The following is a 115,343-nucleotide window of genomic DNA, read 5'->3' on the forward strand; positions in this document are numbered from 1 at the left end:
ACAAACTGGCCGGACGATACCGAAACAGGTGGCCGGATGAGGCCGAAATCAGTGGCCGGATGATACCGAAATGGGTGGCCGACTCATGCCGAAATCGCTGGCCGGATCATCCCGAAATACGCAATCGCGGCAGAAGTGGGTAAACCTAGCACAATATTGGTGATAAGCGCCCATTGGGAGGCACGTTTACCGACAGTAACGTCAGGAATAAGTCCTGGAATTATCTATGACTACGTTGGGTTTCCAAAAGAATCGTATGAGATCCAATATCCCGCTCCGAGCGACCCAGAATTGGCAGAGTGTGTTGTCAAGGCACTTAAAAAGCACGGTATCGACGCTGCGAAAGATGATCAACAGCGTTTTGATCATGGCTTATTTGTACCACTTAAGATCATGTACCCTGAATTTGATATTCCATGTGTGCAGCTTTCCTTAGAATACACTCTAGATCCCTTACTGCACATTCAGATAGGTAATGCATTGAAATCGCTGGATTGGGATAATCTACTGGTCTTAGGATCTGGCTCTTCATTCCACAACATACGTGCATTTTTTACCCCAGATGCTCAAGGCGCGCTCGCCAATAATATTGCTTTTGATGAGTGGCTCAGGGAAACGATAAATGATGTGAGTCTGTCAGAACAGGAAAGACTGGAAAGACTCGTAAATTGGACGTCGGCCCCAGGAGCTAGGTATTGTCATCCAAGAGAAGAGCACTTAATTCCTCTACACGTTTGTTACGGCATGGCTACGAAATCTAGCTCTAAAACGTATAGAGCGGAAATAATGAAAAAACAGTTTTCAATGTTTTATTGGGGGGAATGAGAACAGTTGCTTGCGAAATAGTGCGTTTGAAACTGTTCGAGAACTCATAATTTGCCAGCTTTCGGGCCTGCATTTCTGCGCTGGGTGCGATACCTTGTGCTAATTGCTTGCGTGCCTCGTCTCGAGCATGTCTCGCATCTTTTAAACTAACCTCCGATAAAATAGTACTTTTTGCTGTAGGGTATCGGTTTTGGCGCCGATCATAGTACCCCGCAAAAATACCCTAAAACATAGGGGGTATCTGTTAAAACATAGTAGACCAGCATAGAATGGCAGGCAATAAAAAACCCAGCAATTACGCTGGGTTAGTGGCCGGTTATGGACTGGCTTAGTCCGTCATTTGGTGGAGCTGGCGGGAGTTGAACCCGCGTCCGAAAAACCTAGATCGTCAGTACTACATGCTTAGCCATTCATTTAGTTAACCCTATGAGCGCCGAGTGGCAGGCTATCGTCGGGCGAGCCTGATTGATTTTAACGGTTTGTCTCCAGGCGAAGACGCGACGCGATCCTATTAGGGGTGATCTTCCAGAGTCTCAGCTTATAGGCATGCGTGAGGGGAAGAGCTATCTACTGCCTATTAAGCAGCGATTGCGTAGTTTTCGTCGTTTGCGACTAGTTTTTTGCGGCTTTTTTACGAGGCCTACCGCACCTCGGCATGCACTTAAGATTTCGTGAGTCCCGTCGAATCCAGAATCAGCCCCGAATTCTGTGGTCTAACACTAACACCTTCAGTGAGTTTCTAGTATACGCCTTTAATATGCTAATTACCAATGGCACAGCAGCGTGTTACTACAAACATTTTTACTTTATAAGGTTCACTTGCACGCTTTTCAAGCGTCTAATCAAAATAAAAGCCAGTTTAGCGTTTTGAATGCTTCATCATGCGCTCTTTTTCACGAGACCAATCGCGATCTTTAATATCATCACGTTTGTCGAAGTTTTTCTTACCTTTTGCCAAGTGAAATTCTAATTTTACCCAGCAAGCTTTCCAATACATAGCCGTGGCGATAAGGGTATAACCATCACGTTCTTTTAAGCCAATTAACTTCATCAACTCGCGTTTATGCAGTAATAACTTACGGCTGCGGTCTGGATCGCAAATGACATGGGTAGAGGCGTTATTCAAGGGTTGGATCTGCGCGCCAAACAAATAAGCTTGGCCATCTTGTAAGATGACATAAGCATCCGATAAGTTAACCTTACCGTCCCGAATACTTTTTACTTCCCAGCCTTGTAGGCTAAGACCGGCTTCAAACCGTTCTTCTAGAAAGTATTCATGGCGCGCTTTACGATTTTGCGCGATGGTGCCATTGTTCTTTTTGTTTGTTTGCTTTTTACTCATAATTCACTTTTTTGGCTAGTTGCAGCCATCATGTATTCATATTCAGTTATGCAGGCTACACGGTGCAAGGTTGTCGCTGGGCGTTATTCTGTTACAATCTGTGGCCTGATGTAAGGGGAGTGAGTATGCCACAAATTGAGCGCAGTGCCTTGGTTTTTTACAGCGCGCAACAAATGTTTGAACTGGTAAATGATGTCGATGCTTACCCGCAATTTTTACCAGGTTGTAGTGCTGCCAACATTGTTAGTCGTGCTGAGAAAGAGGTGGTGGCGAAGTTACATATTTCCAAGGCCGGTATTGGTCAATCTTTTACAACTCGTAATCATTTGCATCCTTTTCAACGTATTGAGATGCAATTGGTCGATGGGCCATTTAAACATTTACGTGGTGGCTGGGAGTTTGAACCTTTAAACGATCAAGCCTGCAAAGTGATTTTAAAGCTAGAGTTTGAATTTTCTAGTCGGATAATACAGTTTGCTTTTGGTAAGATTTTTCAAGAGTTAACCGCGGCCATGGTGCAGGCTTTTACACAACGGGCAAAACAAGTTTATGGATAATTCCAGTGCGGGGGCGGCAGCTGCCGATCGTATTACGGTTGAAGTGGCTTATGCCTTACCTGAGCGTCAGGTGCTGTTAACACTTGCGGTAAGTCGTGTGGCAAGTATCGAACAGATTATTAAGCAGTCAGGTATTTTACAACAATTCCCACAGATCGATTTAACGTCGCAAAAAGTGGGAATTTGGAGTCGGCCGGTTAAGTTATCCGATCAGGTAAAAGAGGGCGATCGTATTGAGATTTATCGCCCATTAATTGCGGATCCGAAAGACTTACGGCGGCGCCGAGCAGAAAAAGCGAAAGAAGAAGGCCGCGCTGATAAAGTCACGGGCGGCCGGCCAAATTAACTACAGGCGCTTTTAAAAAGTGGTTGTGGTAACTTTTTTCCGAGTTAGATAAGTGAGTACACTTATCCGCTTGATACCGTGCTTAGCTCAGCGGTTTATAACGTGTTAGGCCTTTTTGTGGGTGTTTTGCCAAGCCGCTAAAGCGCTAAATTTAAATACCGCTTTATAAAGATGATGCATTGCTTGGGTCATACCCTAAACAACAAAAACCGCAGATGAAGTGCAAAGGCTTCATCTGCGGTTTTTTATATTAACAATCTAATCCGCTTTGCTTAAAAACTAAATATCCAGCGGTTTATCAAAGTCAGCGTGTTTAGTAAAGTCACCATTGATATTGACTAAGCGGTCTTCTTTAAACTCGACCACTAGCCGTTTTTCAAAGTTGTTACCACGACCACCTTTTAAGGCATAAAAATAATGCCACGTATTAGTATCAAACGGATTGGCGGCCACAGGGTTGCCTAGGACATAAATAACTTGCTCTTTTGTCATCGCTACTCGTAGCTTATCCACGTCTTTTTGCTCTAAAAAGTTACCTTGTGGAATATCAATACGGTATACCCAGCTGCTACATGCCGTGCTTAAGCCTAAAGTGGCGACGAGTAATGCTGTCTTTAATACTGCTTTCATAATGATCATCAATTTAAAGTGAATAACACTATCATACCCTATGATAGCTGTGCAGAAAAACCCTGAATCAGACTACAGGTGCACATAATAGTTCCCGAGCATTAGCTAAAGCATTGGCACTGATGTTTTCACCGGCGAGTAAACGGGCAATTTCTTGGATACGTTCATCATCAGATAGCTGGCGCATACGTGTTTCTGTGGCTTGGCCGTCAGTATATTTTTCAACAAACAATTGTTGGTGACCTTGGCTAGCGACTTGCGGTAAATGTGTTACGCAAATAATTTGTGTGCTGCGGCCTAATTGGCGTAACAGGCGACCGACACCGGCAGCCACTGGCCCACTGATCCCGACATCAACCTCATCAAAAATTAAGGTGGGTGTGGTGATCTTATCGGCTAAAATAACTTGAATGGCTAAACTGATCCGCGACAACTCTCCACCCGAAGCGACTTTCGCCAGTGCTTGTAAGGGCTGGCCTGGGTTAGTGGAAACAGTAAAGCTAATTTGATCTAAACCCATGGCGCTAGCGTGTTCCAGTGGTAAATTTTGTAAATCAATAGCAAAGCGGGCATTAGCCATACTGAGTTCGTGCATATTTTGGGTGATTAACGCACTTAATTCTGTTGCGCCCAGTTGCCGAGCTTCTGTGAGCTTGGTTGCCGCTACTTGATACACGTCTGCCGCTTGGTTAATCGCCTGTGCTAATTCGTTTAGGCGTTTATCATGGCCGGTTAATTCAGCCAGCTGTTGGCTCAGTTGCTGATGTAACTCGGCCAGGTTTTCAACATTAACTTGATGCTTGCGAGCTAAATTAAGCCAAGTGCCCATGCGCTCATCAATTTCTTGTAAACGCTCAGGATCCAGTTCTACTTTATCGGCATAGCGGCGTAATTCACGACTGGCTTCTTCGGTTTGCAGCAAAGCGTCATTCAACATGTTTTGCACATCTTGCAAAGCCGGATCGAGCTGAACTAATTCCTCTAATTGCTGAGTTAAATGCGATAACGCACGATAAATATTTTGATTATCGTCATCGTACAGTTGTTGTAGGCATTGTTGGCTTTGTGTCAGTAGAGTATGGCCATGACTCAAGCGGCTGTGTTCGGCTTCAAGTTGTTCAAATTCAGTGGCTTGTGGCGCAAATTGATCGAGCTCAGCCACTTGATATTCTAACAATTGTCGCTGGGCATCACGTTGCTGCTGCGATTGCTCTAATTGGCTAAACTCTTGCTTGAGTTGTTGCCAATAGCGATAACTTTGACGGGTTTGTTGCAGTAACTCTGGCTTACCCACAAAGGCGTCTAATAATTGGCGTTGATAATCGGCTTTTTGCAGTAATTGATGTGCATGTTGGCCATGAATAGCGAGCAGATGCTGCCCTAGTAGTTTTAACTGCTGTGCCGGTACTTGTACGCCATTAATATAGCCGCGTGAGCGGCCTTCAGCACTGATCACCCGCCGGACAATACACTCATTGCCCATGAGTAAATCTTGCTGTTGTAGCCAATCTTTAGCGGCGGTCAGTTGGCTGATATCGAAGGTGGCAACAATATCGGCTTTGTCTGCACCAGGGCGCAGCACTGCCGCATCGGCACGCTCTCCTAAACAAATAGCAAGAGCATCAATAGCAATGGATTTACCGGCACCGGTTTCTCCAGTAATGGTTGACATACCTGCGGCCCAGTCAATTTCCAGCGCCCGCACTATAGCAAAGTTACTGATATGAAGATGACACAGCATAAACCCACTCCGATTGCTGTTTAAGTATACAGTGTAAATCTATACAGTATTTTCTGTTTTGGCAAGTTGTCGATGCAGAAATATTTGCCGGTTAATACAGTTTACTGCCCCAGCCTAATTTATTGCGCAGGACATGATAATAACTGTAGCCCGGTGGATGCACCAAGCGCAGTGGGTTGGGGTGTTTACGAATATAGATATCGTCGCCCGGCATAACAGCCAAAATAACATGGCTGTCGCAGCTTATTTGCAGATGGGCATCATTCGTTTCAGCGACTTTTAAGCGTATCTCACTGTTACCGGCAACGACTAAGGGTCTGCTACTTAAGGTATGTGGAAACATCGGCACTAAGCTCATGGCATCCAGATCCGGTGTTAAAATAGGGCCTCCACCGGATAAGGAATAGGCGGTAGAGCCTGTGGGGGTGCTGATAATTAAACCATCAGAGCGCTGGCTATAGACAAATTCATTATTGATATAGGCCTCAAATTCAATCATGTGAGCCACTTTGTCGGCGTGTAACACTGCTTCGTTAACCGCACTGTTACTACTTTTTATACTGCCGTGTCGATGCACGGAAATTTCCAGTAAGTTACGTTTTTCTGTAACAAAGTTACCGGCCAGAACATCTTTTAGCGGTTGCTCAAAATTCTCAGGCGCCAGATCGGTTAAAAAGCCCAGATTGCCACGGTTCACGCCAAGTACAGCCACATCAAAACGGGCTAACACCCGCGCGGCGCCCAGCATATTCCCATCGCCACCTACCACAATCGCTAAATCACAGGTTTTGCCCAATTCAACCAAATCAAGGATCACCGCATCAGCCAGTTGTAAGCTTTGAGCGACTTGTTCTTCGACAAATACACTGAGGCCTTGGGTTTTTAAAAAGTGATAAAGGCTGGCCAATGTTTGATTCGCGCCAGGGTGATGGGGTTTTCCAATTAAACCAACTTTGGCAAATGTAGAGCTCATAGCAACAGTCTTCCTTATCCAGACCCGTTCAGTATATACATAACCCACAAGAAGTTGCAGCCTTGTCAATCAACTAAGCTTTTGGGCAAAGCGCTATAGACTTAACAACTTTAGAGAAAACAGCTTTAGCGAGCGATTATGCAAAACTGCTTGAATTTGAAAATAAAAACCCCATTACCTCTTTAACTGAATTACAGGTATTGCGCATGGCTGTGGCATTAAGCAGAACAGAGCTAATTTTAAAGTTGATTGTGGAGCAATATTTGCTCGATGGTCAGCCCGTTGCGTCAAAGTTGATCGCTGAGCATAAACAGCTTGATGTGAGCTCGGCAACGGTGCGCAACACCATGGTGCAACTGGAACAACAAGGGTTAATTCGCTCACCGCATACTTCGGCAGGGCGGATCCCTACCACCTTAGGCATTCGTTTATTCATTGATAAAATGCTGCAGCTAGCGCCCTTGAGTGACAAGTGGCAACATGAAATAACCAGCCGCTTACTACCGCAATTGCCGGTGTCCTTGATGTGTCAACAAGCCGGACAATTATTAGCGAACTTAACCGGTTGTGTGGCCATTGTTAGCGCTCCTAAAGCCGCAGGGCGCGAAGTGCGGCAAGTGGACTTAGTGCGCTTAGCCAGCGATCGTTTGTTGTTGGTGGTGGTCGATGAAGACGGTGACATCCTGCATCGTATTATTAATTGTGAGCAAAGTGTCGATTCAGCCACCATGAGTAAGGTGTTGTGCTTACTTAATGCCGCTTTAGCCGGTGGACAATGGCAAGATGGCATGGTGCGTTTAAACACGATTTTGCGCAATGAAACGGGCCTTGGCCAGATCCTTATTGAAAAAGTGTTAGGCCAATTAAGCTTAGACGAGTTTGTGCAGCATCAACCCTTGATTTATGGACAACATCAATTATTGCTAACGCCGGATTACCAGCAAAATCCTGCATTACAACAAGTCGTGCAAATGCTGGAACAACCCTCAGGTTTAATTACCTTGTTACAAACGGTCACCCGTGATGCTCAGCCTAAACTCATCTTAGGTAAAGAGTCTGGATTTGTTGAGTTATCGCAATTAAGTTTAATCGCCCAAAGCTATCAAACGCAGCCACATCGGTTTGTCGCTTTGCTTGGCCCGCGGCGGATGGATTACGCAAAATTAATCCCTTTACTCGAAGGATGCGCAGCACAATTAAATTTAAACTTGAATCGGCAGAATTGATCCCCATAATACCCCTACATTAATTGGAGTATTGTAACAATGACTGAGCAACAAAAGCCTTCCGAACCCACAGAAGCAACGAATCAGGCCACTAACGATGCTAATACCGATACGGTAGAGCTGTCTTCTGAGCAGACCATTATTGCTAAGCTGGAAGATGAACTGGCTAAAGCGCAAAGCCAGTTGGCCGAACAACACGAATTAATGCTGCGCATTAAAGCTGATGCTGAAAATGCTCGCCGTCGTGCTAGCCAAGATGTCGAAAAAGCGCATAAATTTGCGTTAGAAAAGTTTGCCGGTGATTTATTACCCGTTGCCGACAACCTTGAGCGCGCACTGAACTTTATCAACCGTGAAGATGAAGCGTTTAAAGGCATCATTGAAGGCGTAGAGCTGACCATGAAGAGCTTTTTAGATACGGTAGCTAAGTTTGGTGTGGTGCAAATTGACCCTGCGGGGCAGCCGTTTAACCCGGAACAACATCAAGCGATGAGCATTCAGCCGTCAAATGATGTACCGCCCAATACCGTGACCTTTGTTATGCAAAAAGGTTATGAGTTAAATGGTCGCTTGTTACGTCCGGCTATGGTCGGCGTATCAAAAGCAGCAGAGTAACGCCCTTCGTAGCAAAGCTAACGCGCTGTTAAGCGTTGGCTTTGCTGCATACCGCAGTTCATTCGTTTTTCTTCGCAAAATCACCCGCAAAGCACAACAAGCGCTAGCCTCTGTTCGAAAAAACTGTTAATTAGTATAAAACTGATTTCTTAGGTAAATGTTGTGAGTTGCCGCCCTGCTATTAGCCCTGCTTTTTTGGCCTCTGCCCGTGCAGTTATTCCTAGTGAACGCTGGTTTGACGATGCGTTATCCTGCTTAGCTTTTGGCACTGATGCCAGCTTCTATCGTTTAAATCCGCAATTGGTGTTGCGAGTGGAATCTGAGCTTGAAGTGGTGTCGTTGCTAAAACTGGCTTTGCAACACCAAGTGGCGGTGACGTTTCGCGCTGCGGGTACCAGCTTGTCAGGGCAAGCGGTAACGGATTCCGTGTTATTAGTGTTAGGCGAAAATTGGCAGCAATATCGCATTTTTGGTTTAGGGGAACAGATCCGTTTAGGCCCCGGCGTGATTGGTGCACAAGCGAATAAATGGCTAGCCCCTTATGGTCGAAAAATAGGACCCGATCCTGCCTCGATAAATAGTTGTAAAATTGGCGGTATCGTCGCCAATAATGCCAGTGGCATGTGCTGTGGTACGGCGCAAAACAGCTTTAATACCCTTGCGGGAATGCGGGTAGTGTTATTTGATGGCACCGTGCTAGACACCGAAGAGGCCGATAGTGTGGCGCGTTTTCGGCAATCGCATGCGGCATTACTGCGTCAATTGGCCGAACTGGCTCAGCAAACTCAGCAAAACGCCGAGTTATTGGCGAAGATTCGCCATAAGTACCGCTTAAAAAATACCATGGGGTTTTCACTGAACGCCCTCACCGAATTTAGCGATCCTATCGATATCCTCAGTCATTTAATGGTGGGCTCCGAAGGCTGCTTGGGTTTTATCAGCAGTGTCACCTATCACACCGTGGCTGATCATGCGCATAAAGCGACAGCGTTGTGGGTTTTTCCTGATATTGTCAGTTGCTGTGCCGCAGTGAGTTTATTGAAAACGGCGCCGGTCGCGGCAGTGGAGCTGTTAGATAGACGAAGTTTACGCTCGGTAGCAGGTAAAGCCGGTTTACCCCCTTGGGTTAAAACGTTATCCGATGGTGCTGCCGCTTTGTTGATTGAAAGCCGAGCTAACTCACCGGCGGCCTTGCAGCGGCAATTAACCGAGATAGCCGCCTTATCCGCACAATTCAGCCTTGAGCAAAGCGTTGATTTTAGTACCGACGCTAAGGTATCAGAGCAATTGTGGGCGATCCGCAAAGGTACGTTTCCAGCGGTGGGCGCCGTTCGTGAAACCGGTACTACGGTGATCATTGAAGATGTCACTTTTCCGTTAGCCGATCTCGCCGCAGGTGTGCAGGCATTGCAGCAATTATTTGACCGTTATCAGTATCATGAAGCGATTATTTTTGGGCATGCGTTGGAAGGCAATTTACATTTTGTGTTCACGCAAAGCTTTAACGATGCTGAGCAAGTGGCGCGCTATGATGCGTTTATGCAAGATGTCGCGCATTTGGTTGCCGTTGAGTATGGTGGTTCATTAAAAGCCGAGCATGGTACTGGACGCAATATGGCGCCCTTTGTGGAGTTGGAGTGGGGCAGTGCGGCTTATCAACTTATGTGGCAGCTTAAAAAGTTATTCGATCCTAAGCATATTCTTAACCCAGATGTGGTGCTTAGCCAGGATAAAACCTTACATCTGCAACATCTAAAAGCGTTACCTGCAACTCATGAGTTAGTGGATAAATGTATTGAATGTGGCTTTTGCGAGCCGGTGTGTCCGTCACGTAAACTCACTTTAACGCCTCGACAACGCATTGTGGTGCAAAGAGAAATTAGCCATTTACAAGCAACAGGGCAAGCGCCGGCACGTTTAAAGCAATTAACCAAAGATTATGCATATCAAGGTAATGCCAGTTGCGCAGCTTGTGGCATGTGTAGCACAGCTTGTCCGGTGGGTATCAACACGGGCGATTTAACGCGGCAATTACGCAGCAAAGATAATCAGTCGTGGCAGCCAGTCACAAGACAAGTCGTTACGCAATTTGCCAAAGTGACTCAGCTGGCAAAGTTGGGCTTGCGAGTGGGGCAACTGGCTTACGGTGTACTGGGTAAAAATACACCCATGTGGCACAGCGCTATGCCCACCGCCAACCGCATGCCAGTTTTGCCTGAGCAAATGGGTTTAAAACCGGTTTTGTATTTAAGCAGTTGTAGTAACCGGGTGATGGGGCCTGCTAAAGGTAGCAGTGATAGCCGCTCACTACAGCAGGTAAGCGCCAACTTACTGGCTAAGGCCGGCTATCAATTGATTTTGGCCCCCGATTTAGCCAGTCAGTGTTGCGGTATGCCAATGCAATCAAAGGGGCAATTTGCCGCGCAACAACAGCAACAACAGCAACTTAACGCCTGGTTGTTGCACCATAGTTTGCAAGGTCAGATCCCTATTTTTTCGGATACCAGCCCTTGTAGTTTAACCTTGCAAGGTAAACTCGATCCACGCTTAAAACTCTATGACAGTATCGACTTTATTACAGAGTTTGTGCTGCCAAAACTGACACTCAACAAGGTAAACCAGCCCATTGCGTTGCATATAAGTTGTAGTGCGCAGCAGTTAGGGCAAGCAGATAAACTGATGACGTTACTTCGCGCTTGTACCGAGCAGGTCGTGCTGCCTGACAATATCAGTTGCTGTGGTTTTGCCGGAGATAAAGGTTTTTTTATGCCTGAATTAAATGCGTCGGCTTTATCCAGTTTAGCTTCTCAAGTAAGTGAGTGCTCACGGGGGGTATCCAGTAGCCGAACCTGTGAAATCGGTTTAAGCCGACACAGTGGCTTAGCATATCAGCATCTGATGTATGTGCTAGATCAGTGCAGCTAATTATCAAGTAATTGCGAAGAGGGTTTTAGCCATTGGCTTTGCTCTAACTCGTTCACCGTGAGGGGTTTACTAAAGTAATAGCCTTGATAAAAATGGCAATATTCGTCTTGTAAAATGCTGAGTTGCTGCAATTGTTCCACCCCTTCTGCGGTCACTTTTAACTCCAGCTCTTTGGCCAGATGAATGATCGCTAGGGTGAGTCGTTTGGCTTTACGATCCGATAAATTACTAACAAAACTGCGGTCTATTTTTAAAATATCCACCGGGTAGTTATTCAAATAACTTAATGAAGAGTAGCCCGTACCAAAGTCATCTAAAGCGATGCTAAAGCCTTGCATTTTTAAATGCTCTAGCTTCTTCGTAATATGATCTTTTTGTTGAATTAAAATGCTTTCGGTAATTTCTAAGGTGAGCGCTGTTGCCGGTAATTGTTGTTTTTGGAGTAATTGTTGAAGCAATTCAGGCAGCCGCACATCGGCGATATCTGGCACACTCAAATTAATACTTAACGTCAGCTCTGGCAGGGTTTTACGCCAGTGAGCTAGTTGCGCTAAGCCCTTATGTAACATCTGTTGTGTGAGTTGGCTAATTAGCCCTTCTTCTTCGAGCAGCGGGATAAAAGTATCTGGACCTATCGGACCAAACTCGCTGTGCTGCCAACGTGACAATAACTCAAAGCCTTTTAACATACCTTGGCTATTTACGATCGGTTGATAAACGGGATAAAACGCCTCGTCTAATAAGGCTTGTTTTAAGCTTTGTTGTATTTGATAACGCTTGCTGATATTCGATTGCATCGCGCTGTTATAGCAGCGAATTTGATAACCCGGCGTTTTCTTTGCCTCATGTTGCGCCATATTGGCCTGTTGCATTAACGTTTCGGCATTAGCTGTTTGATCAAGAGAAGCGCATAAACCAATACTTGCCGATAAATTAATATTGGCATGTAACGCCTCGGAGTGTTGCGAGAGTTGGAATAGCAGTTTTTCTGCCAGTTTTTGCACTGCATTGACATCTGCTGAGTGAATTAAAAGCCAAAACTCATCGCCACTTTGCCGATACAATTTATCTTCAGCACGCAATTGCTGTGCTAATTTCCATGCCACTGTTTGCAACAGTAAATCACCTGTGCCATGGCCATATACATCATTGACCAAATGAAACTTATTGAGATTCAATTTCAGAATATAAAAAGGCTGGCGATCCTGCTGCAAATGCTCAATATCTTTTTTCAATAGCCATAAAGTGGGCAGCGCAGTAAGGGTGTCGAGGTGCTGCACTAATTCGGGCTGGCGCATTATTTGGCGCTTTTGCTGTTGAAGCAATCGGCTGCGCTTAACGCGGGCTTCAACCACCATTAACAAACGCCAGGGGGCAATGGGTTTATGAATAAATTCATCGCCTGCTAAACGCACGGCAGCGAGTTTTTCATCGGTGCTCTCGTCTGCCGACATAAACACAATAGGAATGTCGACTAATTGACTGTGTTGGCGAATAACTTGCCCTAGCTCTAAACCATGACAACCCGGCATATGTAAATCGATTAAAACCAACTCTGGCTGGTGTTTAATCATTAAAGTTAGGGCGTTTTCGGGCTCGTTAGTACAGAAAACTTGATAGCCTGCCAGCTGTAAGGCTTGACGATAAAAGCGTAATACATCGGTATCGTCATCAACTAATAAGATCCGATAAGGGTTTTCTTCCGGTTGTTGTAACAGGTTCAGCAGCATCTGAATTAATGCCTGCGAAGAAACCGGTTTCGCTAAAAAATGACTACTGCCAGCCCGCACTGCAGCCAACCGGCTGTCAAAGGTATCAAAAGCAGAAATGAAAATAACAGGGAAATTAACACCTTGCTGCTCGCGCAGCGCTTTTAGATAATCGGCTCCTGCCGTTTCGCCTTCAGGGAACACCATGTCGCAAATAGCAGCAATAGGCTGCTGTTCAGCAACGGTCGCAGCAAGTTGTTTAATATCTTGCAATTCAATTACGTGATAGCCAGCCGCCTCTAAAGGTGCTCGATGATACTGCAGCATGTCAGCATCATCATCAACAAACACTATTTTAGCTTGGTTAAAACCTAACGCGGCTAAAGCTACTTCAGGCTCATCAGCAACGTATTCATCGGTATAGTGGTTATTAAGCTCTTGAAGTAAATCGGCTAGTTGCAGTTTTATCGTGGTGTCATTACTCACTTTAGTCGGTTCAACACTCTGTAACAAATGGTTGAGCGACTGGGCATAACGAGAAACATCCGGAAAGCCATAAATGCTGCCAGAACCAGCAAGTTGATGAGAGAGATGTTGCAGTTGCGTCAAAGCAGCGAGATCGGTGTTTTGCTGCAGTGCCATCCAGTATTGCTGAATGCTTTCTGCTTTATGTCGCAAATTCAGTCGATATTGAATTTGCATGGCTCGCCATTTATTTTTGTCTGTCTGCTTCATGCGGTTTCATTCTCTACTTCCTTTACATAACCTTAGCAAATTTCTCTGAGAAAAAGAGAGTTTTTTTAAATTTGTCGCAAAAATAGTGACGAAGCGCGAAATCATGCTGAGCACGGCCAGATCAAAAAGCGCTATACAGGTGCTATTGTTAGAGTATGCTAGAGTTGATTAGTATTTAATGTATTTGCAAAGTGAGTTGGTTAGAGAAAATAAGTGAGGCATTTATGGCATTAAAACGGATAATGCATGTAGAAGATGATGAGTCAATTCGAGCGGTAGCTGAAATAGCCTTGGTTGATGTTGCTGGTTTTGAGCTACTGAGCTGTGACAGCGGTGCAAGTGCAGTGGCTCAAGCATCTGATTTTAGTCCAGAATTAATATTATTGGATGTGATGATGCCTCAAATGGACGGCATGCAAACTTTAGCCGCATTGCGCGCTATTCCAGAACTGGCGAACGTACCTGTGGTCTTTATGACCGCAAAAATTCAACAAGCTGAGAAACAGCATTATCTGGATGCCGGAGCTATTGCCGTGATCGATAAACCCTTTGAACCCATGGCTTTGGGCGACAGATTACAGCAGCTGTTTGAGCAAACACAAATGAGTCATTAAGGTAACAAATTTGTCCTTATGCCATATTTAAATTATGCCCAAGGTTGGTTAGCGTTGGCTGTATTGCCAAGATGGTCGTTGATACTGCTTTTTTCACTGCTGGGTTTTGGCTTTAACTTTTTACGTTTGCCGCTGCTTTTTGACATCGATTTTATTTTTGGTTCTGTTTTTGCGCTCTTAGCGCTGGTACTACTGGGGGGGAAAGCGGCTATTATTGTCGGTATTTTTGCGGCTAGCGCAACGGTACTGATATGGCAGCACCCCTTTGCTTGGCTGATTTTTAGCAGTGAAATACTCTGGTTAAGCTTACGCTATGGTAAAAACAATCAGTCTAATTTAGTTTTATTAGATCTGCAGTTTTGGTTATTCGCGCTGCCAGCAATCATCGGTTGTTATGCCGTTGTACTGGACTCTTCTTTACAAACCGCCGTGCTAATTGTGCTAAAGCAGATTAGTAATGGTATTTTTAATACCCTGGTTGTTGCCGTGTTTGTGGCGATGCTGCAACTTAACAAACCCCTGAGTAAAAAACTGGCCTTACCCGAAATCAGTTTAAGGCAGTTAGTTTTTCTCACGTTGCTTAGCTTAACGCTGCTCTCTGGTGCGATGCCAGTGATCCTTGATGCCAAGAAATCAAAAGCAGCTTACGAGTTAGCCGTGGCAGATCGTTTGGCCGAGATCTCTGCCATCATGGCGTTGCAGTTGGATAATATCCCAAAACCCAGCTCAGCATTGCTGCCCAGTATGTTACAACCACTTGCAGCAAGTTTACCCATTGAACGTGATTACGCGCTCGCGCTTGTAAACAGTCAAAAACAATTTACTCAGTTGGTGGGGCAAAACCAAACTATTTCTTTTAAAGAACCCATAAGCTTATTGGCAGGTTTTGCACACTGGAAACCCAGTTCAGAACCGCTCCCCATTCAACGATGGCGTAAAAGTCGCTACGTTTTTACCTACCCTGCGCGCTGGCAAAACGAAGCCGTCTGGCTGGTGCTTGAGCAGCCTGCCGCGCCAGTGGTGACTGAATTAGAGCAAGACAGTGCGCAGCAATTAGTGCGTTTAGTGTTGTTTTTAGGGCTGACCATCGGGATCAGCGCTTTGCTCAGTAAAGCGATCAGCTTACCTTTAAGGCGCATTGATGTGGCTAGTCAGCGCATACAAGCCGATCTTACTCAGCAACAAAAAACCGTTATGCCGCAAACTCGCGTGTTGGAATACAGCAATTTATCGCACACCTTGGCACAGATGAGTGCTCGTTTAAATGAGGCTTTTCAGCGCAGTCGAATGATGCAATGTGAATTAGAGCAACAGGTAACACAACGTACTGAGGCTTTACAACAAAGTCATAGCCAACAAAATGCCATCTTATCTGCCGCTTCCGATTTTTCGATTATTGCTACGGACCCTAACGGTGTTATTCAGTTTTTTAGTGTTGGTGCAGAGAAAATGCTCGGCTACCAAGCAGAAGAATTGATCGGAAAGCACACCCCAGAAATGTTACATCGATCTTCGGAAGTGGTTAACCGCGCTAAAGAACTGAATGCCGAGTTAGCACAGCCGGTGAAAGGTTTTCGTGCTTTTGTTATTAAGGCTGAGCAAGAGGGGAGCGAAACACATGAATGGACCTACCTGCATAAGTCTGGGCAAGCCATTCCGGTATCCCTTACGGTAACGGTTATTCGAGATCATTCAGGCGAGATCAGCGGCTATCTTGGCATTGCGCGTGATGTATCAGAGTTGCAGCGTACAGAACGCTTGAAGAACGAATTTATTGCGACGGTAAGCCATGAGTTACGCACTCCTTTAACCGCGATTTATGCATCTTTACGTTTGGTAAATTCTGGCAAAATAGGCGAATTGAACAGCAAAACCTCAAAGTTATTATCGATAGCTGAGCAAAACAGTGAACGACTGACCCTGTTGATTAATGATTTGCTGGATATCGAAAAGTTGATCTCGGGAAAATTTGTTATGCCATTGCAGATACAGCCATTGCAGCCACTGTTAGAGGCAGCAGTTGAAGGCGTTTTGAGTTATGCTAACGAGTATCAGATCCGTTTTAGTATCGATGTGTTGGACCCGACGATTCAGGCTAATGTTAATGCAGAGCGACTTATTCAGGTTATTGTTAACTTGCTTTCTAATGCGATTAAATTCTCACCGAAGGGTGCTGAAATAAAGCTCGTGTTGCGAGTGAAAGACCATCACGCTTTGCTTGAAGTGACAGATCGAGGTGAAGGCATTAAGGATGAGTTTAAACCACGCATTTTTCAAAAGTTTGCCCAAGGCGATGCCGCGAGTAATCGAAATAAAGGCGGTACAGGTTTAGGTTTAGCCATCACAAAAGAGCTGACAGAAAAGATGGGGGGGCAAGTGGGTTTTGATTCTCAATATGGTCTTGGCAGTACTTTCTGGCTGGCCTTTGCGCTGGCTGAGCCAGAATCCTGTTTAAATGATGAAACTAGCTAGGGCTGTAACGAGGCATTATGCAAAAACCAGAAATCCCTTTATCAGAAGAACATCGATTACAGATATTACAGCAAACACAGCTGTTAGACACCGATCCCGAGGCTAGGTTTGATCGCATCACGCGTTTAGTACAGCAATGTTTTGATGTGAAAATTGTGCTCATTTCATTAGTCGATCGAGAACGTCAGTTTCTGAAATCACGCCAAGGTTTAGAGGTGTGTGAAACACATCGGGATATTTCATTTTGTGGGCACACCATCTTAGGTGATGATGTTTTCGAAGTGTACGATGCGCAGCAAGATGCACGGTTTGATGATAATCCGTTAGTGACAACGTCACCTTTTATTCGTTTTTATGCTGGCGCACCATTAACCTTAGCGAATGAACGTATTGGCACCTTGTGTTTAATTGATGAGTTACCGCGTCGTTTATCTGAACGGGAGCGTCATAGTCTCAAGCAGTTTGCGGCGCTTATTGAACAAGAAATTAAAGATCGACTGCAAGAGCATGCGCATGAACAGCTTGCGGCAAGAGAATTAATGTATCGTTCGGTATTAGAAGGTACGCGTATTGGGACTTGGCAATGGAATGTCCAAACCGGCGAAACCATTTTTAACGAACGCTGGGCTGAAATGGCGGGATACACCTTAGCTGAGTTAGCGCCTATTTCCATTTCTACTTGGTTTGATCTTGCACACCCTGAGGATGTTGAACAGTCTAACAGCTTGTTAGAACAGCATTTTCGCGGCGAGTCCGCCTTTTATGACTGTAAATGTCGTATTCGACATCGAGCCGGCCATTGGATTTGGGTGCATGACCGAGGTCGGGTGATTTCATGGACAGATGATGGTAAGCCGTTAATGATGTATGGCACCCATGCTGATATTACTGCCCAAAAACAGGCAGAATTAGAAATCAAGGCCAGCCGCGATCAATTTCAAGCGTTGGTATCAAATATCCCTGGCATTACTTATCGCTGTAAGGTAGACGCAAACTGGACCATGCTGTTTATGAGCAGCAGTATTGATCCAGTTTCGGGTTATCCAGCCAGTGACTTTATTAACAACAAGGTCCGCACCTATGCCAGCGTGATCCATCCTGCAGATCGCGCTTGGTTAGAAAAGGCCGTGAACCAAGCCGTGGCTGAACAACAAAGCTGGAAATTGCAGTACCGTGTTATGCACAAAAACGGTGAGATCCATTGGGTAGAAGAGCGTGGTAAAGCCGATTACAGCGAAGATGGCAAGGTGCGTTATCTCGATGGTTTTATTTTGGATATCTCCGAAGAAAAGCTCGCCAAGCATAAGTTGTCTGTTTTAGCGTCACAATTACCTGGCATGGTGTATCAATATCAACAATGGCCTGATGGGCGAGTTGCCTTTCCTTATGCTAGCCATGCCATTGAAAAGATTTATGGCTTAAAACCGGCTGAAGTAAAAAAAGATGCCTCTGCCGCGTTTCAGAAAATCTATGCCGAAGATTTACCTGCACTGGTTGAAAGCATTGAGCACTCACGTTTGAACTTAACTGAATGGTTTAATGAATATCGGGTAATAAAAGAAGATGGCTCATTTATGTGGTTGTCTGGCAGTGCCCAGCCAGAAGCCATGCCTGATGGCAGTACCTTGTGGCATGGCTATATTCAAGATATCACCACTACTAAACAATACTATTTACAGTTAGAGCGGGTAAACCGTGAATTAAAAATGGCTCAGCAACGGCTTGATAGTGCCAGTAAAAATGCCGCTATCGGTTTTTGGCAGGCATCACTAGTTAGCGGTGAGTTATGGTGGTCACCGATGATTTATCAATTATTTGGTTTTAACGAGCAAGATACCAAGCCGAGCGTAGCCTTGTTTAAAAGTACTGTGCATCCGGATGATCGTCAGTTAGTGGAACAAAGTGAGCAAATGGCGCAAGAAACGGGCGTGCATGATGTTATCCATCGCATTATTCGCCCCGATGGCACCATTCGCTGGGTGCATGAAGTGGCTAAATTGTTGCCACTGACCGAAAACCCCGAAAAATTGTTGGTAGGTTCGGTGCAAGATGTCACTGAGCAAATGAAATTACAACAACTCAAAGATGAATTTATTTCGACGGTAAGCCATGAATTACGCACACCCCTGACGGCGATTAAAGGGGCGTTAAGTTTATTGAATGCCGGCGCCAGGGACCAGCTGTCGGATAAAATGCAAAAGATGCTGCAAATTGCGGCCAGTAATACCGAACGTTTAGCTAACTTAATTAATGACTTACTCGACATTGAAAAGTTAACTGCGGGTAAGATACAGCTTAATATCCAACCTTTGCATGTTGCAACAGAACTGCAGCAGGCCCTAGAAAATTTATTACCTTACGCTGAGCAACATCAAATCACTTTAAATATTGAACAGTGTGATAACAGTCTGTGTGTGTTAGCCGATGCGATGCGTTTACAACAAGTACTGACTAACTTAATATCTAATGCTATTAAGTTTTCACACCATGAGGGGGAAGTGGCTATTAACGCAGAGCACTTAGGGGACAAAGTGCAAATTGCCATCACGGATCACGGTATTGGTATCAGCCCAGACTTTAAACATCGTGTGTTTGAACGTTTTGCTCAAGCTGATGGTTCCAATAATCGACAAACCGGCGGAACCGGCTTAGGTTTAGCCATTTGCAAAGAATTAATTGAGCAAATGCAGGGAACCATTAGTTTTGACTCTGTTCTTGCCGAGGGCAGCACCTTCCGTTTTGTGTTACCGTATTATCAAAAACCTGAATATATCTCTGTTGTACAGGAAGACCCAGATGAATAGTACTCCGGCTAAAAGATCACCGTCAGAAGCGTTTGCACAGTTACGACAGCGTTTTGAACACGGTTTGCCAGAACGATTAGCGCGTATGGTAAAGCTTGCTAAGGCCGATGCCAGTAAAGAGTCGTTAACATTATTAATGGCAGAAGCCCACAAACTGGCGGGTGCATGTGGCACCTTTGGATACGCCAGTTTAGGCACACAAGCCCGGCAAATTGAGCAATTAACCTTAATTATTATTAACAAAACTGAGCTTGAGCAGAACCAAGCTATACCCTCGTTAAAACGCGCGGTAATAGAGTTCGAAATTGCTATGGACAAAGCTTTACGCAATAAATACAGTGAATTAGGCATTCCAGATCCAATAATCTTACAACCGAACACCATTTGGTTAATTCTCGATTCTAAAACCATTATTGATGAATTAAGCCAGCAGTTAACCGCATTTGGGATGCAAGTTGAGCTATTTACTGCCTTTGATGACTGTTTACAGCGGTTGCAAAATACCGCACCCACTATATTATTGTCAGCCATTACTTTAGCCGACGGCAGCCTGCTGTTTGAACAGACGCTACTATTAGACCAGTTAGTTAAAAAGCATGCGCGTTTGCTGATCTTTTCTGCTAAAGATAATTTTGATTTACGTATTAAAGCAGCACAACAGCGAGCCGATGCTTTTTTTGTCGCGCCTTTAGATATTCCTAGCTGTATTTCTACCATTACTGAGTTACTTGAAACCCACAGTGGCAGTCTTGGCCGGGTATTTATTGTTGATGATGATACCTTACTGGCTGAGCATTACGCTTTAGTTTTGCAAAATGTCGGTATTGAAACGGCGATTGTCAATAATGTCCGCGATATTGTGAACGAGTTAATGCGCTTTCAGCCTGATCTGGTTTTAATGGATATTTACATGCCAGAGATTTCTGGTGCTGAACTGGCAGGGCTGATTCGGCAATATCCCTCTTTGAAGCGTATACCTATTGTTTATCTTTCTTCAGAGGTAAACAAATCCCTGCAGTTGCGTGCCATGGCGCATGGTGCAGATGATTTTTTAACCAAGCCGATTGACGATACGCAGTTAACACAAGCATTAAAAGTGCGGTTGGCGCGCAGTATTCAGATTAAAAACTTAATTGAAAAAGATGGTTTAACGGGCTTAATTAAACACAGCTCGATTAAAAGTGCGGTGGAGATAGAATTAGATCGTACCGGGCGCGAACAGCAACCGCTTAGTGTTGTGATGGTTGATATCGATTTGTTTAAATCGGTAAATGATAATTATGGTCATGCGATTGGTGACGTGGTTATTTCGGCCTTAGCGACATTATTACGTAAGCGTATTCGTAAAACGGATCGCGCCGGTCGCTATGGTGGTGAAGAGTTTTTACTGGTGTTACCCGATTGCGGTGCCGAAGAAGCCAAAAAAATAACTGAAAGTATTCTCGATGCCTTTAGAAAGTTAAAGTTTACGGCTGAGGATAATACCTTTAGCTGTACTTTTTCTGCGGGCGTGGTTTCAACCAGTAACCAACGTTTTAGTGATGCGGCAACAATGATTGTTGCGGCGGATGACGCGCTATATCACGCAAAAGAAACGGGCCGAAACCGCATTTGTCTTGCTGAGGATAATTAACAGTACAACACCCTACAAAAGGTCAGCAAGCTGACCTTTTTGTGAGCGATACCCTTATAACTTGCTGAGTACTTCAGCCGGTAACGCCAATTCATCATTACGGTTCACACCGACACCGCGAGTTAAAATGTTTTGTGCGATTTGCTTGGCTTCTTCTAATGAATGCATTTGTGCGGTGCCACACTGATAGATATTCAGCTCAGGAATATCCTGTTGGCTTGCAACCTGTAACACATCTGTCATGGCGGCTTGCCAAGCTTGGCCAACACGTTGCTCATCAGGCGTACCAATTAAGCTCATGTAAAAACCAGTGCGGCAGCCCATTGGTGAGATATCAATAATTTCAACGTCAGCACTGTTTAGGTGATCCCGCATAAAACCGGCAAATAAGTGCTCTAAAGTGTGAATACCTTTCTCAGATAAGATCTCTTCGTTCGGTACACAAAAACGTAAATCATATACGGTGATCGCATCACCCTTAGGCGTGTTCATCTTCTTCGCAACCCGAACGGCAGGCGCTCGCATAATGGTATGGTCTACGGTAAAGCTATCAAGTAATGGCATAGCGGATCCTATTTAGAAAAAAAGTGTTGGTCGATTATAGCCCTGAGCGGTGGCTTAAGTTAACCGCTTTTCAACAAAAGCCGCGTTAAAGTCATTTAACTTAGACAAAATCAAAAAAAATCACGTTGATAACCTTGAATAGATCAGGGCTAATCCCCACTAATTTACCATCGCAACGATACATTGTTCAGAATATTAGGTGGAGAGAAATTATGGGTAGAATTATTGGTATTGACTTGGGTACAACCAACTCTTGTGTGGCTATTTTAGATGGCGATAAGCCAAGAGTATTAGAGAATGCTGAAGGCGCTCGTACTACGCCATCCATCATTGCTTATGCAGAAGATGGTGAAGTTTTAGTAGGGCAACCAGCAAAACGTCAAGCGGTGACCAACCCTAAAAATACTCTGTATGCAATCAAGCGTTTAATTGGCCGTCGTTTTGAAGACGAAGAAGTACAACGCGACATCAAAATCATGCCGTTCAAAATTGTTAAAGCAGACAATGGTGACGCTTGGGTTGAAGTAAAAGACCGAAAATTAGCTGCGCCACAAATTTCAGCTGAAATCTTGAAAAAAATGAAGAAAACCGCTGAAGACTATCTTGGTGAAGCGGTTACTGCCGCCGTCATTACGGTTCCAGCTTACTTCAACGATGCGCAGCGCCAAGCGACGAAAGATGCTGGCCGTATCGCAGGTTTAGACGTTAAACGTATTATCAACGAACCGACAGCCGCGGCATTAGCCTACGGTATGGATAAAAAGAAAGGCGACACCAAAGTTGCAGTATATGACTTAGGTGGCGGTACTTTCGATATCTCTATTATTGAAATTGATGATGTGGATGGCGAGCAAACGTTCGAAGTATTAGCGACCAACGGTGATACTCACTTAGGTGGTGAAGATTTTGATAACCGCGTAATCAACTACTTAGTTGAAGAGTTTAAGAAAGAGCAGGGCATGGATTTACGTAATGATCCTTTAGCCATGCAACGTTTAAAAGAAGCAGCAGAAAAAGCTAAGATTGAGCTGTCATCTGCTTCACAAACTGAAGTTAACTTACCGTACATCACCGCAGATGCCTCAGGTCCAAAACACCTGAACATAAAAGTGACTCGCGCTAAATTAGAATCTTTGGTTGAAGATTTAGTACAACGCACCTTAGAGCCATTGAAAAAGGCGCTTGCTGATGCCGATTTAAGCGTCAGCGAAATCAACGAGATTATTCTGGTTGGTGGTCAAACGCGTATGCCGAAAGTACAAGAAGCCGTTACCGCTTTCTTCGGTAAAGAGCCTCGTAAAGACGTTAACCCAGATGAAGCCGTTGCGGTTGGTGCGGCCATTCAAGGTGCGGTGCTGTCAGGTGATGTTAAAGACGTTTTATTACTGGATGTTACCCCGTTATCACTGGGTATCGAAACCATGGGTAGCGTGATGACCGCTCTGATTGAGAAAAACACCACTATCCCGACGAAAAAGTCGCAAGTGTTCTCAACGGCGGATGATAACCAATCTGCGGTGACGATCCACGTGATCCAAGGTGAGCGTAAGCGCGCTTCAGATAACAAATCTCTGGGGCAATTTAACTTAGAGGGTATTCGCCCAGGTCGTCGTGGCGAGCCACAAATTGAAGTAACTTTCGATTTAGATGCGGACGGTATTTTACACGTATCGGCGAAAGACAAAGACACCGGTAAAGAGCAAAAGATCACCATCAAAGCTTCTTCAGGTTTAAGTGAGGAAGAAATTGATAAAATGGTGCGTGATGCCGAAGCGAATGCTGAAGAAGATAAAAAGTTCGAAGAAATGGTGCAGGCACGTAACCAAGCCGATGCTATGGTACACTCTACCCGCAAACAGCTGGAAGAAGCCGGTTCTGCGTTAGCTGCCAATGATAAAGAAGCTATCGAGAACGCGATTACCGATCTGGAAAAAGCGATGAAAGGCAGCGATAAAGCTGACATCGAAGCGAAAACCCAGGCCTTGTTACAAGCTTCGCAAAAACTGATGGAAGCAGCACAAGCTAAAGGTCAGCAGGGTGGTGAAGAAACCGCTCAGCAGTCTGGTGGCGATGATGTTGTTGACGCTGAGTTTGAAGAAGTTAAAGACGACAAGAAGTAATTATCACCCATATCGGGCTGCAGCATAATCTGTAGCCCTTTTACTGAGAATTAAGCACAGATCTATGTCCAAGCGTGACTATTATGAAGTATTAGGTGTCGCTAAAGGCGCCGATGATAAAGAGATCAAAAAGGCTTATAAACGCCTCGCTATGAAATTTCACCCCGATCGCACACAGGGTGATAAAGCCATGGAAGAGAAGTTTAAAGAAGTGCAAGAAGCCTATGAGATTTTGTCTGACGACCAGAAAAAAGCCGCCTATGATCGCTTCGGCCATGCCGGGGTAGATCCGAATCGTGGTGCGGGTGGTGGCGGTAATGCTGACTTTGGTGATATTTTCGGCGACGTGTTCGGCGATATCTTCGGAGGCGGTGGCCGTCGCGGTCAATCACGGGCACAGCGCGGCTCAGATCTTCGTTATAACTTAGAACTGACATTAGAAGAAGCCGTTAAAGGTAAATCAGTCGACATTAAAGTACCAACGATGGTCGGTTGTGATAGCTGTGATGGTTCAGGTGCTAAAAAAGGCACTTCAGCCAAGAGCTGTCCAACCTGTCATGGTGCAGGCCAAGTGACGATGCGCCAAAGCTTTTTCGCGGTACAACAAACCTGTCCTACCTGTAGTGGTCGTGGCAAGATTATTCCTGATCCGTGCAGTAAGTGTCATGGTGAAGGCCGCATCGAAAAAACCAAAACGCTGGCAGTTAAAATCCCTGCGGGTGTGGATACCGGTGACCGTATTCGTTTAACCGGTGAAGGCGAAGCAGGCATGCATGGCGCTCCGGCGGGTGATTTGTATGTGCAGGTTAGCGTTAGGCAACACGCCATTTTCCAGCGTGATGGTAACAACCTGTATTGCGATGTGCCGTTAAGCTTTGCGACCGCAGCTTTAGGTGGTGAAATTGATGTGCCGACCTTAGATGGCCGGGTTAAATTGAAGATCCCAGCCGAAACACAAACTGAGAAAATGTTCCGCCTACGTGGCAAGGGCGTGCAATCAGTGCGTGGTGGGGGTGTCGGTGATTTAGTGTGTAAAGTGGTGATCGAAACGCCAGTGAATTTATCTGAGCGGCAAAAAGAGCTACTGAGACAACTAGACGATAGCATGGCTGGCGACAGTGAAGCCAAGCATCGGCCGAAGTCAAAAGGGTTCTTCGATGGTGTGAAGAAGTTTTTTGATGATTTAACTAACTAATCTAATTAGTAAAAAAATAAACCACCCATAATCGGGTGGTTTTTTTATGCCAGCAGAGTAAACTGGTCAAATGTGTTCGATGAGTTTGCAAAAGGATTTAAGATGATAAAGAAATTATTGGTGTCAGCCATTTGTACCGTGTTACTGGTGGCCTGTGCTGAGTCACCGACCGGACGTCGTCAAGTGATGTTGTACGATAACCAGCAATTAAGCACCATGGGTGCACAAACCTTCGAAGAAATGAAAGCCGCTGAAAAAATCAGCAACGATGCTGAAATTAATCGCTACGTGTTATGTGTCAGCAATGCCTTACTGAAAGTGACCCCTGATGAATATCAGCAACAAAGCTGGGAAATTGTGGTTTTTGATAGCGAGCAAGTGAATGCCTTTGCATTACCTGGAGGCAAAATTGGTGTTTATACCGGCTTGTTAAAAGTGGCAGAAACACCAGCACAATTAGCTGCCGTAGTAGGGCATGAAATTGCACACGTGATGGCGGGCCACAGCAATGAGCGGCTCTCTACCAATCAATTCTTACAAATGGCCCTAGCCCTAGGCGATGCCGGCTCTAAAGCCTACGGCGTGCAATATCAGCAAGAATTAATGGCGGCCTTAGGTGTCGGTGCGCAATTAGGCGTAGCTTTACCGTTTAGCCGGGCCCATGAAACAGAATCTGATATAATTGGCCTTGAATTAATGGCAAAAGCGGGTTTTGACCCAAGCGAAGCGGTTAACTTATGGCGTAATATGGCGAAGGCCAGTGGCCCTGCTGGCCCACAATTCTTATCGAGCCACCCTGTACCCGAAACCAGGATTACGACCTTACAAGACATGATGCCTGAGGCGAATGGTTTTTATACACAGCGCAAAGCTGCTGGCAATTTGCCAAGTTGCCGGAAACCGGCTAAATTATAGGTAAGCTATTGTAATTAAATAACGTCAGCTTTTTTTACACTAACCTAATAGCACTCATATGGTGTTTATAATAATCCCATAAAAATCAGAGAACTGTATTTTTGGTGTGTAAATTGCATGTTTAATTGTAAGCTCACAGAATTCAACTTGTTGTAGGAAGGTTTATATGCAAGGAAACAACCCGAAAGATCAACACGACGCTAAAGTAAGTCGTCGTAAATTTCTCACCCGTACCGGTGCCGGTTTGGTTATTGCATCTATACCTGGTAAGTCGGTTTGGGCAAGAACTTCAGGAGTAACAGGTTCAATTGCAGTTTCTAGCAATGGCTCTGATATGGGTGACACCGTTAATTTTGCGTTGCGTTCACCGGGTTATTTTAAGAATTCTGCTAAAAATTATAATAGCTCTAAATTTAGAGACATCTTTGGTGGTAACCCTGTTTCTCCTGCAACTAAAAAAACAACTATTTGGACATTACAAGATGTGTTAAATAACCCAGGTGAAAGCTCTAAAAAAGGTTTGGGTGGCCCATCTAATGTGAATTATTTTTTAGTTTGTATTTATTTAAATGCTTGCTACTGCTACAACTCGAGAAGTACGGCTCACGGAATATCCTTTCCGGTCGTTGGATTTGACAAACAATTCAAGACGTTACAAAGCTTTGCAAGTTATTTATATCAGCAGGCTTTAATGAATCCATCTGGCACTGGGATGGCGCTATCAAAAATGGTTGATGACTATCACGTTTAATGATGAGTAGCTAAGTTGTTGTTAAAAGTTAAGAAAAATTTTATTTTTCACAGTTTTTCCGATGGTTCTGGTACCGTTTTTTTTAATAACAACACCGGTGAAACATTAGGTTTAGCTTTTGACGCTGCAGATATGGTCCGAATTCTGGCTAATGAGCACGCACTTTTATCCGATGTCTTAGCTGTTAAAGAGCTAAAAAAAGTTATTGAATTTCCAATTAGCTGTAATAAGCCTGATGAATGAAAACTACTAAGCGATTACTGTTACCTCCGTTTTGCTTTAATATTGAAACTGACCTGCCACTTGTTCTCGAAAATCTAAAACATATTTATCAGCATGCGGTGTTTAATACTGAACAATTACCAGATTATCAATTAAGAGTGCGCCATTCATCTGGTATTAGGCGTTTTTTAAAACCTCAGGCTCGTTTTTTTTCTGATCAGCTAGAACCCTTTCAACCTTTGCAATCACAACAGGCTTTCGCCATGCTGGAATGGGGAATGAACTGGACTGTTGCCTGTAATGAAATGCAATATGTTGTTATACATTCAGCGGTGTTAGCAAAAAACAATAAAGCGATTTTGTTCCCAGCCCCACCGGGCTCTGGTAAAAGTACGTTAACTGCGTATTTAGCTTTTAATGGTTGGCGGTTGTTATCCGATGAGATGGCGCTGATATTACCTCGCACGCGAACAGTTCAACCCTTTGTTCGGCCAATCTGTTTGAAAAATCGTTCTATAACATTAGCGCAGAGCTGGTTTCCTAATGCAGTGTTTTCTAGCGTTGCAAAGGGAACACATAAGGGCGATGTGATTCATTTATCTCCACCAGTTGAAAGCTGGCATGCCGCAACGATACCTGCTGAGATTGTTGCTGTAGTCTTTCCTTGTTACACGGAAAAAACAAAATTAGATATTTATAAACTAAATCAAACACAAGGCTTTATGCAGCTAGCCAACAATGCTTTTAATTATGGTGTTATTGGTACAGAAGGTTTTGATACCTTGTCGTCAATTATGGAACAAGTCCCGGTATTTGAAGTTCGCTACAATGATTTATCAGAGGTTGCAGAATTCTTAGAGCAGGAGTTGTTATAAATTGCAGTTTAATCAGTTATTGTGTCAGTTGTTTGTTGCACCCGAATCTGCGTTACAGCTCAATGCTCAACAATGGGTAAACGTTATCTTGGTGCTTCGCCATCAACAATTACTCGCCCGTTATAGTTATCGCTTCAAAAGCGCTAAGATTTTCCTAAACTTGTCTGCATACGCTCAACACCATTTACGAAATGCCGAGATCCTCGCTGATAAACAGTACCGCCAAATTGACTCTGAGGCTGAAGAGCTTATTGATTTGCTGGAGCCATTAAATGTCACACCAGTTTTTTTAAAAGGTGCTGCCTATGCTTTACAGCCTCAGCTAAAACCTGGTCTTGGCAGGACGTTTAGCGATATTGATCTGCTCGTACCTAAGCAAAATATCATGGCGATTGAACAACGTTTAGCATTATTTGGTTATTTGGGAGAGCCTATTTCCGCTTATGATGAGCATTATTATCGAAATTGGACGCATGAGATCCCACCTGTGCGGCATCATGCACGTGGCACCGTATTAGATATCCATCACAACCTAGTTCCTTTAGTGTCGGGGCGAGCACCAAACATCGCTGCTTTCGAACGGCATGTTATCACGACTGATCAAGGCTATGCGGTGTTGGATTTGCCTGCTATAACTTTGCATAGTTTGATTCACCTGTTTTTTAATGAAACCTTTAAAAACGCTTTTCGTGACCTGACCGATTTGCATCTGTTGTTTAGTGACTTTAGTGAAGAAGATTGGACCGCAATCCTCAAACTTAGCGCTGAAACGGGTTTTCAGTTCGAGCTTATGCTTGCAGTGCGTTATTGTCAGCAATTGTTGCAAACAACGGTTCCTTGCTGGGTCTGTCAGCAACTAGAAAATGGCCAACCCGCGGCTTGGCGTATGCGCTTGCTCGATTTTATTTTTCTGCATACCTTATTACCGAAGCATCCGCTGACAACCAGTAAGCGGCAAAAGCTAGCGCATTTTTTGGCTTTTGTCCGCGGCCACTTTTTAAAAATGCCATTGCATATTTTGCTCGGGCATTTAACGATGAAAAGCTTCTTCGGGCTAAGAGATGCCATTTTTGGTAAGCATCAGTTTAGCCCGAAAAAGAATTAGGCGCTTTGAGAGGGGCGTCTTAGCACTATTACACCCAGTGCCACGATGAAAAGTAACATACAGTAGTAATTATAAGTAATGACCTGCCACGGTGAAATGCCAAAGCTCGCACCTAACAGTAATGCCTGCGCACCATAGGGTACCAAGCCCTGACTGATACAAGCAAAGATGTCTAATAAGCTCGCGCTGCGTTTCGGGGTGATCTTATGCTGCTTTGCTAAATTGCGGCTCACATCACCGGTTAATACGATCGCCACCGTGTTGTTGGCAATACACAGGTTACTGATAAAGGCTAAAGCGGCGATAGCCAATTGCTGGGCTTTGTTGCCAGCCAGTTTAATACTTGAGGTTAGCTTCTGTATTTGTGATGAAATCCACTGTAAGCCACCTTGTTGTTTGATGAACTCACTCAGCGCACTAACTAACATCGCCAGTAAGAAAATCTCCTGCACGTTAGCAAAGCCGGTAGCAATATCGGTACCTAAACCGCTGATCGCGTAATCTGCAAAAATACTCCCTTGCAAAGCAGCCAGTAAAATACCCAGCAGTAGCACCACAAACACATTCAGCCCCATTACGGCTAAAAATAAGATGGCGGCATAGGGCAGCACGCCAGTCCAATTAACTGTTTCGCTGACAATGGCTGTGGGTTCAGTGGTCATTAGGCTAAAAGCGATGAGGGTGAAAAACGCTGCTGGCAGAGCGATTTTAATGTTCTCTTTAAATTTGTCTGCCATCTTGGCACCTTGCGTGCGAGTTGCGGCAATGGTGGTGTCTGAGATAATCGACAGGTTATCGCCAAACATGGCGCCGCTGAGTAACACACCGGCTACCAAAGCCGGCTCTAAATCCGCTTGGTTGGCTAAGCCAACGGCAATCGGCGCTAAAGCGCCTATTGTGCCCATCGAGGTGCCCATCGCGGTGGAAACCAGTGCCGCAATAATAAATAAACCGGGCAATAAAAATTGTGCCGGGATCACACTGAGACCGGCATTAACCACCGCATCAACCCCGCCGGTGGCTGTCGCCACACTAGCAAAAGCACCGGCAAGCAGATAGATTAAGCACATCGTAATAATATTATGATTACCCGCCCCCTTAACCATCACCTCTATTGATTGGGTTAACGGCGCGCGATGTAACCAAATGGCTAAAATTAACGCAGGGATAATCGCGACATGGCCAGGCAATTGATAGAACGCATAATCGACGTTTTGGCTTTGGAAATACAAGCCGCTACCGAGAAACAGCAGGATAAAAAACAGTAATGGCAGCAGCGAACGGCGCGCGCCAACAGTGGCAACAGTATTCAATTTAGCGACCTCATAAAATGGCTGCGCAATATATAGATGGCCAGACGTCTTGTCAATGCGGCCGCGTTGGCTGCAGGCCATTTAGGTTGCAGCTATGTGCATTTGAGTTTACACCGCTAAGGTAAAGTATTCTTGATAATAAAACCAAGTATTTACCGCAAGCGATGCAGAATAAAAAACTATTAAGGCTAGATTGTCTAGCTAGGAGCAGTGATGGATCCGCAGCAAAAGCTATCATCTAAACGATTTATCCCCTTTTTCTTTACTCAAGCCTTGGGCGCGTTTAACGATAATGTATTTAAAAACGCCTTGATGCTGCTTCTCACCTTCGGCGCTGCCAGTGCCATGCCTTGGAGTGTTGATGTCAGTATGAACTTGGCTGCAGGCTTATTTATCTTACCTTTTTTATTGTTCTCTGCGACTGCCGGTACTTTGGCTGACAGTTTATGTAAAACACGGCTGATCCAGCGTTTAAAGCTGGTAGAAGTGGGGTTGATGTGTTTGGCGGCACTGGCCTTTATGTTTGAGCAATATGTGTATTTACTGGGTGTGCTGTTTTTAATGGGCGCGCAATCGGCATTTTTTGGGCCGGTGAAATACGCCATATTGCCGCAGCTGTTAACGGACAAACAGTTACTAGGGGGGAATGCTTGGGTAGAAATGGGCACGTTTATTGCTATTTTACTCGGTACTGTCGTCGGTGGTTTATTGGTGGGTATTAACAATGCGCATACCTGGATTGGCTTAATGGTGATTTGCTTTGCGCTGACGGGTTACCTAGTGAGTTTGCAAATCCCTAAAGTGGGGGTAGTAGAAAATGCGCCTCACTTTCGTTTTGCGCCGTGGCAGCAAACCTTAGCAACGGTGCGAATTAGCTATCAAAATCGCACTTTATATTTGGCGATTATGGCCATTAGTTGGTTTTGGTTTTTAGGTGCCAGCTATTTAACGCAATTTCCAAACTTTACCAAAACCGTTTTAGGAGGCGATAACACCGTCGTTACCGCATTACTGGTGGCGTTTTCTGTCGGTGTGGGTATAGGTTCTTTGTTGTGTGAGCGCTTGTCGGGTAAGCGTGTCGAACTGGGTATCGTACCCATTGGCTCTATCGGTTTAACGTGTTTTGGTATCAGTTTATATTTTAGTACCCCCGCAACAGTGTCATCTGAGCTATTAAGCTTACCGGCGTTTTTAAGCAGCAGTTTTGGCTGGTGGGTGTTACTCGATCTGAGTTTAATTGGGTTGTTTGGAGGGCTATTTATTGTGCCCTTGTATGCGTTATTACAGCAACGAGCTAATCCTACCGAGCGCGCCCGCATGATTGCCGCTAATAACATCTTTAATGCGCTGTTTATGGTGGTAAGTGCTATCGCCGGCATTGTGTTCTTAACGGTATTTGAGCTAAGTATTCCGCAGTATTTTTTAATTCTAGCGCTGATGAACGCCGTGGTTGCCGGTTACGTTTATAGCCAAGTGCCGGAGTTTGCGCTGCGCTTTGTTATTTACTTATTAAGCCACACGCTGTATCGCGTTAAAGCAAGCGGTTTAGAGCATATCCCAACTGAGGGGCCTGTCGTCTTAGTCGCTAATCATGTGAGTTATGTTGATGCTCTTTTAATTGCGGGTGCGGTGCGCCGACCCGTTCGTTTTGTTATGGATCAGGGTATTTTTAAGATCCCCGTGGCCAATTTACTGTTTCGAGCAGCAAAAACCATTCCGATTTGCAGTAAGCATAAAGATGAAGCTGTGTATGAAGCTGCCTTTTCGGCGATTGCGCGCGAGTTAGCTGAGGGAAATGTTATTTGCATCTTCCCGGAAGGGCACTTAACCAAAGATGGGGAAATTGATCGGTTTCGCCCGGGTATTGAGCGAATTATTGCTGAGTCGGCTGTACCTGTGGTGCCGATGGCGCTGCAAGGATTATGGGGGTCGTTCTTTAGTCACCATGGCAAAGGCGCATTTAAAATTAAAGGTCGTTTTTGGTCAAGGGTAAAGCTGCATGTCGGCCCCAGTGTTGCTGCTGAACAGGTCAGTGCTGCTGGGTTAGAGCAGCAAGTCAGGCAGTTGCGAGGCAATGATCTTTAAAGGTTATGATTCAACATATTTAACATTTTCCATGTTAGAGAAGTTGGTTTGTGTCCAAAATCTTTACAAAATTAGGCTTCTCTAAAATTTAGCAGGCTTTCAATGTTAACTGAATGGCTTGATATGTAAGTGATGCGACGAAAATGTTACGCCGGGCACGGTAATTGCTTATTATTTGATCGCCTATTAGGGCTTATAATTAATATAATTTAGCAAGGACTCGGTATGACTCTACTCAATCTAAAAAAAATAAAGCAGTTAATCTTACTTCAGCTGATATTTGTTTTTGCACCGGTAAATGCGGCTATTATTTTTTCAGATGTATATATATTTGGTGATAGCTTATCAGATACAGGAAATACACGTGCGACAGTACCCTTGGGGACTTTTGGGCCGGTTGCCGCTTTAGCAGGTTATGGTCCTAATGGAAGATTTTCAAATGGGATACTTTGGCATGAGTATTTAAGTACCGATCTTGGTCTTCCAACTTCTCGCTCTACTGCCGGTGGCAATAACTTTGCTTATGGTGGCGCTCAAATCAATAACGATACCGGTGTTTCAACGGGTGTTTTGAATCAATACCAACAATATCTTAATCGACTTGGTTCATCGCCATTTGACGCTGACGCTCTTTATATCGCTTGGGCGGGAGGTAACGATATGCGAGCATTGGTGGGCTCGGCAAATCCGTTAATGGCAGTTACCAGCGCGGTTAATAGATTCAAAGATATGTTGTCGGGTATGTTAGTTAATGGCGCAATGACATTATTAGTGCCTAATTTACCCAATCTAGGGTTGATACCTGAGTTTGCTAGAACAAGTAACAGCTCATCTGGTACTGAGGTCTCAGTATTATGGAATACGTTACTAAATGATATGTTGATTGATTTAGCTAAAAGCTCCACAGCTGATATTTACATGCTCGACGTATATTCAATTTTTAGTAATATTCTCAATGATCCCGCATCCGTAGGGTTTACCAATACTTCTGATGAATGTCGTTCTGTTACAGGTGGTTTTTTTCCTGCAGAGCGCAGCTGTTCAAACGCCAATCAATACTTATTTTGGGATGAAATTCATCCGACAACTGCGGCACATCGTGTTTTAGGAAAGGAGGCTTTTGTTTTATTGAACAGTGGCCAAACCGTTTATCAACAAGTACCTGAACCAGCAATGTTCTTTATTTTTGCTGGCTTTGTTTTGCTGATGCTCCGTAAAAATCAGCTTAAACTCAAAAATATTCATTAACACGGTACTGTTCACCCCACTTATTATCCGCTAAACCTTGAATCTGTGCAGTAACGCTCGCATTAAGTTTGCTGCACATCATCTTGGTATTAGCGGAGTTCAACATGTTTAATTTTTCTTATCAAAATAGTACTCGTATTCTTTTTGGCCAAGATCAGATAAAGCAACTGGCAGAATTAATTACACCAGAGCAAAAAGTGTTGCTGTTGTATGGTGGCGGATCGATCAAAACCAATGGTGTTTATCAGCAGGTGACCACAGCTTTGCAGGCGGCTGAGGTTATCGAGTTCTCGGGTGTTGAGCCTAATCCTAATTTTGAAACGTTAATGCGCGCCACCGATATTGCGCGTCGTGAGAAAATAGACATCATTCTAGCGGTGGGCGGGGGTAGCGTGATTGATGGCGCTAAATTTGTTGCTGCCGCCGCTTTATTTGAGGGTGATGCTTGGGATATTTTGGCAAAAGGCGCCAACGTTGAGCAAGCGCTGCCGATTGGTTGTGTTTTAACGTTACCGGCCACCGGTTCTGAAAGTAATGGTAATTCGGTCGTTACGCGTTATGAAACCAAACAAAAATTGGCGTTTTCCAGCCCATTAGTTTACCCACAGTTTGCCATTCTTGATCCTACCGTGACGTACAGTTTACCGCCGAAACAAGTGGCAAACGGTGTGGTCGATGCCTTTGTACATGTGATGGAGCAATATTTAACGTATCCGGTGAATGCGCCGGTGCAAGATCGTTTTGCAGAAGGGTTATTATTAACTTTAATTGCTGAAGGGCCCAAAGCACTGTCTGAACCACAAAACTATGCTGTGCGCGCCAATGTCATGTGGGCCGCAACGATGGCGTTAAATGGTTTAATTGGCCAAGGTGTACCGCAAGACTGGGCAACGCATATGATAGGCCATGAAATTACTGCTTTGTTCGGCCTGGACCATGCACAAACCTTAGCCATAGTGTTACCGGCTTTAATGCAACAGCAACGCAGCCAAAAGCGCGAAAAGCTGTTGCAGTATGCAACGCGGGTCTGGCAGTTACAGCATCAAGATGAAGAGCGTTTAATTGATGAAGCCATTAGTCATACGCGTTATTTTTTCGAGCGCATGGGGATACCGACGCGTTTAGCCGATTATGGCATACAAGCTGAAGCGATAGAGCAGTTAGTGAGCAAGTTAGTGCAGCACAACATGCTGGCATTAGGCGAACATCAAGATATTACACCCGAGGTGTCTCGCCGTATTCTGCAACTGGCGCTGTAAGCCATTTCAAATAAAAGCCGTCTTTCATTTCAGGCGGCTACACTTCTTTCTTCTATCTGTCGCTGTTTTTTGGTCTAATAGTCAATATTCAGATGAACAGCAGAGTAAGTGATGAGTACGATCGGTATTTTTGGCGCTAATGGCCGTATGGGGCGGGCGCTGGTCAGTGTCGCAAAAGAACAACAATTGTCTTTAACGGCAGCAACGGTGCGTAGTGGCTCTGCTGTCTTAGGCCTAGACGCTGGCGAATTAAGCGGTTGTGGTGCTGTGGGTGTGCCATTAGAAGCGACTTCTGCTAACGCTGTAGCAAAAGCCGATGTATGGATCGACTTTACTATGCCTGAACCCATGTTGGCGCACTTACAGCTCGCTGTGGCTGCAGGTAAAGCCATGGTCATTGGCGTGACCGGCTTAACGGATCAGCAGTATGCGCAAATCCAACAAGCCAGTCAGCATATCGCCATTGTTTGGGCCCCTAATATGAGTGTTGGTGTGAATTTAATGCTGCATTTAGTGCAAACTGCCGCCAAGGTGATGGGGAATACGGCCGATATTGAAATTATTGAAGCGCATCATCGCTTTAAAAAAGACTCGCCTTCGGGTACGGCGATGGCCATTGGCGCGAGCATTGCGCGCAGCTTAGATCGCGATCTTGCCGAGGTTGCGGTGTATGGTCGCGAAGGCATGATTGGTGAGCGCTCACAGCAAACTATTGGTTTTGCTACGGTAAGAGGCGGTGACATTATTGGCGATCATACTGCACTATTCGCTGATATTGGTGAAAGACTGGAAATAAGCCACAAAGCTTCCAGCCGAAACACCTTTGCGCAAGGCGCACTGCGTGCTGCTTTGTGGTTGCAAAATAAACAGCCAGGACTTTATACCATGCAACAAGTGCTCGGATTGCCGCAGTTAGATTAAACTTTTGCGGCATTTAGCTAAAAATAATGTTAAAGGCTGTGTTTTTGTAAAATAACAAAAAAATCATGGCTAATTTCGCGCTGATCGCCTAAAATATCGAGGTTTGCCTGTAAGCAGAGAAATTATCTCGCTCGCGACTGGTTCTTTGAGATCATTAGGCGAAGGCAAATACGGGTATCAGAATTTTAGGTCAAAACGGGTTGTAAAACGTCTGTGGTTTTCACCCGTTTTTTGCTGTTTGGAGGTTATTTTGACTAAGTCCGCCCTGCTCGTACTGGAAGACGGCACCGTATTTCACGGTACAGCCATTGGCGCCGAAGGAGTTTCTGTTGGTGAGGTAGTGTTTAATACCTCGATGACCGGGTATCAGGAAATATTAACTGATCCCTCTTATGCAGAACAAATTGTAACACTAACTTATCCTCATATAGGAAACACCGGAACGAATGAGGAAGATGAGGAATCCGGACAGGTATGGGCCAAAGGCCTTATTATCCGTGACCTCCCGCTGTTAGCCAGTAATTTCCGTAATAAACTCTCGCTTAGTCAATACCTTAAAAATCACAACATTCTCGGCATCGCCGACATCGATACTCGCAAACTGACTCGCATCCTTCGTGAAAAAGGCGCTCAAAATGGCTGCATCATGGCAGGTGATAATCTGGATGCCGCGGTTGCCTTGCAACACGCTAAGGCTTTCCCAGGTTTAGCGGGGATGGACTTAGCCAAAGAAGTGACCGTTAAAGCCCCTTATCAGTGGACTGAAGGCAGTTGGACGTTAGGTGAGGGCCACAAAACCATTACAGAACATCCGTTTCATGTGGTTGCTTACGATTTCGGTGTTAAACGCAACATTCTACGTATGTTAGCGGATCGTGGTTGTAAACTCACCGTGGTACCGGCACAAACACCGGCTGCTGAGGTGTTAGCGCTGAACCCCGATGGGATCTTCTTATCGAATGGTCCAGGCGATCCAGCACCTTGCACTTACGCCATTGAGGCGATCAAAACCTTTTTAGAAACAGACATTCCGGTGTTTGGTATCTGTTTAGGTCATCAACTGTTGGCGTTAGCCAGTGGTGCGAAAACGGTCAAAATGGGCCATGGTCACCACGGTGCTAACCACCCAGTGCAAAACTTAGACACTCAGCGCGTGTTAATCACTGCGCAAAACCATGGTTTTGCGGTTGAAGAAGCCACCTTACCGGCTAATTTACGCGCTACCCATAAATCGCTGTTCGACGGCACCCTGCAAGGGATCCACCGTACTGATAAAGCGGCATTTAGTTTTCAAGGGCATCCCGAGGCCAGCCCAGGCCCGCATGAAGCCTCTGAACTGTTTGACCATTTTATCAAGCTGATGCAACAACATCAGGCTTAAGCCGACACGAATTACGGAGACTGAGACGCAATGCCAAAACGTACCGATATAAAAAGTATTCTGATTTTAGGCGCTGGCCCGATCGTCATTGGCCAAGCCTGTGAATTTGACTATTCAGGCGCACAAGCCTGTAAAGCTTTAAAAGAAGAAGGTTATCGAGTTATTTTAGTTAACTCTAACCCCGCGACTATCATGACTGATCCAGAAATGGCTGATGCGACCTACATCGAGCCTATTCATTGGCAAGTGGTAGAAAAAATCATTGAAAAAGAACGCCCTTGTGCGGTACTGCCTACCATGGGCGGGCAAACTGCATTGAACTGTGCGTTAGAGTTAGAACGCCAAGGTGTTCTGGCAAAATATAACGTGGAAATGATTGGTGCTACCGCTGACGCCATCGATAAAGCGGAAGATAGAAATCGCTTTGATAAAGCGATGCGCTCAATTGGGTTAGCCTGCCCACGTGCCGGTTTTGCTCATTCCATGGAAGAAGCGTATCAGGTACTCGATGATATCGGTTTCCCTTGTATTATTCGCCCATCGTTCACAATGGGTGGCTCGGGCGGTGGTATTGCTTATAACCGCGAAGAGTTTGAAGAAATTTGTACCCGTGGTTTAGATCTGTCTCCGACCAAAGAGCTGTTAATCGACGAATCGTTGATTGGTTGGAAAGAATACGAAATGGAAGTGGTACGCGACAAAAACGATAACTGTATTATTGTTTGTGCCATCGAAAACTTTGATCCTATGGGTGTGCATACCGGTGATTCGATCACTGTGGCGCCAGCGCAAACACTGACCGACAAAGAATACCAAATTATGCGTAACGCTTCGTTAGCGGTATTGCGTGAAATTGGCGTAGAAACGGGTGGTTCAAACGTACAATTTGGTATCAATCCAGCAGATGGCCGTATGGTCATTATTGAAATGAACCCACGGGTATCGCGCTCGTCGGCATTAGCTTCCAAAGCAACCGGTTTCCCTATTGCTAAAGTTGCCGCCAAGTTGGCTATCGGTTACACCTTAGATGAATTGGCTAACGACATTACGGGCGGGATTACGCCGGCTTCATTTGAGCCAAGTATCGACTATGTTGTAACTAAAATTCCACGTTTTAACTTTGAAAAATTTGCTGGCGCTAACGACCGCTTAACGACCCAAATGAAATCGGTTGGTGAAGTCATGGCGATTGGTCGTAACCAACAAGAGTCGTTACAAAAAGCGCTACGCGGTTTAGAGATTGGTGTATCGGGCTTAGATCCGATTATTGATATCAATGCACCAGAAGCGAAAGAAAAAATTATTCGCGAATTACGTGAGCCTGGCGCGCATCGTATTTGGTACATTGCCGATGCGTTCCGTTTTGGTATGACCTTAGATGACATTTACAACCTAACCAAAATTGACCACTGGTTCTTAGTGCAAATTGAAGACTTAGTGAAAGAAGAACTGGCTCTAGGTACTGATGGCTATGCCGCCTTAGACGAAGCCCGTTTATCTCGCTTAAAACGCAAAGGTTTTGCTGACGCTCGTATTGCTGACGTTTTAGGTGTGAGTGAAACCGAAGTGCGCAAAAAACGCTATAGCTACGGTTTACACCCAGTATACAAGCGGGTAGATACCTGTGCCGCGGAATTTGCCTCTAACACCGCTTATATGTACAGCACCTATGATGAAGAGTGTGAAGCGGCACCTACCGATCGTGAGAAAATCATGATTATCGGTGGCGGGCCAAACCGTATCGGCCAAGGTATCGAATTTGATTACTGTTGTGTGCATGCGGCTTTGGCGTTACGTGAAGACGGTTACGAAACTATAATGGTCAACTGTAACCCAGAAACCGTTTCAACCGATTATGACACCTCAGATCGCCTGTATTTTGAATCTATCACCTTGGAAGACGTACTGGAAATCGTACGCAAAGAACAGCCTAAAGGGGTAATTGTGCAATACGGTGGCCAAACGCCATTGAAATTAGCCCGTGCCTTAGAAGCCAACGGTGTGCCAATTATTGGTACTTCGCCAGATGCGATAGACCGTGCTGAAGACCGTGAGCGCTTCCAACAAGCCGTTACTCGTTTAGGCTTAAAGCAGCCTAAAAACGTCACGGTAACGAGCTTTGATGAAGCGATCGCTAAAGCACCAGAAATCGGTTATCCGATGGTGGTTCGCCCGTCTTATGTTTTAGGTGGCCGCGCCATGGAAATCGTTTATGACGAGCAGGATTTACGCCGTTATATGAACGAAGCGGTAAGCGTATCAAATGACTCGCCAGTCTTATTAGATAACTTCTTAGATGATGCGATTGAAGTCGACATTGATGCTATTTGTGATGGTAGCGAAGTGATTATCGGCGGCATTATGGAACACATCGAGCAAGCCGGTGTGCATTCGGGCGATTCTGCCTGTACCTTACCACCACACAGCTTATCGCAAGCCATTCAAGATGTGATGCGCGAGCAAGTGAAAAAGCTGGCGTTAGAGTTAGGCGTGGTCGGCTTAATGAATACCCAGTTTGCGGTTAAAGATAACGAAGTTTACTTAATTGAAGTGAACCCACGAGCGGCACGTACCGTACCCTTCGTTTCTAAAGCAACGGGTGTCGCCATTGCTAAAGTGGGTGCACGCTGTATGGCGGGTAAGTCGTTAGCCGAGCAGGGTATCACCAAAGAAATTATTCCACCGTTTTTCTCAGTGAAAGAAGTGGTGATCCCGTTTAACAAATTCCCAGGTGTCGATCCTATTCTTGGCCCTGAGATGCGTTCAACAGGTGAAGTGATGGGTATTGGCGATACGTTCGCCGAAGCCTTTGCTAAAGCTGAGTTAGGCTGTGGCACGCTGATTCCAACGGGTGGCCGTGCCTTGCTTTCTGTACGTGACAGCGATAAAGTGCGCATCGTTGAACTGGCTAAATTAATGGTTGAATCGGGTTTCGAGTTAGACGCCAGTGGTGGTACAGCCAAAGCATTAGCGGATGCGGGTATTCCATGTCGGGTTGTTAACAAGGTATTTGAAGGTCGGCCTCATATGCTTGACCGTATCAAAAACGGCGAGTATAGCTATATTGTTAACACCACTGAAGGTCGTCAGGCGATTGAAGACTCTAAAGTACTGCGTCGCGGTGCCTTACAGCACAAAGCGAACTACACTACGACCTTGAATGCCGCTTTTGCTACTGTAAAAGCGAATGCTGCCAGTGCCTTTGCTAACGTAAATTCTATTCAGGAATTGCATAAGAGAGTAAACGGATGAGCTTAATTCCAATGACAGTGCAAGGCGCAGAAGCGCTGCGCATTGAACTGAATGAGTTAAAAAGTGTAAAACGGCCTGCGGTAATTCAAGCTATCGCTGAAGCACGTGCGCACGGCGATTTAAAAGAAAACGCCGAATATCACGCGGCTCGCGAACAGCAAGGTTTTATTGAAGGGCGTATTCAGGATATTGAAGGCAAATTATCCAATGTGCAGATCATCGATGTCACTAAGTTGCCTAACACGGGTAAAGTGATTTTCGGTTCAACGGTAACCATTCTTAATCTGGAAACAGAAGAAGAAATGACTTACCGCATTGTGGGTGATGATGAAGCGGATATAAAAAATAATCTGATTTCAGTTAACTCACCGATTGCACGGGGTTTAATTGGCAAAGTAGCCGATGACGTTGCCAATATCACCACGCCTAAAGGCGTGGTTGAATTTGAAATTGTTGACGTGAAATACCTGTAATAACGCGACAACTCACTTGAGCAACCCTGTTGTCTCAAACGTAAAAACGCCAGCATCTTCGCTGGCGTTTTTGTTTCTAACGGCTAACTGACTGCCATGTTTAACCGAAAAACCAGCGGCCGTTTTTGATCAGGCCAGCAATCAAGCCGGCAAAGCCAGCTGTTGTTCCACCGAGCATCCCAAACCAGCACCAGAGTAGATTATTGCGATACTGCCGTTTTGCTGGTGTACTCTGCGCTGCTTTTGCCAACAAGCGTGGTTTAATCGTTTGCCATACCCGAACTTGTAAATACGCCACGCCGGTCATAAAAAGGCCAAAGGCCAGCAGCGGTGCTATGGCACCGGCGGTAAATTCGTATGCTGCAGCCAATAATAAGCCTGAGAGGCCAACCCAAACCAAAGCCTGATTGCGATAACGTAATAAGCGATTACGCTCGGTATCGCTGGCAGCGTTTTTTAGTGGCGCGCGCATGCCCAGCAACACACCAAGCATGCCGCCGAGCGCGCCAAGTAGTGCTCCACTCAATAGCCAGCCAAATTTTGCCAAGCCGCTGCTGTATGCTGTCATGGCACTAGCGGTCGCGGCAGCTGCAGGTGGGCTACCGATCAGTAAAGCACTGATGATGGCGCTAGTTAAGCCGATGTTCGGCGCCGTGCTCAAAATCAGCTTACCGTAACGGTTTAGTAGCTGTGTTTTTAACAACTCACGTACCCGTTGCAGCTTTTTACGTACGCTATTTTCGGTTATGCCTAGTAACGCCGCGACCTGCTGGCTATTTTGCTCTTCCCGATAAAACAGCAGTACAATTTCACGACTTTCACTCGGTAATTCGGCTAAAAACTCGCGGATAATATCGGCTTGCTCGTCGCGAAGTAACTCCTCATCGGGAAAGGTGTCACTAGCAAAAGCGGCGAGCAAGGTTTCGGCTTTTTCACCACGTTCCATACGATGATCTTGCCGTTCACGCAAATAGCTATAAGCACGGTAGCGCGTAATTTGACGAAGCCAAGGCAAAAAACTGGCGGTGTTTTGTAAGCTACTCAGTTGTTGCCAAGCCGCAATAAATACCTGCTGGCAAATATCCTCACTGGCATCCAAGTCTTGCACAATGGCTAAGGCAATGCTGCTGACACTGTTTTGGCAGCGCTGAATTAATCGGCCAAAAGCCTGCATATCACCTGCGATAGCTGCCATCACATCAGGCTGTAATTGTTGTTCTAGGGTGTTTTTTGGGCTCAGTTGTGCATGGTGCATGCCATTACTCCTTTAATGCCACACGCAGCTGAGCGATAAACCAATCGGGTTCATCCAGCATGATAAAATGGCGACTGTCAGTATTCATCAGTAGTTTTGCATTAGCAATAGACTCAATTTGTTGTTGGTAAAGTGCTGCTAGCACTTGCTGAGCCGGTGCTAGCGCTCCACTGGCGCCAAGTAAGTAGACTTGGCTTGTTATTGCTGTCATTTGCGGTCGTAAATCGGTGGTTAATAGTTCATACATAGCTTGGCCGACTGTCTGGCTATCCGAGGCCGCGGCCATGTCCAGCACTAGTTGTTGATGTTCTGCAGACCGCGCCTGAATAGCGATGCCTTGTGTTGCAACGGCTTTTAATTGTGCGCTAGAAAGCTGTTGATAGTAGGCTTTTAATTGCAGTGCTTGTGCTTGCATATCGGCCACTTGCGTTGCTGAGTTGCGGCTAAAAATCGGCGCGATATAAGGCAAACCATCTACCGCGATAACTGTGCCAATCTGCTTAGGAGCAGCACTTGCCAATGAAAAAGCGAGAAAAGCGCCTAGGCTATGGCCAATCACTGCTGGCTGTTGCAGTTGCTGCTCTGTCACATAACCCAGCAGCTCTTGCTGCACTTTGGGTAAAAACTCACCATCCAAAGTGCTAGGCGTACCAGCAAAACCGGCTAAGCTAATCAGATGTAATTGAAAATCGGCTTGCAAGGCGCTAACTGTGCTTTGCCAAACACGGCGGTCCGACATTAAACCGGGAATGATTAAAACCGGTTTACCTTGTCCTACCACCTCAACGGTAAAACTTACCCTCGGTTGCGGTTGCTCAATCGCTTTGATTTGCGGTGCTACCGCACCACCTATAATGGTTAGGACAATGGCAAAGTAGGTCCAAAAGCTTGGTTTGTTTTGCTGAGTTTTTTTGGCAATGTTGTTGTTAGCGTTTTGGTTTGTGTGCTGTGGTGCGTTCATGATAAATCCTTAGTTAGTGGTGATGACCTAACTAAGTCGCATCAACCTCAGCAGTTGTGACAAATTATTTTAATTATTTTTAATAAACGCGATAACGGGTCTTACCGCGTTCCAGATAGGGTGGTTGTAATTAGCTGGAAATAAAAATCAGGGGTAAAGTTGTTCCTGGGATCCCGCTATCTGCCATGATGGTTGATAGCCACAGTAACACTGCTAATAAACATAGGTAACTGACAATGGTTATTAATATGCCTGTATTACTCATAGGTAAAACGTTTTTTGCTTGTTCATCTGCTTCAAACCATAAATCTAGCGTACCGAGTAGGCCAAACAGCATTAACAGATAAAAACCAAAGTACCATGTGGCGAATGACAAACTGCCAGTAATGAATAATAACGCTAGTTTGGCTGCTTTTCCGTTCCGGCTATAGACAGCCGCTTGGATGACGCGCCCCCCATCTAATGGCACCATGGGCAATAAGTTAAATAGGTTAAGTAATAAACTGATGGCAGCAAATAATGCTAAGGCGGCATGTTGCGTTTCAAGCCAAAGCCCGTAGGCGATGACGGCACCTAAGGTACCAAAAGCCGGGCCGGCAATAGCAATCTTAAAGTCTTGCCAACGGCTGGTCGCGCGTTCACTGACCGCAACTCCGCCAACAAACGGCAGTAAATAGACCCCTTTAACCTTAAGGCCGGAGCCCTTCATCGCATAAACATGGCCATACTCGTGAATAATTAATGCGGCAATTAAGCCTACAGCAAATTCTAGATTAAATAGCCAAGCCCAGCCAGCAAGAGATGTACCTGCTAGCGCAGCCTTTATCGCTCCCGCACTTTTTGACAGCTTAACTAACACTAAACCGATCACGAAAAAGGGTTTAAACCCTTTTTTTAGTAAAGAAGGGGTTGTCGATTGCTGCACTTCAGTCTGCTCACTAAGCGCTGATGTTTGCTCAGTTTGTGCGGTTACTTTTTCTGCGGATGAAAGTTTGCTTTCTAATTTGTGCAACCATGCAGGTGACCTAGCGACTGTTTCGCCCTCGCACAACAATGTTTCAGGTGTTTCTAGCCAGTAATGCACCTGGTTATTTCGTATGGCTAGCTTGAAGTGCAAGCGCACTGGGCCATGTTTAGGGCACAAAAAACGGTGATCATAGCTATGACTGAATAACGCTCGCCCTTCAGAGACGAGAACACCATTACGCCAGACTTGCTCTTTACCAAAGTTATTCCCTTTGATCAGATAATGGTCTTGGTCATGGCAGAATTCAAATAGCGTTTGCATATTTAATGTTAAAAAAGGGTAATAAATATGCGTAGTTTAGCAGCAGGGGGTAGAAAAGTCAGGCTGGCTTGGTTAAAAATATCGCTCAGTGAGCAAGGCGTGGAGCGGGTGGCGGGAATCGAACCCGTGTCTAAACCTTGGGAAGGTCTCATTCTACCATTGAACTACACCCGCGCTCAGTCGCTAAATTATAACTGCTAAGACCTGAAGTCAACTGCTATAAAGTGTGTTTTACCGCGTCGGCTGCTGCATAGATGGCCGTTGTAACCACCAAAAAAGACGTACTTTAGCTGCGCAAAGCTGAGTAAAGCTGAGTAAAAAAGCTTAAATTAAGTGCTTAGCCTGCTTCATCTGAGTGGCTCACCAGTCCACCCGCCTTAATTCGGCGTGGTTAAAATCACGAGCACACCACTCCAATCTAGGCTACGGCTTCTATTACCGATAGGCGCGATTTCAACGCCGGTGTAAATACCCAGTAAAGGGATCTTTGCTGCAGTTAACTGTTGCTGCAGTTCGCGCGCTTCTTGCGGGGTGGCTATGCGCCCAGCGCAATCAAAATACAGGGCTACAATAGGAGTGTGTTGGTCTTGTTTGATTTGCGTGAGCAAGGCACGGGTTTGTTTAGCGGTTTGCGCAACAATATGCTGTGGATCGCGCTGCATAATCTGAATTTGCATGCCTTCACGAAAATCTGGTTCAAATAAGATTAGCCCTTCATCATTTGGCAGTATGCCATTGATGAGGCGTGTAACATAAGAAGAACTGTAATCGGGCTTGCCAGAAGTTGCGCCATTAAAGCCTAAGGCCAGTTCGGTCACCGGTGTTTGCCTACGCCAATCTGAGCTACCGGTTACCCGATCGATAACCTGGGTAACGGGCTCATCGTTCAATTGATACAGAAATTGTTCAAAAATCTTGGTAATGGTAAAACGCTCAGCACTGAGCGGTGAACACCCATGCATATTGCTGATATAGGGTTTAACATGGCCGCTGATCAGTAAAGCTGTCGCGAGCTGGCTTTGCACTTGTGAATCGTAAAACAATTTAGTGGAGCTAAATTCTTGATCGGCGAGTAAGCCGGCGCCTGCAATAGGGACCTTTATCGGTAAAGTGTTATAGAGGCCGTTAAGTATTGGACGTGAAGCATTTAATACGGCTGGATTTTGCAAATTACCGGCGTAACGCACTGAATCAAAAAATAACAGGAGGAGAGCAGGTGATACCACTTGTTGCAGTTTCGCCCCTAACTGTTGCCCAGCTAAAAACGGGTTCTGGGCGACCAGCTGTGAGCAAGCACGACTAAATGTAATATTGTCGTTATCCGATACTATTGCTAAGGCGGCCGCGGGAGCTCCTTCGATCATAATCTGATCGTGGCTGATAATACCTGCAGCTGAACCTCCCAAGATGATGGTATCTGTGCCGCAGACTAATCGGGCGCCATCTAATAAGCGTTGATAATCAGTTTTTGCTGTGCAAAACAGCAGTAGAAGCTGTGCAGCAGAACGGCCGGTTTGGGCAATAGCTTGACGAGCAAGTTGTTGACCTGCGGCAAAAGCCGCATTGGTCTGAGAGAACGCAATCCCTGCGAACATAGTTTAATCCTTTTGTCACAAAACCTTCATTACTACGTAAGCGATGAAAAGCTAGCTCACTGCTCAGTATAGAATATTTCTGTAAACAGATTGTATCATTAACAATGATATATTGGTAATTCGGCGAAACTCCCTTATGCTAAGTAAAAATGTGTTGATGGTCTGAGCTATGTTTGAATTGTTGGCGGTAATATTGGTGCTTGCCGTAATTGTTGGCACCTTTTGTGGCTTTATCGCTTTAGTTCGGCTTAGCGGCTTAGAAGCTCAAATAAGAGTGCTGCAACAGCGTATACAGCAATTGCAAGCAGAGCTAAAACGCATGCATACCCGCTCAGCGGGCGCTGCTGTAAATGCTAATGTGTCTCAAGTTGACGCTCCGCTGCCATCTTCGGCTGCCCCAGCAAACCCCCTAACAGAACCCACCATCGCAGCACAAACGGCAGAGCCTAACACGGCAACAACAACCGTTTCTCCGGCAGCGTTCTTTGCTATGAGCAAGCAGCATGCAGAGCCGACAGAGCTGGTTAAACCCAAAGCAGAGGCAAGCCAATGGCTAAGTTGGTTAGAGCGGCAGTTTATTGATCGCGGCATGGTTTGGTTGGGTGGGGTGGCTTTAGCATTTGGCGGTATTTTTTTAGTGCGGCATTCGTTAGACGCGGGTTGGTTTTCTCCAGAGTTACGCGTGTTCAGTGGTATTAGTTTAGGCCTGTTACTCTTAGTGGTAAGTGAGTGGCTGCATCAGAAAAAGCAGTTAAGTCAGGTCTTAGAAAACTACATTCCTGCGGCATTAGCTAGCGCAGGCTTTGTGACCTTGTATGCGGTGCTATTGATGGCCCAGCATTTTTATCAGCTGATCAGCCCAACACTGGCTTTTGCTTTACTGGCTTTAGTCGCGCTTTGCGCGTCTTGGTTTTCTTTACGGCAAGGGCCTATTTTAGCGGTGATCGGCATTGTTGGGGGATACGCAGTACCGATTTTAGTGTCAACGGGTAGCAATAATTGGTTAGCACTGTTGTTATACATTGCCTTAATTACAACGTCGTCGTTATTGGTTGAACGCAGGGTACAACGTTTTTGGTTATGGTTAATAACGGTTGTGGCACATTGTGGCTGGTTATTGTTGGCAATCACACAGGCTGGCGCAAACAACATCACGGTGCTGTGGGCTGCCTTATTACTTAGCTTTATTGGTATGGTTGCCTTACCTCGCTTAGGCTGGCCGTTACGCTGGCAAAAAGCGGTGTTACCGATGCGCCAATGGTGGCCGCTATTGCGCGAACACTATCTTGGCGTCGTGTTATTAGCCTTTGCAGTGGTGCTGCAACTGCAGTTTAGTAGTTACAGCCATCTGTGGCCTTGTGTGTTGTTAGTCAGTGTTTTATATGCGGCAGCCTTGAGTGAAAATCGCTCTGAGCTGTGGTTATGGGCGGCGGCGCTGCTGGCATTGGTTTGGCTATTGCTGGGGCCTGCACTTAATGCTGACAACTTTAGCTGGACGGACGGCATACTCTTTAATTGGCAGTCATGGGTGTTGCTGCTGACAATTCCTGCGGCCTTTGTTAGTGTGCTACTGTCAGCAAGACAACATTGGGCGGCTTTTTTAGCGATCGCACCGATACTATTTCTGGCCATATCTTATCAATTAGTGCCGAGTACACTGCAACCGTTAATTCAATTAGGTTGGATGCTATATGGCGCTTTGTTAGTGATCCTACAAAGTATTCTAGCGAAACAGACAGCAAGTAAAGCGTTGGCTTTTATTCATGCGGCTGGCGCTAACCTCGCGTTAAGTTGGTGTTTTAGCTTATACCTGTCGGCAGCTGCTTTCACGGTAGCTATGGCGTTACAGTTAGTTTTCATTACACAATTAAGCGTTAAACAACGTTTTCCTGTCCCGTCTTGGCTGATCAAGGGGATGGTCGCCTTTGTCTTATTACGTCTTACTTCAGCCCCATTGTTGGGCAGTTATGAAGGCATCAGTATTCTGGGCTTGCACTGGTCATTGATCGTCTATCCGCTGGTGTTAGCGAGTTTTGGCCTTGCAACCTGGTTATGGCGGCATAGCAGCTTGCGTGGTTGGCTCGAAGGGGCTTGCTTGCAGTTAACGGCGTTATTCGTCACGGTGCAAACCCAATTAGGCTTGCATCCGGGGGCGCTTGATTTTTCTGTTATAGATTTTTACAGTTTAGCGTTACACAGCGCTAATTGGTCTATTTTAGCTTGGGTCTATCAGTGGCGCAGTTATCGGGCCGCGAGCATGCAAACTTTATATCGTTTTGCCGCAGGCTGTTTAGTGGTGCTGGTGTTATTTACGCAACTGACCTTAAACGTAAATTATAACCCCTTGCTAAGTGCACAAGACGTAGGGCAGTGGCCGCTACTGAATTGGCTATTCATAATGTGGGCCGTGCCTGCCTTGTGTGCAGCGGGTTTAGCTAATATGCCGCTGCCGCAGCGTTATCGACCTACTGGCTATTATGTGGCTGCGGCCGGTTTGCTGTTGTACCTACTGAGTTCGGTAAGGCAGTTTTGGCAAGGGTCACAAATTACCTTAGGTTTAGCAACCAGTAATGCAGAGCATTATAGTTATTCTTTAGTGTTGTTGTTAACGGCGGCGGGGCTAATTGTGCTGGCGCAATGGCGTGTTTGGGGCATGCTGCGTAAAGTGGGGTTCTTATTACTCAGTGCAGTGGTCGTTAAAGTATTTGTGTTTGATTTAAATGAGCTGCAAGGTTTATTCCGTGCGGCATCATTTATGGGGTTGGGGTTAAGTTTAGTGTTGTTAAGTGCTATGTTTCAGCGCTTGCAGCAGAAAATGCTTGATCGGCAAGCCCATGCCACAGAATAAGAAAAAGAGCGCTACTGTTCAGTGAACTGCTGATAGCGCCCCTGGTAATCAAAATAGCTTTCGACATGCTGCCAGCTGTGTTTCTGTTTTTGTAATAATATCAGCTGCGGCGGCCGAAACCGCTCAGCTAAAGCCACCAATTGCGCGGCTGTATTTATCTTGGGTAAAGGTGTTCCGGGCGCTTTGCTGTGCGGTTTAATAAACAAGGCGTAAAGCGCACGGCGCTGAGCGGGGCTTTGTAACTTAAACCAACGATAAAACGGGTTACCTTCGATATCGTAATAACTTACCTTTAAATCGCCGTTATCATCGGATAGCTGCATGTTATGGCAGCGAAAAAGATGATGATGCTGCTGGTTTAACACTTCGCGTAATCGCTTATCGGGATCAACTAACACCGACTCACATTGCTGACAGCTGCGCGCGGCGATGTCATTCTCGGCGCCACAATCTGGACAATTGCGGCTTCGATAACGATACTGACATTGCTCAGCTGTATCCTCGATTAAGCCCTGACAACGCCTGCCGTAATGCTCAATAATGTCGCCATCTTGGTCGGTTAACCCCCAGAAAATATTAGCAAAGCCACATTCAGGGCAGAGTACTTGCACCGGTACAGATTTGCTGTTTGGTTTTGCTTGCCCAACTTCAGGGCTAAATAAATCATAACCATTTGCGGCATAATCAATAATTAAACATTCTGTTTTGCCCGCGGCGATGCGTAAACCTCGGCCCACCATTTGTTGAAATAAACTGACTGAGGCGGTAGGGCGTAAAATAGCGATTAAATCAACATGGGGGGCGTCAAAGCCCGTTGTTAATACCGCCACATTTACCAGAAACTTGATTTGTCGATCTTTAAAGGCGTCAATCAATTGATCGCGTTCAGCTGTGGGGGTTTCAGCGGTCAGGATGGCAGCGCTTTGCTGGTTGAGTAACTGCATAATTTCGTTGGCATGTTTTACTGTAGCCGCAAAAACAATGATACCTTGGCGTTGCGTCGCCAAAGTGATTAACTGTTGCATGATCAGTGAGGTTGCCCGACCACTTTTTCCTAAGATAGAATTCACTTCTGCTTCAGCATAATCGCCTTCAGCTTTGGGTTTTAGCGAGCTAAAATCGTATTGTGCACTTAAGCCATCATATAAACGTGGCGTTGTTAGGTAACCTTGTTTAATTAAGGGCCTTAGCGGCAAGTCAAAAATACAATGTTCAAACGTGGGGTTGAGTGTATTACCCACCCGGCCATGATAATGTTGCCGATAGATCCAGCCACTGCCCAACCGAAATGGGGTTGCGGTAAGTCCCAACAACTTTATCTTGGGATTGTGTTGTTTCAGTTGGCTTAACAGTTGTTGGTATTGGCTGTCGGTGCTCAGGCTAACGCGATGGCACTCATCAATAATCACTAATGAAAAAGCGCTGGCAAAAGCATCTAAATTACGTACGGCAGATTGTACACTGGCAACCACCGTTTTCGCGCTGGCATCTTTTTGTTGCAGGCCTGCTGCATAAATACTGGCTTTCGCGGTTAAGAAAGCCACTTTTTCTGCATTTTGTGCTACCAATTCTTTAACATGCGTTAAAATAACAACACGGCCTTTGGCACGACGAGCTAGCTCGGCAATAACAATGCTTTTACCTGCCCCAGTTGGCAGTACTAATACCGCTGAGGCCGTACTTTGTTGGAAATGGCTAATAGCGGCATTAACAGCCTGTTGTTGGTAATCTCTGAGTTGCACGGGCGGTTCGTTGCTTAACTAAATTGTTGATAGGTTAGCATAGCCGTGGCCATTCGCAGTAAGTTTCCGCCAGATTAGTACAGTAGTAGGAGCCTTATCATGGCAAAACATACCGCCTTTTCCTTACGTTTAGAGCAGCGAGTCTTGTGGGTATCCGCCAACGGTTTTTGGACTAAAGCGATCGCGCAACAGTACGTTCGTGAAATGCGTTCATTAATTTTGCCAATAAGCGCAAAACCTTGGGCAGTAGTATTGGATATTCGGCAGTGGGAAATATCTCCAGCCGAAGTTTTTTCGTTACTAAATGAAAACACGGCTTGGTGCTTTGCCAATAATCTAAAGCATGTCGAAACTATTGGCGCTGATAATACAATGGTGATGTGGCAGTTTGCCAAGGCGACACAAGCGGTAAAGCCCGCCGATGTTGTAAGTACATTAAAAGATGATGAACTCGCAGCCCGGCAGTCATTGCGAGCTGCCGGGTATCTGTTTTGATGTTTAACCGCGTGGCAAATGGATCTTTTTTTCTTGCGACTGGCGGAATAAAACTAAGATTTTGCCGATAACCTGAACTTTTTCAGCGTTGGTTTCTCTGACTATCGCGTCCATAATCAACACTTTTTGTTCTCTATCTTCGCCTGGCACTTTAATTTTAATTAATTCATGAAAGTTTAAAGCGTTATCAATTTCAGCAACAACACCCTCTGTTAAACCGTTACCGCCTAGTAAAATAACGGGTTTTAAATCATGGGCTTTGGTTTTTAAAAATTGTTTTTGTTTATTGGTTAAACTCATAAGGTTAGAATGTCCGTAGAAAAGCTTGAATTATGCCTATTGTAGCGCCATCTACAGCATAAGACTATTTAAGAGTAGTAACATGACTAAGAAAAAACGCTCAGCCAGTTCATCGCGTTGGCTAAAAGAGCATTTTGATGATCACTTTGTACAAAAAGCGCAAAAGCTGGGCTTACGTTCGCGCGCTGCGTTTAAATTAGAAGAGATCCAGCAACAAGACAAATTGGTTAAACCGGGTATGACAGTGGTAGATTTAGGCTCAGCCCCTGGTAGTTGGTCTCAGTTTGTGGTGGGATTAGTGGGTAAAGAGGGCACGGTCATTGCCTGTGATATTTTACCCATGGATCCGCTGGCCGGGGTCGCTTTTTTACAAGGTGATTTTCGAGAGGAAGCGGTTTTAGAGGCATTACTGAGCCGGATCGGTGGTAAAACCGTAGATGTGGTATTATCTGATATGGCACCGAACATGAGTGGCAATGATACTACCGATCAAGCCCGTTCTGTTTATCTGGTCGAGTTGGCATTAGACATGTGCCAAAAAGTTTTGAAGCAAAATGGCAGTTTTGTAGTCAAAGTGTTTCAGGGAGAGGGTTTTGAGCAATTCCTGAAAGATGTACGCGCCGCCTTTAGTAATGTGAAAATTCGTAAGCCTGATTCGTCGCGTGCCCGTTCACGCGAGACATATATCGTGGCCACCGGCTTTAAACTTTAGTAAAGTAGTCCGGTATTAATGATTTTTAGAGTAAAGATGAGGTTATAACCTTGAGTGACATGGCAAAAAATCTGATTGTCTGGTTAGTCATCGCGGTAGTACTGATGTCAGTATTCAATAGCTTTGGCCCGAGTGAAAACACGGATCGCATGACCAGTTACACCCAGTTCGTTAAAGAAGTAAATCAGGGAGTGATCCGTGAAGTTAAAGTAGAGCGCACGGGTGTGATTACCGGTGTTAAACGCAGTGGTGAACGCTTTGAAACCGTGATCCCTGGTGGCTACGACGAAAAACTTCTGGATGATTTAATCAAAAATGACGTGCGCACTTTGGGTAGCAAACCTGAAGAGTCCAGCTGGTTAGCAACCATCTTTATCTCTTGGTTCCCAATGCTGTTGTTAATCGGTGTCTGGATTTTCTTTATGCGTCAGATGCAAGGCGGCGGTGGCAAAGGCGCCATGTCGTTTGGCAAAAGCAAAGCGCGCTTAATGGGTGAAGACCAAATTAAGACTACGTTTGCTGATGTAGCCGGTTGTGATGAAGCGAAAGAAGAAGTTTCAGAGCTGGTTGAATATCTACGCGACCCTTCACGTTTCCAGAAGCTCGGCGGTAAGATCCCTAAGGGTATTTTAATGGTGGGCCCACCAGGTACAGGTAAAACGCTGTTAGCAAAAGCGATTGCTGGCGAAGCGAAAGTGCCTTTCTTTACCATTTCTGGTTCTGATTTTGTTGAAATGTTCGTGGGTGTCGGTGCTTCTCGGGTACGGGATATGTTCGACCAAGCCAAAAAAGCCGCACCTTGCATTATCTTCATCGATGAGATTGATGCCGTAGGCCGTCAGCGTGGTGCCGGTTTAGGTGGTGGTCACGATGAACGTGAGCAAACGCTAAACCAGATGCTGGTTGAAATGGATGGTTTTGACGGCAACGAAGGCGTGATTATTATCGCTGCAACGAACCGTCCCGATGTGCTTGATGCAGCGTTGCTGCGTCCTGGCCGTTTCGATCGTCAAGTCGTGGTCGGTTTACCTGATGTGCGCGGTCGAGAGCAAATTTTAAAAGTACATATGCGTAAAGTACCTATTGCAGATGATGTGAAAGCCAGTGTTATTGCGCGAGGTACACCAGGTTTTTCGGGTGCTGACTTGGCAAACTTGGTTAACGAAGCAGCGCTATTTGCCGCTCGTGGTAATCGCCGAGTCGTTAGCATGGAAGAGTTTGAGCGTGCTAAAGACAAGATTATGATGGGTGCAGAGCGCCGTTCCATGGTGATGACGGATGCCGAAAAAGAAATGACGGCATATCATGAAGCGGGGCATGCCATTATTGGTTGTTTAGTTCCTGAGCATGATCCTGTGCACAAAGTGACGATTATTCCGCGTGGCCGTGCTTTGGGTGTGACTTTCTTTTTACCAGAGCAAGATGCCATTAGCGTTAGCCGTCGCAAGCTAGAAAGTAAAATTTCCGTTGCTTATGGTGGGCGTTTAGCCGAAGAAATGATTTACGGTTTAGATGCGGTGTCAACCGGTGCTTCGCAAGATATTAAATACGCGACCTCGATTGCCCGTAACATGGTGACACAATGGGGGTTCTCTGAGAAGTTAGGGCCATTGTTATATGCTGAAGAAGAAGGTGAAGTATTCTTGGGCCGCAGCATGGGCAAATCGAACAATATGTCAGATGAGACCGCCTCGATTATCGATTCGGAAATCAAAGCCATTATCGATCGTAACTATAATCGGGCAAAACAGCTGCTAGATGAAAACATGGATATTTTACATGCCATGAAAGATGCGCTGATGTTGTACGAAACCATTGATTCGCGACAGATTAAAGAGTTGATGGAGCGTAAAGCAGTTAGCCAGCCTGAAAACTGGGAGCCGCGTGATAAGGACAGTAAAGGCGGCGATGATGATAAGTCAGCGCCATCTGCTGCGCCTACTGCAACGGATAAACCCTTTGAAGGCAACGTGCACTAAGTCACTTACATGCCTTAGCAAAGCAGTTATAATAACAACCCCGGCTTGTCCGGGGTTTTGTTTTTAGCGGAGTAAGCCACATGCAGTTACAGTTACCTCGGCAACGTTCTCTTAGTTTAGATCGACCACAGATCATGGGCATATTAAATATTACCCCTGACTCATTTTCAGATGGTGGTAAACACCAAGTACTGGATCAAGCCTTATTTAGTGCGGAGCAAATGTTGCGTGACGGCGCAACCATTCTCGATGTCGGTGGTGAGTCCACACGACCTGGCGCTGCAGCGGTTAGCTTAGCTGAAGAATTAGCGCGTGTTGTCCCCGTGATCAGCGCTTTACGCCAACGTTTTGATTGTGCCATTTCGATTGATACCAGTAAAGCTGAGGTGATGTCAGCGGCCGTTCAGGCTGGCGCCGATATGATTAATGATGTCTGTGCTTTGCAAGCTCCGGCGGCGCTAGAAACTGCCGCTGCGTTGCAAGTTCCCGTTTGCATTATGCATATGCAGGGAGCGCCTCGTACCATGCAACATGATCCACAATATGAGCAACTGGTACCTGAAGTGCTGGCGTTTTTATTGGCCAGAGCCGAGGCATGTCAGCAAGCGGGCATTCCTGCGAGTCAAATTGTGCTCGATCCTGGTTTTGGTTTTGGTAAAACCTTAGCGCATAATTATCAGTTGTTAGCCGCATTAGATCAATTTGTGGCAAGCGGTTATGCGGTGCTTGCCGGTATGTCACGTAAAAGTATGATTGGCCAGTTACTAGGGTTACCAACGTCAGAAAGGCTTGCTGGCAGTCTTGCATGTGCCAGCTTAGCGGCTTATGCTGGCGCACAAATTATTCGTGTGCATGATGTTAAAGAAAGTGTGCAAGCATTACGCGTTGCTGCTGCGGCCCGTTATGGAGTTAAATAATGACAAGAAAATATTTTGGAACTGATGGTGTACGCGGTCGCGTTGGTGAATTTCCTATTACCCCTGAATTTGCCATGAAATTGGGTTGGGCCGCGGGTCGAGTATTATCTCAGCGCGGTACACGCAAAGTATTGATCGGTAAAGATACGCGTATTTCAGGTTATTTATTAGAAACGGCATTAGAAGCAGGCTTAATTGCCGCCGGTATTGATGTGCGCTTATTGGGCCCAATGCCCACACCTGCCGTCGCCTATTTAACGCGAACTTTCCGTGCTGAAGCCGGTATCGTGATCAGTGCTTCACACAATCCTTATTATGATAATGGCATTAAGTTTTTCTCCGCTGATGGTATGAAACTGGCGGATGAAATTGAATTGGCGATTGAGCACGAGCTTGAACAACCGATGATTTGTGAATCGTCAGAAAAGCTCGGTAAAGCAGAGCGTATCAATGATGCGGCGGGTCGTTATATCGAATTCTGTAAAAGTCACCTTAACAACAACTTGTCACTGAGCGGGTTAAAAATCGTCATCGATTGTGCTCATGGTGCAACTTACCATATTGCCCCTGCCGTTTTTAAAGAACTGGGTGCTGAAGTTATCGCAATCGGCTGTAAGCCAGACGGTTTAAATATTAATGAGCAGTGCGGCGCAACCCATACTGATTTATTACGTGCAACCGTGCTGGAAAAACAAGCTGATCTGGGTATTGCCTATGATGGCGATGGTGATCGGGTCATGATGGTTGATCAACATGGCCGCGTGCTAGATGGTGACGAAATTGTTTATATCATTGCACGTGCTGCCAAAGAAGCCGGCACTTTAAAAGGTGGCGTTGTTGGCACCTTAATGAGCAATATGGGTTTAGAATTGGCTTTAGCTAAATTGGATATTCCGTTTGCGCGCAGTGCCGTAGGTGATCGTTACGTTATGGAATTACTACGTGAAAAGAACTGGCGCATTGGCGGTGAAAACTCAGGCCATGTGTTAAATCTTGATTACACCTGCACCGGTGATGGCATTATTGCCTCACTTCAAGTCCTCACTGCCATGCTCTCTAGCGGCAAAAGCTTGGCGCAATTGATGAGCGATATGCGTAAGTTACCGCAGGTACTGGTTAACGTGAAATTTGCTAAAGGTTCTACGCCATTAGATAAAGTTAACGTAAAAGAATGTATTGCTGCAGTAGAGCGCGATCTGGCAGGAAAGGGCCGCGTGCTGATCCGTAAATCAGGTACCGAGCCATTGATCCGCGTGATGGTTGAAGGCGAGGATGCCGACACCGTTCGCCAATATGCTGAAAAAATTGCTGATGCGGTAAAAATTGCCAGTTAAGATCAGTTAATAAATAGACAATTAGCCGCGTTGTCGCGGCTAAAGCTTGTTCTAAAGCAGAAGCTTAGTTACTATCAACAGGTGTAAGCTAAGGATACTGCCTAATGTCACGTAAAAAGCTTGTTGCCGCCAATTGGAAAATGAATGGCTCATCAGCGCTGATCACTACGATCAGCACAACATTGCAATCAATAGCACCGCAAGTGGATATTTTAATTTGCCCTCCCGCTACATTGTTAAGCGCTTTTCCAACAGCGCGTGCTTTTCAGCTGGGTGGTCAAGATATCAGTGCGCATTTAGCGGGTGCCTACACCGGCCAGTTAAGTGCGGAATTGTTGTTAGCGGCAGGCGCTCGTTATGCGCTAGTAGGGCACTCTGAACGTCGTGAATATCAATTTGAAACTGATCAGCTAATTGCTGCAAAAGTAGCCACTGCAGTCGCTGCAGGCTTAACACCCCTCTTATGTATTGGTGAAACGTTAGCAGAACGGCAGCAAGAAAAAACCGAGCAGGTTATTGCGAAACAATTAGCAGCAGTGTATGCTTCGCACCCCGAATTGCTGCAGAAATCGGTCGTTGCATATGAACCGATTTGGGCGATAGGTACTGGTGAGTCAGCAACACCGGAGCAGGCGCAACAGACACATGCCTTTATCCGTGCTGAGTTAGCTAAGTATGATGCCGACGCAGCGCAACAGGTGAAAATTTTATATGGTGGCAGTGTTAATGCGGAAAATTGTGCTGCATTATTTACTCAACCAGACATAGACGGTGCTTTAGTTGGCGGTGCTAGCTTAAAACCCGAAGAATTTGCGCAAATTTGCCTTAGTGCAAAGGAATAAGCATGTACGATTTATTTGTAATTTGTTATTTGTTAGTTTCGCTAGCCCTTATTTTATTAGTGTTAATTCAACACGGTAAAGGCGCTAGCATGGGCGCAGCATTTGGTGCTGGTGCTTCTGGTACAGTATTTGGTTCAAGCGGTACAGGTAATTTCTTAACCAAAACCACTACCTTTTTGGCAATTTTATTTTTTATGTTGAGCTTAGTATTAGGTAACTTAACCGCTAAGCAAAGCAAGCCAGATGATGGCTCAGATTTTTTCCAATCTGTTCCGGTAACCACCGAACAGGCTCCTGCCAAGAAAGATGACGTCAACGACATCCCGGTAGGTAATTAAGTTTTATACGCCGAGGTGGTGAAATTGGTAGACACGCTATCTTGAGGGGGTAGTGTCTTCGGACGTGCGGGTTCAAGTCCCGCTCTCGGCACCAAATTAACGTAAGCAGTAGCTTGCGCTATCAGTACAGGCACTATATAATGTGCACCAGTTACGGACGCGGGATGGAGCAGCCTGGTAGCTCGTCGGGCTCATAACCCGAAGGTCGTCGGTTCAAATCCGGCTCCCGCAACCAATTTTCAGTTTAAACTTATTACTAACAGTAGTTGCAACTGGTCTTAACTAAACAGGACTCACTGCTACAAGTTTAATAAGTTTTTGAAAGGGGTTTCGTAACAGCGGTCGTAGATGTTGATACAACTCCCGCCCTATTAAATATTCATTGCGCATTGGCGATATGCGTAATGATTGGATGTGAATTCGCCCCGCTTGTTCGGGGCTTTTTCGTATCTGGAGTTAGTGTTTATGCAGTAATGGGCGCTTTGCCCATTTTTTATTTGTGTTTCGGAGGTTTTTTTGGCTAAACAAGAACAGCAACTAACAGAGCTGCTGACGCCGACTGTGGAGACAGCCGGTTATCAATTGTGGGGTATCGAACTGGTGCGAGCCGGTCGTCATACCACACTGAGAGTGTTTATCGATAAAGCAGATGGCATTACAGTCGAAGACTGTGCCCTGATCAGTCGAGAAATCAGCGCTTTGCTGGATGTTGAGGATCCAATCCCAACAGAGTATACCCTCGAAGTATCTTCACCAGGCTTGGATCGGCCGTTGTTCACCGAAGCACAATTCACCCAATATGTTGGCCATAAACTTGAGGTTAAATTAACGATACCTCAAGACAGTCGACGTAAATTCAAAGGGTTACTAACAAGCTTCGATGGCGACATGTTAGTAATGGAAGTGGATGGCAAACCCTATAGTTTGCTTTTCGATAATATTGATAAAGCAAACGTGGTACCGGTTTTTTAAGCGTCCCGGGTTAGCGTCAAAGCGAGGCATATAATGGCAAAAGAGATATTATTAGTTGTTGATGCGGTTTCAAATGAAAAATCAGTGCCACGGGAAAAGATTTTCCAAGCACTGGAGTTTGCATTAGCCGCCGCCACTAAAAAGAAAAATGAAGGCGATATTGAAGTTCGGGTTAGCATCGATCGCAAAACCGGTAGTTATGATACTTTCCGCCGCTGGGAAGTGATCGCAGATGATGCCGTCATGGAACACCCATACCGTGAAATGACCTTTTCAGCAGCACAGTATGATGAGCCAAACATTAAGTTAGGTGATTTTGTTGAAGAGCAAATCGACTCTGTCGAGTTTGACCGTATCACCACGCAAATGGCGAAACAAGTTATCGTACAAAAAGTACGTGAAGCTGAACGTTCACAGGTTGTTGAAGCGTATATCGACCAGGTGGGTGAGCTAGTCACCGGCGTGGTTAAGAAAGTGAATCGTGAAAGTATTATCGTCGATTTAGGTAACAACGCTGAAGCCATGTTACCACGCGAAGAAATGTTACCGCGTGAAACCTATCGCCCAGGTGACCGCATTCGTACGTTATTATTTGATGTAAAACCAGAAGCTCGTGGTGCACAGCTGTTTTTAAGCCGTGCTAAGCCAGAAGTGCTGTTAGAGTTGTTCCGCATTGAAGTGCCAGAAATCGGCGAAGAAATGATAGAACTTCGCGGCGCAGCGCGCGATCCCGGTTCACGTGCCAAGATTGCGGTTAAAAGTAATGACCGTCGCATTGATCCCGTGGGTGCTTGTGTTGGTATGCGTGGTTCACGTGTTCAAGCTGTATCAAACGAATTAGGTGGTGAGCGGGTTGATATCGTGTTGTATGACGATAACGATGCTCAATTTGTGATTAACGCCATGGCGCCAGCTGAAGTTGCTTCTATCATTGTTGATGAAGATGCCCATTCTATGGATATCGCTGTTGAAGAGTCAAATCTGGCGATGGCGATTGGTCGTAATGGTCAAAACGTACGTTTAGCAAGCCAATTAACAGGTTGGGAACTGAACGTTATGTCAGTTGCTGCCATGAAAGCGAAGCATCAAGAAGAAACGGCTAAAGTTCGTCAGGTATTTATGGACGCACTTGAAATCGATGAAGACTTTGCTGATGTGCTGGTTGACGAAGGTTTCTCTACGCTAGAAGAAGTGGCTTACGTGCCTATTAGCGAATTGTTGTCAATCGATGGTTTAGATGAAGAAACGGTTGAGTTACTGCGTAACCGCGCCAAAGATATTCTGACCACACGCGCACTGGCCAGTGAAGAATCACTGGAAGATGCCAAGCCAACAGAACAATTGTTGGCCTTAGAATGTTTAGATACACATACCGCTTATGTTATCGCTAGCAAAGGGGTGACCACCCTGGATGATTTGGCTGAACTGGGCGTGGATGATTTATTAGAATTAGTAGAAATGACAGAAGATAAAGCTGCAGAGTTAATAATGGCTGCTCGTAATATTGTCTGGTTTAATGAAAGTAACTGAGTAGTCAACGGAGGTAACAACACAAATGGCAGAAGTCACCATAGAAAAGCTGGCCAGTGATGTCGGTACAACTGTTGATCGGTTAGTCCAACAATTTGCTGATGCAGGTATTACCAAGGCCAAAGGCCAATCGGTAACTGAAGAAGAGAAAAAACAATTGCTAGAGCACTTGAGCAAAGCCCATGGCGGAAAAGCGCCTGAGCCAGCCAAGTTAACGCTGAAGCGCAAAGAAAAGAGCACCTTGAGTGTAGCAGGCGGCGCAGGCCGTAACCGTGAGATCCAGGTTGAAGTGCGTAAGCAAAAAACCTTTATCAAAAAACCGGTTGTAGATGCTGAAACATTGAAAGCGCAAGAAGAAGCGCGTTTAGCTGAAGAAAAAGCCAATGCTGAAGCCAACCGTGCTCGTCAAGAAGCGGAACAAAAAGCCCGTGAAATAGAAGCGGCTAAAGCGAAAGAAGAAGCGGAACGCAAAGCCGCTGAAGCGAAAAAACGCGAAGAAGCCAAGCAAGCACAATTATTAAAAGACGATCCGGAAGAAGCGGCTCGTCGTGCAGCGAAAGAAGAAGCGCGCAAAGAAGCTGAACATATTCGTCAGCAACAAGAAGCTGAATCACTGCGTAAGCTAGAAGAAGAAGCCAAGAAGCAAGCTGAAGCCGCGCGTAAATTAGCGGAAGAAAACGGCGAGCGTTGGGCTTTAGAAGAAAAAGCGAAGTCGACTGAAAAAGACGATTATCACTTAACTAGCAACGAATTTGCTAAGCAAGCGGAAGACGAAGTGGACGCCAAAGAAGAGCGTGCCGGTCGTCGTGGTGTGGGTAAAAAAGCCCCACCAGCTAAAGGTAAAAAGAAAGACGATGGTAACGATAAAGAAGCCTTTAATCGTGCTAATCGCCACACCAAGAAAAAGAAAACGCCTACCAGTATGCAGCATGGCTTTAATAAGCCGGCACAACCTGTTGAGCGTGATGTGAAAATTGGTGAGACCATTACGGTTGCTGAGCTGGCCTCGAAAATGGCCGTTAAAGCTTCAGAAGTGATTAAGGCGATGATGAAGATGGGCGCTATGGCGACTATCAACCAAGTTATCGACCAAGAAACTGCCGCGATCGTTTGTGAAGAGATGGGTCATAAATTTACCCTGACGAAAGAAAACGAGTTAGAAGAAGCGGTCATGTCTGATCGTGAAGGTCAGGGCGAATTAGAATCACGTGCGCCGGTTGTGACTGTTATGGGTCACGTTGACCATGGTAAAACCTCACTACTGGATTACATCCGTAAAGCGAAAGTGGCTGCAGGCGAAGCCGGTGGTATTACTCAGCATATCGGTGCTTATCACGTAGAAACTGAACGTGGCATGGTGACTTTCCTTGATACACCCGGTCACGCGGCCTTTACTTCAATGAGGGCTCGTGGTGCGAAAGCAACCGATATCGTTATCTTAGTTGTTGCGGCGGACGATGGCGTAATGCCACAAACTCGCGAAGCTATCCAACATGCTAAAGCCGGTAACGTGCCTTTAGTGGTTGCGGTGAACAAGATTGATAAGCCTTCAGCGGATCCAGATCGGGTACGTAATGAATTATCACAGTTCGATGTTATTTCAGAAGATTGGGGTGGCGATACACAGTTCGTTCCAGTATCTGCGAAAACAGGTGAAGGTATTGATGATCTGTTAGAAGCGATCCTAAACCAAGCCGAATTGTTAGAACTGAAAGCCGTACATAAAGGTTTAGGTCGTGGTGTGGTTATTGAATCACGCTTAGACAAAGGCCGTGGTCCTGTGGCGTCTATCCTGGTTCAGGAAGGCACCTTAAAACAAGGCGATGTGGTGCTGTGTGGTTTTGAATATGGCCGTGTGCGGGCAATGCGTGACGAAAACGGTAAAGAAATCAAAACTGCTGGGCCGTCAATTCCTGTTGAAATCTTAGGTTTATCTGGCGTACCGGAAGCCGGTGACGAAGTCACCGTGGTGAAAGACGAGCGTAAAGCCCGTGAAGTGGCCTTGTATCGTCAAGGTAAATTCCGCGATGTGAAACTGGCTCGTCAGCAGAAATCTAAACTGGAAAACATGTTTGCTAACATGACGGAAGGTGACGTTTCTGAGCTGAATATCGTTCTGAAAGGTGACGTACAAGGTTCGGTGCAAGCGATCACTGAATCCTTGATGAAGTTGTCTACAGACGAAGTGAAGGTTCGGATTGTTGGTTCAGGCGTGGGTGGTATTACTGAAACTGACGTGACCTTGGCTGCTGCATCATCAGCAATCGTCATTGGTTTCAACGTACGTGCCGATGGTACTGCGCGCAAACTGGTTGAAGAAGAAGGCTTAGATTTACGTTATTACAGCATCATTTATGAACTGTTAGACGAAGTCAGAGCGGCGATGACGGGTATGTTAGCACCAGAGTTTAAACAGCAAATCATTGGTTTAGCACAGGTTCGTGACGTATTCCGTTCACCGAAGTTTGGCGCTGTTGCAGGCTGTATGGTTACCGAAGGCTTAATCAAGCGTAATGCCCCAATCCGCGTATTGCGTGATAACGTGGTCATTTTCGAAGGTGAGCTAGAATCACTGCGTCGCTTTAAAGACGACGTGAACGAAGTTAGAAATGGCTTTGAATGTGGTATCGGTGTGAAGAACTACAACGATGTGCGCGAAGGCGATCAGATCGAAGTGTTCGAGACTATTCAGGTTGAACGTACTCTATAATAGATGACGTGACACGTTAATACAGGGGCACGTGTTGCCCCTGTTGTGTTTATGCCAATATGACTCAGTGGCAAAAATGCTGAGCAGGGCAACAAGGAAATAAGGTATGGCCAAAGAATTTTCCCGGGTAGACCGGCTTTCACAGCAAGTGAAAAAAGAAATGGCGGTGATCCTGCAACGTGAGATTAAAGATCCACGCTTGCACACCATGATCACCGTCTCTGATGTTGAAGTGTCTCGCGATTTATCGCATGCCAAGGTATTTGTCACCTTTTTAGGTATGGATAACGAGAAAGTCGAAGACAACTTAAAGATTTTAAATGATGCCGCCGGTTACGTGCGCAGTTTAATTGGTAAACGCATTGAAACGCGCATCGTGCCACACATTCGTTTTGCTTTTGATCAGTCGCTAAACGAAGGTATCCGGATGGCCACCTTGGTGGCATCGGTACGGCAAGAAGATCAACGTAAACGCCAAGAAATCGGTCACAACGACGATGAGCCAGCGCAAGATCAGCGTAAAGGCGGCGAGGAAGAGTAATGCGGGCGCGGAAAAACGCTCGGCAAGTGCATGGTATCTTGTTGTTAGACAAACCTTTAGAAGTGAGCAGTAACGGTATTTTGCAGCGAGTGCGCTGGTTATATCAAGCGGCCAAAGCCGGCCATACTGGCGCCTTAGATCCGATGGCGTCTGGTTTACTGCCCATTTGTTTTGGTGAAGCCACTAAGTTTAGTCAGTTTTTACTGGATACCGATAAAACCTATCAAGTGACTGCCCTGTTTGGTGTTCGTACGAGCACCAGCGATGCTGAAGGGGAAGTGATCAGTGAAAAGCCGGTACAGTTTACTGACAGCGATCTCGAACAGGCTATGCAAGCGTTGCGAGGTGATATTTTACAAGTGCCGACCATGTTTTCAGCGCTTAAATACCAAGGCCAACCCTTATACAAATATGCTCGCCAAGGTATTGAAGTTCCGCGCGCGGCACGGCCTATCAGTATTTTTCGTTTCGAATTAGTCCAGCGTACAGGTGATCGTGCCGATTTTATTGTGCATTGCTCTAAAGGGACTTACATTCGCACGTTAATTGATGATTTAGGTGAAGCTTTAGGCTGTGGTGCGCATGTGGCTGCGTTACATCGGATCCAAGTTGGTCCTTTTACGGCAGCGCAAATGCTCGCGCCAAGCGCACTGGAACCACTCAACACCGCTGCTGATTGGGCCGCGCTGGACAACTTATTATTGCCGATGGACGCGGGTTTGGTTGCTATGCCAGCGTTGACCTTGGATGCTCAGCAAGAGCATGCACTTATGCATGGCCAAACCTGTCAGCTAAGCCATGCCGATATTGACAGTATTAAACTGTATAATCAGGCGGCACAGTTTATTGGCATTGGCACGATTGAGAACGAAGAGCTTCGTAGTCGTCGTTTAGTCAATTTATCGTTACTGAGCGCTTAACTTACCTTGTAAAGCTCGTCAAGGGCGGGTAAAATGCTCAACTGTTTTTGCTGCCGCTGGATGAGTGATCGGCGGTGAGCGTATCTTAGTTCACTCACATTTGGAGACATACCATGTCATTAAGCGCTGCCGTTAAGGCACAAATCGTTGCTGATTACGCTGTTAAAGCTGGCGATACCGGTTCACCAGAAGTACAGGTTGCCCTGTTAACTGCGTCAATCACTCACCTGCAAGGTCACTTTGCTGAGCACAAACACGATTTCCACTCTCGTCGTGGTTTGTTACGTATGGTTAGCCAGCGTCGTAAACTTTTAGATTACTTAAAAGGCAAAGACCAGACGCGTTACGCGACTCTGATCGGCCGTTTAGGCTTACGTCGTTAATTATTAACGCTGTAATAAAAAGAGGCTTTTTAGCCTCTTTTTTTATGCCTTTTAAAATAAGTTAGTCCAAGTGTTGAACTATCTTTTGTAACAGGTTACAGAGTATACTGTGTAGGTAAAAAACACAGAGAAAAACATCGCAATTCGGCGATTAAGATTAAGGAAATACACACGTGACTCCCATCGTAAAATCATTTCAGTTTGGCCAACATACTTTCACTTTAGAAACCGGCGTAATTGCCCGTCAGGCAGATGCCGCAGTACTGGCCAGCCTGGGAGATACTTCTGTTTTAGTAACTGTCGTTGGTAAGAAAGAACCTAAACCTGGTCAGGATTTCTTTCCTTTAACCGTAAACTACCAGGAAAAAATGTATGCAGCTGGCCGTATCCCGGGTGGCTTTTTTAAACGTGAAGGTCGGCCAAGTGAAGGTGAAACTTTAACCAGTCGTTTAATCGACCGTCCGATCCGTCCATTGTTCCCAGAAGGCTTCACTAACGAAGTGCAAGTTATCGCCACGGTTGTGTCGGTACAGCCTGAAATTCAACCGGATATCGTAGCGTTAATTGGTACTTCTGCTGCGTTAGCTTTATCAGGTATTCCATTTGCAGGCCCAATCGGTGCTGCCCGTGTTGGTTATATCAATAATCAATATGTGTTAAACCCATCTGAAGAAGAGCTAAAAAGCTCGAAATTAGACTTGGTTGTTGCCGGTACGCACAACGCAGTATTAATGGTTGAATCTGAAGCGGGCATTCTGTCAGAAGACGTGATGTTAGGCGCAGTCATGTATGGTCATGAGCAATTTCAAACGGCCATTACTGCCATCAACGAATTAGCGGCTGAAGCGGCAAAAACACCTTGGAACTGGCAAGCTCCAGCGAAAAACTTACCGTTGATTGCTAAAGTTGCTGAACTGGCGACGGCTGATCTGGGTGAAGCTTACCAAATTACAGAAAAAGCCAAACGTTACGAGCGTATTGCTGAAATTAAAAATGCCTTATTAGCGAAGTTAACAGAAGAGTTAGCGGAAGGCGAAGAGCTGAATAAAAACGAATTTGGCGATATCTTCCACGACTTAGAAAGTAAAGTAGTTCGCAGCCGTATTACTAAAGGCGAGCCGCGTATCGATGGCCGTGATCCAGAGATGATCCGTGGTTTAAGCGTAATGACGGGCGTCTTACCACGTACGCACGGTTCATCTTTATTTACTCGCGGTGAAACGCAAGCGTTAGTTACCTGTACCTTAGGTACTGCGCGCGATGCTCAAAACATCGACGACTTGTTAAGTGCGAAAACTGATACCTTTATGTTGCACTACAACTTCCCGCCGTACTGTGTGGGTGAAACCGGTATGGTTGGTTCACCGAAGCGTCGTGAAATCGGTCATGGCCGTTTAGCGAAGCGCGGTGTGTTAGCCGTAATGCCTGACTTCGAAGATTTCCCGTACACGGTACGCATCGTGTCTGAAATCACTGAATCAAACGGCTCAAGCTCAATGGCTTCAGTTTGTGGTTCATCATTAGCCTTAATGGATGCCGGTGTACCTATCAAAGCGTCTGTAGCCGGTATCGCGATGGGCTTGGTAAAAGAAGGCGACGATTTCGTAGTCTTATCTGACATCTTAGGTGATGAAGATCACTTAGGTGACATGGACTTTAAAGTGGCCGGTACTACGGAAGGTATTACTGCTCTACAAATGGACATCAAGATCGACGGTATTACCAAAGAGATCATGCAAACGGCGTTAAAACAGGCGAAAGCCGCGCGTTTACATATCCTGAACGTAATGGATCAAGCCATAAGTGGTCACCGTGAAGAGATGTCTGAATACGCACCACGTATTTACACCATGAAGATTAATCCGGAGAAAATCCGTGAAGTTATCGGTAAAGGTGGCGCAGTGATTCGTCAAATCACTGAAGAATCAGGTACAACGATTGAGCTGGAAGACGACGGTAGCATCAAAATTGCTGCAACCACGGCTAAAGCGGCGCAAATCGCTATCGACAAAATCAATGCGATTACTGCTGAGATCGAAGTGGGTACCATTTACCAAGGTGAAGTGGTGCGTATCGTTGATTTCGGTGCTTTTGTTAACGTGTTACCTGGTAAGGATGGCTTAGTGCACATTTCACAAATCTCGGATGAGCGCGTGCAAAATGTGGCTGACCACTTACAAGTAGGCCAGAAAGTTGACGTTAAAGTGTTAGAAGTTGACAAGCAAGGTCGCGTACGTTTAAGCATCAAAGAAGCGGCGGCTAAGCCTGCTGCTGAAGCGCCAACAGAAGCTTAACGTGAAAAGAGTGCTCTTACCGCTAGCCCTGATCACGGGGCTAATGAGCTTAGCAGGTTGCGCTCAGCAACCTGCAGTCACTATGCAACAAGCTTGGCTAACACCAGAGCCTTTGCCAGTGCCTTATCGTAATGAACTGGCCATTGCCCGTTTAACGGAAATTCTACAACGGGCTGAGCTGACTGATGAACAAAGTGCCCAGTTGTTTTATGACCGTGGCGTGATGTACGACAGCGTTGGTTTGCGTTCGTTGGCGCGTTTAGACTTTATGCGTGCTTTGCGTTTTAAGCCTGACATGGCCGATGCCTATAATTTTATGGGTATTCATTACACGCTTAGCGGTAATTTTGATCAGGCGTATGAAGCTTTTGATTCTACGCTTGAGTTAGCGCCGGATTATGATTTTGCTTATCTTAATCGCGCTATCGCCTTTTATTACGCAGGCCGTAATGACCTTGCGCAAGCTGATTTTCAACAGTTTTTGCAAGCGAAGCCTGACGACCCTTACCGGATTTTATGGCGCTATATTGGCTTTGCCGAAACCGATGCAACTGCTGCACTAGCCAGTTTAACGGCGCAACTTGCTCGCTTAGAACCCACAGATTGGAGTACCAATTTGGTACGCTTTTATGCGGGCCAACTCAGTGAAGAAGCGTTATTGCAAAGCATGTTGCAAGATGTCAGCGATCGTAAACAGTTAGCGGAACGCCTATGTGAAAGCTACTTTTACTTAGCGAAATGGCATCAAGCCCAGGGTAATAATGCCCAAGCGATGATCTATTACCATCAAGCCTTGGCAACCAATGTTTATGAGTTTGTTGAACATCGTTATGCACGATTAGAAATGGCGCGCCTTCGTGGTGAAGCACTCAGTGATGCCCAAGTTGATCTTAACTAAGTTAAGTCAGTTCCTGAAAAAAAGCCGGCTTGCTGGCTTTTTTGTTTTTCTATGCCTGTTGGGTTGTCAGCCGTCGTCGCCGACAACCGAGCAACAATTACTGGCCAAAGCGCAAACCGATGCCGTAGCGGCCCGCACTGTGGCTCAGCAGCGCTTAGCAAGCAACGAGTTAGAAGCCTCGCTGCAGTGGTGGCGCCATGCTGCTAAGCTGGGCGCGAGCGATGCCTTTTTACATGCTATTCAATTGCAGCAGCGACTTGAAGGGCCTTTAGCCACCGCGCATTGGTTGCAACAGCAGTTAGTAGAGCAACCCCACTTAACCGCAGAATTACCGAACAGTATCTTGTTGGAGTTAGGCTTATGGCCAGAAAGCTCGCGTCGTATGTCTGTTGCTTGGCAAAGCCCGGCAGATTGTCGTTTAACGCTGCAACCGGTTGTGACGCAAGCCGAGGGCGAACGTAGCTGGCACAGCCTGCAGCAAGCTTGGCAGGCTGATCCGCAATTGGCGAGTTTGCCGGTGTGTTTTAAGCCGTTGCTGCGTATTACCAGCACCGCCTTAAATTGTTCAGAGGTAAGGGCTGCTAGAATACACTGTGATTATCAAGCGTTAAGCGATGCCGTGTTAGCGGGTGATTTTCAGCAGTTACTCGTGATCGCGGGGCGCGGCGTGGCCAGTTACAACAACGGTATTGTGCAGTTACCGGCACAAGCTAATTTAGCCTTACTACGCCATGAGTTTCTGCATATTGCCGGTTTTTTAGATGAGTATGCGCTGTCAGCGCTCAGTGCGCGTGCGGTGTGTCGGGCGGGTCGTTTAGCGCCGAATTTGTTGATCGGAAATAGCCCTGAGCTGGTTGCCCGTTATCAACAGCAATATGGCATTGATAACCGTACTGATTTAGCGCTTACACCGGTAGACACTTGTCGCGCGGTGAATATGCAGGCTTATCGACCGATCGCGGCGCTTAACCCAATGCGCCATCTTGAGGCGCCATTACCGCCGTTCTATTGGCAGCTGTTACAGCAGCAATTAGCACAGTCGGAGCAATTAATGCCCGTACAATATTATTTTGCATTTTTAGCGCGGCAACAACAGGCGTGGCAGCACTGGCAAAGCTATATGCAAGCGGCGGCCGCCTTTGGTTATCCGGCCGCGATTGCGGCATTACAGGTGGAAGGTTAGTCGAGATCACTCAGCTCAGCTAATTCACGGCTTAATAGCTCAGGATCACCAAGATTCAATTCTAATAAACGCCGCAGATGGCTGATGCTATCAATATCAATCTTTGTGCAATGTAGCCCTAAGTAATCGGCATGCTCGTGTGCAATGGTGACTTGCATGGTCAGTACTTCGGTCGAGCCACTTAATTGCAACTGCAGTAACATGGGCTCAGTCGTGTTTGGCAAGGGCTCGCTAGGTTTTTTGACCAAAGCACCTTTTAAAGATAGGTCAAAAATCTCGGTAGGATAGCGTTTACCTGCAGCTGCTAAAAAGGCTTCGCTAAAAAATCTCACACGCTTGTTATGCCGTTGCTCCATCATACCCACCTTTTAATTAGTTACTTTAAGCTTAAACCATCAGCGGCTATAACGGAAATCGCTTTGTATAATTTAATCAGGCTCTGTCGATTTTAATAAGGCAGTTAATAAGCGAGAGATCGGTTGTCGCAACAGGCTTCAGATGGTGTAAAAGCTTTTTAGCAAAACGCCGCGATAAACGCGGCGTTTTTACCAAGCAAAACCTTACTTAGATTTTATGACTAAGAATATCTTCACCTGCTGCTTGGCGATCAGCATGATAGCTTGAACGTACAAAAGGACCGCAGGCGGCATGTTTAAAACCGATGCTGTCGGCAAAGGTTTTGATTTCATCAAACTCGGCCGGTGGCATATAACGTTTTACCGGTAAATGGTGTTTGCTTGGCTGTAAGTACTGACCTACGGTTAGCATATCGACGTTGTGTTCACGCAGATCACGCAGTACTTCTAGCAATTCTTCTGTGGTTTCACCTAAACCCACCATCAAGCCAGATTTAGTCGCTACGTTCGGGTGCGCTTCTTTAAAGCGCTTTAACAGCTGCAGTGACCATTTGTAATCGGCACCCGGGCGAGCCAGTTTATAGAGGCGTGGCGCCGTTTCCAGGTTGTGGTTAAACACATCCGGTGGGCTTTTGCTTAAGATGTCTAATGCCACATCCATCCGACCACGGAAATCGGGTACCAATACTTCAATTTTGATCTCGGGGTTGTACTTACGGATGGCATCGATACAATCCGCAAAATGCTGTGCACCCCCATCGCGTAAATCATCGCGATCGACTGAGGTAATCACCACATATTTTAATTTCATATCGCGAATGGTTAGGCCGAGTTTTTCTGGCTCTTCGGCGCTCGGTGGTAATGGCCGACCGTGCGCGACATCACAAAATGGGCAACGACGGGTACAGATAGCACCCAAGATCATAAAGGTTGCCGTACCATGATTAAAACACTCAGAGAGGTTAGGGCATGATGCCTCCTCACAGACCGAATGCAAACCGTGTTTGCGTAATGCCCCTTTAATTTCGTCGATACGTTCAGAGCTTTTCGGTAATTTGATTTTTAGCCAGTCAGGCTTGCGTAGCATTTCTGCTCGCTCGGTGGGTAACACTTTAACAGGGATCAGCGCCATTTTTTCGGCATCGCGCAATTTAACGCCGGGTTCCATACGTGCTGTTTTGGTCATATTAATTTTCTAACCCCGTTTTGAACACTGGTACCGTAATGGCCAAGTGCTGTTGAAATAATTCTGCGATCAGTTTACTCGCTTCGGCGATGCTTTGTGGTCCACCCAGATCAGCGCTACGGATCATTTGCATGCCGGCATACCCACAAGGATTAATACGTTGAAAGGGGGTTAAGTCCATATCAACATTCAGTGCTAAGCCGTGAAAGGTGCAACCCTTGCGCACGCGTAAGCCTAATGAAGCAATTTTAGCCCCATCGACATAGACGCCAGGCGCATCCGCTTTAGCCGCGGCATTAATCTGGTAGCGCTGTAGCAGTTCGATCAATATTTGCTCTAGCATGGTCACTAGGTTTCTGACACCAAGCTGACGCCGCTTGATATCTAACAAGACATAAACCACTAACTGGCCAGGGCCATGATAAGTAACTTGACCGCCGCGATCGACTTTAACCACCGGAATATCGCCTGGAAATAACAGATGTTCTTCTTTCCCTGCTTGGCCTTGTGTAAATACCGGCTGATGTTGCAATAGCCAAATTTCATCGGGTGTGTCGCTATGCCGATTATCGGTAAATTGCTGCATCTGTTGCCAGATGTGAGTGTAATCTTGTAGTCCTAAATCACGGATCACAAGTTGTTCATTGACAGACACGGCTAACTCCGTAAAAAACTGGCTGCATTATAATGAATTATCTGGCTAATACGAACTTTATGGCATGTTTAGCTGCTTTACAGGACGTAACGAACCAGTTCAATTTTGCCAAGTTCGGTGTACAGCAATTCAATATGTTCTTTACTGGTTACCGTGACTTTTACCGAGACGGAATGATAATTACCTTTGGCGCTAGGTTTAACCAATGGGCTGTAATCGGTGGCCTCAGTATGTTGCTGGATCACCATCATCACATCGTCAACCAAACGGCTTTCTGCAATCCCTAGCACTTTAAAATTAAATTGGCAGGGGAATTCCAGATACTCATCAAATTTGGTGTTTTTTACTTCAGTAACCATTTTGTTGTCTCTTTTGCATTGTCATAGGCATTTTAACAAAAAATCCCGACAGCTGCCGGGACTCTTTTCTTGCCGCACCTAGACTTAGTTGAATTTCATTTTAACGTAGTCAACTAACCGACTGAAAAAACCACCTTGTTCAACGGTTTCCAGTGCAACCAGCGGGTAGATAGCCACATCTTGCTCTGCTACCTGCACATATAACTTACCGACTACTTGTCCCGCAGATATGGGGGCAACCAGCTGCTGATCCAAGCGCACTTCGGCTTTTAAACTTTTACGCTGCCCGCGTGGCAACGTAATGCTGTTGGTTTTAGCTAAACCCAGCGCAATGCTTTCTTTGCTGCCTTGCCATATACGTTGTTCACTGATTTTTTCACCAGCCTGATAAGGGGCAAAGGTTTCAAAAAAGCGAAAGCCATAAGTTAACAGTTTTTTGTTTTCTGCGGCACGAGCACGCTCGTTGGCCGTACCCATCACCACAGAGACTAAGCGCATATCTTCACGCACCGCTGAGGTGATCAGGCTATAACCGGCTTCTTTGGTATAACCGGTTTTAATACCGTCGACTTCTAAACTGCGATCCCACAACAAGGAGTTACGGTTTGATTGACGGATATTGTTATAACTAAATTCTTTTTCAGAATACAGCGCATACAAATCAGGTACATCACGAATTAACGCTTGTGATAACAAAGACATATCACGAGGCGTGGTGTATTGGTCTTCTAAATGCAGGCCGTGGCTATTACTAAAACGGCTGTTGTTCATACCCAAACGTTCAGCATGGGCATTCATTAAATCAACAAAAGCGCCTTCGGTACCGGCAATATGCTCAGCCATCGCCACACAAGCATCATTACCAGATTGGATCATGATACCGCGGCTTAAATCAGCAACGGAGACCTGAGTACCCACTTCAATAAACATTAATGATGAACCCGGGAAGTTTTTCGACCAGGCGCGCTCGCTGATGGTGACCATATCATCAAGGCTGATATTGCCTTGTTTTAATTCCATGCCGATAACGTATATCGTCATCATTTTGGTTAAGCTGGCAGGGGCTAAAGACATATCGGCGTTTTCTTCCGACAGTACAGTACCCGTATGATAATCAATAAGAATATGGCCTTTGGCAGCAACCGTTGGCGCTTGTGGCGTCACCGTTTGTGCTGTTAATGAGGCAGTAAAACAAAGGCTGCTAATAGCCAGCGTAGCGGCAGTAATAAATTGTGGGTAACTAGTCATGGCACCTGTTCTTTGAGTTGGGTTTCCGGGTTACACATCTTAGCCGCATTGGCGGCCATCGATAAAAAAGGCTTCCGGGTAACTTGCTGACCGGAAACGGTTAAGCCAGTTTTGCGCTAATTGCAGATCAGCGGTTGGGCCAACTAACAGTCGATATAAGCCATTACCGGCTCGTACTTCGGTAGGCACAGACCATTGTTTAGCTACCTGCTGCTGTAATTGTATCGCCTTGTTGTTATCACTGCTGGCAAACAGTTGAATATAACATTGGCGGTTAAGCACAATACCTGTGCTGATCGCACTGCTTGATTGTTGCGCCAGCATCGCCGGCGATTTTAACAACTCAAGCTTAACCCTTGCTGTACCGCGCTGCAACATGCCTATTTTATAAGCAGCGGAATAAGACAAATCAATCACACGGTCTTGATGAAATGGGCCACGATCATTCACTCGAACAATGGCACTTTGTTTCGTGTCTAAATTAGTGACTCTAACATAAGAGGGTAAGGGCAGCGTTTTATGTGCGGCGGTCATGGCAAACATATTATAAGTTTCACCATTTGACGTGTAATGACCATGAAACTTGTTGCCGTACCAAGAGGCAATGCCGATCTCTTCATGTTCGGTGGCTTGTGCCATCGGCAAGTAATCGATGCCAAAAATGTTGTACGGTTTATTCCCCCCGCGGCTTAATGGTTCCGCATTGGGGGTGGGATCGGTCATTTCTAATAGCGTCGGTAACCTATCGGGTTTGCTGTCGCTATCTTGCTGATAACGGCCGGCATTCGGCGACATTTGTTTTTCAATGCCGGATTGATTGGATGGCGGCGATTTGCTGCTACAAGCATTGAGCAGCAAGCTGCTTAATATTATTAAACTAACTAGGCGAATAGTGTTCATATTAGGTCTTGGCTATACTACGTTTATGCGTACTAACGGACATGATAATACCGAATGCGGCCATCATGGTTACCATGGATGTTCCACCGTAACTCACCAGTGGTAAAGGCACGCCGACTACGGGCAACAGACCTGACACCATACCGATATTTACAAAGACATAAACAAAGAAGGTGAGGGTAAAGCTGCCTGCGACTAACTTACTGTAATTATCCTGTGCGCGGGCTGCGATTAGCAAGCCCCGGCCAATAATAAAAAGATAGATGGCTAACAACACTAAAACGCCAATTAAACCAAACTCTTCACTGAGTACTGAGAAGATAAAGTCAGTATGGCGCTCGGGTAAGAATTCCAGTTGCGACTGGGTTCCTTGCATCCAGCCTTTACCATCCACACCGCCAGAGCCAATCGCGATTTTTGACTGGATAATATGATAACCCGAACCGAGCGGATCGCTTTCGGGGTTGATAAAAGTCAGTACGCGCTTACGTTGATAATCATGCATTAAAAATAGCCACATCACTGGGGCAAAAGCCGAGATCAGGGCCGCAATAAAACCGATCAATCGCCAGCTCATACCGGCCATAAACAACACAAAAATGCCCGCGGTAGCAATCAGAATAGAAGTGCCGAGATCCGGTTGTTTCGCGATCAGTAGTGTAGGGATCAAACACATCAGAAAACCCACCAGCAAATGATGCAATCGTGGGGGTAAGTTATGCGAGGAAATAAACCAAGCAATAGCCATTGGCACTGCCAGCTTCATAATTTCTGAAGGCTGAAACTTCATAAAACCCAAATCAAGCCAACGTTGCGCACCTTTACCCACGTGGCCAAACAACAACACACAAACCAATAGAATGGTGCCGAAGATAAATAATGGAAATGACCAGCGCCGAATAGTTTGAGGGTTAATTTGTGCAAATGCGATCATCACGGTTAAGGCTAAGCCAAGCCGAATTAACTGACCTTCTAGCATACCTTCGTTTTGCCCTGAGGCGCTGTAAAGTACAATCAAGCCGTAGCACATTAAGGTCAGCAAACCTAACAGTAACGGCGTATCAATATGAAAAAAAGCCAATTTACTGATGCGATTAGGTGGATTCACTAAACTATTATTCATCGTTATTATTCACCTCAGCGCTAAAATAATAGTCGAGCATTTGCCTCGCAATGGGCGCTGCGGTAGAGCCACCACCACCGGTATTTTCTACTGTTACTGCAATCACGATAGTGGGAGCATCCGCAGGGGCATAACCAATATACATGGCATTATCGCGCAGCCTTTCGTCTAACTTACTCGCATCGTATTTCGCATCTTGCGCGATGCTAACGACCTGGGCAGTACCGGTTTTCCCCCCTGAGGTATAGGTGGCACCTTTAAAAGCATTAAAAGCCGTACCTTTTTGCGTGGCAACGGTTTGCTGCATGGCATCGCGTACCACTTGCCAATTACGAGGGTTCACAACCTGCATCACCTCTTGTGGTGTAGTGTCGATCGATTCTGTGCCCAAATCATTGCTAAGTTCCCGCACAATATGTGGTGTGGGCTGTAGGCCATTATTGAGCAGTACGGCAGTCGACACTAATAGCTGTAGCGGTGTGATGGTCCAATATCCTTGGCCGATACTGATGGCCACGGTATCACCATGGTACCAAGGTTGGTTATGCCGGGCGCGTTTCCAACCGCGAGAGGGCATTATGGTGTTTGATTCTTCATGAATATCAATACCACTTTTTTCGCCAAAGCCCATCTTTTGCATATAGTCAGATACCCGATCAATACCTAACTTAACGCCCATGTCATAGAAAAAAGTATCACAGCTTTCGACTATCGCGGTATAGACATCGACCCAGCCGTGGCCCCAACGTTTCCAGTCGCGATAGCGATGTTCTACGCCGGGTAATTGAAAGAAACCCGGATCCCAAATGCGCGTGTTGGCTGAAATCGTATTGGTTTCAAGCCCGAGTAGTGCTAAATGCGGTTTGATGGTTGAGGCTGGCGGATAGACACCTTGGGTAACACGGTTAATCAGCGGCCGATCGGCTGAGTTGAGCAAAGCATTATAGTTTTTACTGCTAATGCCATGCACAAATAAATTCGGATCGTAACTTGGGTTACTGTAAAAGGCTAAAATAGCGCCATCGCGCGGATCCATCGCCACAATGGCGCCACGTTTTTCGAGTAAAATTTGTTGTGCGGTTAATTGCAAGCCAACATCGATATTCAGCTTAATGTTTTTACCTGAGCTTGCGGGGACAGAGCGTAGCACGCGGATCAGTCGCCCACGGTTATTCACTTCGACTTCTTGATACCCCATCACGCCGTGCAATTCCGTTTCGTAAAAGCGCTCTAAGCCGATTTTACCGATATCACGAGATGCAGCATAATTGGCCAGTTGCTCGTTTTCTTCTAACTGTTTTAAATCATTGGTATTAATGCGGCCGATATAACCGAGTGCGTGGGTAAATAAATCGCCAAAAGGATAATAGCGGCTTAAGCGGGCTTCAACGGTCACCCCAGGTAAGCGGTGCAGGTTAACTGAGATGCGCGCCACTTCTTCGTCATTTAATTGCTCTTTTAAGGCAATGCTATTAAATCGACGTTGTTGGCGAACCTCTTTTAAAAAATTCGTTTGTTGCTCTTCACTGATCTCAATTAAGGCACTGAGTTCTTGCAGTGTGGTCGGCATATCACTGATTTGCTCGGGCACTAGCTCTAACGAGAATACCGGGCGGTTTTCTGCCAATAAGATGCCATTGCGATCGGTGATTAATCCGCGATTGGGTGCCAGCGGTAATACTTTAATGCGGTTGCCTTCTGAGCGCGTTTGGTAAGCTTGATAGGAGGTGACTTGCAAGTGATACATATTGACCACGATCACCGCGAACATCAGCACCACAAACACCATAGCAAACACGGCTCGATGATTAAACAAGCGATGTTCAGCTTCGACATCCTGCATGGCCACGCGTTTTTTTAACATGCTTACTCGCGATGATAAGGGTGGTTGGTACTGATACTCCAAGCGCGGTACAAGGCTTCCGCCATAACCACACGCACCATGGGATGGGGCATGGTTAGTGCCGACAATGACCACTTGGCTTCACTGGCATCGATACAGGCAGGAGACAGACCTTCAGGTCCGCCGATCAGAAAACAAACATCTCGGCCATCATGTTGCCATTCTTGTAGTTTGCCCGACAACTGCGGGCTACTCCAGTTGGCACCGGTAACCTCTAAGGTCACAATCCGACTACCTTTAGGCACGGCAGCCAGCATTTTTTCACCTTCGAGTTCTAAAATACGTTTGATATCCGCGTTTTTACCACGCTTGCCGGCACTGATCTCAATTAATTCAAAAGGCATATCACGCGGAAAGCGCCGCGCATACTCCTCAAAGCCGCTTTGCACCCAACTCGGCATTTTGGTGCCAACGGCAATCAGGATTAACTTCATACTAAGTTAACCGCCCCAGAGTTTTTCCAGTTGATAAAAGTTACGGCTTTCTTCCAACATAACATGGACGACAACATCTCCAAGATCGAGCAGCACCCATTCGCCTGATGCTTCACCTTCTATGCCTAATGGCTGCACGTCGATTTTTTTCACTTCGGCGGCCAAGTAACCAGCAATAGACTTGGTATGGCGGCTAGAAGTTCCTGAACAAATTACCATAAATTCAGTGACGCTTGATTTACCGCGTACATCTAACGTGACAATGTCACGGGCTTTCATATCGTCGATTTTGTCAGTAACAAAAGCAACCAGTTCGTTTGTTTGCACCCTTGATCCTCAGTAGCAATGAAAAAGCGGCATTTTACCACATTTTATCCAGGTAAACAGAACTCAACAGCCATAGAGTGCATGTTGACGAATATATTCTAGAACTTGGGCAGGTAACATGGCTTGCACACGACGATCACTGGCAAGTTGTTGTCTGACAAAGGTGGCGCTTTCGTAAAAATCAGGGTTATCTAAAAGTAAAATTTTTCCGGCATCCTGTTGTTGCAGCTGGCTCAGCGTGGCGCCATAGCGTGCGAGCAACATGGGGGCATCACCTTGATCGGCGCTGTAGCCTGGGCGGCGACAAACAATTAAATGCGCCAGTTCGAGGATTTGCAGCCATTGATGCCATTTCGTGAAATACTGTAAAGAATCCATGCCAATAATAAACGCCAGCGTGGTATCGGGTTGCTGTTGTTTCAACGCTCTTAAGCTATCGACGGTGTAACTTGGGCTAGTGCGGTTGAGCTCTAAGCGCTCCAGACGCATAGTCGGTTCGTTAGCAATAGCCAACTTTACCATAGCGGCCCGTTGTTCACTGCTCACGCCGGGGGTCGCACGATGCGGCGGTAAATGGCAAGGCATCAGCGCTAATTGCTTTAAAGCACAATGTTCAACAACGTAGCGGGCACAAGCCAGATGGCCTCGATGGATCGGATCGAAAGTGCCACCAAAGATACCGAGTAGGGGCTTAGTCATCATGCTGCTGCAAAGAGAAAGTGCGTGACAGTGGATGACAGAATAAGGTGGCCAGATGGGCCAGCGCCAAACTGGGATCGCTCATTTTGCCGGCTTTATATAAACGATCAAAGGCGGCCAGTTCTTGCAGTAAATAATCTTGCCAGCGCAGCGTCAGCCTTTTAATCGCTTGCAGATATAAAGGTTGGCGTTTTGGCCAAATAGCGAGTTGTTTAAACATGGCGCTAGTATGACCATTTTGCTGTGCTACCGAGAGTTGGCGTAACTGCAGTAACTCTTTTTGTAATTGCCAGGCAATAATCACTGGCTCGGTATCTTGATCGAGCAGCCGAGTTAAGCGATGTAAGGCATCGGCACTGTGCCCTGTTAGCAAAGCATCGACCAATTGAAATACGGTATAGCTGGAGTGGTCAGCTAAAAAGCGACTAAATTGCTCGGCATCAATCCGTTCATGGGGATGGGTAAGGCAAAGCTTTTCTAATTCCTGGCGCGCAGCCAGTAAATTACCCGCACAATGTTGTTGTAATAATTGCAGGGCGTCACTGGTCAGTTGCAGATTTAACTGTTGGGATCGTTGTTGTAACCATTGCCGCTGCTGCCGCTCATCTAAAGCATATATCGGCACTTGTACTGCGCTGTTCTGCAGTTGTTTAAACCAAACCAGTTTACTCACTTCACTGTGATTACGATTGCCATGCACCACTAAAATAATATCAGGGTGCAATTGTGCCGCGAGCTGTTTTAAGGCGTCATTGGCCGCAGCCGCTAATTTATTTTGCGCCAGTTCAAGCTCAATCAGTCGGCGCTCGGCAAACAGCGACATCGCGCTTAATTCATTTTGTAAATCTTGCCAATCAAATTGCGCATCGGCACTAAAGCTCAAGCGTTCTAAATAGCCTTGCTGTTTAGCGGCAAGACGGATTTGCTCGATGGCTTCGAGTTTTTGCAGTGGCTCTTCACCAAACAACAAATAACAGGGTGCGAGACCCTGTTGCAGTTGTGCTGGCAGTTGATTCGCGTAGAGTTTTTGCATTAGCCCAAACGCGCAAGCTGACGAATAATCCGGTTAGCCGCTTGTTGTCTAAGCTCTTTAAGCAGCAGCTCAAGCTCTTGCGCTTTGGCTAAAGCCTGATTCGGATCGTCTTGATAATCGCGGAACAGTTCAAACTGATATTTTTGTGGTTCTTGATCCGGTAGTTGGATCTGATACTCCACTTTGTAGATCAGTTCGTATTCGGCAACCTGACCATTGGCAAACAGCGATAGGGTTCGACGCTCAAGCGTGTCTTGCTGTAACACCAATGATGGCCGATTGCTTTGATAGCTGCTCAGCAGTTCAACGTCGTTTTGTTGAAAACGCTGATTAAGCAAAGCGGCTAACTCTGAATGCGCATCACTTTGCAGGTAAATGGCCGGAAATTGACTTAACGGCAAGTTACCGCGCAAGTGAAAACCGCAGCCCGTGAGCAGACTTGCGACGAAGCAAAGGCACAGCAGACGGGCCAACATATTACGCTACCACCAAGTTAAGTAACTTACCGGGAACGTAAATGATTTTACGCGTTTCGCCTTCCGCTAAGTAACGTTGCACATTGTCATCTAATTTTGCCATCTCGAGCACTTGCTGTTGGCTGGCATCGGCAGGCACGGTGATTTTGGCCCGTACTTTACCGTTAATTTGTACTACAACCAGCTTTTCATCTTCAACCAGAGCCGCGTTATCAACTTGTGGCCAAGTGGCTTGCTCAATAGCTTGCTGATGGCCCAACTGCGCCCACAAGTATTGTGCAACATGAGGGGTGATCGGGTTAAGCAGTTGTAATAATGCAGTACAAGCTTCGCGCATGACGGCGCGGTCTAGCGGGCTGGCTAAACTGGCTTTTTGTAATTTATTGGTCAGTTCCATTACCGCTGCAATTGCCGTGTTAAAGGTATAACGGCGGCCGATATCATCGGTCACTTTGGCAATGGTTTTATGCAGTTCACGGCGCAGTAATTTTTGTTGGTCGTTCAACGCACTGATCTCTAATGCACCCGGTTCACCTGCCGCTTGCACATCGCTGATTAAGCTGTAAACCCGTTTAATAAAACGGTGTGCGCCTTCAACGGCCGAATCAGACCATTCTAACGTTTGCTCTGGCGGGGCGGTAAACATCATAAATAAGCGCACGGTATCGGCACCATATTGGTCGATCACTTTTTGCGGATCGATGCCATTGTTTTTCGACTTTGACATCTTGCTCATACCAGCAGATAACACGGGCAGGCCATCGGCTTTTAGTGTCGACTGAATGATCCGGCCTTTTTCATCCCGCTCAATGTGCACATCTTGCGGTGAGAACCAGATTTGGCCGCCATTTTCAGCTTCGCGGTAAAAGGTTTCAGCCAGAACCATACCTTGACATAACAGGCGTTTGAAAGGCTCATCACACTGCACTAAGCCAACGTCACGCAACAGTTTATGGAAGAAACGCGCATACAATAAATGCAGGATAGCGTGTTCGATACCGCCAATGTATTGATCGACGGGCAGCCAGTAGTTGGCTTTTGCAGGATCAAGCATGGCTTGATCGTAATCAGGGCTGCAATAGCGGGCGTAATACCAGCTTGATTCCATAAAGGTATCGAAGGTATCGGTTTCATGAAACGCAACTTGACCCTGATAATCGGTTTTTGCCCACTCGGCGTCAGCTTTGATGGGTGAGGTCACACCATTCATTACCACGTCTTCGGGCAAAATAACCGGTAAACGATCGGCCGGCACCGGCACAACAGAACCGTCTTCTAGGTTCAGCATCGGGATCGGTGTGCCCCAATAACGTTGCCGTGACACACCCCAATCACGCAAGCGATAGTTAACCTTAACATCACCCTTACCCAGGGTGGCTAACTTGGCAGCAATGGCGTTAAAGGCGTCTTGAAACGCTAAACCATCAAACTCGGCTGAGTTTACCAAAATGCCTTTTTCAGTATAGGCTTGGCTGTTTAGATCGGTCACACTGCCATCGGCAGCCGTGACAACTTGTTTAATCGGCAGTTGATACTTGCTGGCAAATTCATAATCGCGCTGATCATGCCCCGGCACTGCCATGACAGCCCCTGAACCGTAGTCCATTAAAACAAAGTTAGCGACCCATACCGGGACTTGCTCGCCCGTTAACGGATGTATCGCGAAAATACCGGTAGCGCAGCCTTTTTTCTCCATGGTTGCGAGTTCGGCTTCGGCCATCTTGCCGCCTTTGATTTCGTCAATAAAGGCTGCCAGGGTGCTATTAGTTTTAGCGGCTTGCTGCGCTAAAGGATGCTGTGCCGCCACGGCCACGTAGGTAACGCCGTAAAGGGTGTCTGGGCGCGTGGTGTAAACTTCTAATTCACCGTCTTGACCGGCAATGTCAAAACGAATATTGATGCCTTCAGAACGACCAATCCAGTTTTTCTGCATGGTGCGTACTTGCTCTGGCCATTCGGTCAGTTGCTCTAAATCTGCTAATAACTCTTCTGCATATTCGGTAATGCGGATAAACCACTGAGCCAGTTCGCGTTGCTCAACCAGCGCGCCTGAGCGCCAACCGCGACCATCAATAACTTGTTCGTTAGCCAACACACATTGATCAACGGGATCCCAGTTAACCGTGGCCATTTTTTTGTAAACTAAACCTTTTTCATACAGCTTGGTAAAAAACCATTGTTCCCAGCGGTAGTAATCCGGTTTACAGGTCGCCACTTCGCGATCCCAGTCGTAGCCAAAACCTAACCGCTTCAGCTGCGTTTTCATATAATCAATATTTTCGTACGTCCACTTAGCCGGCGCCGTTTTATGGTTAATCGCGGCATTTTCGGCCGGTAAACCAAACGCATCCCAACCCATAGGCTGCATGACGTTTTTACCTTGCATCCGCTGAAAACGGCTGACAACATCGCCGATGGTATAGTTACGCACATGGCCCATATGCAAACGGCCACTGGGATAAGGAAACATCGAGAGACAGTAAAACTTTTCTTTATTAGGATCTTCCGTTACTTTAAAGGCGTTAGTGTCTTGCCACTGTTGTTGCAGGGTGGTCTCAATTTGCTGAGGATTATATTGCTGTTGCATTTACGTCTTCCAGAAAAGTCTTAGTGCGGGCCTGAGCGGTTGCAGTTCGCAAGGTTCGGGCAAAATTCGCTATAGCATACCTTAGGCGGGTTTTGACAACAATAAGCAGCATCTTGTCTATACTTGATTTAACGCGCTAAAAGGAGTTTGAAATGGCTGAATTTAAAAAGAAGTACCAACAATGGCTGGCCGAGCTAACCGACACCCTTGAGCAGGCCGGTCAACGTCAGCTCGATAATATGCTGGAGTTCAGTGAAATATTGCAGGCCTATCTGAAAGCCGGTAAGGATCTCAGTGCTTATGAAAGCCAATTGTTTGTCGAAACACTGAAACAACAATGGCAAGCGGCGAATACGGCGGAGCAGGCGCCATCGATGTGGAGCGAGGAATTATGGCAGCAACTTAGCCAAATTACTGATCGCACTCAGGTCGAATGGGTTGAACTGTTAGAAGATTTCAATCATCAAGGTGTTTATTATCAAGGGGAATATGTTGGCATGGGCCGCTATCGTTGTAGCGAGTGTCAGCAGAGTATTGATTACACTCACCCAGCTGAATTGCTGTGTTGTGCCACGTGTGGTGGTGTGCAATTTTTCCGAGATGGCTTGCCAGTTTAACCCGTATGGTCATGCCATAGCCTTTAACGGCAAAAAACTGTACAATCTCGCCCCTATTTTAATCTTGAGCTGCGTGTTACACGGGGCGAGTGAACGAGGATAGACCGGTGTAACACTGATCAATTGAAGCTAAGCAGCGCTAATCTGCTGTTTCAACATTAAAGCTCGCCTTAGGTGGCGCGACATTGTTACAACAGACAATTTAGTCTGTTCCCTCTTATTACTTCTGTTGGATATTTCTATGCTAAGTTCAATTCGTCAAAACTGGTTTTCGAACACCAGAGGCGATGTGTTATCAGCGTTAGTGGTTGCACTGGCTCTAATCCCTGAGGCGATCGCCTTTTCTATCATTGCCGGTGTGGATCCTAAAGTCGGTTTGTATGCTTCTTTTTGTATTGCGGTAATAACGGCTTTTGCCGGCGGTCGTCCAGCGATGATTTCTGCAGCGACCGGTGCCATGGCACTGTTAATGATTACCTTGGTGCGTGAGCATGGTTTGGAATATTTGCTGGCCGCCACCTTATTAACGGGTGTACTGCAAATTGCCTTTGGCCTGTGTAAGTTAGGTGAGTTGATGCGCTTTGTCTCGCGCTCGGTGGTGACCGGTTTTGTGAATGCCTTAGCTATTCTTATTTTTATGGCACAACTTCCTGAGCTGACTGGCGAGCATGGCACCACCTTGGTATACGGCATGACTGCGCTGGGCTTGGCGATTATTTATTTGTTTCCTTACGTTACCAAGACCATTCCCTCGCCATTAGTTTGTATCGTGGTATTAACCGCCATTGCCGTGTACTTCGGTTTAGATATTCGTAATGTGGCGGATATGGGCGAACTGCCAGACAGCTTGCCTATTTTCTTATGGCCTGACGTACCGCTAAATATTGATACACTGGTTATTATCTTCCCTTACGCCTTAGCCTTGGCCATAGTCGGTTTATTAGAGTCACTGATGACGGCCACCATCGTCGATGATTTAACCGATACCAGCAGTAACAAAAACCGTGAATGTGTCGGCCAAGGTGTGGCAAACATTGGTTCAGGTTTATTAGGGGGTATGGCCGGTTGTGCGATGATTGGTCAATCCGTTATTAACGTCAAATCAGGTGGCCGTACTCGTTTATCTACCTTGTTGGCAGGTGTTTTCTTATTGATTTTTATCGTATTTCTGAGTGATTATGTTGGCATGATCCCAATGGCAGCCTTAGTGGCGATTATGATTATGGTATCCATTGGTACCTTTAGTTGGGCTTCAGTTAAAGATCTGCAAAAACACCCGAAAAGCTCATCAGTGGTGATGATTGCCACGGTATTGGTGGTGGTATTTACCCATAACTTGGCTTACGGTGTGTTAGTGGGTGTGTTGTTAAGTGCGCTATTCTTCGCTAATAAAGTGGGGCAAATTCTGGCGATTACTGCTGAGTTATCAGCCGATGGTCATCAGCGTACTTACCGTGTTGTTGGCCAAGTGTTCTTTACCTCGGCTGAGCAATTTATTGCCAGTTTCGACTTTAAAGAAGCCATAGAGAAGGTGCAGATTGATGTTAGCCGCGCGCATTTTTGGGATATTACCGCCATAAGCTCTTTAGACAAGGTGGTACTCAAATTCCGCCGTGAAGGGACTGAAGTCGAGTTGCTGGGCTTAAATGCTGCCAGTGCGACACTGGTTGATAAATTTGCGGTACATAATCGTCCTGATGCCATAGAAAAGTTGATGGGTCATTAACAGGAGTAATTCCATGACACAATTTGTTATCGCTTGTATCGATCCTTCGCCGTATGCTGAAGCCGTTTGTGATTATGCCGTCTGGGCCGCCAAACAACTGCAAGCCCCCTTAACGATGTTGCATGCCATTGATAAAGCGCAGCATACGCAAACGCCTGATCTGAGTGGCAGTATTGGTTTAGGTTCGCAAGAAGTGTTATTGCAGCAATTAGCTGAGTTAGATGAAAAACACAGTAAGTTAGCACTAGAGCGTGGCCGTTTAATGTTAGATGCGGCCAAAGCCCGTGCAGAGCAAGCCGGCGTTGCCAGCGTTGATGAACGTTTACGCCATGGCAGCTTAGTCGAGTCGTTAAAAGCAACAGAAGACGACACGCGGCTAGTGGTGATGGGTAAGCGGGGCTTAAGCAGCGCCGATGCACACGGTCAATTGGGCTTACATGTTGAGCAAGTGATCCGCAGTTTGCATCGGCCTATTTTGCTCACCCAACAACACTTTAAAACGCCGCAGCGCATTATGTTAGCGTTTGATGGGAGTGCCACTGCGCAAAAAAGTTTAGACATGCTCGCTGCTAGCCCATTGTGTAAAGGTTTACCGGTGCATTTAGTGTTTGCCGGTATGCCTGAGCAGGCGCCAGCGCTAGACGAAGCCGCAATCTTGCTGCAACAAGCGGGTTTTGAAACGAAAACCGCAGTGGTTGCGGGCGATCCAGAAGAAGTACTGCACCAGTACCAACAAGAGCATCATATTGATTTGTTGATTATGGGCGCTTATGGCCATTCGCGGATCCGTCAGTTTATCGTCGGCAGTACCACGACCGCGATGTTAAGTAAGGCGAAATGCTCGTTACTGATCCTGCGTTAAGGGGTTAGAGATCAAAACCGTTAAGACTAAAAGCTAGCGACAATTTAGCGTGCAGAGCAGAATTAGCTCTGCACGCTATGAAAAAAGGGCGTATCATATGCCCTCAATACCAGCGCTGAGGCGCAGGTAGAGACCCCCCGCATAAATTGACCTAAATAGAAGCCATCATGTTAAACCTCAGATCCCTTTTGGTGTTATTGAGCTGCCTTGCCCTTTACCCATCCACGGCGTTAGCCGAGACAGGACCCATAAATTTAACTGCAAGCCCGATTGGTATTATTGCCTTAGGACTCTTCTTTTTAGCTTATTTACTCGTTATGGCTGAAGAGAAAATTCAATTACGCAAATCGAAACCGGTATTAATTGCTGCTGGTGTTATTTGGGCCATGATTGGCTGGCGCTATATGCAAGCTGGTTTGGCTGTTGAATCGGAATCCGCGTTTCGACATACCTTATTAGAATTTTCAGAGTTAATGCTGTTTTTATTGGTGGCGATGACCTACATCAACGCCCTAGAAGAGCGACGTTTATTCGATGGTTTACGCGCTTGGCTTATTCGCTCTGGCTTTAGCTATCGCACCTTATTTTGGATCAGTGGTATTTTAGCCTTTGGTATCTCTTCTTTTGCCAATAACATGACTACCGCTATGCTGATGTGTGCCGTGGTAATGAAGGTGGCCGAGGGTGACAAGCGTTTTATCAACTTATCTTGCGTGAATATCGTGGTGGCCTCTAATGCCGGTGGTGCTTTTATTCCGTTTGGTGACATTACTACGTTGATGGTGTGGCAGGCGGGTATTATTACGTTTAATGAATTCTTTACCTTGTTTATTCCGGCCGTGGTCAACTTTTTGTTACCTGCGGTCATTATGAGCTTGTTTGTCGAGAAACGCTCGCCTAGCGGCCACTCTGAAGCGGTGGAATTAAAGCGTGGCGCTTTACGTATTATGTGCTTGTTTCTACTCACCATCGCCACCGCGGTGGCCTTTCACTCATACTTCGGTTTACCACCGGTACTTGGCATGATGACGGGTTTAGGATACTTACAGTTTTTCGGTTTCTTTTTACGTAAAACCTTACCAGGTTCTTTGGCTCGCAAAAAGGCCATGGCGGAAAGAGCCGGCGATATCGAACGGATCCGCTCGCTGGGTCAAGTCGTACCTTTTGATGTGTTTAGCCGGGTTGCCCGCGCCGAATGGGACACGTTACTCTTCTTCTACGGGGTAGTGGTATGTGTTGGTGGTTTAGGTTTTATTGGTTACCTCGAGTTATTATCGACGGCACTTTACACTAACTGGGATCCGACATCGGCTAACGTGGTATTAGGCCTGATGTCGGCCGTAGTGGATAACATTCCGGTGATGTTCGCTGTATTAACGATGAACCCTGAGATGTCGCATGGCCATTGGTTGCTGATTACGTTAACGGCGGGGGTAGGCGGTAGTTTATTGTCTATCGGCTCTGCGGCAGGGGTAGCGTTAATGGGCCAAGCCCGGGGTAATTATACTTTTGTTGGTCACTTAAAGTGGGCGCCGGTCATTTTATTGGGCTACGCTGCCAGCGTGATGTGCCATCTGTGGCTTAATGCTGAGTTGTTTACTATTTTCGGTCGGCCTTAATGTTAGCCGCCTCGCCTGATGTCGCGGGCGAGGCGTTTTTTTATAGCGAGTGAGTTATGTCAAAAAAAGTTTATTGTGTGGCACAGTTTCTGCCAAAAGCGGGTAAAGAAGCGGCTTTATTTAAGGTATTACAAAGCCTTGAGCCAAACACGCTGCGTGAGGATGGCTGCTTGCAATACATTGTGACACGTCAAGTAGCCAGCCCCTTTGCCGAAGGTAAAAGCTTCCCTATTGCCTTTAATGAAATTTGGGCGGACATGGCCAGTTTTGAAGCGCATTGTCAGCGTGCCGAAATCAAACATTTCTTTGAAACCTACTGTGTTGCGGCTGATGGGTTAGCCGCAGATTGGAATGTCTGTATTTATACCGATGAACCTGCTGAGTATGACGCACCCCAACTTGGCTGAAGCCGCGCTTGCTGAGTCCGTTTCAAGCTTAGCACTGTTTTATGATGAGGGCTGTCCGGCGTGTCGGTTTTACAGTCGGCGTGTGCGGTTACAAGCTGCGTTGGGGCAATTGCAGCTCATCGATGTAAGAGCTGAACCCCACTATGCACGGTTGTTAGCTAGCGCGGGGTATCAGATTGAGCAGGGGATGGTGCTGCGCGTTGCTGACAGTTGGTATGGCGGTGCGGATGCCTTGCAGATGCTAGCGCTACTCAGTAGCCGTAGTAATGTTTTTAATCGATTTAACTTTTGGTTATTTAAATCGCCACGTCGCGCCAAAGTGTGGTACCCCGTGCTACGCAGTGCCCGTAACAGCTTGCTTTGGCTGTTACGGTTGCCAAAAATTCAGTATTAGCTAGGCCACTTGCTTTTCTGCTAAATGTAACTCCATCATCGCTTTCAACAACCGGAATAAACGAATAGCGGCGTCAATTTCTTCGCGCCGGTTTGTTAAACTTTCAACATTCAAACCCAAGGGTAAATCTAAGGCGGCACAATGTTGCAAAATTTGCTGCAAGTTATCTCGGCAAATTTTAATCGATTCATTCAACGGATTGGCCGCATCTAAAATACGATACTTACTGCCCTCAGGCACAGAAATACCCAGCCACTGCATAAATGTTAAAGTTTGCTCACCGCCACAGGGGGTAAAGGTCAAAATAATGCGTTTGGGGCTGATACCTTGTTGCTTACAGCTTCTGGCATAGCTGGTAAGTAAATCAATAGTGGCTTGCGCGTTATACACCGCTTGCGAAATAAAGAACTGACAACCTTGTGCCGATTTCTCAATCAGTCGCAAATGTTCGTTGCCTTTTTTAGCATGGCGCTCAGCAATGGCCACACCGCCTAAATGAAACTGGGCATCGTGTGCGGCTAACTGCTGATAAGCTTCTGGCAAGCTGAGTTTGATATCACCATTAGAGGAGGGGCTACCCACTAACACAAGATTACGTAAAGCATATTGCTGCTCTGTTTCGGTTAGCCAGGTATTAAATTCAGCCGCATCACGTTGTGCCACACTTTTATAGGTGATCACATCTTGTTGTGCGAGTTCACGTAACAATACGCTGTAATCACGGGGATCTAAGGTACTGTGAAAAGGAAAAGGCCGCTCTGCAGCTACACGGCTGCTTTCATCTTGAATATCATAAACAATTAACCCGTCGTACTCGATTTCGTTTAAACGGGCCAACAGCTTTTTAGCGATACGTGTGGTTTTTTCGATATCCGTGCCGGCTTTTGGCGGTGTGGTGCCAATCAAATAGACACCCTGTGCCGGATCAGTGATTTTTTGCTGTAAGGATAATGCCATGATACTTATACCCCAAATTGCGATACCGTTAGTATACACCTATCTGGACGTCTGGCCATCTAAATTTTTGGTTTTTTAATCTGTTAATCCCATTACACTGCGAAGGTTTGTATTTACGTTTTGTATCTGACAGCGAAGTTTGCAGCTTGCAAAACGTTAAGCGCTGCGTAAAGCTTCGGCTGGAGCACGCTGTATATACCTCCTTGTACGCTCCTCTTTTTCATCCCTGAAAAAGACGTCTTAAGCCAACGTTTACTTCGCTATTAACTCGTCCAGCATCAATCCGAAGTGTTTGTGCTTTTAATCCCATTACGTTGCAAGCCGGGCAACCTGGCACGGCCAAGGTTTTAAGACGAGGGGTGTTTGAGTGAGGCACGGTAGTGCCGAACGAGTTACCTCGTCGCCTTGGTCAGGTTAGGTTGAGCCGGGCTTTCGCCGCAACGTAGGGCATTTTCTTTGGATACTTTCTTTTGGCGACGCAAAAGAAAGTATCTCGCCAACAGCGAAAAGGTTAAGCTCTGCGTAGTGATATCTTGGTTTCTGACCTCGAAGCTTGCAGCTTGCAAAACGTTAAACGCTCCGAAAAGCTTCGGCTGGAGCACGCTGTATATACCTCCTTGTACGCTCATCTTTTTCATCCCTGAAAAAGACGTCTCCGGCCAAAGTTTATTTCGCGGTTAACTCGCTAAGCTTCAATCCGATCCTTTCAGGGGCATGGACTAAACATTAAAAACCTAATCGACAGCATGCTGTTAAGTTAAGCGAGTATTGCTATAAATTCCCCCTTTGCAGCGAGCCGACTGAACATCGTTGGCCAAGGTTTTAAGAAAACGGGTGTTTGAGTGCGGCGACGGTAGCGCCGCGCGAGTTACGTTTTCGCCTTGGACAGCGCATGAGCAGTTGGGCTTTCGAGCGGAAGTGGGGTCGCATTTTCTTTGGATACTTTCTTTTGGCGACACAAAAGAAAGTATCTCGCCAACGGCGAAAAGGTTAAGCGCTGCGTAAAGCTTCGGCTGGAGAAGCTTGCCGGTAACGAAGCTTGCTCAAACTTGCTCGATGTCTGGAGCACGCACAATTGCGCCAGCCGCTGCCCATTGCTGCAATAACGGCAAGGCCGCTGCCGTTAATTGCGCTGGGCTAAGTTGCGGCAGCATTGGAGCAAGCTGCTGAATATGCTCGGATAGGGGCTGACCGGGTTGTTGTTGGATATTATTTAATAGCAATAAGGTAGCCTGATTTAAACTGACAAAAATCACCTCATCAGCCAAATCGCGATAGATCAAAAAACACTGTAGCTCACCTGGCGTGCTCGGTTGAAAGTCTTTACTAATTTGCTGTACCGGAAATTGGTAGGCGCTCAGTAGTGCCAGTTCTGACAAGGCCAATGCTGCCGTGCTGACGTCATCTGCAGCAAGTGGTTCAACCGCTTGGGTGGCTTTGACGGTGCCGACATAGAGTTCTGCCCATTCATAATGCGCCAGCTCAGCCAGAAAAGGCGGATCCTCGGCGGTCAATGTGTATTGTTGTAAAAAACTGACAAATTGCTCGGCGATATGCAAAAAATAAGGTGAGTGACAGGCATAGTCACGAAAAAATGCGGTTTGTAACGCCAGCCAGGCTTTAGCTGGGTACAGGCTGTGTAATACCGGGAAGGCATTATCAATAAAGCCGCGCACATTATTAAAAAACAATTCTTGGTAAACCTGCAAGCGCTCAGGCGCTAAGGTTGCTACGGCACTAGGTGGTTTATCAGGATTGCGGATCGCCTTGGCAAAATCTCGTTGCATTTGAGCTAACTGGCTCATGAGGCTTGCCGCTCTAATTGACGCTGTGCGTGTTGCAACTGCTTGATATAACGAAGCTCCTGACAAAGCTGCGGCATGGCCGGTACGTTAAAATCACGTTCATATAAAGTGGGTTTTACACCATGGTGTTGATAAGCCGCTTGCAGCAGTTGCCATACTGGATCGGGCACATCGGCGCCATGGGTATCAATTAATAGGTTTGCTGTTTGCTGGTAGTGCCCGGCAACATGATAGTAGGCAATGCGCTCGGTTGGCATCGCTTGTAAAAAGGTGTTGGCGTCATAACCATGATTAACCGCATTAACGTAAATGTTATTCACATCCAGTAACAGCTGACAATCGGCTTCTTCTAATACCGCCTGTAAAAACTGTTGCTCGCTTAATTGCTGATCGGGTGCAATATAGTAGGAGACATTCTCTAAGATCAGCGGGCGCTCTAAAATATCTTGCACCTGCTGGATGCGGCCAGAGACATAATGGATGGCTTCTTCAGTAAAAGGGATTGGCATTAAATCGTACAGATGGCCATCGGCAGAGCAATAACTCAAGTGCTCGCTATACTGCAAAATCTGATGTTCATCCAAAAACTGTTTTACCTGTTTAACAAAGGCCACATCTAAGGGATCGGGGCTGGCAATCGATAGCGATAAGCCATGACAAAAAAACGGATACTGTTCGGTTAAGCGCCGAAAATCGCGTTGCAGTTTGCCACCGTAAGGTAACCAGTTTTCTGGCGCCACTTCAAAGAAATCAATGTCTGCCGGTTTTTGCTGAAGCAATTCCGGCAGCATTTCACGGCGCAGGCCAAGGCCCGCGCTGTGCTTGTCGAGTGACAAGGGCATGAGTGACTTAGATAGAGCCACACTTACCTTCGCCACATTTCATTTCTTTGGCTTTATCACTGGCTTTTTTCTTGGCATCCATGGCTTTATCAGCACCCGCCGCTTTCGCTGCGTCGGCTTTATCATGGGCGTGTGCTTTCATCTCTGCGCCACACTTGCCTTCACCACACTTCATTTCTTTGGCTTTGTCGGCCGCGGCTTTTTTCATGTCGCCACCACATTTGCCTTCACCACATTTCATTTCTTTGGCTTTATCAGCAGCGGCTTTTTTCATGTCTTCGCCACATTTACCTTCGCCACACTTCATTTCTTTGGCTTTATCGGCAGCGGCTTTTTTCATGTCTTCGCCACACTTGCCTTCTCCGCACTTCATTTCTTGCGCTTTATCTTTAAGTTTAACCTTTACGCCTGTGCCGGTTTCGGTGTGATTGTGCAGTTGATAGGCCATGGTCAGTTGTTGTGCTTGAAACGGGTTATTGTTCGTTTCGGCATTTACAGTAGCTGAACCCAGTGCTAAAGCACCTAGGGCTAGGGTAAGTTGTGTTTTGGTTAAGCTGTTCATGTGAGATCCTTGTTGTTTGTTGCATCAGCGCCCGTTGCGGCACTTTTTACCGCCACTCTGTTTTGTCTTAGCCTAAACAGAAGCGGGTTATCTGTAAAGTATAGCTTGTTCGTGTCTCAATGGCTTTGCTGCGACACGATTCAAACCGATTAATAGGTGGTAATTAAATTTAACCAGGTGTCAGGCAGGTTATCCGTAGCCCAAATCAGTATCATTTGATCGGCTCCCGTTAAGATCAGTAGACCCACCAACAATAAACTGTAGCCAAGAACTTGCCGTGCTTTTTCTCCACCAGCGGCGATTTTGGGTAAAAAACGTCGAGCGGAACCGGCAAACAGATAAGCGATAGCAATTAGCGGCAGTGCGGCGCCAATACCAAACACCAGCATTTGCACGCCCGCATTGACTAAACTACCGGAGTTACCGGCGAGGCCCAATGCCGCACCGAGAATAGGGCCTGCGCATGGGCTCCAAATGGCGCCCAGCATTAAGCCTAACCAAAAGGCACCACCGGGTTTTTGTTCCAAGGTTGTAGCCAGTTGGTCCGCTTTAGCGGCCAAGGGCGCAAAAAAGCCGCTGCTGCCTTGCTTGAACCAAGGCAACACTAAGGCTAAACCAAATAATACCAATAAACTGGCAAACAATGGCCGGGTAACACTATCACTTAGCCCAAGCACACTGCCAAGACCATGCAGCAGCATGCCCATCAAAGCAAAACCAATGGCCAAACCCATACCCGTAAATACGGGAGCCAATTTATGTTTTGCTAAGCCAGAACTGGCCATTACGGGCAGCACCGGCAAAATGCACGGTGATAACGTAATTAACATACCCGCCAGTAATAGCAGTGGTAACAGGCTAAAATCAATCATTAACCGACTCCCGTGTTATAGCGCTTTTAGCATTTCAGCTTTAATCGCTTGCTCGTCAGTTAAGCCTCGGGTTAAGGACACTAATTCGCCTTTATTCACGACAATAATGGTGCTTTGACCGGTAACGCCATAGCGATTGTTTAATGCTTTCTCTGTTACTTGGTTATATTGCAGCACTTTAAGATCGCTAAACGCGGGGTCCTTTAACAGTGCCTCAATCACCGGCACTTGTTTCGCACACACTGGGCAACCGGGTTTAGTGGCAACTAGTACAAAGCTACCTTGTTGCTCTGCCTCGACTAATTGTGCTGCGGAGTAAGCGGGTAAGACAAAGTTAGTGGCATTCGCTTGCGGGGCAGTGAATAGTGCTACGGCGAAAGTTGCAGCTAGGGCGAACGTTTTTAAAGAAGTACTTAACATAATAAAAATCCTATTGTGAGAGAAATAAACCACAAAATGCGGTGTGTTCAGGGGTAATTGGCGAGAAAACTAGAAAAGGTTACAGAAAAATAATTTATTTTTGCTGTAACTTTTTGTCGTGTTATCGTCAATAACAAAGCAATTGGCCGTCGACAGCCATAGGAACAGGATTAAACATGAACGACTGGCAGGTTCTGCTAGAACGAGCCCAGCAGGGAGATAAGCAAGCTTACAGTGCTTTTTTAAGCGCCATTGTACCGTTTTTGCGCATGCGAGCACGGCGCTATGTGCCGGCGCAACATTTAGACGACTTTGTGCAAGAGACGTTATTAACGGTACATCGCATTTTGCATACGTATCAAGTTGGCTTACCCGTTGAACCCTGGCTTAGTGGCATTTTGCGGCATAAATATTTTGAAAGTCGTCGTCAACTTGCGGCGAATGAACATCACTCGTTAAGTGATGAAGACGGCTGGCAGCCCAGCGTGCCTTTGGATGAAGATGAGCAATATCAAGCTGTTAGTCATTTACTGGCACCGCTAAATGCGGCACAAGCACAGGTGTTGTATGCCACCAAGGTAGAAGAATTGTCGATAGATGAAACCGCCAACCTGATGCAGCGCAGTTCGTCTTGGGTTAAGGTTAATGTGTTTCGAGCTATTCAGTTGTTACGCAGCGAATTAAATGAAAAATAAATAAGGTTAATTAGTCAGATGGCGGATAAAACAGAGCAACTTATCGCGAAACTGGTCGACTCACATCAGGCGGTGCGGCCATTTCTAGCACCGCAAATTACCTATTTAACCTTGGGCATGGTGTTGATGTGCGCATTGTTATTGATGCTGCCTTTTGGTTTACGTTTTGATTGGCCGCTGGCGGGGATGCTGAAAACCGCTGCCTTATTCATGCTAGTGGTGACGTTGCTGCAACTGACTTTATTGCTTAGTCAGCCGTTGCTGCCACAATGGCGCAAGGCCCCGCTCTTATGGTTGTCACTTGCTAGTAGCGTTGGGTTATTGTTCTGTTTAGGTACTATGGGTGAGCCGCTGAGTTTCGGGCAAGCCGCCCAAGTTTCTTCATTTTGGGCCTGTATTGCTTGGATAGCGCCAGTGGGTATGGCGGCAGGCTGGATATTATCAAGAATGTTACGCCGAGCGCGGCCTTTGCACCGCATGGCTTTGCGCTTGGTGGTAGGAGGCCTAGCCGGTAGCTTAGCCGCCTTAGTGTATAGTTTGCATTGCCGCGTTGATGCCCTTGCATACTTATTGTTAGCTTATGGCTTAGCGGCAACCCTCGCCTTGCTGGGGAGCTTACTTAGCAGCCACCGGCTGTGGCGCTGGTAGCCCCTACTGTATTATTAATGCACCCGATAATAACGGCAGAAGTAATCAATCACACTATTCGCATCTAAATGTGAAAAGGTCAGATGATGTTTTGCCATAACGGCTTGCCCCAAGGTTTGTAAAATCGTCTCTAAACCGGCCCCACTTGGGCGTTCTAATTGATGTTGCTGAAATAAAAAGTCTAAGGCCGCTGAGGTATAAGATTTACCTGGCAAAGGCTGGGTTAATTCCAGCTCATGAAGCCGTGCTCCTAAGTTGCGTATTTTTTGTAAACAGTTGCGTTCGTCCATTGCCGGCCCCCGAAATGCTAAATGATGGATATTTTGTTTATCGGCAGCCGCATAATAAACTTTAGCGCTGGGCAGAGCGCGACGCTTTTTGGTAGTATAGCGGCCAATACGTAACCCTTTTAAGGCGATGCATGACGCAGCTTAATCAGTCACTGGCGCTCCACCCGACACAGTTGTGTCCTCAATTAGATCCCCAATTAATTGCAGCCGCACTGCAACAACCGGCCTTGCCGTCGGCCTTTATTGGCCAAGACCGTGCGCGCTCTGCGTTAGAGTTTGCTATTGGCATGGATATGCCGGGTTATAACTTGTATGTCATGGGGGAACAGGCGTTAGGGCGTTCCACCCTAGTGCATGATATTTTGCAACAAGCCGCCAGTGAAAAAGCCACGCCAGATGAGTGGTGTTACCTGAATAACTTTGATGATGAGCGAGTACCCAGTACCTGTCGTCTATTAGCCGGAGAAGGCCGCAAACTGGTCAAAAAACTCGAAGCGCTGATTGATGAGTTAATGGATACCTTTCCGGCCGCTTTTGATAACCCAGGTTATCAACGGAAGAAAAAAGCCATTCATCGTACCTTTGATAAACGCTATGAAGAGGCTATTGATCGGGTTGAAAGCAAAGCCTTGGAAAAACAAGTGGTGTTGTACGAAGAAAACGGCGCCGTCAGTTTTTCACCGATCATTGATGGTAAACCCTTAGATGATCAAGAGTTTTCTAAGTTAACGGAAGAACAGCGCCAATATTTTTATGGTTTAGTTTCAGAGCTAGAAACCATCCTCAATGAAGAGTTATTAGAACTACCGCGTTGGAAACGTGAACTCTCCGAGAGCCTGCGAGGGTTGTGTAAAGACACCATTGAGCAAGCCATTAAACCGATGCTGAAGCAGCTAGAACATGACTACAATGCTGAACTTGGCGTATTAAAATATCTGCGTGATATGCGTACCCCTTTAATTAAAGCGGTGCTGGAATTATTGCCGGATGAATCAGACGGCGAAAAAAACGAAGAGCCGATTAGCCGCGAATTTTTTATAGAAGAGTTTGTGCCCAATGTGCTGGTGCATTATGAAAGCATGTCTGGCGCTCCCATTGTGTTTGAAGCGAATCCTAGTTACGGTAATTTGTTTGGCCGCGTCGAATATAACTCCTCTAGTGGTTCACTTTACACCAACTATCGGATGATCCGCCCAGGGGCATTACACCGGGCCAATGGCGGCTATCTGATTTTAGACGCCGATCGCTTATTGTCACAGCCGGCGCTTTGGGATGCACTAAAGTTAGCGCTAAAAGCGGGCGAAGTTGTGATCGACACCCTTAGTGAACATGCGGTAACTAACTCAACGATTATTACCCCCAAAGCGATCCCGCTGAATGTTAAAGTGGTGCTGCTCGGCTCGCGCGATCTGTATTATCTGGTACAAGATCTCGATGATGAATTTAACGAGCTGTTTCGCGTACTGGCCGATTTTGAACATTACTTGCCGTATCACGCCGAAACGGTTAGTGATATGACGCAGCAAATTCAGGTACAGATGCGGCAAATGCACATTGCCCAGCTATCAGCTTGCGGTTTGCAACAGCTGTTGTTATTTAGTTTTCGTCAAGCTGAACATCAAAGCAAGTTATCGGCGCGTTTTGCCGATGTGTTGGAATTAGTGCGTGAGGCGTGTTATTTCGCGCAACAGCAACAAGCTGAAGAATTAACCGCTGAGCATGTTAAGCAAGCCTTAGCGGGTAAGCAATATCGTACCGGGCGTATTAGTGAGGCCTTTTTAGAAGATATTCAAGAAGGGCAGATCCTCATTGATACCGATGGCGCTGGCGTGGGTAAGATCAATGGTTTAACCGTATTAGAGATTGGCGATACGGCTTTTGGTACCCCTGCGCGGATCAGCGCGACCGTGTTTGCGGGCTCGAGTGGCGTGGTCGACATAGAGCGAGAAGTAGAACTCGGTAAAGCCATTCACTCGAAAGGCGTATTACTTCTGACCGGTTATTTGGGTTCTAAATATGCGCGAGACTTCCCGCTGACACTTAGCGCCAATATTGCGATGGAACAATCTTACGGCCATATCGATGGTGATAGTGCTTCTTTAGCTGAGGTGTGTGCCTTAATTTCTGCTATTACTGAAGTGCCCATTTTGCAAAGCTTAGCGGTAACGGGGTCGATCAACCAATATGGTCAGGTACAAGCGATTGGCGGTGTTAACGAAAAAATTGAAGGCTTCTTCAGACTGTGTCAATCGCGTGGTTTGACGGGGCAGCAAGGTGTGATTATTCCTGCCAGTAACCAAATAAATTTGGTATTACGTCATGAAGTGGTCGAAGCGGTCGCGACAGGCCAATTTCATATTTACGCCGTGCGGACTGTTGATGAAGCACTGGAGCTGTTAACGGCGCAATTGGCCGGGGAGCGAAATGCACGTGGCCAATACCCGAAAAAATCAGTCAATGCCAAGGCGCGAGCGCGTTTAGCCTTGTTGGCCGAATTAGTTAATGGCAGTGCCGAAGAGTAAGCTATCGGTGGCATGCTGCATAGCTGTTAGCTCGCTTTCAAAAAAGAACACTGACTTAAGCTACAGAAAAAGGTGATAACACAAAATAAGAAAGCCGCTTAACAGCGGCTTTCTTTATTTAGCGCGGGTTTAACCGCATTTTCTTGGACCGCCTTTACATGGCTCTGGTTCTGGCTCTGGATCACCACCACCTGAACCACCACCGTTGCCGGCACAACCATAAGAGCTGAGGTAATCATAAGCCGCTTTGGCTTTAACAATACCTTTACCAAATTTCTGTGGATCGCCACCGCTAGGTAAGCTGGCTGTTGCTTTCAGCGCACTGCGGATTTGCGTACCGGTACATTGTGGGAAGTTAGACCATACACGCGTGGCTAAACCGGCTACTGCTGGTGTGGCCATCGAGGTACCGCTCATATAACCGTAATCTGAAGCACCAACGCTGATGCTGGCTGTGGCGGCACTCAGTAAGGCTGAACGATCTTCAAAGGCTGCGCCCACGGCGGGGATTGACGTCGTATTCGCAGTGCCCGCCCCTAAAGTACCGTATAACATGCCAGGCACGTTATTAATCAGAATGGCACCGATACCACCGGATAACTGGCAGTTTTTCACTTTGTCATGGAAGGAAATAGTGCCACGGTCAATCACACAAACTTTGCCTGAGGCGCCGCTGTTAGTGGCAGTGGCTTCACCCATAAAGAAAGTGCTGCCTGAAGCTTCGCCGGTATTTTCCATGGCAGAGGCGGCATAACCGTTATTACCTGCGGTTAAAGCTGCCATGGAAGCACCACCAGAAGGGTAGGTAGAAAGCGTATCTACACCGCCTGCGGCCACTTCAACACAAAAGCCTTCATTGGTGACACTGCGTTTACCTGAGCCTGAGCTACAAGAGGGATATTGCGAGAAAGAAGCAATTTGATTATTGGCATCATTCGCGCCAATCATCATTACCGAGGCATAACCTGCCGGATAAGAGCGCACTGAGTTACCGTCGTTACCGGCTGCCGCTAACACTAAGCCGCCATTATTGGTAAAGTTATTAAAGGCGTTTTCTTCGGTGCTGTTGGCACCGCCACCGCCTAAACTCATGTTAATCACTTTAGCGCCATTCGCTGCACAGAGGTTGGCCGCTTGTGCCAGATCGGAGGAATAACCCCAACCGGCGGCGTTAAATACTTTAATGATATGCATCGGCGTTCCCGGTGCCATACCAATCACACCTTCGCCATTATTGGCGGCGCCGATGGTGCCGGCAACGTGAGTACCATGTGGGCCACCATCGCGGAACCAGTCATTGGTGCCTGAGTTACTCGTACCGGTAATGCTACCCCAGTTAAAGTCTGGGTTGTAACCGCCGGTTTCACCATTATCACGGGCAATACCGGAATCGATGACACATACCTTAGGTGACGTACCCAAGCTGAATGGGGTTAAATTCGCTTGTGATTGGTAAAAAGCATAAGGCGTTAATTGCTGTTGCGTAGGGTTACCCGCATCATCTTGATACAGGGCTAACGGGTAACGTTTAACGTCTTGTTCGATTAATTTGATATGCGGGTTATTTAATAACCCTTTGACTTCGCTTAGATCTTTATTCAAGAACGTGGCGGCAATAAAGCCATCAGAATCGACATGGATTTGACCACCGAGCTTAACGGTCAGGGCTTTGACAATACCCTTTTTGTCGTTATCCACTTGGATGATGTAACGGTCAGAAGCCACGGCGTGGCCGGCTAAGCTCAGAGCAACTAAGGTTGCTAGCGCTAGAGGAGTGAGTTTATTGAGAGTCATGGTACTTCCTTCACTGCTGTATTAATGGCTGTTAAATCAGCCTTGTAGTTTTTATCGCAATTAAATTGCTATTTATCGCAAAGAGTAGCGGTTTTAGTTTTGGCACGATATCGCCCAAAAAGCAAACATAAATAATCTTTTTTATAAAATTAATCGCTAATGTACCTAGAACCTAAACGCATAGCGGCGAATTTGTTACAAGGTCACATCGGCTTAGAGCAAACCGATGTTAGCGTGTAGCACGGAGTGGGCAGGGGCAAAATGAAGATGACGGCGAGGGGAACAATCGCCAAGTTAAAGCTACAAACTGTGCTGCTGGCGACCACGCCAAGCTGCTATTAGCAAGCTCAGTAAGCTAAGTAGAAACACCGGCAGATCCCCCAGCGTACTGTATAGCGTACGTCCGGTGGCTAAGGGTAACTGATCACTCACCAGTGCTTCGGTAAATTGGGGGGCGCGCTCCCGGATCTCTCCGGATGCGGCAATAGAAGCGGTAATGCCATTGTTGGTCGCTCGTAGTACTGGGCGGCCAAATTCTAAAGCGCGCATGCGCGCTATTTGCAAATGCTGATGGGGGCCAATGCTGTCGCCAAACCAAGCATCATTACTGACTGTCAGTAATACCTGGGTATCGGCAGTGAAATTGGCACGGATCTGTGCCGGAAACGCAATTTCAAAACAGATAGCGGGCAATAAATGTACACCATTGGCGATAAGGTTCGGTTGTACATAGCTACCTCGGCTAAAGGAGCTCATCGGGAGATCGAAAATCGGAGCGAGCTGACGTAATAGCTGCTCAAACGGCACAAATTCGCCAATCGGTAACAAATGATGTTTGCTAAAACGATTAGCATGGCCATAAAAATAGTGACCGCGCTCAGCGTCGGGCTGTTGCTTACCCAGCACAATAAGATTATTCCAAGCTTCGCCGGTTTTGTGTCGATAATCGATAATGCCGCTGATAATAGCGGTGTCGCTGTAGGTCGCAGAGCTATCGAGGTTCTCTAGAAAATCGATGGCTAACGGTTCTAATTGCGGTATAGCCGCTTCTGGCCAAATAATAATATGGTGTTCGCTTAAATGTGGCCGAGTGAGATCAAGGTATTTCAGCATGGTCGGCCATTCTTGCTCTGGCGCCCAGCGCAGATCTTGTTTGATATTGCCTTGTACCAACAACACTGATACTGTTTGACCGCTTAACTGCCAGCCTTTTAGGGGGGCAAGCAACGGGCTGATAACAACCAGCATAACGGCAATGCTTAGAAAACTGGCTTGTTGCCAGCGTGCTAAGGAAGATTTGTACAACAAACTGCCGCTAGCGGCGACAAACACCATTAGCCAACTGAGCCCAATTTCGCCAATTAATGGTGCCCAATGCCGTAATAACGAATCCGTTTGGCTGTAACCGATGGATAACCAAGGAAAACCCGTTAGCATCACACTGCGTAGCCATTCAGCGAAAATCCAGCTAGCCGCGAATAATAACGGCAAGGGCAGTGCATTGGCAAAACGGCGGGTTAACCAGGCAGCGAGGGCAGGGAATAACGCGAGGTAGCCCACTAACAGCGCCATCAAGCCTAAACTGGCAATCAGCGGCAAGCCACCAAATTGATCAATACTGACATGCACCCAGCTAATACCGACACCAAACCAACCGATACCATAACTAAAACCAGCAATAGCGGCTTGACGTGGTTGCTTACTGTATCGAATGGCCAGCGCTAATAGCGCTAAGGTAAAAAACGGTAGCCACCACAAATGATAGGGCGTAAAAGCCAGGGTATTCAGTGCGCCTGCCGCCAGTAAAACCAGCGGCAGTGCCAAGCGAGATAAGCCAGAACGCAAAATGATTAGTTTCCTTCTTCTTCCGATTTGCGCGGTTGAATCACTTGAAGTTGCATTAAACGCCGGCTGTTGGCTTTGCTCACTTTGAATTTAAGATCGCCCAGCGTAATGCTTTCACCTCGGGCGGGCATATGCCCAAAAGCATGCAACACGATACCGCCGATGGTATCGGCATCTTCTTCGTCAAAAGAGGTGCCGAAGCTTTCATTAAATTCATCTAAAGGGGTTAACGCACTGACTTGAAATACCCGAGAGGCCATCTTTTTGATGTCATGATCTTCGTGATCGTCATGTTCATCTTCAATTTCGCCGACGATTTGTTCCAAGATATCTTCAATGGTTAATAGGCCTGAAACACCGCCGTATTCATCAACCACAATGGCCATATGATAACGTTTTTGCCGAAACTCACGCAGTAAGGCATCAACCTTTTTGCTTTCAGGAATAATCACAGCAGGGCGGACTAAATTGCTCCACTGCCAATCGTTATTCGTGTCATCCAACGCATATTGCAGAATATCTTTTACAATCAAAATGCCTTCGATATGGTCTTTATCTTCATTGACCACCGGATAACGGCTATGATTGTTTTCCAACAAGATGGGTAGTACTTCAGACAGGGGCTGCTCAATGTCAATGGTCGCCATTTGTGAGCGTGGGATCATAATGTCCCGAGCGCGCATTTTTGACACGTCCAAAACACCTTGCAACATATCCTTGGTATCGGTATCAATTAGCTCACGCATAGCCGCTTCGCTAATAATATCTTCCAAATCAGACAGATCTTGAGGCTCTGCGTTGAAAATGTTGGCGATACGTTCTAACCAACTGCGACTCGCAGAACCGCGACTAGAGTGGGGGTTGTCTTCACTCATCAGTGAACTTGTGCTCCGTTAAAATAATAAAAACTATTCATCATCCAATAAATAGGGATTGGCTATGCCTAACTGCGCGAGGATCTGAATTTCTTCTGCTTCCATTTCAACGGCATCCTCATCATTTATATGGTCAAATCCCAATAAATGCAAGCACCCGTGCACCACCATATGGGCCCAATGTGCAAACAAGGGTTTTTCTTGTTCGCTCGCTTCGGCGGCCACTACGTCGGCAGCAATGATTAAATCACCGAGCAAACTTAATTCTACGCCCGGTGGACATTGAAATGGAAAACTCAGCACATTGGTGGGCTTATCTTTCGCGCGATATTGGGCATTCAGTTGTTGGCTTTCGGCATTATCCACCACACGAATGGTCACTTCAGCTTCAGCTTGAAATGGCGTTACAGCTGCGTTTAGCCATTGTTGAAATTGCGCTTCGCTAGGTAAATTTTTCGCAGAGCTGGCCAGCTGTAAATCTAAGGTGATGCTCATTTTGCTCTAAATTCTCGCTGCTCAGGGCCATTCGGTTTTGGGTTTGCCGCTTCAAAAGCTTCATAGGCTTGCACAATACGTTGCACAATAGGGTGGCGTACCACGTCTTTGGCATTGAAAAAGTTAAAGCTGATTTCTGGCACGGCAGACAGCACATCTATGGCATGTTTTAAACCGGAGTACTGGCCACGCGGTAAGTCGACTTGCGTTATATCACCGGTGATCACGGCTTTGGCACTAAAACCAATGCGGGTTAAAAACATTTTCATTTGCTCGGTGGTGGTATTTTGGCTTTCATCCAAGATGATAAAGGCATCATTTAAAGTTCGCCCCCGCATATAAGCCAAGGGTGCAATTTCAATGACGCCGCGCTCAAGGTATTTTTCAACCTTTTCAAAGCCAAGCATTTCAAATAGCGCATCATACAAGGGCCGTAAGTAGGGATCGACTTTTTGGGCTAAATCACCAGGCAAGAAACCGAGCTTTTCACCCGCTTCGACCGCGGGCCGCGTTAAGATAATGCGTTTAACCAGGCCGCTTTCTAGGGCATCAACGGCACAAGCTACCGCTAAATAGGTTTTGCCGGTACCGGCAGGGCCAACACCAAAACACACATCATGTTGCAGCACATTAGCAACATAAGCCGCTTGGTTAGGATTACGCGGTTTAATCAGGCCTTTTTTGGTTTTTAGGCTAAATTCTTTCTGGCGGCTGCCGGGTTCAGCATCTTGATACTCAATTTCAACGTGTTCGCTGATCATCAAGTGCACTTGTTCTGGGGTAATACCGTCTTGTTGCTGCTCGACATTCGCGGTCAGTAAATAGAGTTCTTGCAAGATGTCGATAGTGGCGTCGACATTCGGCTGTTGGCCTTCAATCCGCATGGTGCCATTACGGTGGCTAATATTAACCTGTAAGCGGCGTTCTAAGTGTTTCAGATTATCGTCGTACGGGCCACAAAGTAGCGTCAGGCGCCGGTGATCAACCGGCTCCATCAGCAATTCAGTGCTATAACTACTGTCACTATTCAATATAAATTTCTCTTTATTGTCCAGTTCGCTTAGGGAACAAAGTGAGTTACACCTAAATCGTCAGTTTTTGGCTGACGTGCAAGAATTTGTTGCGGCGCAATTTCACGGCGCAAGCCCATTTCCGCTTCAGTACGAATTAAGGTGCCACGTAAAGAATTACTGAACACATCGGTAATTTTCACGTCAACAAAACCGCCAATCATATCGGGTGAGCCTTCAAAGTTGACTACGCGATTATTCTCGGTTCGGCCGGTTAATTCCATAATATTTTTCTTAGACGGGCCTTCCACCAAAATACGCTGTTCGGTACCTAACATGCCACGGGCAATTTTCAGTGCTTGCTGGTTAATACGATCTTGCAGGATATATAAGCGCTGCTTTTTCGCGTCTTCGGTGACATCATCCGGTAAATCGGCTGCTGGCGTACCTGGGCGGGCGCTATAGATAAAGCTAAAGCTCATATCAAAACCAATAGCTTGTATCAGATCCATGGTCGCTTGGAAGTCTTCATCAGTTTCACCAGGAAAGCCGATAATAAAGTCGGATGACATACTCAGGTTAGGCCGTATTTTCTTTAATTTACGGATCTGCGCTTTGTACTCTATGGCGGTATGGCCGCGTTTCATCAAGTTTAACACCCGATCTGAACCTGACTGCACCGGTAAATGTAGGTGATCGACCAGTTCAGGCACGTCTTTATACACTTCAATAATATCGTCGGTAAATTCAACCGGGTGCGAAGTGGTATAACGAATGCGGTCAATACCATCAATGGCGGCCACTAAGCGCAGCAGCTCAGAGAAATGACAAATACTGCCATCATGGGTGGCACCGCGATAACCGTTGACGTTTTGTCCCAGTAAGTTAACTTCACGCACACCTTGTTGCGCCAATTGGGCAATTTCAAATAACACGTCATCTAACGGTCGGCTGACCTCTTCACCACGGGTATAAGGCACGACACAAAAAGTGCAGTATTTAGAGCAGCCTTCCATCACCGAGACAAAAGCGCTTGGACCATCGGCCTTTGGCTCAGGTAAGCGGTCAAATTTTTCGATTTCAGGGAACGACACATCAACCACAGGAGAATGTGAGCCGCGCACTGAATTGATCATCTCGGGTAAGCGATGCAGCGTTTGTGGGCCAAACACGATATCGACATAGGGCGCGCGCTCACGGATCGCTTTGCCTTCTTGCGAAGCCACGCAGCCGCCGACACCAATGATCAAATCGGGATTTTTTTCTTTCAGTGGACGCCAGCGACCTAACTGATGGAACACTTTCTCCTGGGCTTTTTCCCGAATAGAGCAGGTATTAAGCAGAATCACATCAGCTTCTTCTGCCTCTTCGGTCAAAGTGTAGCCATGCGTTGCATCCAGTAGGTCGGCCATTTTTGATGAGTCGTATTCGTTCATCTGGCAGCCCCAGGTCTTAATATGCAGCTTTTTACCCATTGTCAGTGGTTACCTGTGTTAATGCGTCTAAAAAAGGGAGCGTATTTTAGCCTGTCTGACCGCTCAGTGCCAGAGACAGCTGCAAAAGTCTTTTAATCAAATTAATCGCTGTCGGGTAGTGATGTAGCCCGCATAAAAAATCACCAGCACGCCCGCTGCCCAACTCATGGTGACGGGCTCTTGCCAAATCAGATAACCAAAAGCGCCGGCAAACACCACGCTGCTGTAGGTCCACATGCCAATATCACTTGCTGGGGCAATGGCATAGGCGCGGGTCATCGCCAGTTGACCAATGGCGGCTAAGATGCCCATAGCAATAAAAGCAAGCCAAACGTCTTGGTTTAGTGGTTGCCAATAGAAGGGTAGTGGGATGGCCGATAAGATGGCGGTAAGCAGTGAAAAATAAAAGACGATACGCACAGCCGGTTCGGTATCCGACATATAACGAATGGTGGTTTTGGTAATGGCCACTAATACTGCCGAGCACAGTGCAACGAGCAACACTGCATTTAACGCCGCATCGGGTGTCGGTAAAGCTAACACTACGCCGACAAAGCCCAATAAAATAGCAAATAAGGTCAAACGCGACGGGCGTTCCTTTAACCAAAAACGGGCAATGATTGGCACGACAAACGGCGAGAGTAATAATACCAACATACCTTGCGCCAGTGGCAGGCGCGCGAGCACATAAAAAAAGCAATACATACCCGTAATGCCGGTTAACGCCCTGCTGGCATGCAGATACCAACGCTGCGTTTTCAGCATTTCAAAGCCATGTTTGTATAAAAAAGGCAGCATCAGCAGTAAGGCAAAAAAGTTGCGGAAAAACACCACTTGCGCTTCGCTAGCGGTTTCACTGGTAAATTTTACTACCGCACCTATGCCAGCAAAGCAGGCTTCAGCTAACAGCAAAAGTAGAGCACCTTTTAGCAGGTGAGGAGCCATGGCGTGTTCCATAAAACATCAAGGTGCTTAGTATAACGCGGTGACGACTTGAAAATCTGCTCGCGCTTTGCGAATCACGAAAAATCAGTTTATATTCGACAGCGACTAACCGGCAAACCGCCCCGAGTTAAGTAAGACGATAAACTCAGCATTGGGTAGCGGTTTGCTGAATAAAAAGCCCTGTATTAACGAGCAATTACGTTGCCTAAAAAATGATAATTGTTGCTCGGTTTCAACCCCTTCGGCAACACAGTACAACCCAAGGCTGTAAGACATGCTCAGCATGGCATCGATAATGGCTTCATCGTTATGATCCACGCCAATGTCTTGCACAAAGCTGCGGTCGATTTTAATCGCATCCAGAGGCAATTCTTTTAAATATTTTAACGAGGAATAACCGGTACCAAAGTCATCCAAGGCCAATTTAATGCCGGCATCGCTTAACGATTGCATAGTCAGGATGGCACTTTGTTGATCGCGCATCAGCGCGCTTTCAGTAATTTCAAAGCGCAAGCACTGTACGGGTAACTGGTACTTGTTTAATAATTCGATCACGGTTTCCGCGAGTTTCGGTTGCTCTAAATGCTGCGTTGATAAGTTAATCGATAAGTAAACCTCATGCTTATCAGCTCGCCAGCTGACCATATCTTGCAAAGCCCGCTCGATTAGTTGCTGTGTCATATTAACGATTAAGCGTAAATCTTCTGCAAGTGGAATAAAGTCTGCCGGTGAAATCATGCCGTCTGGGCTTTGCCAACGCAACAGCACCTCAGCGCCGACCAGGCGATTGGTATTGGCATCGATGATGGGTTGATAGTAGTTAATAAACTCTTGTTTTTGAACCGCCTTACGTAAGCGTGATTCACGAGCCAGTTGCATGTGGGCTTTTTCGTTCATCGCTTTCATAAAAAACTGAAAATTATTGCGACCGGCTTCTTTGGCATGATACATCGCCACATCGGCGTGTTTCATTAACTCCGTGCCATTTAAAGCGTCGTCAGGGAAGACCGCTATGCCAATACTGGGCGACACACCAATATTTTCTGAACCCAGTTGCATGGGTTCGCTAATCACCGCCAGCATTTTACGTGCAACATGACTGAGGTTATCTGCAGATTTATAGCCTTCAAGTAACACAACAAATTCATCACCGCCCAAGCGTGCAACCGTATCGGTATCGCGCAGCGTTAATTTTAAGCGTCGAGCCACTTCTTTTAGCATTAAGTCGCCAATATCGTGACCAAGAGAATCGTTAATATGTTTAAAGCGATCTAAATCTATAAAAAATAAGGCTAAAGATCGCTGTTCACGGCGAGTTTTATCAATACCGTGCATAATACGATCCATTAACAATGCACGATTAGGTAGGCCGGTTAACGCATCGTAATTAGCCAGATAGCGCAGTTCAGCTTCAGCGGCTTTTTGTGCGGTGATATCCGTAAACACCAACACAAAGAAAGACAAGCCTTGCTCACCCACTGCACTGATATTGATTAAGGTTGGCCGTTCTTTGCCATCTGGCGTGATCACGCGCTCTTCGCCTTGCCAATGCTCGCCTTTTTGCATGCTACGTAATAAACGAGTGTAAAAGCGTCGGCGTACCAAGCTGATACCCAAATGATGCACTCGTGGTGTGTCGACATAAGTATCGACACTGCCAAAAGCCTGCGCAAACGAATGGTTAGCGGCAATAATACGTTGCTGTGTATCGAGGATCACCACCCAATCCCGCGTTTGTTGGAAGGCTTCGCCAAAGAGCCGTGCTTTTTCTTTATTGGCTTTAGTTTCTGTAATGTTACTAAAGGTGCCTAAGATTTTTTTCGGTTTGTTGTCATCGTCAACTGCGGTAACCCGCGCTTGATCGCGGAACCATAACCAGCGGCTATCTTGATGCTGGATACGGTAAGTGACATCTAGCATAAAACTAGGATCGTCTAGCAGTTTTTGCCATTGCTTTAAAAATTCTTGTCGATCATCTTGGTGGATCAACTGGCAATGTTGTTCTAAGTGCATGCTTTGTGGAGCATTTTCGAAGCCTAATACCGACTCGTAACGATTTGAGACTAGGTGGTTATGCTTAGCCAGCCACTCAAATACGCCACCATTTACCGAGGCTAAAGCTTGTGTTAAGCGTTGCTCACTCAGTTGGATTTGCCGATTGGCTTGACGTAATAAACTTTGCTGTTGCCGGCGTTTTCGCCAATACAATAAAAAAATACTGCCAAACAACAGGGCATACATAAAATAGGCAGGAGTCGAGCGCCAGAGCGGGGGTTCAATAATAAAGCTAAGGCTTGCCGGAGCACTCTGCTCTCCGGTTAATGGGGCAATGGCACTGACATAAAATTGATAATGACCTGGGGGTAACTGGGGAAACAGTACCTGATTGGTAAATTGTTCTGGATAGATATTATTTTGCTGGCCCGTTAGCCAATAACGATAAGCAATTTTATGGTTATTATGAAAAGACATGGCGCTAAAATGAATTTTTAAGCCAGAATCATTATGTGATAACTGAAATTGACGATTATTTAACTGACCTTGAATGGTTTGAGGCTTACCCGATAACACGCTAAATTCTGTAATGGTCATTTTTAACGGAGCATTATTGGCGGTTAACAGCTTAGGCTCGACGATAATGGCACCGCGCATCCCCCCATAGACCAAACGACCATCCGCTAATTTGGTGGTGGCACCATCATAAAACTCGTTAAAGGCTAGGCCATCGGCGTGGTTAAAAAATTCCAGTTGTAGGTTGTCAAGCTCCAGTCGAAATAAGCCTTTACGCGAGGCAAACCAAAGATCGCCAGCATCATCCAGTTGTAACGAAAAAACCTCATTACTCATCAGCTTGTTATCAACCGAAAACAATTGCTGCAGCGTTAAATTCTCTAAATTGAAACTGAGTAAGCCAATGCCTCGCATACCTACCCACAAGGTGCCGTTATGATCAATTTGCATTGAAGTGGCATAACGATTTAGCTGAGGTTGATAATCACTGTGTTGATAAATTAAACGCAGTTTTTCGGTATCAGGCTGATAATGCCAAAGTTGACCTGCCAGGCTAAGTAGCCAGCTTTGATCCGGTAATTGGCCGAGAATACGCCCCCAATATGCCATCGGCAGTTGTTGGTTAAGCTGCTCTAGAGGCGTAATGTGCCCAGTATCAATGTGATAACGAAAAAGGTTTTTGTGTTGACTTATAATCAGGCTATTATCAACAGCATGATAAAGTTCTAATTTTGCACCTGAAGCGAGAAGCTTTTGCTGGCTGCTATCTGCCAGGCTAGGCACACTCACCCTGAGTGTTTGAGTATCAAAACGTCGGATCCCCATGCTGACTTGTAACCATAACTCACCTTGGCTGCCAGGCAAGAAATGGTGAATGTGGCTTTCGCGCATTCGGATGTAAGGGCTTTCCGTTGCTAAAAAGCTTTGGTTTTCGTCGGTGGCTAAATTGTAGCGATTAAGGCCATTAAAGCTGCTAAGCCATAGATACTGATCTTGTTGCCATAGTTGAGTAGTGCGATCACTGCTAAAGCCGCTACCTTGGCTTGCTGCCAGATAACGAAATGCTTGGGTTTTCGGATGCCAATAATAAGCGCCATCTTCACGACTCGCCAGCCAGATGCCGTTTTGTTTATCGTGTGCAAAATCTATCACTGAATTATCGGCTATCAGCAGATCACTGTCAGAAAAACGTAAAGCCAACTCGGGTTGCTTGGCAGAGAGCGCCAATTGATAGAGCCCCTGATCGGTTCCGATCCAGACGTGATTGTCGTGGGTTTTTAACTTCCAAATATTATGTTCAGCAAGCATCGGCATTGCCGCAATGGGCGTACCTTGCTCAACATAGGCGGAAATGGCGGTAAGTGGCAGTTGAAATAAACCAGAAACCGTACCGACATACAGCTGATCATCACTAAGCAACAGGCTTTTGACATGAGATTGGTCTGCATTGATACTCGCTTGGTTCGCGGGCAAATAGGGAATATAGTGATGTTCATTGCTTTGTAAATCAAACAAGATCAAGCCGTTAAAGGCACCAATAAATAACTGCTGTTGCTGTAACGCGATATGGCGGATCCAACCTTGGTCTTGGCCTATCTGCGTTAAATCAAATATTTTTTGCCAAGATTTGTCACTGAGTTGTAACTGATACACTGCATCATTGACGACCAATAATAGCCTGTCGGCATCGCGTTCGATCACGCTCATAATCGTCGATTCTATTGGGTGGCCAATCTTTCGCGGTGGGGTGAAAAATAACTCAAATTGGCCGGCTACAGGGTCTAACAGATATAAACCCGTATGGTTTGCACTGGCCCAAAGCCGCCCTTGACTGTCTTCTAATAACTCACTAAAGGCAATTTCAGAAAGGCGATATTGTTTGGCGTGTAATTCATGAACGTTATTGCCGTCAAAGCGGTTAATCCCCCCGGCGGTGGCGAGCCAAAGAAAACCATCGTTATCCAGATGCAGTTTTCGCACCGCGCCCTGAGACAAGCCTTGCTCTGGCGTTAATGGCATAAACTGAGTTCGTGCATTGAGCGCTAGACTGGTAAACAACAGTAAAAACACAGTTAGGAGCCATTTCACAACTCGATTTCCCTTACCCTTGTTAATTTCTTTGCAAAAAAACACTGATTACTTAAGTTTATGCAACATATACCTTGCTAGCGTTGTTTGTCCAGTTTTGTTATTCGATGCGGTAAGTCATGTTGGCAGCGTATAGAAGGCTTACCCAAAATTAAAGAACAAGATTAAACCGGCGATTGCCGTAAAACAGAGTAATAACAAATTAAACTGATGCTGTTGTAAGCGCAGAATACGCCGCAAATCGGCGATATCCGGTTCATAAGCTTGTTGCAGACGCGCGCGATCGACCCGTTGTTTTCGGTAATAGAGTGGCCCAGCTAAACTTACCTGCAAGGTTTGGCTTAGCCGAGTTAATAACCTTAATTTCGCTTTGGGCATCGGTGCACCTTTGGACGCTAACAGCGTTGGCGCTCGGCGAGAATGACGCTGTAGCCAATACAGCGCAGTACTCAGCCAATAAGGTAACAGGTTCAACCATTGCTGCACTTGCGCTGCGGCTAGGCCAAAATGTTGGTACTGCTCTAACTTAACGGACCATTGCTGGCTGGCTATTTGACTCAATCGATAACACAACACCCCCGCGGCACCGGCGAGCAGATACCAAAACATGATAGCGATGATTTGCTGGCTAAACCGTAGGCAAAGGCTTTCGAGTAATGCTTTGACTAAGCCCATTTGGCTTAACTGCGCGGTATCTCTGAGCAGCAATAAGCGCGCTTGAGTTTTCGCTAAGCTTAATAAGGACTTTTCTAAGCTGATGATGATTTTTTCGGTTTGCCGCACATAAGGTTGCCAGTTTAAACAACAAAGTAGCACGATCACATCAATCAATGGTGGCCAACTGGCCAGTAGGTATAAACCAACCAGCAAGGCTAAAGGTATGCTAACGGCGACAAATAAAGCCAAGCCACCGGAGAGACGTTGCTGACTGCTAGCACGTGTTGGATCAGGGTGAACCTTGCGCGCTAAGGCTCGGCAAAATGCGGCATAAAAGCTAAGTGGATGATAAATCAGTGGAATAGGTAGCAGCCGAGCAAGCAGCAGGGCCGCGACCAGTATGATCAGCGATAGGGCAAATTCGTTTGCCATCAGCAAAGCAGGTTACAGGTTTAAGTCAGCGATAGCGCCCAACATTTCAACCACCATGGCTGAACTGTTTTTGGCTGCAACTTCTAAGTAGGCTTCAAAAGAATCGGGGGATTCTTTACCGGCAATATCACTAAGGCTGCGGATCACCACAAAAGGGGTATTCAGCATATGACAGCTTTGTGCAATGGCCGCGCCTTCCATTTCAACCGCTAACATGCTGGGAAAATGTTGTCGTGTTTGGGCAATCCGTTCAGGATCACACATAAAGCTATCACCGGTGGCAATTAAGCCTTTTTTGGTTTTACAAAAGCCTAACGCAGCAATGCTTTGTTCAGCGGCCGCAATTAACGCGGGGTGCGCTTTGTAGGCGGCTGGCATTTGTGGTACTTGGCCCATTTCATATCCAAAAGCGGTCACATCAACATCATGATGCCGTACTTCGGTACTGATCACGACATCGCCGACGCTTAATTCAGGATCAAAACCGCCAGCCGACCCCGTATTGATAATGCAGTCAGGTTTAAATTGGCAAATCATTAAGGTTGTGGCCACGGCTGCGGCAACTTTACCAATACCTGATTGCACTAAAACGACATTTTTACCGGCTAAAGTACCGATGTAAAAAGTATAGCCGCCTAACTTTTCTGTACGATTTAATTGAATTTGTTGCTGTAACAGCGCAATTTCAGGTTCCATTGCGCCAATAATGCCGATTAATTGCATGATCCCGCCTAGGCAAGTAAAAAAACACTAGTATAAACGGGGTGGCAGTGAAAAGCATTGCCTTTCCTGCCGAACGTGGGGATTACGCTAAAACAACCGGTTATTGCTGCAACGGGATCGGCTGCATGGCCTGACCAGAGGTCAGGCGGCCATGTTGATAATCGCTAACCGCCTGTTGGATCTCTGCCATAGTGTTCATTACAAAAGGACCATATTGCACAATAGGTTCAGCAATGGGCCGGGCGGCGAGCACGAGAAAGCGCACAGCGGTTTTCGCGCTGAGCGATACCGCACCTTGTGTTGATAATACTGCCGCTTGATGCTCAGGTAAGGTAACCTGCTGCTCAGCGCTGTGCAGCTCTATAGTTCCTTCATAAGGATACAGTAAAGCGTTATGACCATCAGGCAGTGGTAACTGTAGCTGAGCACCTGGCGATAAATGAATATCAAAATAGACCGGTTCAGTACTTAAACCTTGGATCGGACCTTGCACCTGTTGGTCTTGATAACAAAAGTTGCCGGCAATCACTTTAACGCGAATACCGTCAGCGGCTTGCACTACCGGTATTTGCGCGGGGTTGATATCAACGTAAGCCGCTTCTTTCATTTTTTCTTTGGCGGGCAAATTAATCCACAGTTGAAAGCCGCGCATTAATCCAGATTCTTGCTGCGGCATTTCCGAGTGAATAATGCCTCTTCCGGCACTCATCCATTGTACACCGCCGCTTTTTAGGTGACCTTGATTACCCAAGTGATCTTTATGCAACATATGGCCATCAAGCATATAAGTCACCGTTTCAAAACCGCGGTGAGGGTGTGCAGGGAAACCGGCAATATAATCATCCGCTTTCTCCGAGCCAAAACAGTCGAGCATTAAAAAAGGATCCAACCTAAAATCAGCAGATTGTCCTAAGCTGCGTTTTATTTTTACCCCAGCACCGTCTGATACTGTCACTGCTGGTATAAGCGTTTTTAATTTACGCATAATGTCTCCTTAAATAGTTAAGACGATTAAACCGGATAAACAATCGAATGAAAATTGCAAAAATTGCTGACTAATCTTCAATAAAGTAGAACGATGGCAGTTCAGTTAGCATTAAGGCGTGAGCGCTAAAGTGCCAGTCAGTAACCTTGCTGTATCGGTAATGCCGATAAGATGATTGGAGATTGTCATGAAAAAACAACTAATTTGTATAATGTTATTCAGTAGTGCTGCGGCCACCGTACAAGCGAATTCAGATATTCGTTGGGATTATCTTGGTTTAGGTTATACCGATGCGGCAGGAGACGGACCTTATATCGAAGGGTCATTACGCGTAGCGCCTTCCTGGGTTTTACAGGGCGAGTTCAGCCCACAAACGGTGGCATCACAAGACTTTAATGTCTTTCGTTTCGGTGTGACTTATCTCAGTGGGTTTAAACTCGACTTTACACCGAACAGCCAAACTTACCTGCAAGCGGGTATTGATGGCGTCAGCGGTGATCGTGATGATACTGGTGCTTTTTTCGGTATAGGCGCTCGCCATCCGTTAACGCCACAAGTTGAGTTATTAACAGAAGCCAGTTATCACACCTTAGGCGATAACTATGGCAGTGCTACGGCCGGAATTGCTTATTACTTTAGCCCAGACTGGGCCATAAGAAGTACGTTGTCGTTAAATAGCGGTGACACGAAAAACGTTTTTCGTTTTGGTATGACCTATCAGTTTTAAATCAGCCAACAGTTAGTCGTTGTTGCCCGCAGCTTGCACAGAATATATTTACCCGTGGCTGGCGCAAAGCATTGCAGTTGCGTCAGCCAACTCTTAATATTAAGCACTTGGCTAGCGCGACAGCGGAAGTGATACTATGTTAGACGATTTTTTTATCCAGTTAAGTACCGAGCCTGACAGCATTAGTTTTGCGCAAACTATGGCCGTTATTGATAAACACTATGATTTTACTGCCGTGGCCTTTGAAAACGGCGAAGTGACTAATGCCGCCGATCAGAACAACGGTTCCTGCAAAATCTTTGCATTTGGTCTGTTACACCAGTTATCGGAACCGCAAACTTTACAGTTATTTGGTGAGCATTATCGCCAGGTAATGGCCACTCCTAGTGGTACCGATCATCAAAATATTCGCAATTTTTTGATCACCGGTTGGAATGGCATTCGTTTTTCAGGTAACGCCTTACAGCTGAAAAGCACCGCTGTTTAACTCAAAAAATAAGGCCAGCAACTGCTGGCCTTATTACTTAACCGCTCTTCCTGAGCTGCGTTATACCGTCACATTAATGTTCTGGCCAAGATTTCCAACAGATTGTGCAGCGGCAGTAGGCTCAATACTTTGCATAGCATTTTGTACTAAGCTCGTGGCCATTTGCCCTTGCTGTTCTTGTTGTTTCTTTGCCATCACAGCGCCCAGCACTTCAAAAGCCTGAGCAGACGCAAGTGCGCCAACGGATTGACTCATAGAACCTCCTATTAGCAACAGGTCATCTCGTTATCGGCAAGCGGTTGGCAAACTTTAGGCATTTTTTTGCCTTATTAAAAAAGGTGAATGCCGCCTGTTGCAGCAGACGGCATTCGATCTTAGCGCGGAGTGACTCATTTCTCCAAAGCGTTAAGAAACTTGGACTAGCGCGGTAGATTGCGCTTTAATTTGTGACTTTGATAAAGCCGGTGACATTAAACGGCCTGATAGGGCGGTATTCACCAAAGCCGGCTTAACAGTACGGATTGGCCGGGTAGGGCCTTTTTTCACTAAACCTTTTAATAAGGGTTCCACTTTTGGAGCCGGTTTACCCAGTTTAACCGCGAGTGCCGCTTGTAATTCGGTTACGGTGTAACCCGCCTTAATAGCAATACGTAAATAAGGCACGCCAGCTGCATCAAGCGCACCACTCACAAACCAATCTGGTACGGCTTTGTGCCCTTCTTTATTTTGTGGATTAACTAAGTCAAGTACCGCCACCACTTTCATCGTTTCAGGTTCGCACAAGACATAATCGAGATATTTGGCATTAAGCTTTAACTGGGTGCTGCGCCGGTTTTTGTCAGAGACACTGGCCTTGATATCTAAGACATCGGCTAAGCGCACTCTGTTCATAATACGATAGTCATTT

At 46.2% G+C, this 115,343-nt stretch carries 100 protein-coding genes, 3 tRNA genes, 1 other RNA gene and 1 pseudogene (1 of these 105 running past the window's edge); 55 read left to right on the forward strand and 50 right to left on the reverse strand.

What is annotated here, in order from left to right:
- Positions 1-135 precede the first annotated feature (135 nt).
- Entirely contained in the window at positions 136-825 is a 690-nt protein-coding gene (locus LMJ53_RS11830) for a DODA-type extradiol aromatic ring-opening family dioxygenase (RefSeq protein WP_229586265.1), read from the forward strand.
- Here LMJ53_RS11830 and LMJ53_RS17105 read toward each other — a convergent pair.
- The 3 genes from LMJ53_RS17105 to smpB form a co-directional block, all read right to left on the reverse strand.
- Positions 764-1,045, reverse strand: a complete 282-nt coding sequence (locus LMJ53_RS17105; RefSeq protein ID WP_324295609.1) for an integrase arm-type DNA-binding domain-containing protein — start codon at positions 1,043-1,045, stop codon at positions 764-766. The two genes, LMJ53_RS11830 and LMJ53_RS17105, sit on opposite strands and share 62 nt — an antisense overlap.
- A gap of 121 nt (positions 1,046-1,166) precedes the next feature.
- Positions 1,167-1,526: a transfer-messenger RNA gene (gene ssrA, locus LMJ53_RS11835) on the reverse strand.
- Between the two features lie 158 nt (positions 1,527-1,684).
- Positions 1,685-2,167 carry an SsrA-binding protein SmpB gene (smpB, locus tag LMJ53_RS11840; protein WP_226751171.1) on the reverse strand — a complete coding sequence of 161 codons (483 nt, stop codon included), beginning with the start codon at positions 2,165-2,167 and terminating at the stop codon, positions 1,685-1,687.
- Positions 2,168-2,292: 125 nt separating this feature from the next.
- Here smpB and LMJ53_RS11845 point away from each other — a divergent pair, with 125 nt between their 5' ends.
- Positions 2,293-2,724 (forward strand): type II toxin-antitoxin system RatA family toxin, encoded by a 432-nt coding sequence (locus LMJ53_RS11845; RefSeq protein WP_229586267.1) that lies wholly within the window; start codon positions 2,293-2,295, stop codon positions 2,722-2,724.
- Complete coding sequence (locus tag LMJ53_RS11850; RefSeq protein WP_229586269.1) at positions 2,717-3,070, forward strand: RnfH family protein; 354 nt, start codon at positions 2,717-2,719, stop codon at positions 3,068-3,070. The genes LMJ53_RS11845 and LMJ53_RS11850 overlap by 8 nt, the downstream gene beginning before the upstream one ends.
- Before the next feature lie 279 nt (positions 3,071-3,349).
- On the opposite strand, the gene LMJ53_RS11855 is transcribed toward LMJ53_RS11850, so the two are convergent.
- From LMJ53_RS11855 to nadK, 3 genes are all read right to left on the reverse strand, one after another.
- Positions 3,350-3,700 carry an outer membrane protein assembly factor BamE gene (locus tag LMJ53_RS11855; RefSeq protein ID WP_229586271.1) on the reverse strand — a complete coding sequence of 117 codons (351 nt, stop codon included), beginning with the start codon at positions 3,698-3,700 and terminating at the stop codon, positions 3,350-3,352.
- A gap of 67 nt (positions 3,701-3,767) precedes the next feature.
- On the reverse strand, positions 3,768-5,441 hold the full coding sequence (recN, locus tag LMJ53_RS11860) for a DNA repair protein RecN (RefSeq protein WP_229586273.1): 1,674 nt from the start codon (positions 5,439-5,441) through the stop codon (positions 3,768-3,770).
- Between the two features lie 91 nt (positions 5,442-5,532).
- A complete protein-coding gene (nadK, locus tag LMJ53_RS11865; protein WP_229586275.1) occupies positions 5,533-6,414 on the reverse strand; it encodes an NAD(+) kinase in 882 nt (293 codons plus the stop codon).
- Between the two features lie 206 nt (positions 6,415-6,620).
- Here nadK and hrcA point away from each other — a divergent pair, with 206 nt between their 5' ends.
- From hrcA to LMJ53_RS11880, 3 genes are all read left to right on the forward strand, one after another.
- The gene (gene hrcA / locus LMJ53_RS11870) at positions 6,621-7,640 is read left to right on the forward strand and encodes a heat-inducible transcriptional repressor HrcA (RefSeq protein ID WP_229586277.1); all 1,020 of its coding nucleotides are present in this window, start codon (positions 6,621-6,623) and stop codon (positions 7,638-7,640) included.
- 39 nt (positions 7,641-7,679) lie between these two features.
- A complete protein-coding gene (gene grpE / locus LMJ53_RS11875; RefSeq protein WP_226751178.1) occupies positions 7,680-8,255 on the forward strand; it encodes a nucleotide exchange factor GrpE in 576 nt (191 codons plus the stop codon).
- A 162-nt stretch (positions 8,256-8,417) separates the two neighbouring features.
- A complete protein-coding gene (locus LMJ53_RS11880) occupies positions 8,418-11,180 on the forward strand; it encodes an FAD-binding and (Fe-S)-binding domain-containing protein (RefSeq protein ID WP_229586279.1) in 2,763 nt (920 codons plus the stop codon).
- Here the strand turns inward: LMJ53_RS11880 and LMJ53_RS11885 are convergent.
- Positions 11,177-13,624, reverse strand: a complete 2,448-nt coding sequence (locus tag LMJ53_RS11885; RefSeq protein ID WP_229586281.1) for a putative bifunctional diguanylate cyclase/phosphodiesterase — start codon at positions 13,622-13,624, stop codon at positions 11,177-11,179. The genes LMJ53_RS11880 and LMJ53_RS11885 overlap by 4 nt on opposite strands.
- Positions 13,625-13,848: 224 nt before the next feature.
- On the opposite strand from LMJ53_RS11885, the gene LMJ53_RS11890 reads away from it, so the two are divergent.
- The 5 genes and pseudogenes from LMJ53_RS11890 (at position 13,849) to LMJ53_RS11905 (ending at position 21,147) form a co-directional block, all read left to right on the forward strand.
- A complete protein-coding gene (locus LMJ53_RS11890) occupies positions 13,849-14,238 on the forward strand; it encodes a response regulator (protein WP_229586283.1) in 390 nt (129 codons plus the stop codon).
- A gap of 18 nt (positions 14,239-14,256) precedes the next feature.
- Positions 14,257-16,710 carry an ATP-binding protein gene (locus LMJ53_RS11895; RefSeq protein ID WP_229586285.1) on the forward strand — a complete coding sequence of 818 codons (2,454 nt, stop codon included), beginning with the start codon at positions 14,257-14,259 and terminating at the stop codon, positions 16,708-16,710.
- A gap of 17 nt (positions 16,711-16,727) precedes the next feature.
- Positions 16,728-17,198, forward strand: a pseudogene (locus tag LMJ53_RS17155) (GAF domain-containing protein); the annotation flags it as partial.
- Between the two features lie 51 nt (positions 17,199-17,249).
- Positions 17,250-19,514, forward strand: coding sequence for a PAS domain-containing protein (locus LMJ53_RS11900; RefSeq protein WP_420778858.1), 2,265 nt, complete (start codon positions 17,250-17,252; stop codon positions 19,512-19,514).
- Positions 19,507-21,147, forward strand: a complete 1,641-nt coding sequence (locus LMJ53_RS11905; RefSeq protein WP_229586289.1) for a diguanylate cyclase — start codon at positions 19,507-19,509, stop codon at positions 21,145-21,147. The genes LMJ53_RS11900 and LMJ53_RS11905 overlap by 8 nt, the downstream gene beginning before the upstream one ends.
- A gap of 54 nt (positions 21,148-21,201) precedes the next feature.
- Here the strand turns inward: LMJ53_RS11905 and luxS are convergent, their stop codons facing one another.
- Positions 21,202-21,711, reverse strand: coding sequence for an S-ribosylhomocysteine lyase (gene luxS, locus LMJ53_RS11910; protein ID WP_229586291.1), 510 nt, complete (start codon positions 21,709-21,711; stop codon positions 21,202-21,204).
- 212 nt (positions 21,712-21,923) lie between these two features.
- On the opposite strand from luxS, the gene dnaK reads away from it, so the two are divergent.
- The 7 genes from dnaK to LMJ53_RS11945 all read left to right on the forward strand — a co-directional run bounded on the left by dnaK (position 21,924) and on the right by LMJ53_RS11945 (position 28,894).
- Positions 21,924-23,831, forward strand: coding sequence for a molecular chaperone DnaK (gene dnaK / locus LMJ53_RS11915; protein WP_226751186.1), 1,908 nt, complete (start codon positions 21,924-21,926; stop codon positions 23,829-23,831).
- 64 nt (positions 23,832-23,895) lie between these two features.
- On the forward strand, positions 23,896-25,026 hold the full coding sequence (gene dnaJ, locus LMJ53_RS11920) for a molecular chaperone DnaJ (protein WP_229586293.1): 1,131 nt from the start codon (positions 23,896-23,898) through the stop codon (positions 25,024-25,026).
- Positions 25,027-25,128: 102 nt separating this feature from the next.
- Positions 25,129-25,941, forward strand: coding sequence for a M48 family metallopeptidase (locus LMJ53_RS11925; RefSeq protein ID WP_229586295.1), 813 nt, complete (start codon positions 25,129-25,131; stop codon positions 25,939-25,941).
- Positions 25,942-26,107: 166 nt separating this feature from the next.
- Positions 26,108-26,692 carry a hypothetical protein gene (locus tag LMJ53_RS11930; protein WP_229586297.1) on the forward strand — a complete coding sequence of 195 codons (585 nt, stop codon included), beginning with the start codon at positions 26,108-26,110 and terminating at the stop codon, positions 26,690-26,692.
- 15 nt (positions 26,693-26,707) lie between these two features.
- Positions 26,708-26,935 (forward strand): hypothetical protein, encoded by a 228-nt coding sequence (locus LMJ53_RS11935; RefSeq protein ID WP_226751190.1) that lies wholly within the window; start codon positions 26,708-26,710, stop codon positions 26,933-26,935.
- Complete coding sequence (locus tag LMJ53_RS11940) at positions 26,932-27,789, forward strand: HprK-related kinase A (RefSeq protein WP_229586299.1); 858 nt, start codon at positions 26,932-26,934, stop codon at positions 27,787-27,789. Before LMJ53_RS11935 ends, LMJ53_RS11940 begins: the two co-directional genes overlap by 4 nt.
- A gap of 1 nt (position 27,790) precedes the next feature.
- The gene (locus tag LMJ53_RS11945; RefSeq protein ID WP_229586301.1) at positions 27,791-28,894 is read left to right on the forward strand and encodes a nucleotidyltransferase family protein; all 1,104 of its coding nucleotides are present in this window, start codon (positions 27,791-27,793) and stop codon (positions 28,892-28,894) included.
- Here LMJ53_RS11945 and LMJ53_RS11950 read toward each other — a convergent pair.
- Positions 28,891-30,288 (reverse strand): Na+/H+ antiporter NhaC family protein, encoded by a 1,398-nt coding sequence (locus LMJ53_RS11950; protein WP_229586303.1) that lies wholly within the window; start codon positions 30,286-30,288, stop codon positions 28,891-28,893. The genes LMJ53_RS11945 and LMJ53_RS11950 overlap by 4 nt on opposite strands.
- 132 nt (positions 30,289-30,420) lie before the next feature.
- Here LMJ53_RS11950 and LMJ53_RS11955 point away from each other — a divergent pair, with 132 nt between their 5' ends.
- From LMJ53_RS11955 to greA, 7 genes are all read left to right on the forward strand, one after another.
- Positions 30,421-32,292 carry an MFS transporter gene (locus LMJ53_RS11955; RefSeq protein WP_229586305.1) on the forward strand — a complete coding sequence of 624 codons (1,872 nt, stop codon included), beginning with the start codon at positions 30,421-30,423 and terminating at the stop codon, positions 32,290-32,292.
- 225 nt (positions 32,293-32,517) lie between these two features.
- Positions 32,518-33,540 (forward strand): SGNH/GDSL hydrolase family protein, encoded by a 1,023-nt coding sequence (locus tag LMJ53_RS11960; protein WP_229586307.1) that lies wholly within the window; start codon positions 32,518-32,520, stop codon positions 33,538-33,540.
- 104 nt (positions 33,541-33,644) lie between these two features.
- Positions 33,645-34,799, forward strand: a complete 1,155-nt coding sequence (locus LMJ53_RS11965) for an iron-containing alcohol dehydrogenase (protein WP_229586309.1) — start codon at positions 33,645-33,647, stop codon at positions 34,797-34,799.
- 111 nt (positions 34,800-34,910) lie between these two features.
- On the forward strand, positions 34,911-35,720 hold the full coding sequence (gene dapB, locus LMJ53_RS11970) for a 4-hydroxy-tetrahydrodipicolinate reductase (protein WP_229586470.1): 810 nt from the start codon (positions 34,911-34,913) through the stop codon (positions 35,718-35,720).
- Between the two features lie 250 nt (positions 35,721-35,970).
- Entirely contained in the window at positions 35,971-37,101 is a 1,131-nt protein-coding gene (gene carA, locus LMJ53_RS11975) for a glutamine-hydrolyzing carbamoyl-phosphate synthase small subunit (protein ID WP_229586311.1), read from the forward strand.
- Positions 37,102-37,131: 30 nt separating this feature from the next.
- Positions 37,132-40,353 (forward strand): carbamoyl-phosphate synthase large subunit, encoded by a 3,222-nt coding sequence (gene carB, locus LMJ53_RS11980; RefSeq protein WP_229586313.1) that lies wholly within the window; start codon positions 37,132-37,134, stop codon positions 40,351-40,353.
- Positions 40,350-40,826: a transcription elongation factor GreA gene (gene greA, locus LMJ53_RS11985; RefSeq protein ID WP_226751199.1), complete on the forward strand. Its 477-nt coding sequence runs from the start codon at positions 40,350-40,352 to the stop codon at positions 40,824-40,826. The genes carB and greA overlap by 4 nt, the downstream gene beginning before the upstream one ends.
- A 100-nt stretch (positions 40,827-40,926) precedes the next feature.
- Here greA and LMJ53_RS11990 read toward each other — a convergent pair whose 3' ends face one another.
- The 5 genes from LMJ53_RS11990 to LMJ53_RS12010 all read right to left on the reverse strand — a co-directional run bounded on the left by LMJ53_RS11990 (position 40,927) and on the right by LMJ53_RS12010 (position 45,925).
- Positions 40,927-42,081 carry an RNA polymerase sigma factor gene (locus LMJ53_RS11990; RefSeq protein ID WP_229586315.1) on the reverse strand — a complete coding sequence of 385 codons (1,155 nt, stop codon included), beginning with the start codon at positions 42,079-42,081 and terminating at the stop codon, positions 40,927-40,929.
- Positions 42,082-42,085: 4 nt separating this feature from the next.
- Positions 42,086-43,042: an alpha/beta fold hydrolase gene (locus tag LMJ53_RS11995; protein WP_229586317.1), complete on the reverse strand. Its 957-nt coding sequence runs from the start codon at positions 43,040-43,042 to the stop codon at positions 42,086-42,088.
- A 130-nt stretch (positions 43,043-43,172) separates the two neighbouring features.
- Entirely contained in the window at positions 43,173-44,330 is a 1,158-nt protein-coding gene (locus LMJ53_RS12000) for a metalloprotease (RefSeq protein WP_229586319.1), read from the reverse strand.
- Positions 44,331-44,430: 100 nt separating this feature from the next.
- Positions 44,431-44,504, reverse strand: a tRNA-Gly gene (locus tag LMJ53_RS12005).
- 203 nt (positions 44,505-44,707) lie between these two features.
- Positions 44,708-45,925, reverse strand: a complete 1,218-nt coding sequence (locus LMJ53_RS12010) for an FIST signal transduction protein (RefSeq protein WP_229586321.1) — start codon at positions 45,923-45,925, stop codon at positions 44,708-44,710.
- A 169-nt stretch (positions 45,926-46,094) separates the two neighbouring features.
- Between LMJ53_RS12010 and LMJ53_RS12015 the strand changes: the two genes are divergently transcribed.
- Complete coding sequence (locus LMJ53_RS12015; RefSeq protein ID WP_229586323.1) at positions 46,095-48,773, forward strand: DUF2339 domain-containing protein; 2,679 nt, start codon at positions 46,095-46,097, stop codon at positions 48,771-48,773.
- 11 nt (positions 48,774-48,784) lie between these two features.
- On the opposite strand, the gene LMJ53_RS17110 is transcribed toward LMJ53_RS12015, so the two are convergent.
- Positions 48,785-50,515: a DEAD/DEAH box helicase family protein gene (locus tag LMJ53_RS17110; RefSeq protein WP_229586325.1), complete on the reverse strand. Its 1,731-nt coding sequence runs from the start codon at positions 50,513-50,515 to the stop codon at positions 48,785-48,787.
- A 99-nt stretch (positions 50,516-50,614) separates the two neighbouring features.
- Here LMJ53_RS17110 and LMJ53_RS12025 point away from each other — a divergent pair, with 99 nt between their 5' ends.
- On the forward strand, positions 50,615-51,010 hold the full coding sequence (locus tag LMJ53_RS12025) for a hypothetical protein (RefSeq protein ID WP_229586327.1): 396 nt from the start codon (positions 50,615-50,617) through the stop codon (positions 51,008-51,010).
- 3 nt (positions 51,011-51,013) lie between these two features.
- On the opposite strand, the gene yhbY is transcribed toward LMJ53_RS12025, so the two are convergent.
- Positions 51,014-51,310 carry a ribosome assembly RNA-binding protein YhbY gene (yhbY, locus tag LMJ53_RS12030; protein ID WP_226751207.1) on the reverse strand — a complete coding sequence of 99 codons (297 nt, stop codon included), beginning with the start codon at positions 51,308-51,310 and terminating at the stop codon, positions 51,014-51,016.
- 82 nt (positions 51,311-51,392) lie between these two features.
- On the opposite strand from yhbY, the gene rlmE reads away from it, so the two are divergent.
- The 17 genes from rlmE (at position 51,393) to LMJ53_RS12115 (ending at position 68,863) form a co-directional block, all read left to right on the forward strand.
- The gene (gene rlmE, locus LMJ53_RS12035) at positions 51,393-52,022 is read left to right on the forward strand and encodes a 23S rRNA (uridine(2552)-2'-O)-methyltransferase RlmE (protein ID WP_229586329.1); all 630 of its coding nucleotides are present in this window, start codon (positions 51,393-51,395) and stop codon (positions 52,020-52,022) included.
- 59 nt (positions 52,023-52,081) lie between these two features.
- Positions 52,082-54,001 (forward strand): ATP-dependent zinc metalloprotease FtsH, encoded by a 1,920-nt coding sequence (gene ftsH, locus LMJ53_RS12040; protein ID WP_267867511.1) that lies wholly within the window; start codon positions 52,082-52,084, stop codon positions 53,999-54,001.
- 80 nt (positions 54,002-54,081) lie between these two features.
- Positions 54,082-54,918, forward strand: coding sequence for a dihydropteroate synthase (folP, locus tag LMJ53_RS12045; RefSeq protein ID WP_229586331.1), 837 nt, complete (start codon positions 54,082-54,084; stop codon positions 54,916-54,918).
- The gene (gene glmM, locus LMJ53_RS12050; RefSeq protein WP_229586333.1) at positions 54,918-56,252 is read left to right on the forward strand and encodes a phosphoglucosamine mutase; all 1,335 of its coding nucleotides are present in this window, start codon (positions 54,918-54,920) and stop codon (positions 56,250-56,252) included. The genes folP and glmM overlap by 1 nt, the downstream gene beginning before the upstream one ends.
- A 104-nt stretch (positions 56,253-56,356) precedes the next feature.
- Complete coding sequence (gene tpiA / locus LMJ53_RS12055) at positions 56,357-57,094, forward strand: triose-phosphate isomerase (protein WP_229586335.1); 738 nt, start codon at positions 56,357-56,359, stop codon at positions 57,092-57,094.
- A 2-nt stretch (positions 57,095-57,096) separates the two neighbouring features.
- Positions 57,097-57,432, forward strand: coding sequence for a preprotein translocase subunit SecG (gene secG / locus LMJ53_RS12060; RefSeq protein ID WP_229586337.1), 336 nt, complete (start codon positions 57,097-57,099; stop codon positions 57,430-57,432).
- Positions 57,433-57,441: 9 nt separating this feature from the next.
- A tRNA-Leu gene (locus LMJ53_RS12065) sits at positions 57,442-57,526 on the forward strand.
- Between the two features lie 64 nt (positions 57,527-57,590).
- A tRNA-Met gene (locus LMJ53_RS12070) sits at positions 57,591-57,667 on the forward strand.
- A 281-nt stretch (positions 57,668-57,948) separates the two neighbouring features.
- Positions 57,949-58,404, forward strand: a complete 456-nt coding sequence (rimP, locus tag LMJ53_RS12075) for a ribosome maturation factor RimP (protein WP_229586339.1) — start codon at positions 57,949-57,951, stop codon at positions 58,402-58,404.
- Positions 58,405-58,437: 33 nt separating this feature from the next.
- Positions 58,438-59,934: a transcription termination factor NusA gene (gene nusA, locus LMJ53_RS12080; RefSeq protein WP_229586341.1), complete on the forward strand. Its 1,497-nt coding sequence runs from the start codon at positions 58,438-58,440 to the stop codon at positions 59,932-59,934.
- A gap of 25 nt (positions 59,935-59,959) precedes the next feature.
- Positions 59,960-62,644, forward strand: a complete 2,685-nt coding sequence (infB, locus tag LMJ53_RS12085) for a translation initiation factor IF-2 (protein WP_229586343.1) — start codon at positions 59,960-59,962, stop codon at positions 62,642-62,644.
- Between the two features lie 106 nt (positions 62,645-62,750).
- Positions 62,751-63,185 (forward strand): 30S ribosome-binding factor RbfA, encoded by a 435-nt coding sequence (gene rbfA / locus LMJ53_RS12090; RefSeq protein ID WP_229586345.1) that lies wholly within the window; start codon positions 62,751-62,753, stop codon positions 63,183-63,185.
- Complete coding sequence (truB, locus tag LMJ53_RS12095; RefSeq protein WP_229586347.1) at positions 63,185-64,105, forward strand: tRNA pseudouridine(55) synthase TruB; 921 nt, start codon at positions 63,185-63,187, stop codon at positions 64,103-64,105. The genes rbfA and truB overlap by 1 nt, the downstream gene beginning before the upstream one ends.
- A 113-nt stretch (positions 64,106-64,218) precedes the next feature.
- Positions 64,219-64,488 (forward strand): 30S ribosomal protein S15, encoded by a 270-nt coding sequence (rpsO, locus tag LMJ53_RS12100; protein ID WP_229586349.1) that lies wholly within the window; start codon positions 64,219-64,221, stop codon positions 64,486-64,488.
- A gap of 173 nt (positions 64,489-64,661) precedes the next feature.
- Entirely contained in the window at positions 64,662-66,782 is a 2,121-nt protein-coding gene (pnp, locus tag LMJ53_RS12105) for a polyribonucleotide nucleotidyltransferase (protein WP_226751219.1), read from the forward strand.
- Between the two features lies 1 nt (position 66,783).
- Positions 66,784-67,680, forward strand: a complete 897-nt coding sequence (gene nlpI / locus LMJ53_RS12110) for a lipoprotein NlpI (RefSeq protein ID WP_229586351.1) — start codon at positions 66,784-66,786, stop codon at positions 67,678-67,680.
- Positions 67,658-68,863, forward strand: a complete 1,206-nt coding sequence (locus tag LMJ53_RS12115; protein WP_229586353.1) for a hypothetical protein — start codon at positions 67,658-67,660, stop codon at positions 68,861-68,863. Before nlpI ends, LMJ53_RS12115 begins: the two co-directional genes overlap by 23 nt.
- Here the strand turns inward: LMJ53_RS12115 and LMJ53_RS12120 are convergent.
- The 14 genes from LMJ53_RS12120 to leuS all read right to left on the reverse strand — a co-directional run bounded on the left by LMJ53_RS12120 (position 68,860) and on the right by leuS (position 82,149).
- Entirely contained in the window at positions 68,860-69,222 is a 363-nt protein-coding gene (locus tag LMJ53_RS12120) for a PilZ domain-containing protein (RefSeq protein ID WP_229586355.1), read from the reverse strand. The genes LMJ53_RS12115 and LMJ53_RS12120 overlap by 4 nt on opposite strands.
- 205 nt (positions 69,223-69,427) lie before the next feature.
- Positions 69,428-70,405 (reverse strand): lipoyl synthase, encoded by a 978-nt coding sequence (gene lipA / locus LMJ53_RS12125; protein ID WP_229586357.1) that lies wholly within the window; start codon positions 70,403-70,405, stop codon positions 69,428-69,430.
- A gap of 1 nt (position 70,406) precedes the next feature.
- Entirely contained in the window at positions 70,407-71,060 is a 654-nt protein-coding gene (gene lipB / locus LMJ53_RS12130) for a lipoyl(octanoyl) transferase LipB (RefSeq protein ID WP_324295608.1), read from the reverse strand.
- A 77-nt stretch (positions 71,061-71,137) separates the two neighbouring features.
- The gene (gene ybeD / locus LMJ53_RS12135; RefSeq protein ID WP_226751225.1) at positions 71,138-71,419 is read right to left on the reverse strand and encodes a DUF493 family protein YbeD; all 282 of its coding nucleotides are present in this window, start codon (positions 71,417-71,419) and stop codon (positions 71,138-71,140) included.
- 84 nt (positions 71,420-71,503) lie between these two features.
- Positions 71,504-72,667 (reverse strand): serine hydrolase, encoded by a 1,164-nt coding sequence (locus tag LMJ53_RS12140; RefSeq protein WP_229586359.1) that lies wholly within the window; start codon positions 72,665-72,667, stop codon positions 71,504-71,506.
- Positions 72,668-72,706: 39 nt separating this feature from the next.
- Positions 72,707-73,567, reverse strand: coding sequence for a septal ring lytic transglycosylase RlpA family protein (locus LMJ53_RS12145; protein ID WP_229586361.1), 861 nt, complete (start codon positions 73,565-73,567; stop codon positions 72,707-72,709).
- 1 nt (position 73,568) lies between these two features.
- The gene (gene rodA / locus LMJ53_RS12150) at positions 73,569-74,690 is read right to left on the reverse strand and encodes a rod shape-determining protein RodA (RefSeq protein WP_229586363.1); all 1,122 of its coding nucleotides are present in this window, start codon (positions 74,688-74,690) and stop codon (positions 73,569-73,571) included.
- A complete protein-coding gene (gene mrdA, locus LMJ53_RS12155) occupies positions 74,683-76,554 on the reverse strand; it encodes a penicillin-binding protein 2 (protein WP_229586365.1) in 1,872 nt (623 codons plus the stop codon). Before mrdA ends, rodA begins: the two co-directional genes overlap by 8 nt.
- A 2-nt stretch (positions 76,555-76,556) precedes the next feature.
- Positions 76,557-77,027 (reverse strand): 23S rRNA (pseudouridine(1915)-N(3))-methyltransferase RlmH, encoded by a 471-nt coding sequence (gene rlmH, locus LMJ53_RS12160; RefSeq protein ID WP_226751230.1) that lies wholly within the window; start codon positions 77,025-77,027, stop codon positions 76,557-76,559.
- Between the two features lie 6 nt (positions 77,028-77,033).
- Complete coding sequence (gene rsfS / locus LMJ53_RS12165; protein ID WP_226751231.1) at positions 77,034-77,354, reverse strand: ribosome silencing factor; 321 nt, start codon at positions 77,352-77,354, stop codon at positions 77,034-77,036.
- A gap of 63 nt (positions 77,355-77,417) precedes the next feature.
- Positions 77,418-78,056: a nicotinate-nucleotide adenylyltransferase gene (gene nadD / locus LMJ53_RS12170; RefSeq protein ID WP_229586367.1), complete on the reverse strand. Its 639-nt coding sequence runs from the start codon at positions 78,054-78,056 to the stop codon at positions 77,418-77,420.
- Positions 78,046-79,086 (reverse strand): DNA polymerase III subunit delta, encoded by a 1,041-nt coding sequence (gene holA, locus LMJ53_RS12175; protein ID WP_229586369.1) that lies wholly within the window; start codon positions 79,084-79,086, stop codon positions 78,046-78,048. The genes nadD and holA overlap by 11 nt, the downstream gene beginning before the upstream one ends.
- A complete protein-coding gene (gene lptE, locus LMJ53_RS12180) occupies positions 79,086-79,499 on the reverse strand; it encodes an LPS assembly lipoprotein LptE (protein WP_229586371.1) in 414 nt (137 codons plus the stop codon). The genes holA and lptE overlap by 1 nt, the downstream gene beginning before the upstream one ends.
- A 64-nt stretch (positions 79,500-79,563) precedes the next feature.
- Positions 79,564-82,149 (reverse strand): leucine--tRNA ligase, encoded by a 2,586-nt coding sequence (leuS, locus tag LMJ53_RS12185; protein ID WP_229586373.1) that lies wholly within the window; start codon positions 82,147-82,149, stop codon positions 79,564-79,566.
- A 152-nt stretch (positions 82,150-82,301) separates the two neighbouring features.
- Here leuS and LMJ53_RS12190 point away from each other — a divergent pair, with 152 nt between their 5' ends.
- From LMJ53_RS12190 to LMJ53_RS12215, 6 genes are all read left to right on the forward strand, one after another.
- On the forward strand, positions 82,302-82,766 hold the full coding sequence (locus LMJ53_RS12190) for a zinc ribbon-containing protein (RefSeq protein WP_229586375.1): 465 nt from the start codon (positions 82,302-82,304) through the stop codon (positions 82,764-82,766).
- 241 nt (positions 82,767-83,007) lie between these two features.
- Positions 83,008-84,492, forward strand: coding sequence for a SulP family inorganic anion transporter (locus LMJ53_RS12195; protein WP_229586376.1), 1,485 nt, complete (start codon positions 83,008-83,010; stop codon positions 84,490-84,492).
- 13 nt (positions 84,493-84,505) lie between these two features.
- On the forward strand, positions 84,506-85,354 hold the full coding sequence (locus LMJ53_RS12200) for a universal stress protein (protein WP_229586378.1): 849 nt from the start codon (positions 84,506-84,508) through the stop codon (positions 85,352-85,354).
- Between the two features lie 167 nt (positions 85,355-85,521).
- Complete coding sequence (gene nhaD / locus LMJ53_RS12205) at positions 85,522-86,973, forward strand: sodium:proton antiporter NhaD (protein WP_229586380.1); 1,452 nt, start codon at positions 85,522-85,524, stop codon at positions 86,971-86,973.
- Between the two features lie 56 nt (positions 86,974-87,029).
- Positions 87,030-87,380: a putative quinol monooxygenase gene (locus tag LMJ53_RS12210; protein ID WP_229586382.1), complete on the forward strand. Its 351-nt coding sequence runs from the start codon at positions 87,030-87,032 to the stop codon at positions 87,378-87,380.
- Positions 87,325-87,774, forward strand: coding sequence for a DCC1-like thiol-disulfide oxidoreductase family protein (locus LMJ53_RS12215; RefSeq protein ID WP_229586384.1), 450 nt, complete (start codon positions 87,325-87,327; stop codon positions 87,772-87,774). Before LMJ53_RS12210 ends, LMJ53_RS12215 begins: the two co-directional genes overlap by 56 nt.
- Here the strand turns inward: LMJ53_RS12215 and LMJ53_RS12220 are convergent, their stop codons facing one another.
- From LMJ53_RS12220 to LMJ53_RS12245, 6 genes are all read right to left on the reverse strand, one after another.
- Positions 87,775-88,731, reverse strand: coding sequence for a hypothetical protein (locus tag LMJ53_RS12220; protein ID WP_229586386.1), 957 nt, complete (start codon positions 88,729-88,731; stop codon positions 87,775-87,777).
- 1,043 nt (positions 88,732-89,774) lie between these two features.
- A complete protein-coding gene (locus LMJ53_RS12225) occupies positions 89,775-90,536 on the reverse strand; it encodes a DNA-binding domain-containing protein (RefSeq protein WP_229586388.1) in 762 nt (253 codons plus the stop codon).
- Positions 90,533-91,378: a DUF692 domain-containing protein gene (locus LMJ53_RS12230; protein ID WP_229586476.1), complete on the reverse strand. Its 846-nt coding sequence runs from the start codon at positions 91,376-91,378 to the stop codon at positions 90,533-90,535. Before LMJ53_RS12230 ends, LMJ53_RS12225 begins: the two co-directional genes overlap by 4 nt.
- Before the next feature lie 7 nt (positions 91,379-91,385).
- Positions 91,386-91,940, reverse strand: a complete 555-nt coding sequence (locus LMJ53_RS12235; protein ID WP_229586390.1) for a hypothetical protein — start codon at positions 91,938-91,940, stop codon at positions 91,386-91,388.
- Between the two features lie 149 nt (positions 91,941-92,089).
- The gene (locus LMJ53_RS12240) at positions 92,090-92,812 is read right to left on the reverse strand and encodes a cytochrome c biogenesis CcdA family protein (RefSeq protein ID WP_229586392.1); all 723 of its coding nucleotides are present in this window, start codon (positions 92,810-92,812) and stop codon (positions 92,090-92,092) included.
- A gap of 15 nt (positions 92,813-92,827) precedes the next feature.
- Entirely contained in the window at positions 92,828-93,232 is a 405-nt protein-coding gene (locus LMJ53_RS12245) for a TlpA family protein disulfide reductase (protein ID WP_229586393.1), read from the reverse strand.
- Between the two features lie 176 nt (positions 93,233-93,408).
- On the opposite strand from LMJ53_RS12245, the gene LMJ53_RS12250 reads away from it, so the two are divergent.
- On the forward strand, positions 93,409-93,927 hold the full coding sequence (locus LMJ53_RS12250) for a sigma-70 family RNA polymerase sigma factor (protein WP_229586395.1): 519 nt from the start codon (positions 93,409-93,411) through the stop codon (positions 93,925-93,927).
- A gap of 18 nt (positions 93,928-93,945) precedes the next feature.
- A complete protein-coding gene (locus tag LMJ53_RS12255; protein ID WP_229586397.1) occupies positions 93,946-94,575 on the forward strand; it encodes an NrsF family protein in 630 nt (209 codons plus the stop codon).
- Between the two features lie 14 nt (positions 94,576-94,589).
- Here the strand turns inward: LMJ53_RS12255 and LMJ53_RS12260 are convergent, their stop codons facing one another.
- On the reverse strand, positions 94,590-94,865 hold the full coding sequence (locus tag LMJ53_RS12260; RefSeq protein ID WP_229586399.1) for a hypothetical protein: 276 nt from the start codon (positions 94,863-94,865) through the stop codon (positions 94,590-94,592).
- Positions 94,866-94,996: 131 nt separating this feature from the next.
- Between LMJ53_RS12260 and LMJ53_RS12265 the strand changes: the two genes are divergently transcribed.
- On the forward strand, positions 94,997-97,387 hold the full coding sequence (locus tag LMJ53_RS12265) for a Lon protease family protein (RefSeq protein ID WP_229586401.1): 2,391 nt from the start codon (positions 94,997-94,999) through the stop codon (positions 97,385-97,387).
- A 129-nt stretch (positions 97,388-97,516) separates the two neighbouring features.
- On the opposite strand, the gene LMJ53_RS12270 is transcribed toward LMJ53_RS12265, so the two are convergent.
- From LMJ53_RS12270 to LMJ53_RS12320, 11 genes are all read right to left on the reverse strand, one after another.
- Positions 97,517-99,181 (reverse strand): S8 family serine peptidase, encoded by a 1,665-nt coding sequence (locus LMJ53_RS12270; RefSeq protein ID WP_229586402.1) that lies wholly within the window; start codon positions 99,179-99,181, stop codon positions 97,517-97,519.
- Between the two features lie 300 nt (positions 99,182-99,481).
- Entirely contained in the window at positions 99,482-101,026 is a 1,545-nt protein-coding gene (gene lnt / locus LMJ53_RS12275; RefSeq protein WP_229586403.1) for an apolipoprotein N-acyltransferase, read from the reverse strand.
- A gap of 5 nt (positions 101,027-101,031) precedes the next feature.
- Positions 101,032-101,901: an HlyC/CorC family transporter gene (locus LMJ53_RS12280; protein ID WP_229586404.1), complete on the reverse strand. Its 870-nt coding sequence runs from the start codon at positions 101,899-101,901 to the stop codon at positions 101,032-101,034.
- A 33-nt stretch (positions 101,902-101,934) separates the two neighbouring features.
- Positions 101,935-102,396, reverse strand: coding sequence for an rRNA maturation RNase YbeY (gene ybeY, locus LMJ53_RS12285; protein WP_229586406.1), 462 nt, complete (start codon positions 102,394-102,396; stop codon positions 101,935-101,937).
- Complete coding sequence (locus LMJ53_RS12290; protein WP_229586478.1) at positions 102,393-103,391, reverse strand: PhoH family protein; 999 nt, start codon at positions 103,389-103,391, stop codon at positions 102,393-102,395. The genes ybeY and LMJ53_RS12290 overlap by 4 nt, the downstream gene beginning before the upstream one ends.
- A gap of 65 nt (positions 103,392-103,456) precedes the next feature.
- A complete protein-coding gene (gene miaB / locus LMJ53_RS12295; protein WP_229586408.1) occupies positions 103,457-104,881 on the reverse strand; it encodes a tRNA (N6-isopentenyl adenosine(37)-C2)-methylthiotransferase MiaB in 1,425 nt (474 codons plus the stop codon).
- A 96-nt stretch (positions 104,882-104,977) separates the two neighbouring features.
- Positions 104,978-105,826 carry a DMT family transporter gene (locus LMJ53_RS12300; RefSeq protein WP_229586410.1) on the reverse strand — a complete coding sequence of 283 codons (849 nt, stop codon included), beginning with the start codon at positions 105,824-105,826 and terminating at the stop codon, positions 104,978-104,980.
- 105 nt (positions 105,827-105,931) lie between these two features.
- On the reverse strand, positions 105,932-110,425 hold the full coding sequence (locus LMJ53_RS12305; RefSeq protein ID WP_229586412.1) for an EAL domain-containing protein: 4,494 nt from the start codon (positions 110,423-110,425) through the stop codon (positions 105,932-105,934).
- 141 nt (positions 110,426-110,566) lie between these two features.
- A complete protein-coding gene (locus LMJ53_RS12310; protein ID WP_229586414.1) occupies positions 110,567-111,514 on the reverse strand; it encodes a cobalamin biosynthesis protein CobD/CbiB in 948 nt (315 codons plus the stop codon).
- Between the two features lie 12 nt (positions 111,515-111,526).
- On the reverse strand, positions 111,527-112,237 hold the full coding sequence (mtnN, locus tag LMJ53_RS12315; protein ID WP_229586417.1) for a 5'-methylthioadenosine/S-adenosylhomocysteine nucleosidase: 711 nt from the start codon (positions 112,235-112,237) through the stop codon (positions 111,527-111,529).
- Between the two features lie 100 nt (positions 112,238-112,337).
- Positions 112,338-113,222, reverse strand: a complete 885-nt coding sequence (locus LMJ53_RS12320) for a pirin family protein (RefSeq protein WP_229586419.1) — start codon at positions 113,220-113,222, stop codon at positions 112,338-112,340.
- Between the two features lie 187 nt (positions 113,223-113,409).
- Between LMJ53_RS12320 and LMJ53_RS12325 the strand changes: the two genes are divergently transcribed.
- Together LMJ53_RS12325 and LMJ53_RS12330 are read left to right on the forward strand one after the other, a co-directional pair.
- A complete protein-coding gene (locus LMJ53_RS12325) occupies positions 113,410-113,949 on the forward strand; it encodes a porin family protein (protein ID WP_229586421.1) in 540 nt (179 codons plus the stop codon).
- A 136-nt stretch (positions 113,950-114,085) separates the two neighbouring features.
- Positions 114,086-114,436: a HopJ type III effector protein gene (locus tag LMJ53_RS12330; protein WP_229586423.1), complete on the forward strand. Its 351-nt coding sequence runs from the start codon at positions 114,086-114,088 to the stop codon at positions 114,434-114,436.
- Between the two features lie 60 nt (positions 114,437-114,496).
- Here LMJ53_RS12330 and LMJ53_RS12335 read toward each other — a convergent pair whose 3' ends face one another.
- Positions 114,497-114,691, reverse strand: coding sequence for a hypothetical protein (locus LMJ53_RS12335; protein ID WP_226751264.1), 195 nt, complete (start codon positions 114,689-114,691; stop codon positions 114,497-114,499).
- 150 nt (positions 114,692-114,841) lie between these two features.
- Positions 114,842-115,343: the 3' portion of a DUF2726 domain-containing protein gene (locus tag LMJ53_RS12340; protein WP_226751265.1), read on the reverse strand. The gene runs 161 nt beyond the window's last position; only the last 502 of its 663 coding nucleotides appear in the window; its start codon lies off the right edge, out of view — the gene reads right to left on this strand; the stop codon is at positions 114,842-114,844.

The organism is Rheinheimera sp. UJ51, from assembly GCF_020819615.1.
GTDB lineage: Bacteria > Pseudomonadota > Gammaproteobacteria > Enterobacterales > Alteromonadaceae > Alishewanella > Alishewanella maricola.

Bases quoted from the DNA above. Each gene is read 5' to 3' on its own strand.
- smpB (WP_226751171.1), bottom strand. From the start codon at position 2,167: ATGAGTAAAAAGCAAACAAACAAAAAGAACAATGGCACCATCGCGCAA.
- LMJ53_RS11845 (WP_229586267.1), top strand. From the start codon at position 2,293: ATGCCACAAATTGAGCGCAGTGCCTTGGTTTTTTACAGCGCGCAACAA.
- LMJ53_RS11850 (WP_229586269.1), top strand. From the start codon at position 2,717: ATGGATAATTCCAGTGCGGGGGCGGCAGCTGCCGATCGTATTACGGTT.
- LMJ53_RS11855 (WP_229586271.1), bottom strand. From the start codon at position 3,700: ATGAAAGCAGTATTAAAGACAGCATTACTCGTCGCCACTTTAGGCTTA.
- recN (WP_229586273.1), bottom strand. From the start codon at position 5,441: ATGCTGTGTCATCTTCATATCAGTAACTTTGCTATAGTGCGGGCGCTG.
- nadK (WP_229586275.1), bottom strand. From the start codon at position 6,414: ATGAGCTCTACATTTGCCAAAGTTGGTTTAATTGGAAAACCCCATCAC.
- hrcA (WP_229586277.1), top strand. From the start codon at position 6,621: ATGGCTGTGGCATTAAGCAGAACAGAGCTAATTTTAAAGTTGATTGTG.
- grpE (WP_226751178.1), top strand. From the start codon at position 7,680: ATGACTGAGCAACAAAAGCCTTCCGAACCCACAGAAGCAACGAATCAG.
- LMJ53_RS11885 (WP_229586281.1), bottom strand. From the start codon at position 13,624: ATGAAGCAGACAGACAAAAATAAATGGCGAGCCATGCAAATTCAATAT.
- LMJ53_RS11890 (WP_229586283.1), top strand. From the start codon at position 13,849: ATGGCATTAAAACGGATAATGCATGTAGAAGATGATGAGTCAATTCGA.
- LMJ53_RS11895 (WP_229586285.1), top strand. From the start codon at position 14,257: ATGCCATATTTAAATTATGCCCAAGGTTGGTTAGCGTTGGCTGTATTG.
- LMJ53_RS11900 (WP_420778858.1), top strand. From the start codon at position 17,250: ATGTATCGTTCGGTATTAGAAGGTACGCGTATTGGGACTTGGCAATGG.
- LMJ53_RS11905 (WP_229586289.1), top strand. From the start codon at position 19,507: ATGAATAGTACTCCGGCTAAAAGATCACCGTCAGAAGCGTTTGCACAG.
- luxS (WP_229586291.1), bottom strand. From the start codon at position 21,711: ATGCCATTACTTGATAGCTTTACCGTAGACCATACCATTATGCGAGCG.
- dnaK (WP_226751186.1), top strand. From the start codon at position 21,924: ATGGGTAGAATTATTGGTATTGACTTGGGTACAACCAACTCTTGTGTG.
- dnaJ (WP_229586293.1), top strand. From the start codon at position 23,896: ATGTCCAAGCGTGACTATTATGAAGTATTAGGTGTCGCTAAAGGCGCC.
- LMJ53_RS11925 (WP_229586295.1), top strand. From the start codon at position 25,129: ATGATAAAGAAATTATTGGTGTCAGCCATTTGTACCGTGTTACTGGTG.
- LMJ53_RS11930 (WP_229586297.1), top strand. From the start codon at position 26,108: ATGCAAGGAAACAACCCGAAAGATCAACACGACGCTAAAGTAAGTCGT.
- LMJ53_RS11940 (WP_229586299.1), top strand. From the start codon at position 26,932: ATGAAAACTACTAAGCGATTACTGTTACCTCCGTTTTGCTTTAATATT.
- LMJ53_RS11950 (WP_229586303.1), bottom strand. From the start codon at position 30,288: ATGGCCTGCAGCCAACGCGGCCGCATTGACAAGACGTCTGGCCATCTA.
- LMJ53_RS11955 (WP_229586305.1), top strand. From the start codon at position 30,421: ATGGATCCGCAGCAAAAGCTATCATCTAAACGATTTATCCCCTTTTTC.
- LMJ53_RS11960 (WP_229586307.1), top strand. From the start codon at position 32,518: ATGACTCTACTCAATCTAAAAAAAATAAAGCAGTTAATCTTACTTCAG.
- LMJ53_RS11965 (WP_229586309.1), top strand. From the start codon at position 33,645: ATGTTTAATTTTTCTTATCAAAATAGTACTCGTATTCTTTTTGGCCAA.
- dapB (WP_229586470.1), top strand. From the start codon at position 34,911: ATGAGTACGATCGGTATTTTTGGCGCTAATGGCCGTATGGGGCGGGCG.
- carB (WP_229586313.1), top strand. From the start codon at position 37,132: ATGCCAAAACGTACCGATATAAAAAGTATTCTGATTTTAGGCGCTGGC.
- greA (WP_226751199.1), top strand. From the start codon at position 40,350: ATGAGCTTAATTCCAATGACAGTGCAAGGCGCAGAAGCGCTGCGCATT.
- LMJ53_RS11990 (WP_229586315.1), bottom strand. From the start codon at position 42,081: ATGCACCATGCACAACTGAGCCCAAAAAACACCCTAGAACAACAATTA.
- LMJ53_RS11995 (WP_229586317.1), bottom strand. From the start codon at position 43,042: ATGAACGCACCACAGCACACAAACCAAAACGCTAACAACAACATTGCC.
- LMJ53_RS12000 (WP_229586319.1), bottom strand. From the start codon at position 44,330: ATGCAAACGCTATTTGAATTCTGCCATGACCAAGACCATTATCTGATC.
- LMJ53_RS12010 (WP_229586321.1), bottom strand. From the start codon at position 45,925: ATGTTCGCAGGGATTGCGTTCTCTCAGACCAATGCGGCTTTTGCCGCA.
- LMJ53_RS12015 (WP_229586323.1), top strand. From the start codon at position 46,095: ATGTTTGAATTGTTGGCGGTAATATTGGTGCTTGCCGTAATTGTTGGC.
- LMJ53_RS12025 (WP_229586327.1), top strand. From the start codon at position 50,615: ATGGCAAAACATACCGCCTTTTCCTTACGTTTAGAGCAGCGAGTCTTG.
- yhbY (WP_226751207.1), bottom strand. From the start codon at position 51,310: ATGAGTTTAACCAATAAACAAAAACAATTTTTAAAAACCAAAGCCCAT.
- rlmE (WP_229586329.1), top strand. From the start codon at position 51,393: ATGACTAAGAAAAAACGCTCAGCCAGTTCATCGCGTTGGCTAAAAGAG.
- ftsH (WP_267867511.1), top strand. From the start codon at position 52,082: ATGGCAAAAAATCTGATTGTCTGGTTAGTCATCGCGGTAGTACTGATG.
- folP (WP_229586331.1), top strand. From the start codon at position 54,082: ATGCAGTTACAGTTACCTCGGCAACGTTCTCTTAGTTTAGATCGACCA.
- glmM (WP_229586333.1), top strand. From the start codon at position 54,918: ATGACAAGAAAATATTTTGGAACTGATGGTGTACGCGGTCGCGTTGGT.
- tpiA (WP_229586335.1), top strand. From the start codon at position 56,357: ATGTCACGTAAAAAGCTTGTTGCCGCCAATTGGAAAATGAATGGCTCA.
- secG (WP_229586337.1), top strand. From the start codon at position 57,097: ATGTACGATTTATTTGTAATTTGTTATTTGTTAGTTTCGCTAGCCCTT.
- nusA (WP_229586341.1), top strand. From the start codon at position 58,438: ATGGCAAAAGAGATATTATTAGTTGTTGATGCGGTTTCAAATGAAAAA.
- infB (WP_229586343.1), top strand. From the start codon at position 59,960: ATGGCAGAAGTCACCATAGAAAAGCTGGCCAGTGATGTCGGTACAACT.
- rbfA (WP_229586345.1), top strand. From the start codon at position 62,751: ATGGCCAAAGAATTTTCCCGGGTAGACCGGCTTTCACAGCAAGTGAAA.
- truB (WP_229586347.1), top strand. From the start codon at position 63,185: ATGCGGGCGCGGAAAAACGCTCGGCAAGTGCATGGTATCTTGTTGTTA.
- rpsO (WP_229586349.1), top strand. From the start codon at position 64,219: ATGTCATTAAGCGCTGCCGTTAAGGCACAAATCGTTGCTGATTACGCT.
- LMJ53_RS12115 (WP_229586353.1), top strand. From the start codon at position 67,658: ATGCCCAAGTTGATCTTAACTAAGTTAAGTCAGTTCCTGAAAAAAAGC.
- LMJ53_RS12120 (WP_229586355.1), bottom strand. From the start codon at position 69,222: ATGATGGAGCAACGGCATAACAAGCGTGTGAGATTTTTTAGCGAAGCC.
- lipA (WP_229586357.1), bottom strand. From the start codon at position 70,405: ATGACCAAAACAGCACGTATGGAACCCGGCGTTAAATTGCGCGATGCC.
- ybeD (WP_226751225.1), bottom strand. From the start codon at position 71,419: ATGGTTACTGAAGTAAAAAACACCAAATTTGATGAGTATCTGGAATTC.
- LMJ53_RS12140 (WP_229586359.1), bottom strand. From the start codon at position 72,667: ATGACTAGTTACCCACAATTTATTACTGCCGCTACGCTGGCTATTAGC.
- LMJ53_RS12145 (WP_229586361.1), bottom strand. From the start codon at position 73,567: ATGAACACTATTCGCCTAGTTAGTTTAATAATATTAAGCAGCTTGCTG.
- rodA (WP_229586363.1), bottom strand. From the start codon at position 74,690: ATGAATAATAGTTTAGTGAATCCACCTAATCGCATCAGTAAATTGGCT.
- mrdA (WP_229586365.1), bottom strand. From the start codon at position 76,554: ATGTTAAAAAAACGCGTGGCCATGCAGGATGTCGAAGCTGAACATCGC.
- rlmH (WP_226751230.1), bottom strand. From the start codon at position 77,027: ATGAAGTTAATCCTGATTGCCGTTGGCACCAAAATGCCGAGTTGGGTG.
- nadD (WP_229586367.1), bottom strand. From the start codon at position 78,056: ATGATGACTAAGCCCCTACTCGGTATCTTTGGTGGCACTTTCGATCCG.
- holA (WP_229586369.1), bottom strand. From the start codon at position 79,086: ATGCAAAAACTCTACGCGAATCAACTGCCAGCACAACTGCAACAGGGT.
- leuS (WP_229586373.1), bottom strand. From the start codon at position 82,149: ATGCAACAGCAATATAATCCTCAGCAAATTGAGACCACCCTGCAACAA.
- LMJ53_RS12190 (WP_229586375.1), top strand. From the start codon at position 82,302: ATGGCTGAATTTAAAAAGAAGTACCAACAATGGCTGGCCGAGCTAACC.
- LMJ53_RS12195 (WP_229586376.1), top strand. From the start codon at position 83,008: ATGCTAAGTTCAATTCGTCAAAACTGGTTTTCGAACACCAGAGGCGAT.
- LMJ53_RS12200 (WP_229586378.1), top strand. From the start codon at position 84,506: ATGACACAATTTGTTATCGCTTGTATCGATCCTTCGCCGTATGCTGAA.
- nhaD (WP_229586380.1), top strand. From the start codon at position 85,522: ATGTTAAACCTCAGATCCCTTTTGGTGTTATTGAGCTGCCTTGCCCTT.
- LMJ53_RS12210 (WP_229586382.1), top strand. From the start codon at position 87,030: ATGTCAAAAAAAGTTTATTGTGTGGCACAGTTTCTGCCAAAAGCGGGT.
- LMJ53_RS12215 (WP_229586384.1), top strand. From the start codon at position 87,325: ATGTCTGTATTTATACCGATGAACCTGCTGAGTATGACGCACCCCAAC.
- LMJ53_RS12220 (WP_229586386.1), bottom strand. From the start codon at position 88,731: ATGGCATTATCCTTACAGCAAAAAATCACTGATCCGGCACAGGGTGTC.
- LMJ53_RS12225 (WP_229586388.1), bottom strand. From the start codon at position 90,536: ATGAGCCAGTTAGCTCAAATGCAACGAGATTTTGCCAAGGCGATCCGC.
- LMJ53_RS12230 (WP_229586476.1), bottom strand. From the start codon at position 91,378: ATGCCCTTGTCACTCGACAAGCACAGCGCGGGCCTTGGCCTGCGCCGT.
- LMJ53_RS12235 (WP_229586390.1), bottom strand. From the start codon at position 91,940: ATGAACAGCTTAACCAAAACACAACTTACCCTAGCCCTAGGTGCTTTA.
- LMJ53_RS12240 (WP_229586392.1), bottom strand. From the start codon at position 92,812: ATGATTGATTTTAGCCTGTTACCACTGCTATTACTGGCGGGTATGTTA.
- LMJ53_RS12245 (WP_229586393.1), bottom strand. From the start codon at position 93,232: ATGTTAAGTACTTCTTTAAAAACGTTCGCCCTAGCTGCAACTTTCGCC.
- LMJ53_RS12250 (WP_229586395.1), top strand. From the start codon at position 93,409: ATGAACGACTGGCAGGTTCTGCTAGAACGAGCCCAGCAGGGAGATAAG.
- LMJ53_RS12255 (WP_229586397.1), top strand. From the start codon at position 93,946: ATGGCGGATAAAACAGAGCAACTTATCGCGAAACTGGTCGACTCACAT.
- LMJ53_RS12260 (WP_229586399.1), bottom strand. From the start codon at position 94,865: ATGGACGAACGCAACTGTTTACAAAAAATACGCAACTTAGGAGCACGG.
- LMJ53_RS12265 (WP_229586401.1), top strand. From the start codon at position 94,997: ATGACGCAGCTTAATCAGTCACTGGCGCTCCACCCGACACAGTTGTGT.
- LMJ53_RS12270 (WP_229586402.1), bottom strand. From the start codon at position 99,181: ATGACTCTCAATAAACTCACTCCTCTAGCGCTAGCAACCTTAGTTGCT.
- LMJ53_RS12280 (WP_229586404.1), bottom strand. From the start codon at position 101,901: ATGAGTGAAGACAACCCCCACTCTAGTCGCGGTTCTGCGAGTCGCAGT.
- ybeY (WP_229586406.1), bottom strand. From the start codon at position 102,396: ATGAGCATCACCTTAGATTTACAGCTGGCCAGCTCTGCGAAAAATTTA.
- LMJ53_RS12290 (WP_229586478.1), bottom strand. From the start codon at position 103,391: ATGGAGCCGGTTGATCACCGGCGCCTGACGCTACTTTGTGGCCCGTAC.
- miaB (WP_229586408.1), bottom strand. From the start codon at position 104,881: ATGGGTAAAAAGCTGCATATTAAGACCTGGGGCTGCCAGATGAACGAA.
- LMJ53_RS12300 (WP_229586410.1), bottom strand. From the start codon at position 105,826: ATGGCTCCTCACCTGCTAAAAGGTGCTCTACTTTTGCTGTTAGCTGAA.
- LMJ53_RS12310 (WP_229586414.1), bottom strand. From the start codon at position 111,514: ATGGCAAACGAATTTGCCCTATCGCTGATCATACTGGTCGCGGCCCTG.
- mtnN (WP_229586417.1), bottom strand. From the start codon at position 112,237: ATGCAATTAATCGGCATTATTGGCGCAATGGAACCTGAAATTGCGCTG.
- LMJ53_RS12320 (WP_229586419.1), bottom strand. From the start codon at position 113,222: ATGCGTAAATTAAAAACGCTTATACCAGCAGTGACAGTATCAGACGGT.
- LMJ53_RS12325 (WP_229586421.1), top strand. From the start codon at position 113,410: ATGAAAAAACAACTAATTTGTATAATGTTATTCAGTAGTGCTGCGGCC.
- LMJ53_RS12330 (WP_229586423.1), top strand. From the start codon at position 114,086: ATGTTAGACGATTTTTTTATCCAGTTAAGTACCGAGCCTGACAGCATT.
- LMJ53_RS12335 (WP_226751264.1), bottom strand. From the start codon at position 114,691: ATGAGTCAATCCGTTGGCGCACTTGCGTCTGCTCAGGCTTTTGAAGTG.